At 41.9% G+C, this 115,343-nt stretch carries 97 protein-coding genes, 1 tRNA gene, 1 pseudogene and 1 other annotated feature; of the genes and pseudogenes, 13 read left to right on the top strand and 86 right to left on the bottom strand.

The window, feature by feature from the left end:
* Positions 1–246: 246 nt before the first annotated feature.
* From ACYQ5K_RS02355 to ACYQ5K_RS02295, 13 genes are all read right to left on the bottom strand, one after another.
* Entirely contained in the window at positions 247–831 is a 585-nt protein-coding gene (locus ACYQ5K_RS02355; protein WP_173689210.1) for a helix-turn-helix domain-containing protein, read from the bottom strand.
* A 187-nt stretch (positions 832–1,018) separates the two neighbouring features.
* Entirely contained in the window at positions 1,019–4,711 is a 3,693-nt protein-coding gene (rpoC, locus tag ACYQ5K_RS02350) for a DNA-directed RNA polymerase subunit beta' (RefSeq protein WP_173689211.1), read from the bottom strand.
* 13 nt (positions 4,712–4,724) lie between these two features.
* Complete coding sequence (rpoB, locus tag ACYQ5K_RS02345; RefSeq protein WP_173689212.1) at positions 4,725–8,594, bottom strand: DNA-directed RNA polymerase subunit beta; 3,870 nt, start codon at positions 8,592–8,594, stop codon at positions 4,725–4,727.
* A gap of 293 nt (positions 8,595–8,887) precedes the next feature.
* The gene (rplL, locus tag ACYQ5K_RS02340) at positions 8,888–9,265 is read right to left on the bottom strand and encodes a 50S ribosomal protein L7/L12 (protein ID WP_173689213.1); all 378 of its coding nucleotides are present in this window, start codon (positions 9,263–9,265) and stop codon (positions 8,888–8,890) included.
* An 81-nt stretch (positions 9,266–9,346) separates the two neighbouring features.
* Positions 9,347–9,871, bottom strand: coding sequence for a 50S ribosomal protein L10 (rplJ, locus tag ACYQ5K_RS02335; RefSeq protein ID WP_022220338.1), 525 nt, complete (start codon positions 9,869–9,871; stop codon positions 9,347–9,349).
* A 75-nt stretch (positions 9,872–9,946) separates the two neighbouring features.
* Positions 9,947–10,083 (bottom strand) — a sequence feature (ribosomal protein L10 leader region).
* Between the two features lie 102 nt (positions 10,084–10,185).
* Positions 10,186–11,130: an L-lactate dehydrogenase gene (locus ACYQ5K_RS02330; protein ID WP_008373488.1), complete on the bottom strand. Its 945-nt coding sequence runs from the start codon at positions 11,128–11,130 to the stop codon at positions 10,186–10,188.
* A gap of 213 nt (positions 11,131–11,343) precedes the next feature.
* Entirely contained in the window at positions 11,344–12,036 is a 693-nt protein-coding gene (rplA, locus tag ACYQ5K_RS02325; protein WP_008373486.1) for a 50S ribosomal protein L1, read from the bottom strand.
* Positions 12,037–12,120: 84 nt separating this feature from the next.
* Positions 12,121–12,549, bottom strand: coding sequence for a 50S ribosomal protein L11 (rplK, locus tag ACYQ5K_RS02320; RefSeq protein WP_055247516.1), 429 nt, complete (start codon positions 12,547–12,549; stop codon positions 12,121–12,123).
* Between the two features lie 70 nt (positions 12,550–12,619).
* A complete protein-coding gene (gene nusG, locus ACYQ5K_RS02315) occupies positions 12,620–13,135 on the bottom strand; it encodes a transcription termination/antitermination protein NusG (protein WP_008373482.1) in 516 nt (171 codons plus the stop codon).
* A gap of 36 nt (positions 13,136–13,171) precedes the next feature.
* Positions 13,172–13,384, bottom strand: coding sequence for a preprotein translocase subunit SecE (gene secE, locus ACYQ5K_RS02310; protein WP_173689214.1), 213 nt, complete (start codon positions 13,382–13,384; stop codon positions 13,172–13,174).
* 22 nt (positions 13,385–13,406) lie between these two features.
* The gene (gene rpmG, locus ACYQ5K_RS02305) at positions 13,407–13,556 is read right to left on the bottom strand and encodes a 50S ribosomal protein L33 (protein ID WP_081445272.1); all 150 of its coding nucleotides are present in this window, start codon (positions 13,554–13,556) and stop codon (positions 13,407–13,409) included.
* A 288-nt stretch (positions 13,557–13,844) separates the two neighbouring features.
* Entirely contained in the window at positions 13,845–15,095 is a 1,251-nt protein-coding gene (locus tag ACYQ5K_RS02300; protein ID WP_173689215.1) for a threonine/serine exporter family protein, read from the bottom strand.
* Positions 15,096–15,236: 141 nt separating this feature from the next.
* Positions 15,237–16,157, bottom strand: a complete 921-nt coding sequence (locus tag ACYQ5K_RS02295; protein WP_459777245.1) for an AraC family transcriptional regulator — start codon at positions 16,155–16,157, stop codon at positions 15,237–15,239.
* A gap of 107 nt (positions 16,158–16,264) precedes the next feature.
* Here ACYQ5K_RS02295 and ACYQ5K_RS02290 point away from each other — a divergent pair, with 107 nt between their 5' ends.
* On the top strand, positions 16,265–17,446 hold the full coding sequence (locus ACYQ5K_RS02290; protein WP_178025804.1) for an MFS transporter: 1,182 nt from the start codon (positions 16,265–16,267) through the stop codon (positions 17,444–17,446).
* A gap of 15 nt (positions 17,447–17,461) precedes the next feature.
* On the opposite strand, the gene ACYQ5K_RS02285 is transcribed toward ACYQ5K_RS02290, so the two are convergent.
* From ACYQ5K_RS02285 to ACYQ5K_RS02180, 22 genes are all read right to left on the bottom strand, one after another.
* Positions 17,462–18,034 (bottom strand): DUF3841 domain-containing protein, encoded by a 573-nt coding sequence (locus ACYQ5K_RS02285; protein ID WP_173688261.1) that lies wholly within the window; start codon positions 18,032–18,034, stop codon positions 17,462–17,464.
* On the bottom strand, positions 18,010–18,567 hold the full coding sequence (locus tag ACYQ5K_RS02280; RefSeq protein ID WP_173688262.1) for a DUF3841 domain-containing protein: 558 nt from the start codon (positions 18,565–18,567) through the stop codon (positions 18,010–18,012). Before ACYQ5K_RS02280 ends, ACYQ5K_RS02285 begins: the two co-directional genes overlap by 25 nt.
* 79 nt (positions 18,568–18,646) lie before the next feature.
* Entirely contained in the window at positions 18,647–19,789 is a 1,143-nt protein-coding gene (locus ACYQ5K_RS02275) for a YkvI family membrane protein (RefSeq protein WP_173688263.1), read from the bottom strand.
* Entirely contained in the window at positions 19,779–20,891 is a 1,113-nt protein-coding gene (locus ACYQ5K_RS02270) for an iron-containing alcohol dehydrogenase family protein (protein ID WP_173688264.1), read from the bottom strand. The genes ACYQ5K_RS02275 and ACYQ5K_RS02270 overlap by 11 nt, the downstream gene beginning before the upstream one ends.
* A 92-nt stretch (positions 20,892–20,983) precedes the next feature.
* Positions 20,984–22,564, bottom strand: a complete 1,581-nt coding sequence (locus ACYQ5K_RS02265; protein WP_173688265.1) for a glucose-6-phosphate isomerase — start codon at positions 22,562–22,564, stop codon at positions 20,984–20,986.
* Positions 22,565–22,686: 122 nt separating this feature from the next.
* Positions 22,687–24,765, bottom strand: a complete 2,079-nt coding sequence (locus ACYQ5K_RS02260; RefSeq protein WP_173688266.1) for an efflux RND transporter permease subunit — start codon at positions 24,763–24,765, stop codon at positions 22,687–22,689.
* A 265-nt stretch (positions 24,766–25,030) separates the two neighbouring features.
* On the bottom strand, positions 25,031–26,302 hold the full coding sequence (codB, locus tag ACYQ5K_RS02255; RefSeq protein WP_173688267.1) for a cytosine permease: 1,272 nt from the start codon (positions 26,300–26,302) through the stop codon (positions 25,031–25,033).
* A 42-nt stretch (positions 26,303–26,344) separates the two neighbouring features.
* Positions 26,345–27,433, bottom strand: coding sequence for a hypothetical protein (locus ACYQ5K_RS02250; protein ID WP_173688268.1), 1,089 nt, complete (start codon positions 27,431–27,433; stop codon positions 26,345–26,347).
* A 354-nt stretch (positions 27,434–27,787) separates the two neighbouring features.
* The gene (locus tag ACYQ5K_RS02245; protein WP_173688269.1) at positions 27,788–28,516 is read right to left on the bottom strand and encodes a GntR family transcriptional regulator; all 729 of its coding nucleotides are present in this window, start codon (positions 28,514–28,516) and stop codon (positions 27,788–27,790) included.
* A 47-nt stretch (positions 28,517–28,563) separates the two neighbouring features.
* Positions 28,564–29,283: a tryptophan synthase subunit alpha gene (locus tag ACYQ5K_RS02240; RefSeq protein WP_173688270.1), complete on the bottom strand. Its 720-nt coding sequence runs from the start codon at positions 29,281–29,283 to the stop codon at positions 28,564–28,566.
* Positions 29,284–29,285: 2 nt separating this feature from the next.
* The gene (locus ACYQ5K_RS02235; RefSeq protein WP_173688271.1) at positions 29,286–30,434 is read right to left on the bottom strand and encodes an iron-containing alcohol dehydrogenase; all 1,149 of its coding nucleotides are present in this window, start codon (positions 30,432–30,434) and stop codon (positions 29,286–29,288) included.
* Positions 30,435–30,454: 20 nt separating this feature from the next.
* Positions 30,455–31,243, bottom strand: a complete 789-nt coding sequence (locus ACYQ5K_RS02230) for a BtpA/SgcQ family protein (protein WP_022219925.1) — start codon at positions 31,241–31,243, stop codon at positions 30,455–30,457.
* Positions 31,236–32,003, bottom strand: coding sequence for a nucleoside phosphorylase (locus ACYQ5K_RS02225; RefSeq protein ID WP_173688272.1), 768 nt, complete (start codon positions 32,001–32,003; stop codon positions 31,236–31,238). Before ACYQ5K_RS02225 ends, ACYQ5K_RS02230 begins: the two co-directional genes overlap by 8 nt.
* 14 nt (positions 32,004–32,017) lie before the next feature.
* Positions 32,018–32,956: a carbohydrate kinase family protein gene (locus ACYQ5K_RS02220; RefSeq protein ID WP_173688273.1), complete on the bottom strand. Its 939-nt coding sequence runs from the start codon at positions 32,954–32,956 to the stop codon at positions 32,018–32,020.
* A 12-nt stretch (positions 32,957–32,968) separates the two neighbouring features.
* A complete protein-coding gene (locus ACYQ5K_RS02215) occupies positions 32,969–33,535 on the bottom strand; it encodes a cysteine hydrolase family protein (RefSeq protein ID WP_022219927.1) in 567 nt (188 codons plus the stop codon).
* An 11-nt stretch (positions 33,536–33,546) separates the two neighbouring features.
* The gene (locus tag ACYQ5K_RS02210; RefSeq protein WP_008373427.1) at positions 33,547–34,461 is read right to left on the bottom strand and encodes an ABC transporter permease; all 915 of its coding nucleotides are present in this window, start codon (positions 34,459–34,461) and stop codon (positions 33,547–33,549) included.
* Positions 34,461–35,525: an ABC transporter permease gene (locus ACYQ5K_RS02205; RefSeq protein WP_173688274.1), complete on the bottom strand. Its 1,065-nt coding sequence runs from the start codon at positions 35,523–35,525 to the stop codon at positions 34,461–34,463. The genes ACYQ5K_RS02210 and ACYQ5K_RS02205 overlap by 1 nt, the downstream gene beginning before the upstream one ends.
* On the bottom strand, positions 35,509–37,068 hold the full coding sequence (locus tag ACYQ5K_RS02200) for an ABC transporter ATP-binding protein (RefSeq protein WP_173688275.1): 1,560 nt from the start codon (positions 37,066–37,068) through the stop codon (positions 35,509–35,511). Before ACYQ5K_RS02200 ends, ACYQ5K_RS02205 begins: the two co-directional genes overlap by 17 nt.
* Before the next feature lie 27 nt (positions 37,069–37,095).
* Positions 37,096–38,289: a BMP family lipoprotein gene (locus ACYQ5K_RS02195; protein ID WP_173688276.1), complete on the bottom strand. Its 1,194-nt coding sequence runs from the start codon at positions 38,287–38,289 to the stop codon at positions 37,096–37,098.
* A 294-nt stretch (positions 38,290–38,583) separates the two neighbouring features.
* Positions 38,584–39,516, bottom strand: a complete 933-nt coding sequence (locus ACYQ5K_RS02190; protein ID WP_173688277.1) for an AEC family transporter — start codon at positions 39,514–39,516, stop codon at positions 38,584–38,586.
* A 178-nt stretch (positions 39,517–39,694) separates the two neighbouring features.
* The gene (locus ACYQ5K_RS02185; RefSeq protein WP_173688278.1) at positions 39,695–40,228 is read right to left on the bottom strand and encodes an anaerobic carbon-monoxide dehydrogenase catalytic subunit; all 534 of its coding nucleotides are present in this window, start codon (positions 40,226–40,228) and stop codon (positions 39,695–39,697) included.
* A gap of 165 nt (positions 40,229–40,393) precedes the next feature.
* Entirely contained in the window at positions 40,394–40,804 is a 411-nt protein-coding gene (locus ACYQ5K_RS02180; protein WP_055247494.1) for a peptide deformylase, read from the bottom strand.
* Positions 40,805–40,968: 164 nt separating this feature from the next.
* Here ACYQ5K_RS02180 and ACYQ5K_RS02175 point away from each other — a divergent pair, with 164 nt between their 5' ends.
* Complete coding sequence (locus ACYQ5K_RS02175) at positions 40,969–41,529, top strand: DUF1653 domain-containing protein (RefSeq protein ID WP_173688279.1); 561 nt, start codon at positions 40,969–40,971, stop codon at positions 41,527–41,529.
* Positions 41,530–41,625: 96 nt separating this feature from the next.
* Here ACYQ5K_RS02175 and ACYQ5K_RS02170 read toward each other — a convergent pair whose 3' ends face one another.
* The 5 genes from ACYQ5K_RS02170 to ACYQ5K_RS02150 all read right to left on the bottom strand — a co-directional run bounded on the left by ACYQ5K_RS02170 (position 41,626) and on the right by ACYQ5K_RS02150 (position 46,049).
* Positions 41,626–42,525: a dihydrodipicolinate synthase family protein gene (locus ACYQ5K_RS02170; protein ID WP_459777244.1), complete on the bottom strand. Its 900-nt coding sequence runs from the start codon at positions 42,523–42,525 to the stop codon at positions 41,626–41,628.
* 51 nt (positions 42,526–42,576) lie between these two features.
* Positions 42,577–43,464 carry a fumarylacetoacetate hydrolase family protein gene (locus ACYQ5K_RS02165; RefSeq protein WP_243259163.1) on the bottom strand — a complete coding sequence of 296 codons (888 nt, stop codon included), beginning with the start codon at positions 43,462–43,464 and terminating at the stop codon, positions 42,577–42,579.
* A 17-nt stretch (positions 43,465–43,481) separates the two neighbouring features.
* A complete protein-coding gene (locus ACYQ5K_RS02160) occupies positions 43,482–44,654 on the bottom strand; it encodes a UxaA family hydrolase (protein WP_330586005.1) in 1,173 nt (390 codons plus the stop codon).
* A 34-nt stretch (positions 44,655–44,688) separates the two neighbouring features.
* On the bottom strand, positions 44,689–44,979 hold the full coding sequence (locus ACYQ5K_RS02155; RefSeq protein WP_243259162.1) for a UxaA family hydrolase: 291 nt from the start codon (positions 44,977–44,979) through the stop codon (positions 44,689–44,691).
* Positions 44,980–45,074: 95 nt separating this feature from the next.
* A complete protein-coding gene (locus tag ACYQ5K_RS02150; RefSeq protein WP_173688282.1) occupies positions 45,075–46,049 on the bottom strand; it encodes a 2-keto-3-deoxygluconate permease in 975 nt (324 codons plus the stop codon).
* Positions 46,050–46,331: 282 nt separating this feature from the next.
* Here ACYQ5K_RS02150 and ACYQ5K_RS02145 point away from each other — a divergent pair, with 282 nt between their 5' ends.
* Complete coding sequence (locus ACYQ5K_RS02145) at positions 46,332–47,105, top strand: IclR family transcriptional regulator (protein ID WP_173688283.1); 774 nt, start codon at positions 46,332–46,334, stop codon at positions 47,103–47,105.
* 51 nt (positions 47,106–47,156) lie between these two features.
* Here ACYQ5K_RS02145 and ACYQ5K_RS02140 read toward each other — a convergent pair whose 3' ends face one another.
* The 3 genes from ACYQ5K_RS02140 to ACYQ5K_RS02130 all read right to left on the bottom strand — a co-directional run bounded on the left by ACYQ5K_RS02140 (position 47,157) and on the right by ACYQ5K_RS02130 (position 52,992).
* The gene (locus ACYQ5K_RS02140) at positions 47,157–48,554 is read right to left on the bottom strand and encodes an alanine/glycine:cation symporter family protein (protein ID WP_173688284.1); all 1,398 of its coding nucleotides are present in this window, start codon (positions 48,552–48,554) and stop codon (positions 47,157–47,159) included.
* Between the two features lie 157 nt (positions 48,555–48,711).
* Positions 48,712–50,643 (bottom strand): diguanylate cyclase domain-containing protein, encoded by a 1,932-nt coding sequence (locus tag ACYQ5K_RS02135; protein ID WP_173688285.1) that lies wholly within the window; start codon positions 50,641–50,643, stop codon positions 48,712–48,714.
* Between the two features lie 225 nt (positions 50,644–50,868).
* Positions 50,869–52,992 carry a CocE/NonD family hydrolase gene (locus ACYQ5K_RS02130; RefSeq protein WP_195230743.1) on the bottom strand — a complete coding sequence of 708 codons (2,124 nt, stop codon included), beginning with the start codon at positions 52,990–52,992 and terminating at the stop codon, positions 50,869–50,871.
* Positions 52,993–53,276: 284 nt separating this feature from the next.
* Between ACYQ5K_RS02130 and ACYQ5K_RS02125 the strand changes: the two genes are divergently transcribed.
* Entirely contained in the window at positions 53,277–54,377 is a 1,101-nt protein-coding gene (locus ACYQ5K_RS02125) for an endonuclease/exonuclease/phosphatase family protein (protein WP_195230741.1), read from the top strand.
* Positions 54,378–54,449: 72 nt separating this feature from the next.
* Here the strand turns inward: ACYQ5K_RS02125 and ACYQ5K_RS02120 are convergent, their stop codons facing one another.
* The 5 genes from ACYQ5K_RS02120 to ACYQ5K_RS02100 form a co-directional block, all read right to left on the bottom strand.
* Entirely contained in the window at positions 54,450–54,695 is a 246-nt protein-coding gene (locus tag ACYQ5K_RS02120) for a helix-turn-helix domain-containing protein (protein WP_243259160.1), read from the bottom strand.
* A 70-nt stretch (positions 54,696–54,765) separates the two neighbouring features.
* A tRNA-Ile gene (locus tag ACYQ5K_RS02115) sits at positions 54,766–54,838 on the bottom strand.
* 271 nt (positions 54,839–55,109) lie between these two features.
* Entirely contained in the window at positions 55,110–55,271 is a 162-nt protein-coding gene (locus tag ACYQ5K_RS02110; RefSeq protein ID WP_173688288.1) for a hypothetical protein, read from the bottom strand.
* Between the two features lie 154 nt (positions 55,272–55,425).
* Positions 55,426–56,181 carry a metallophosphoesterase family protein gene (locus ACYQ5K_RS02105; protein WP_173688289.1) on the bottom strand — a complete coding sequence of 252 codons (756 nt, stop codon included), beginning with the start codon at positions 56,179–56,181 and terminating at the stop codon, positions 55,426–55,428.
* Between the two features lie 124 nt (positions 56,182–56,305).
* A complete protein-coding gene (locus tag ACYQ5K_RS02100) occupies positions 56,306–57,160 on the bottom strand; it encodes a DegV family protein (RefSeq protein WP_173688290.1) in 855 nt (284 codons plus the stop codon).
* Between the two features lie 252 nt (positions 57,161–57,412).
* On the opposite strand from ACYQ5K_RS02100, the gene ACYQ5K_RS02095 reads away from it, so the two are divergent.
* Together ACYQ5K_RS02095 and ACYQ5K_RS02090 are read left to right on the top strand one after the other, a co-directional pair.
* Positions 57,413–57,868, top strand: a complete 456-nt coding sequence (locus tag ACYQ5K_RS02095; protein WP_173688291.1) for a MarR family winged helix-turn-helix transcriptional regulator — start codon at positions 57,413–57,415, stop codon at positions 57,866–57,868.
* A gap of 4 nt (positions 57,869–57,872) precedes the next feature.
* Positions 57,873–59,204, top strand: coding sequence for an MATE family efflux transporter (locus ACYQ5K_RS02090; protein WP_173688292.1), 1,332 nt, complete (start codon positions 57,873–57,875; stop codon positions 59,202–59,204).
* Here ACYQ5K_RS02090 and ACYQ5K_RS02085 read toward each other — a convergent pair.
* Positions 59,201–59,461 (bottom strand): annotated as a pseudogene (locus tag ACYQ5K_RS02085) (cation:proton antiporter); the annotation flags it as partial. The gene ACYQ5K_RS02090 and the pseudogene ACYQ5K_RS02085 sit on opposite strands and share 4 nt — an antisense overlap.
* A gap of 193 nt (positions 59,462–59,654) precedes the next feature.
* Here ACYQ5K_RS02085 and ACYQ5K_RS02080 point away from each other — a divergent pair.
* Positions 59,655–61,187 (top strand): aminotransferase class I/II-fold pyridoxal phosphate-dependent enzyme, encoded by a 1,533-nt coding sequence (locus tag ACYQ5K_RS02080; protein ID WP_274597650.1) that lies wholly within the window; start codon positions 59,655–59,657, stop codon positions 61,185–61,187.
* Between the two features lie 268 nt (positions 61,188–61,455).
* Here the strand turns inward: ACYQ5K_RS02080 and ACYQ5K_RS02075 are convergent, their stop codons facing one another.
* From ACYQ5K_RS02075 to ACYQ5K_RS02055, 5 genes are all read right to left on the bottom strand, one after another.
* Entirely contained in the window at positions 61,456–62,940 is a 1,485-nt protein-coding gene (locus tag ACYQ5K_RS02075) for an AAA family ATPase (RefSeq protein ID WP_173688293.1), read from the bottom strand.
* Positions 62,941–63,073: 133 nt separating this feature from the next.
* On the bottom strand, positions 63,074–63,385 hold the full coding sequence (locus ACYQ5K_RS02070) for a hypothetical protein (protein ID WP_173688294.1): 312 nt from the start codon (positions 63,383–63,385) through the stop codon (positions 63,074–63,076).
* A 33-nt stretch (positions 63,386–63,418) separates the two neighbouring features.
* Positions 63,419–66,211, bottom strand: a complete 2,793-nt coding sequence (locus ACYQ5K_RS02065; RefSeq protein ID WP_459777243.1) for an AAA family ATPase — start codon at positions 66,209–66,211, stop codon at positions 63,419–63,421.
* Positions 66,208–67,344 (bottom strand): exonuclease SbcCD subunit D, encoded by a 1,137-nt coding sequence (locus tag ACYQ5K_RS02060; RefSeq protein ID WP_459777242.1) that lies wholly within the window; start codon positions 67,342–67,344, stop codon positions 66,208–66,210. The genes ACYQ5K_RS02065 and ACYQ5K_RS02060 overlap by 4 nt, the downstream gene beginning before the upstream one ends.
* A 26-nt stretch (positions 67,345–67,370) precedes the next feature.
* A complete protein-coding gene (locus tag ACYQ5K_RS02055) occupies positions 67,371–69,119 on the bottom strand; it encodes an AAA family ATPase (RefSeq protein ID WP_459777241.1) in 1,749 nt (582 codons plus the stop codon).
* Between the two features lie 174 nt (positions 69,120–69,293).
* Between ACYQ5K_RS02055 and ACYQ5K_RS02050 the strand changes: the two genes are divergently transcribed.
* Positions 69,294–70,481: an MFS transporter gene (locus ACYQ5K_RS02050; RefSeq protein WP_173688297.1), complete on the top strand. Its 1,188-nt coding sequence runs from the start codon at positions 69,294–69,296 to the stop codon at positions 70,479–70,481.
* A gap of 68 nt (positions 70,482–70,549) precedes the next feature.
* Here the strand turns inward: ACYQ5K_RS02050 and ACYQ5K_RS02045 are convergent, their stop codons facing one another.
* From ACYQ5K_RS02045 to ACYQ5K_RS01955, 19 genes are all read right to left on the bottom strand, one after another.
* The gene (locus ACYQ5K_RS02045) at positions 70,550–71,422 is read right to left on the bottom strand and encodes a class II fructose-bisphosphate aldolase (protein WP_173688298.1); all 873 of its coding nucleotides are present in this window, start codon (positions 71,420–71,422) and stop codon (positions 70,550–70,552) included.
* Positions 71,416–72,426, bottom strand: coding sequence for a Gfo/Idh/MocA family protein (locus tag ACYQ5K_RS02040; protein WP_243259158.1), 1,011 nt, complete (start codon positions 72,424–72,426; stop codon positions 71,416–71,418). Before ACYQ5K_RS02040 ends, ACYQ5K_RS02045 begins: the two co-directional genes overlap by 7 nt.
* 12 nt (positions 72,427–72,438) lie before the next feature.
* Positions 72,439–74,187 carry a dihydroxyacetone kinase subunit DhaL gene (gene dhaL, locus ACYQ5K_RS02035; protein WP_173688299.1) on the bottom strand — a complete coding sequence of 583 codons (1,749 nt, stop codon included), beginning with the start codon at positions 74,185–74,187 and terminating at the stop codon, positions 72,439–72,441.
* Between the two features lie 26 nt (positions 74,188–74,213).
* Positions 74,214–74,777: an SIS domain-containing protein gene (locus ACYQ5K_RS02030; protein WP_459777240.1), complete on the bottom strand. Its 564-nt coding sequence runs from the start codon at positions 74,775–74,777 to the stop codon at positions 74,214–74,216.
* Positions 74,778–74,788: 11 nt separating this feature from the next.
* Positions 74,789–75,679: a sugar phosphate isomerase/epimerase family protein gene (locus ACYQ5K_RS02025; protein ID WP_173688301.1), complete on the bottom strand. Its 891-nt coding sequence runs from the start codon at positions 75,677–75,679 to the stop codon at positions 74,789–74,791.
* Positions 75,680–75,754: 75 nt separating this feature from the next.
* Positions 75,755–76,762 (bottom strand): ABC transporter permease, encoded by a 1,008-nt coding sequence (locus tag ACYQ5K_RS02020; RefSeq protein ID WP_173688302.1) that lies wholly within the window; start codon positions 76,760–76,762, stop codon positions 75,755–75,757.
* 20 nt (positions 76,763–76,782) lie between these two features.
* Positions 76,783–78,264 carry a sugar ABC transporter ATP-binding protein gene (locus tag ACYQ5K_RS02015; RefSeq protein WP_173688303.1) on the bottom strand — a complete coding sequence of 494 codons (1,482 nt, stop codon included), beginning with the start codon at positions 78,262–78,264 and terminating at the stop codon, positions 76,783–76,785.
* 97 nt (positions 78,265–78,361) lie between these two features.
* Complete coding sequence (locus ACYQ5K_RS02010) at positions 78,362–79,363, bottom strand: substrate-binding domain-containing protein (RefSeq protein WP_173688304.1); 1,002 nt, start codon at positions 79,361–79,363, stop codon at positions 78,362–78,364.
* 123 nt (positions 79,364–79,486) lie between these two features.
* Positions 79,487–80,905, bottom strand: a complete 1,419-nt coding sequence (locus ACYQ5K_RS02005) for an ATP-binding cassette domain-containing protein (protein WP_459777239.1) — start codon at positions 80,903–80,905, stop codon at positions 79,487–79,489.
* Positions 80,880–81,917 carry a sensor histidine kinase gene (locus tag ACYQ5K_RS02000; protein ID WP_173688306.1) on the bottom strand — a complete coding sequence of 346 codons (1,038 nt, stop codon included), beginning with the start codon at positions 81,915–81,917 and terminating at the stop codon, positions 80,880–80,882. Before ACYQ5K_RS02000 ends, ACYQ5K_RS02005 begins: the two co-directional genes overlap by 26 nt.
* 15 nt (positions 81,918–81,932) lie before the next feature.
* Positions 81,933–83,534: a response regulator gene (locus ACYQ5K_RS01995; protein ID WP_173688307.1), complete on the bottom strand. Its 1,602-nt coding sequence runs from the start codon at positions 83,532–83,534 to the stop codon at positions 81,933–81,935.
* 214 nt (positions 83,535–83,748) lie between these two features.
* Entirely contained in the window at positions 83,749–85,416 is a 1,668-nt protein-coding gene (locus tag ACYQ5K_RS01990) for a peptide ABC transporter substrate-binding protein (RefSeq protein WP_173688308.1), read from the bottom strand.
* A 244-nt stretch (positions 85,417–85,660) separates the two neighbouring features.
* Positions 85,661–86,596 (bottom strand): ABC transporter ATP-binding protein, encoded by a 936-nt coding sequence (locus ACYQ5K_RS01985; protein ID WP_173688309.1) that lies wholly within the window; start codon positions 86,594–86,596, stop codon positions 85,661–85,663.
* A complete protein-coding gene (locus ACYQ5K_RS01980; protein WP_459777238.1) occupies positions 86,593–87,669 on the bottom strand; it encodes an ABC transporter ATP-binding protein in 1,077 nt (358 codons plus the stop codon). The genes ACYQ5K_RS01985 and ACYQ5K_RS01980 overlap by 4 nt, the downstream gene beginning before the upstream one ends.
* Before the next feature lie 11 nt (positions 87,670–87,680).
* Positions 87,681–88,787 (bottom strand): oligopeptide ABC transporter permease, encoded by a 1,107-nt coding sequence (gene opp3C / locus ACYQ5K_RS01975; protein ID WP_459777237.1) that lies wholly within the window; start codon positions 88,785–88,787, stop codon positions 87,681–87,683.
* 9 nt (positions 88,788–88,796) lie between these two features.
* Positions 88,797–89,726, bottom strand: coding sequence for an ABC transporter permease (locus tag ACYQ5K_RS01970; RefSeq protein ID WP_459777236.1), 930 nt, complete (start codon positions 89,724–89,726; stop codon positions 88,797–88,799).
* Positions 89,727–90,008: 282 nt separating this feature from the next.
* On the bottom strand, positions 90,009–90,809 hold the full coding sequence (locus ACYQ5K_RS01965) for a GTP pyrophosphokinase (protein ID WP_173688312.1): 801 nt from the start codon (positions 90,807–90,809) through the stop codon (positions 90,009–90,011).
* The gene (locus tag ACYQ5K_RS01960; protein ID WP_173688313.1) at positions 90,799–93,582 is read right to left on the bottom strand and encodes a translation factor GTPase family protein; all 2,784 of its coding nucleotides are present in this window, start codon (positions 93,580–93,582) and stop codon (positions 90,799–90,801) included. Before ACYQ5K_RS01960 ends, ACYQ5K_RS01965 begins: the two co-directional genes overlap by 11 nt.
* A gap of 138 nt (positions 93,583–93,720) precedes the next feature.
* Positions 93,721–95,325, bottom strand: a complete 1,605-nt coding sequence (locus tag ACYQ5K_RS01955) for an AAA-like domain-containing protein (protein ID WP_173688314.1) — start codon at positions 95,323–95,325, stop codon at positions 93,721–93,723.
* A gap of 253 nt (positions 95,326–95,578) precedes the next feature.
* Between ACYQ5K_RS01955 and ACYQ5K_RS01950 the strand changes: the two genes are divergently transcribed.
* Positions 95,579–97,231: a DUF885 family protein gene (locus ACYQ5K_RS01950; RefSeq protein ID WP_173688315.1), complete on the top strand. Its 1,653-nt coding sequence runs from the start codon at positions 95,579–95,581 to the stop codon at positions 97,229–97,231.
* A gap of 360 nt (positions 97,232–97,591) precedes the next feature.
* On the opposite strand, the gene ACYQ5K_RS01945 is transcribed toward ACYQ5K_RS01950, so the two are convergent.
* The 12 genes from ACYQ5K_RS01945 to ACYQ5K_RS01890 form a co-directional block, all read right to left on the bottom strand.
* A complete protein-coding gene (locus ACYQ5K_RS01945) occupies positions 97,592–98,209 on the bottom strand; it encodes a DUF4317 family protein (protein WP_173688316.1) in 618 nt (205 codons plus the stop codon).
* Between the two features lie 457 nt (positions 98,210–98,666).
* Positions 98,667–99,692: a DUF3878 family protein gene (locus ACYQ5K_RS01940; protein WP_173688317.1), complete on the bottom strand. Its 1,026-nt coding sequence runs from the start codon at positions 99,690–99,692 to the stop codon at positions 98,667–98,669.
* Positions 99,693–100,721, bottom strand: coding sequence for a transglutaminase domain-containing protein (locus tag ACYQ5K_RS01935; protein ID WP_459777235.1), 1,029 nt, complete (start codon positions 100,719–100,721; stop codon positions 99,693–99,695).
* 19 nt (positions 100,722–100,740) lie between these two features.
* Entirely contained in the window at positions 100,741–102,093 is a 1,353-nt protein-coding gene (locus ACYQ5K_RS01930) for an ATP-binding protein (protein WP_173688319.1), read from the bottom strand.
* A gap of 296 nt (positions 102,094–102,389) precedes the next feature.
* Positions 102,390–102,749: a DUF1667 domain-containing protein gene (locus ACYQ5K_RS01925; RefSeq protein WP_055260332.1), complete on the bottom strand. Its 360-nt coding sequence runs from the start codon at positions 102,747–102,749 to the stop codon at positions 102,390–102,392.
* 3 nt (positions 102,750–102,752) lie between these two features.
* Positions 102,753–104,021 (bottom strand): NAD(P)/FAD-dependent oxidoreductase, encoded by a 1,269-nt coding sequence (locus ACYQ5K_RS01920; protein WP_173688320.1) that lies wholly within the window; start codon positions 104,019–104,021, stop codon positions 102,753–102,755.
* Positions 104,022–104,038: 17 nt separating this feature from the next.
* Positions 104,039–105,475: an NAD(P)/FAD-dependent oxidoreductase gene (locus ACYQ5K_RS01915; protein WP_055155469.1), complete on the bottom strand. Its 1,437-nt coding sequence runs from the start codon at positions 105,473–105,475 to the stop codon at positions 104,039–104,041.
* Between the two features lie 145 nt (positions 105,476–105,620).
* The gene (locus ACYQ5K_RS01910; RefSeq protein WP_022220047.1) at positions 105,621–106,334 is read right to left on the bottom strand and encodes an MIP/aquaporin family protein; all 714 of its coding nucleotides are present in this window, start codon (positions 106,332–106,334) and stop codon (positions 105,621–105,623) included.
* A 60-nt stretch (positions 106,335–106,394) separates the two neighbouring features.
* A complete protein-coding gene (glpK, locus tag ACYQ5K_RS01905) occupies positions 106,395–107,891 on the bottom strand; it encodes a glycerol kinase GlpK (RefSeq protein WP_008373317.1) in 1,497 nt (498 codons plus the stop codon).
* A gap of 132 nt (positions 107,892–108,023) precedes the next feature.
* A complete protein-coding gene (locus tag ACYQ5K_RS01900; RefSeq protein ID WP_055296595.1) occupies positions 108,024–108,593 on the bottom strand; it encodes a glycerol-3-phosphate responsive antiterminator in 570 nt (189 codons plus the stop codon).
* Between the two features lie 416 nt (positions 108,594–109,009).
* Entirely contained in the window at positions 109,010–110,287 is a 1,278-nt protein-coding gene (locus tag ACYQ5K_RS01895) for an L-cysteine desulfidase family protein (RefSeq protein WP_173688323.1), read from the bottom strand.
* Positions 110,288–110,469: 182 nt separating this feature from the next.
* Positions 110,470–110,556, bottom strand: a complete 87-nt coding sequence (locus tag ACYQ5K_RS01890; RefSeq protein WP_330586009.1) for an ABC transporter substrate-binding protein — start codon at positions 110,554–110,556, stop codon at positions 110,470–110,472.
* Between the two features lie 234 nt (positions 110,557–110,790).
* Here ACYQ5K_RS01890 and ACYQ5K_RS01885 point away from each other — a divergent pair, with 234 nt between their 5' ends.
* The 4 genes from ACYQ5K_RS01885 to ACYQ5K_RS01870 all read left to right on the top strand — a co-directional run bounded on the left by ACYQ5K_RS01885 (position 110,791) and on the right by ACYQ5K_RS01870 (position 114,224).
* Entirely contained in the window at positions 110,791–111,645 is an 855-nt protein-coding gene (locus tag ACYQ5K_RS01885) for a M55 family metallopeptidase (protein ID WP_243868787.1), read from the top strand.
* Between the two features lie 170 nt (positions 111,646–111,815).
* Positions 111,816–112,409: a helix-turn-helix domain-containing protein gene (locus tag ACYQ5K_RS01880; protein WP_173688325.1), complete on the top strand. Its 594-nt coding sequence runs from the start codon at positions 111,816–111,818 to the stop codon at positions 112,407–112,409.
* Positions 112,410–112,481: 72 nt separating this feature from the next.
* A complete protein-coding gene (locus ACYQ5K_RS01875) occupies positions 112,482–112,661 on the top strand; it encodes a hypothetical protein (protein WP_173688326.1) in 180 nt (59 codons plus the stop codon).
* 24 nt (positions 112,662–112,685) lie between these two features.
* Positions 112,686–114,224 (top strand): serine hydrolase domain-containing protein, encoded by a 1,539-nt coding sequence (locus ACYQ5K_RS01870; RefSeq protein WP_173688327.1) that lies wholly within the window; start codon positions 112,686–112,688, stop codon positions 114,222–114,224.
* 43 nt (positions 114,225–114,267) lie between these two features.
* Here the strand turns inward: ACYQ5K_RS01870 and ACYQ5K_RS01865 are convergent, their stop codons facing one another.
* A complete protein-coding gene (locus ACYQ5K_RS01865) occupies positions 114,268–115,203 on the bottom strand; it encodes a GTP-binding protein (RefSeq protein WP_173688328.1) in 936 nt (311 codons plus the stop codon).
* Between the last annotated feature and the right edge of the window lie 140 nt (positions 115,204–115,343).

The following is a 115,343-nucleotide window of genomic DNA, read 5'->3' as shown; positions in this document are numbered from 1 at the left end:
TTCAAAGGTCATAGTTTCACGCTATGACGTCTATGTTTAATTATTAGATTGTCCGTATTGTATGTATAAAAATGTAATCTTTATACACTTTCGTAAATAACACTGTCTTCAGAGTTGCGTGAATTTCGAAGAAACCCCGTTTCAACAGTTCAATTTTTACAAATTCACTCAGATGAATATTTATTCATATGTGTAACTTTTTCTTATTATAGAACCATACTCTAAGATTGTCAAGAGGAATGCTATTTATTTCACAATTTTATTTTCATTCCTTCCAAACAGTCTTGGTACATCCCGGTGATATACCCATATACTCACACAAGGTTCTTTTCCAGGATTGGAAATACTATGACGCTCTCTGCTCTTTATATATACACTGTCTCCCGGATGTAAACTGCAAATTTCTCCTTCCACCTCTACATTCAGAGTTCCTTTTATCACCATACACATTTCCGAAAAGGCATGACGATATTCTTCTTTTTTCGCAGATTCTCCCGGTCCAATCGTAATATATTCAAAAATTGATTCTCCCTGACCAAAGTCTGCAACCTCAACTGTTATATTTTCTTCCGGATAAAGATGCTTACTCATTTCTTCTCTGCGTATAACCGTCTTTCCCGGTATCTCGCCTTCCAGTGCATACTGGATATCAATATCCAGTGCTTCACAAATTCGCGCAAGACTGTCCACATTCGGAGATGTTTTATTCTGTTCCAGCATACTCAGATAGCCCGCTGAAAGTCCTGTATATTCTCCCAAAACCCGGATTGTCATCATTTTCTTTTTTCTGCATTCTCTGATCCGTTCACCAATATGAGCTAAATCCAGCATATCACACCCCCTGATTTTCGACTGATTATCTATATGCTACTGTATTTTTTCATATTTTGCAACCCTTTATTTTTGTAAAGTGTTAAAGAATTGGAAATATTTTTCAAATATTTTTGTTTTTCATGTCTTTAAAGCAAGAAAAGCAGACACGCCTTTCAACGTATCTGCCTCTCTTAGCATATAAAGCCTATTCTTCAACTGTAACTGTTTCGTCAGCATTTTCTTCGGTTTCAACAGTTTCTGCTGTCTCTGCCGGTGCTTCAGGCTCAGCATCATCATCCATATCAAAATCATCAAAACTGATTTCGTCGTCCATATCCATACCAAGACCTGTATCAAGCTTAACGTCACGGTATTTTCTCATACCTGTTCCTGCCGGAATCAGTTTACCGATAATGACGTTCTCTTTCAGACCGATCAGGTGGTCAACCTTACCTTTGATAGCAGCCTCAGTCAGAACCTTGGTTGTCTCCTGGAAGGATGCAGCTGACAGGAAGGAATCTGTTGCCAGGGATGCCTTGGTAATACCAAGCATGATCTGTTCTCCTGTTGCAGGCTCTTTACCTTCTGCTACCATCTGTTCATTTACATCGTTGAACTCAAGGACATCTACCATTGTTCCCGGAAGGAATTCCGTATCTCCTCTTTCTTCGATGCGGATTTTCTTCAGCATCTGACGAACGATAACTTCGATATGCTTATCGTTGATTTCTACACCCTGCAGACGGTATACTCTCTGTACTTCCTGAAGCATATAGTCCTGTGCAGCACGAAGACCTTTGATCTTAAGAAGGTCATGCGGGTTCACGCTACCTTCTGTAAGCTCGTCACCGGCTTCCAGAACAGCTCCATCCTGTACTTTAATACGTGATCCATAAGGAATCAGATAAGTCTTTGTCTCACCTGTCTGCTGATTGGTAACGATGATTTCACGCTTCTTCTTTGTATCGTTCAGGTTTGCAACACCTGCGATTTCTGTGATAATAGCAAGACCTTTCGGCTTTCTTGCTTCAAAAAGTTCTTCGACACGAGGAAGACCCTGTGTGATATCTCCACCGGCTACACCACCACTATGGAAAGTACGCATGGTCAGCTGTGTACCAGGTTCACCGATTGACTGAGCTGCGATAATACCGACAGCTTCACCAACCTGTACAGGTTCACCTGTTGCCATGTTGGCACCATAACATTTCGCACAAATACCGATGTGTGATTTACAGGTCAGGATTGTACGGACTTTCACTTTCTTAAGCGGTGAATTTCCATTTTCATCCACACCGTATTTCATGATCTTTTCTGCACGTTTTGGTGTGATCATGTGGTTTGCTTTTACAAGCACATTGCCATCTTTGTCACAGATTGTATAGCATGAATATCTTCCTGTAATACGTTCCTGAAGACTTTCGATTTCTTCATTTCCATCCATGAATGCATGCAGATACATTCCCGGAATTTCAGCATCCTTGCTTACACAGTCAACCTCACGGATGATCAGATCCTGTGATACGTCAACAAGACGTCTTGTCAGGTATCCTGAATCGGCTGTACGAAGGGCAGTATCTGACATACCTTTTCGAGCTCCATGCGCAGACATGAAGTATTCCAGTACGTCCAGACCTTCACGGAAGTTTGACTTGATAGGCAGCTCGATCGTGTGACCGGTTGTATCCGCCATAAGTCCACGCATACCTGCAAGCTGTTTGATCTGTTTATCAGATCCACGGGCTCCGGAATCCGCCATCATGAAGATATTGTTGTATTTATCAAGTCCGGTAAGAAGGGCTTCTGTAAGCTCATCATCTGTTTCTTTCCAGGTTTCTACAACCTCTTTGTAACGCTCTTCTTCTGTAATAAGACCACGCTTGAAGTTACGTGTGATCTTATCAACCGTTGACTGTGCTCTTGCGATCAGTTCCGGTTTCTGTGGCGGTACAGTCATATCTGAAATAGATACAGTCATAGCTGCTCTTGTAGAGAGCTTGTATCCCATTGATTTTACATGGTCAAGTACTTCAGCTGTAGCTGATGCACCATGTGTGTTAATAACTTTTTCAAGAATCTGTTTCAGCTGTTTCTTTCCTACATGGAAATCCACTTCAAGAACCAGTTCATTTCCTTCTTTTTCACGATCAACAAAGCCAAGATCCTGCGGAATGATTTCGTTGAAGATGAAACGTCCAAGTGTAGACTCTACTGTACCGGTCTTCTTTGTTCCATCCGGCATTGTCTTTGTCACACGTACTTTGATTCTTGAGTGAAGAGTAACAACTCCGTTCTCATAAGCAAGAATTGCTTCATTGACACTCTTGAATACTTTGCCTTCTCCCTTTGCACCAGGTCTTTCCTGTGTCAGATAGTAGATACCAAGGACCATATCCTGTGAAGGTACAGCTACCGGACCACCATCAGACGGTTTCAGAAGGTTGTTTGGTGAAAGCAGAAGGAAACGGCATTCTGCCTGTGCTTCTACAGAAAGCGGAAGATGAACCGCCATCTGGTCACCATCGAAATCGGCGTTGAACGCTGTACATACCAGTGGATGAAGCTTGATTGCTTTACCCTCTACCAGGATCGGTTCAAATGCCTGGATACCAAGACGGTGAAGTGTAGGGGCACGGTTCAGCATAACCGGATGCTCTTTGATTACATCTTCAAGCACATCCCATACTTCCGGCTGAAGACGTTCTACCATTTTCTTAGCATTCTTAATGTTGTGAGCAGCTCCGCTCTCAACAAGTTCTTTCATAACAAACGGCTTGAACAGCTCGATTGCCATTTCTTTCGGAAGACCGCACTGATAGATCTTCAGTTCCGGTCCTACAACGATAACGGAACGTCCTGAGTAGTCAACACGTTTTCCGAGCAGGTTCTGACGGAAACGTCCTGATTTACCTTTCAGCATATCAGAAAGGGATTTCAGTGCTCTGTTTCCAGGACCTGTTACCGGACGTCCACGACGTCCATTGTCGATCAGAGCATCTACAGCTTCCTGCAGCATTCTCTTTTCGTTTCTAACGATAATGTCCGGAGCTCCCAGTTCAAGGAGTCTTCTTAGACGGTTATTTCTGTTGATAATTCTTCTGTACAGATCATTCAGGTCAGATGTTGCAAAACGTCCACCATCCAACTGTACCATCGGACGCAGATCCGGCGGAATTACCGGGATTGCAGTCATGATCATCCATTCCGGTTTGTTTCCTGATTCACGGAAAGCTTCTACTACTTCAAGTCTCTTAACGATTCTTGCTCTCTTCTGTCCGGTAGCACCCTCAAGTCCTGCCTGCAGTTCAGCATAATCTTTTTCAAGATCGATTGCTTCGAGAAGTTCTTTGATCGCTTCTGCTCCCATTCCTACGCGGAAACCATTGCCCCAGTTTTCTCTTGCTTCCTGGTATTCTGCTTCTGAAAGAACCTGCTTGTAAGAGAGATCTGTCTCTCCCTTATCAAGTACGATATAAGAAGCGAAATACAGTACTTTTTCCAGAGTTCTCGGTGAAAGATCCAGGATCAGTCCCATACGGCTCGGAATACCTTTGAAATACCAGATATGAGAAACCGGTGCCGCAAGTGCGATGTGACCCATACGTTCACGTCGCACAGTTGCTTTTGTTACTTCTACACCACAGCGGTCGCATACAACACCTTTATAACGGATCTTTTTGTATTTACCACAGTGGCATTCCCAGTCTTTGCTAGGTCCGAAGATTTTCTCACAGAACAGACCGTCTCTTTCCGGCTTGAGTGTTCTGTAGTTGATTGTCTCCGGTTTTGTAACTTCACCTCTTGACCATTCCAGAATCTTTTCCGGAGATGCCAGACCTATTTTAATCGCATCAAATGAAATCGGTTGATACGTTGGTTCTTTTTTTGTTTCTGTCATTCTCGGCATCCTCCTATTCTAAATCCATGTCGTCATCAAAATCATCGTTCATATCGCCATCAAAATCGTCGAAGCTGTCATCTTCCTCCGGCTCATCTTCTACATCAACCAGCTCTCCTTCTGAGAATTCCTGCTTGCTGTATCCGTGTTTGCCGTAGTCTTCGTCGTTATTGTAGCGTCTGTCTCCTTCAATAATGTGATTCAGGTTTGTATCACCGTAATCTACACTTTCCATGATCTGAACCTCTTCATTGTTCTCATCCAGGACACGTACATCCAGACCGAGTGACTGAAGTTCTTTAAGAAGTACCTTGAAGGATTCCGGAATTCCCGGTTCAGGAATATTTTCACCTTTGATGATTGCTTCGTATGTCTTCACACGTCCAACCACATCATCGGATTTAACTGTCAGGATTTCCTGCAGAGTATAAGATGCACCGTAAGCTTCCAGTGCCCAAACCTCCATCTCTCCGAAACGCTGTCCACCGAACTGTGCTTTACCACCAAGTGGCTGCTGTGTTACCAGTGAGTAAGGACCGGTTGAACGTGCATGGATCTTATCATCAACCAGGTGATGCAGTTTCAGATAATGCATGTGTCCGATTGTTACCGGGCTGTCGAAATATTCTCCAGTACGACCGTCTCTCAGTCTTACTTTACCGTCTCTTGAAAGCGGAACGCCTTTCCACAGTGCTCTGTGGTCTCTGTTCTCATACAGATAATCCATAACTTCCGGAAGAAGTTCTTCTTTATGTCTTGCTTCAAATTCTTCCCAGGACAGGTTAACATAATCGTTCGCCAGATCCAGGGTATCCATAATATCAACCTCGTTTGCACCATCAAATACTGGTGTTGCGATGTTGAATCCAAGTGCTTTGGCAGCCAGAGAAAGGTGGATCTCCAGTACCTGTCCGATGTTCATACGTGATGGTACACCCAGTGGGTTCAGCACGATGTCAAGCGGACGTCCGTTCGGAAGGAACGGCATATCTTCTACAGGAAGTACACGGGAAACAACACCCTTGTTACCATGACGTCCGGCCATCTTATCACCTACAGAGATCTTTCTCTTCTGTGCGATGTAGATACGGACTGCCTGGTTAACTCCCGGTGAAAGTTCATCTCCATTTTCTCTTGTAAATACTTTCGCATCTACAACGATACCGTATTCACCATGAGGTACTTTCAGAGAAGTATCTCTTACTTCACGAGCTTTTTCTCCAAAGATTGCACGAAGAAGTCTTTCCTCTGCTGTCAGTTCTGTCTCTCCCTTCGGAGTAACCTTGCCGACAAGAATATCTCCTGCACGAACCTCAGCACCGATACGGATAATACCTCTCTCATCCAGATCTTTCAGTGCATCATCACCTACGCCTGGAATATCACGTGTAATTTCTTCTGGTCCGAGCTTTGTATCACGGGCTTCTGCTTCATATTCTTCGATATGAACAGATGTGTAAACATCATTCTGTACAAGACGTTCACTAAGAAGTACAGCATCCTCGTAGTTGTAACCTTCCCAGGTCATGAATCCGATCAACGGGTTCTTACCAAGAGCCATCTCACCATTAGATGTAGACGGTCCGTCTGCGATTACCTGTCCCTTTTCAACTCTCTCACCTTTGACAACGATCGGTCTCTGGTTGTAGCAGTTGCTCTGGTTGCTTCGCAGGAATTTGGTCAGCTTGTAAGTCTTTCTTGTCTTGTCATCCTGTTTGATTGTGATTTCGGTAGATGTTGATCTCTCAACAATGCCACCTTCTTCTGCAACGACACATACACCTGAGTCGACAGCAGATTTTACTTCCATACCTGTTCCGACTACCGGAGCTTCTGTAGTAAGAAGCGGTACTGCCTGACGCTGCATGTTGGATCCCATCAGCGCACGGTTCGCATCATCGTTCTGCAGGAACGGAATCAGTGCTGTAGCAACAGAGAATACCATCTTCGGAGATACGTCCATGTAATCAAACATTCTTCTCTCGTATTCCTGAGTCTCATCACGATAACGTCCGGATACATTCTTATGAACGAAATGTCCTTCTTCATCCAGAGGCTCATTCGCCTGTGCTACATGATAATTATCTTCTTCATCCGCAGTCATATATACAACTTCTTCGGTTACAACCGGATTCTGTGGATCTGTCTTGTCAATCTTACGGTACGGAGCTTCTACAAATCCGTACTCATTGATTCTTGCATAACATGCAAGAGAGTTGATCAGACCGATGTTCGGTCCTTCAGGTGTCTCGATTGGACACATTCTTCCGTAATGTGAGTAGTGAACGTCACGGACCTCGAATCCGGCACGGTCACGGGAAAGTCCACCAGGACCAAGTGCGGAAAGACGTCTCTTGTGAGTCAGCTCACCAAGCGGGTTATTCTGATCCATGAACTGCGACAGCTGTGATGACCCGAAGAATTCTTTAACAGCAGCAGTTACAGGCTTGATATTGATCAGTGACTGCGGCGAAATGCCTTCCAGATCCTGTGTTGTCATTCTTTCACGAACAACTCTTTCCAGTCTTGAAAGACCGATTCTGTACTGATTCTGGAGAAGTTCTCCAACTGCACGGATACGTCTGTTACCCAGGTGGTCAATATCATCATCTTTACCGATTCCATATTCAAGATGCATATTGTAATTGATAGACGCCATAATGTCTTCTTTTGTAATATGCTTCGGAATCAGTTCATGAATATTTTTATGAATTGCTTCTTTCAGCTCATCGATATCTCCGGCTGTCTCTTCCAGGAGTTCAGCAAGTACCGGATAGTATACCAGTTCAGTTACGCCAACCTCTTCCGGATCGATTCCACATACAGCTTTGAGATCTACCATCATATTAGAAAGTACTTTGATATTACGGTCACTTTCTTCTCTTGCGATCCACACATACGGAACAGCTGCATTCTGGATAGCATCTGCAAGTTCTCTGTCAACGACAGCTCCTGCTTCTGCAATCACTTCACCTGTCATCGGGCTTACTACGTCTTCAGCCAGCGTGTGACCTGTGATACGGTTCTTGAGCATAAGCTTCTTATTAAATTTATAACGTCCAACCTTTGCAAGGTCATAACGTCTCGGGTCAAAGAACATGCTGGTGATCAGACTTTCTGCACTGTCTACAGCAAGTGGTTCACCCGGACGGATCTTCTTATATAATTCAAGAAGACCTTCCTGATAGTTCTCTGAAGTATCTTTTGTGAAACTTGCAAGGATCTTTGGCTCTTCGCCAAAAAGATCGATAATCTCAGCATTCGTTCCAATACCAAGTGCACGGATCAGGACTGTGATCGGCACCTTACGGGTTCTGTCCACACGGACATAGAAAACGTCATTGGAGTCCGTCTCATATTCAAGCCATGCACCCCTGTTCGGGATAACGGTGCAAGAGTATAATTCTTTACCAAGTTTATCATGCGCAATTCCATAATAAATACCAGGTGAACGCACCAACTGGCTGACAATAACACGTTCCGCACCATTGATTACAAAGGTACCGGTTCTTGTCATGATCGGTAAATCACCCATAAAGATCTCATGTTCATTGATCTCATCTGTCTCTTTGTTGTGAAGTCTTACCTTCACTTTAAGCGGTGCGGCATAAGTAGCATCGCGTTCTTTACATTCCTCGATTGTGTACTTGGTTTCATCTGTGCACAATGTAAAGTCGACAAATTCCAGGCTCAGATGTCCGCTGTAATCGGTAATCGGAGAAATATCATCAAATACTTCTTTTAATCCTTCATCCAGGAACCATTTGTAAGAGTCGGTCTGAACTTCGATCAAATTAGGCATTTGGAGTACTTCTTTTTGCCGGGAATAGCTCATGCGCATACTTTTTCCGTTTGTGATGGGACGAATTCTGTTTTTCTCCATTTGACGTTTCACTCCTTATATGATAAATTTTCGGGTTATTTCCGCCTTATTCAGGGCGCACTTATGGCATACGTTTCCACAATAGCGCATTTTTTACTTTACCACAGGTTTTTCTCGATTGTCAAGTCTAACTTTTCAAAGAATTGTATTTTTATTGTATTTTATAATGTAAGTGGCAAAATTTACTTTCGGCCCCTTTGATACCGCAGAAAAGTACTAAAAATCAAAAGAGCGTACCACTGCAGGAAATCCTGCGCGATACGCTCTTGTCATTCACAGTGTGATAACCAAAATTACTTAAGGTTAACTTCTGCTCCTTCAGCTTCAAGTTTAGCTTTGATTTCTTCAGCTTCAGCTTTAGAAGCGCCTTCTTTAACTACCTTCGGTGCTCCGTCAACTAATTCTTTAGCTTCTTTAAGTCCAAGACCTGTTACTTCACGAACAACCTTGATAACTTTAACTTTAGACGCTCCAGCAGATACAAGTTCTACGTCGAACTCATCTTTTTCTTCTGCTGCTGCTCCGCCTTCTGCTCCAGCTGCTGCTACTACAACACCTGCTGCTGCGGATACACCAAATTCTTCTTCACATGCTTTAACTAAGTCATTTAATTCAAGTACAGATAATTCTTTGATAGCTTCAATAAATTCTGCTGTTGTTAATTTTGCCATTTTATTTTCCTCCATTTGATTTTAATGTTTGGCTCTTTCGCCTCTTACTGTTCCCACACTCGGATGGGATTCCGGTACAGATTACTCTGCTGCCGGTGCTTCTGCTTCAGCTTCTGCCGGAGCATCACCCTGTTCTGCGATCTGATTAAGAACACGGGCAAGGTTTGTAATAGGTGACTGTAAGCTTCCAAGTAATTTGGACAGCAGTACTTCTCTTGACGGAATCTTAGAAAGTTCCTGAATACCAGCTGCGTCATATACTGAGCCTTCAACTACACCTGCTTTTACCTCAAGAGCTTCTGCTTTCTTAGCGAAATTGCAGATGATTCTTGCCGGTGCTGTTGCATCTTCTTTAGAAATTGCAATAGCGTTCGGTCCTTCCAGATATTCGTCAAGCTGTGCGAAATCTGTTCCTTCAAAAGCTCTCTTCATCATTGTGTTCTTGCAAACTTTGTAGATAACACCTGCTTCTCTCAGCTGTTTACGAAGTTCAGTGTCCTGAGCTACTGTAAGTCCACAGTAGTTAACGATAACTGCTGACTGAGCATCTGTGAGATCTTCAACGATTGCCTGTACGATAGGTTGTTTTAATTCAACTTTTGCCACGAATGGTGCACCTCCTTGTAGTATTTTCAACTGCCAGAAAGTCTCGGTCCCAGCGGGGACTTTCATATCACGCAATCATGCGCTAAAAAACCTCCGCGCCAAAGCACAGAGGTTTACAAATTCAAATCTAATGAATCTTGTCTTCCTCGGTAGGCGTTTTGACCCTTATGCCTTACGGCACCTACTGTCTTCGGCAGTTACTTCGTAAATATAGCATACGTTTACCAGAAAGTCAAGTGTAATTTTTATTTTTTTAATTTTTATATTTTTATTTTTTTAATTTTTATTTTTTCAATTTTATCCAGTTTCTTCTATTATAAGTCCAGACCATCCAGCACTTCCTTCAATTCTTTTGCAGATGAAAGCAATTTTTCTTTTTCTTCATCGCTCAGTGGAATCTCAAGAACTTTTTCTGCACCTTTCTGCGAAACTATGGTCGGAACACTGATACAGAGTCCTTCCAGTCCGTATTCTCCCTCCATCAGACTCGTGACAGGAAGAACCGCATTTTCATTCATAACAATGCTTTCTGCAATTCTCGCAACTGCCATTGCCACACCATAATAGGTTGCACCTTTTTTCTGGATAATATCATAAGCGCTGTCCCGCACAGTCTTATAAATTCTTTCCATAGATTCCTGATGTTGATAATGTCCGCGAAGTTCACAGAAATCATTGATTGGAATTCCCGCTACATTTGCCCCGCTCCATACAGCAAGCTCACTGTCTCCATGCTCTCCGATGATATTGGCATGTACGCTCCGGCTCGCAACCTGAAGATGTTCACTTAACAGATAACGAAATCTCGCAGTATCCAGAACAGTTCCGCTTCCGAATACTCTTTCCTTCGGATATCCGGAAATCTTAAGTGCCGCATAAGTCAGAATATCCACCGGATTTGCTACAACAAGCAGGATTCCTTCAAATCCGCGTTTTGTGATTTCCGGAATAATCGATTTGAAAATTGCTACATTTTTGTGTACCAGATCCAGTCTTGTCTCTCCCGGTTTCTGATTTGCTCCAGCTGTAATGATGATCAATGAACAATCACTGATATCATCATAAGATCCCGCATATATTTTCATCGGGTGTGCATATGGTCTACCATGGCTGATGTCCATTGCCTCCCCTTCTGCTTTTTCTTTATTCGCATCGATCAGTACCAGTTCGGAAAAAATCCCTTTCTGAAGTAAACTGAACGCAGAGGACGCTCCTACAAACCCACATCCGATAATTGCTGCCTTTTGAATATTAACCATGACAAAGTGCCTCCTTTTAATTACTTGATATTTTTTTCACAGGCATAGGTTATCATTATTTTCCCCTGTTTTCAATGTTTTCATGCATTGTTCGTCAAAAAATGCACAATGTATACAGAATACTGTTTGTTAGGTTTCTTGCTGCGCAAAAAGACACCGTACCGGATCACTCCGCATACGGTGTCTCTATTATTTACATTTATTCAATACTGATTAAGCAAGCTTCATTGGGTTGATCTTTACACCAGGTCCCATTGTAGAAGTAAGTGTCACACTCTTAAGATACTGACCCTTTACTGCTGCCGGTTTAGCTTTGTTAATCGCATCGATAAGCGTCTGGAAGTTGTCAGCAAGCTGTTCTTCAGTGAAAGAAGCTTTTCCTACTGGTACATGGATGATATTTGTCTTGTCCAATCTGTACTCAATCTTACCAGCTTTGATTTCGTTGATAGCTTTTGTAACGTCCATTGTTACTGTACCAGCCTTCGGGTTTGGCATTAAACCTTTTGGTCCAAGTACACGTCCGAGACGTCCAACAACACCCATCATATCCGGTGTAGCTACAACTACATCGAATTCGAACCAGTTTTCATTCTGGATCTTCGGAATGAGTTCATCTCCACCTACGTAATCTGCTCCGGCTGCTTTAGCTTCTTCAGCTTTAGCGTCCTTAGCAAATACAAGGATACGAACCTTTTTACCAGTTCCGTGCGGAAGAACTACAGCGCCACGGATCTGCTGATCTGCATGACGTCCGTCACATCCTGTTCTGATATGAGCTTCGATTGTTTCATCAAATTTAGCTGTCGCGCTCTTCTTAACAAGTGCGATCGCTTCATCTCTATCATAGAGAGTTGCTCTGTCGATTAACTTTGCAGCTTCTACGTATTTCTTTCCTCTTTTCATTCTAAATACCTCCTAGTGGTGATTACGGGAATTCCCTCCCACGTATTTTTTCAGTTTCCTTACATTCTGCTTATGCAGTCTGAATTAGTCCTCTACTACAGTTACACCCATGCTGCGGCATGTTCCTTCGATCATGCTCATAGCTGATTCTACGGATGCAGCGTTCAGGTCTGGCATCTTAAGTTCTGCGATTTCCTTTACCTGAGCTTTTGTAATCTTAGCAACTTTTGTCTTGTTCGGAACACCTGAACCAGATTTAAGGTTGCAGGCTTTCTTAATAAGAACTGCTGCCGGAGGAGTCTTTGTAACGAAGCTGAAACTTCTGTCACTGTAAACTGTAATTACTACAGGAATGATCAGATCTCCCTGATCAGCTGTCTTTGCGTTGAACTGTTTTGTAAATTCAACGATATTTACACCGTGCTGTCCAAGAGCAGGACCAACCGGTGGAGCCGGAGTAGCCTTTCCAGCTGGAATCTGTAATTTGATATAACCTGAAACTTTTTTTGCCATTTTAAAGTACCTCCTTGTGGTATTTGCGGGGATTTCCCTCCCACGTGTTCATTATGCACTGCGCATAAAGTTACATTTTTTTGACTTCTGCGAAACTGATTTCTACCGGCGTTTCGCGGCCGAATAAATCAACATTGATCGTCAGGCTCTGCTTAGCCATATTGATAGTCTGAATCATGCCGACTGTTCCTTCCCAGGCTCCGCCTGTTACTGTCACAGTATCTCCTTCTTCAAAATCTACCACGATGTCTTCTTTCTGGATACCAAGTGGTGCCATCTCTTCATCTGTAAGCGGAACCGGTTTGGATCCAGGACCTACAAATCCTGTAACACCTCTTGTGTTTCGTACCACATACCAGGTATCATCGTTCATGATCATGTGGATCAGAACATATCCCGGAAACATCTTTTTCTGAGACGCTTTCTGTACGCCATTCTTCAATTCGACAACTTCCTGCATCGGAACACGGACCTCAAGGATCTCATCTTCCAGATGACGGTTCTCGATCGTCTTGTCAATGTTGGCCTTTACCTTGTTCTCATACCCTGAATAGGTATGCACAACATACCATTTTGCTTCTGCCATAAACTCACCTTTCCTGCATTACCATTTATCAGTATCTTATCTAACTAATAAATCTACCCCGAATTTTACCAGGATATCACAGATCGTGATAATCGCTCCTAAGATAACGGAAACAACTACGACCGCAGCTGTCTGTTTGGTAAGTGTGGTTTTGTCTGGCCAGATAATCTTATTAAACTCAGCTTTCAGACCTTTGAAGAAAGGAGTTTTCTTCTCTTTTGCCTTCGCTTTGTCTTTAGATTCGCCCATAACATTCACTTCCCTTCAACGACTATTTCGTCTCTTTGTGTAATGTGTGTGATTTGCAGAATCTACAGTATTTCTTTGTTTCCATGCGTTCCGGATGAGACTTCTTATCCTTTGTCATGTTGTAGTTACGATGCTTGCATTCTGTACATTCCAGTGTAATTCTTGTACGCACAACTTCCACCTCGCTTTTTATGTTCTAATTTTTAGTTGCATGACAGCTTGCGAGGCTGTCGTGAAAGCTTCACGCCTGAAACTTTCTTTGTTAAAAATAGGCATAAAAAAAAGACCTATACTTCCATTCGCTAGGTTAGTGTACCATACCGAAAGTATAAAGTCAAGAAATTAAATAATTTTTTGTGAAAGCCTTCGGACTCCGGAATCCGCTCTCATCCAGGCATATTCCCGGCACACAGGCTAAAATTTCAGCCGCAGAATGAAATCCGCGGCTGAAACTTCTTATTTACCTGTCACTTTTTCCAATGTGATATTCTACCTTCATACCACGCATGATAGTTCTTGATGCGATATCTACAAAGTTAAATCCAAATGCAATTGCAACGCAGGTTGCAAAAAGTGTGATCGTCTGTTCCAGGAGCATATGCATATTCCCGCTTACGCATGCATACATTACATAGTACAGATTCGGTCCAGGAATCAGCGGGAATACAGATGCTGTCAGGAAAATTGTTGATGGTGCTTTATTTATCCGCGACATAATAAATGCATAGAATGCAACGAATGTCGCCGCAATTGTAGTTGCAAGGAAGTTACTTGGACGCGCCTCATAAACAAGTGCATAAATCAGCCATGTAAAAAATGCTCCGATTCCACAGTAAACCACCTGCATTCCCCGGATCTTAAACCACAGTGCAAATCCCACGCAGGCTGCGGTACAGGAAATCAGCTGTACGATCAGATTCGGAGTAAGGATAAATCCTTCCGCCTCTACACCGCCAAAAAGAATCATCGGTATCGCCGTACCAAATGCGATTCCGGAAGCACCAAGCATGGAATTCATGATATTGATTGATCCGGAGATAAAGTCTTTCTGAAGCAGATCACGGATTCCGTTCGTCGTACTCAGTCCACTGATCAGGAGCATGACAATTCCGATCATGATCCGCTCCTCATGATCCGCAAATCCAAATTTAACAGACAACAGAATGATCATCTCTGCAATAAACGATAAGATCAGGTTATATGCCAGCAGGTTCTTCTCACGTTCAGCCAGCCAGTTCCCTGCTGCAACGATCACAATTGATACGATCACCGCAATGATCGCATCCCTTATATTACATCCAAAGAATACCGCGAATCCGGTACCACCTAAAATACCGGCCGCATAATGGGTGTACCACTTCTGTTCCGGTCTTCCCATCACCTCTTCAAACTGTCTTCTCATTTCTTTTGCATCCGGCTTTTCTTTACAGACTTTACGGCACAGATTATTCAGATAATCCAGCTTGTCAAAGTCACATTCCCCTATTTCTACCAGCCGGATCTGTGTAATAATCTGCCCTTCCGGTGTCTCTGCCGTAATCTGGATATTGCTTGGTATAACAAAAATATCATACTTTACAAATCCATAACTTCTGCAAATACGGTACAGACTGTCCTGCAGACGAAAGTTCTCCGCTCCACATCTAATCATAGCCTCCCCAATGTCCAGGATCCCCTGTACAATTCTCTCGTAATCGTATTTCACATTCATTTTCCTTTTCCCAAAACCTCTCTCTTTTGTTCTTCTTACAAAGCCAGTTGTTCCGCCCTCCCGAACACTTCAGCCATACGAAGTAATGATATCATGATGTATCAAAAAGTCAACTAAATTCGGAGAATTTCTTCTAATATGTTATTTTTCTCCAGCCTTTTTCAGTCCTTCTTCTTCCCGGAATGCTCCTGGTGTCATCCCATACATTTTCTTAAATATTCTTACAAAATAACTTGTATTATCTATTCCCACATCTGCGGCAACCCGAATAACCGTATCATTCGTCTTACACAATAATTCTTTTGCCCTCTCCAGCCTGTAATCGATCAAATATTTCACCGGAGTCGTCCCTATTCCACGCTTAAAGCATCGAAGGGCTTCACTTTTACTAATGTTCGCTTCCGCTGCCAGCCTTTCCAAAGAAATTCGTTCTTTATAATGGTTTTCTATAAACTGCATCATCTCTCTGAGCCGCGACTGTAAAAGGAGATTCTTATTCCGGGACTCTCTCTGTACAATATCCGGAACTTCTTCAAACAATTCATCCCATAATCTGCTGATCTTGTTCTGTATAATCAGTTCTTTTCTAAGCATTTCCTTTCCGGCATCTTTGTATATCTCATCCAGCAGACTTAATATACCACTATTTTTTTCTTTTTCCAAAATCACATATTCTTTACCATATGTAATTACAGGACTAACATATTTTTGATAAATTGCACTTTCCCGCGCAGCAAGCAGCTCTGGAGCGTGCAGGATATTTGGCATAAGCGCACCACCCGGTGTTTCAAAGCGGTGGATCACTCTGCTGTTTATAAAAATCCCCTCCCCCGCTTCAAGGATAATCTTTTCATTTCCAATCCTGCAGATTACTTTTCCAGATTCAACCCATGCCCATTCAATCTCATTATGCCAGTGCCATTCAACATAACCCTGACCAATTTCATCGATATCATCCAGATAATATTCAAAAGGAAACTCCGGCGTTCCGTGTTCACGTATTTCCCTCAGTGTTTCATCTGTTATTATCTCTGTTATTATCTCTGTTATTTGCATTTTCATTATACCTTTTGTGTTTTGAAGATATTGTACTATATTTTTGCGATATTCGTCAAGACATCCACCCCTCCAATATGATATAGTGCTATTTTGAAAGGAGCTTTTAAGAAATGAAAAAAAACACAAATTGTATGCAGACCATCTACGCTTGTTTTATTGGTTACATCGTTCAGGCTATCGTAAATAATTTTGTTCCTCTTCTTTTTGTCACTTTCCAAAATAATTACCATATTTCACTAGAACGAATTACCTTTTTGATCACACTCAACTTTATCATTCAGCTGTTTGTCGATCTTCTATCTGCATTCTTCATCGACAGGATCGGATACCGCATTTCGATTTTAATTGCGCATATCCTTTCTGCGGCAGGACTGATATTACTCACCGTTCTTCCGGAAGTTTTTCCCTCCCCTTATACCGGACTTGTAATCGCAGTTATCATTTATGCGATCGGCGGTGGACTTCTCGAAGTACTGGTAAGCCCGATCATTGAAGCCTGCCCTACTGATAACAAAGAAAAAGCAATGAGTCTCCTGCATTCCTTTTACTGTTGGGGGCATGTGGGCGTTGTTCTGTTATCAACCGCATTTTTCTGGTTTTTCGGAATATCGCACTGGAAAATCCTCGCACTTATGTGGGCTGTCATCCCAATATTTAACACTTTCCTCTTCAGAAGTGCACCAATCTACTCCCTTCACGAAGAAGGTGAACAGGGACTTTCTCTCAGAGAATTGTGCACCTCTAAAATCTTCTGGATGTTAATGCTTATGATGACCTGTGCCGGTGCCAGCGAACAGGCAGTCAGCCAATGGGCATCCACTTTTGCCGAGACAAGCCTGCACATTTCCAAAACACTCGGCGATCTTGCCGGTCCTCTTACCTTTGCAGCCTGCATGGGGGCTTCCCGGCTGCTTTATGGGAAATATGGAGACAGGATCCGGCTGGATCTGTTCATGAGAGGAAGCTGCATTCTTTGCATCCTTTCCTATTTATGTATTTCCATCCTTCCATTTCCTGCGCTGAACCTTTTTGGATGTGCGCTTTGCGGATTCTCCGTTGGAATTATGTGGCCGGGACTTTTCAGCACCGCATCCGTCTCTATTCCACGTGGCGGCACAACAATGTTTGCCCTCCTTGCACTTGCCGGAGATCTGGGATGTTCCGGTGGCCCGACGCTTGCAGGTCTGGTATCTTCCTACGCCGGCGGCAGTCTGAAAACCGGGATTTTCGCAGCCATTATTTTTCCGGCCGTCCTGCTCCTTGGTCTGATAAAATCAAAAAAATCTGAATAAAAAAGGAGTGGATCATTACCTGATCCACTCCTTTTTTATTCTCCAGAGTCCTGCTTGTATATCCCTCACAAGCTCTGTATTTCCATGTAACAATTCCTCATGATACCGCATCAGGCGCTGCCAGCTTTTCAGGATCTGCTGCTTCTGCATCGGATAAAAATTACTCAACACCGCATCCATCTCTTTGATTCCATACATCTCCAGCTGCTCCTGGAACTGCTTCTCATCTTTTTCATTTTCCCCAATATATTTGAGACAGAGAATCTTATTCCAGTCATACATATCAAAAAGCAGAACTTCATCCAATGGTACTTCCAGTGTCAGGAAATTGCCGCCCATCGACTGATCCACATTATAAGCTTCACGGAATGCCCAGTACGGATACTCCGCATCATCAGGTTTCTTCACATATTTCTCCATCTCACGCACAAACCAGGAATAGGCTGTTGTGAAAATCTTTGCACTCTCCTGATATTTTTTCCGCACATACGCCTCTTTGGAATAGCACACGCCATCCCGCTCAATTGCTTCGATTACCGGGTCTGCCTGTGATGCATATAAGGTTATTGTATTACATTTTTCACCCATTCTCTTCGCACCTCCCAGATGTTTCCATAACATCCATCACTTCCGATCTGGATCTTATCATCAAAAAGCCTCTTCCAGCTCTCCCGGATCTCCCGTTTGATCTCCGGATAGAACTGCGACATATACGCCTGCGTGTCGCTGACTCCATAGGCTTCCAGAAGCTCTTTGTGCCGCTTTTCATCCGCCTCGTCTGCCGGAATATAGGAATAGTTGAGGATCATTCCCCATTTTGTGAAATTCACTCCGGTAATCAGGGATTCTTCGATCTCCAGCTCCAGGATCACTCTTCCTTTTTCCGGAAGCATCGTTGCATCCTGCCTGAAGGATACCCATACCGGAAATTCCACATCCGCCGGTTTGTTCCCGTAGTCCGGTCCGTTCTTGACCAGCCATTCATAAACATCCAGAACCAGTTCCGAATGTTCTTTGAGATCCTTTATGATATACTCTCGCTTTACCGTATATCGTCCGGTCTCCTGAAGAACTTTCCAGACATTTTCATGCTGCTTTGACCACACTGTAATCTTTGCCATTCCATCACCCCACTAATGGTAAAATATATGTACTCCAACCGATTGGTATCTTTCGTCCTCTTTTCCCTTTATTCTCTCATTACTTCGTATCAAATCTGGTCACTGCCATATGGATCAGATACGGAATCAGAATGACCGGAATCGCAAGATATGCCAGCACACTGTAAGCCTTCTGGATCAGTGTCAGAAGCCCGAACTGTGCGATTCCAAAATCCACTACACAGCAGATAAATGCTGCCACAATTTCCTTTGTACCAATTTTACTTTTTTTACCCGTTTCCGTCTCTTTCTTCACTTTATCAAGACCACTGCAGATTCTCTTGACCATTGCAGCCACCATATTAACCGCCGTAGATACCGCTCCAAGAATGATCAAAACAGAAATCAGCGGCATCATAAATCCTTTTCCAACACCGCACTGTACCATAAAAAGTGTCGGGACACTCGCCTCGCTCATCTCCGGCTTGGTACAAACAGTCATAATCCCAAGCACAACCATGATCATCATAAGCGCATTGATGATCCATCCGATTCCCATACTTTTCACCGCGTCATCCGGCTTTTCAAAGCTCTTGGCATGCTGCACAAATACTGCCACATTTGCCAACTGGAAGGTTCCGTAAATGAATGCTGAATAGAGTGCTTTTCCAAAGGATCCGCCATTTGCCGTCATCTGCGAAGCAGTCTCCGTGATCTGCCCTGCCCCGGCAATGATATTCGGAATGTACACAATCAGAAGCCCTGCGATAATGCAGACTGACAGAACCGATGCAACCTTGCGCACCAGATCTGTTCCAAATACTGCCACAACGAAGATAAATATACCGATAATCAACGTACACAGCAGATACGGAAGTCCGGTCAGGGTACTTAAGGTCGCTCCGCCTGTCGCAAATGCAACTGCGGGAGCCACACACATCACACAGATATAAAGGACTTCAAACAAATTGGAAAATACCGGCGCAAACTTCCCGTAAAATGCATTGTTATAAGACCGGTAATCATATACCTCATGCTTTCTCGCAAACCGGAGGCAGTACGCGAAAAATACAGCATTATATCCCATGGCCAGAACCGGCATCAGAAGGCACCAGATTCCATAACGCACATAATAACTGTAGATCTGCGCACCTGAGGCAAATCCACCTCCGAAATGTGTTGTAAACCAGACAAACGCTACCCCAAGAATCATAGAGGAAGCTGCGGATTTCTTATTCTTCATGGCTCTGATCCTTTCTGACTCTTTCTTTCAGTTTCTGCATTGCATCCTCCAGCATTTCCCTGGTCACTTTATATGGATAATGTGCCACATCCGACATTTCCGGGATACGTTCCATGCTCTCTTTCCACTCATCCTCTGTAATCTCAATCTGTTCCAGAGATACCGGCAGCCCGATCTCGCGGTTCAGCTGATACACTTTTTCAAATTCTTCTTCCTGTCCATCTACAAGAAGTGCCAGAAGTACACCAAATCCCACCACTTCTCCATGCAGATGACGCTGTTCGATCACCGGATACTGCGTCAGAGCATAGAAAACCGCATGCGCAAGTCCGCTGTTGTAGGCCGGTGTGAAATCTTTTGTAAGGAAAATCGATGCAATTCCTGTTGTCACAACAATCGCCAGAACAACCTGCTCTACATCGTATGTACACAGTCCCTTTTTATGGTCTGAAAATGCTTTCGGTCCATATTCCAGAAGCGGATTCCTGCACATCAGGCTGACTGCCACACCAAGCGATGTGAAATGTTCCAGTCTCTCATCCCTTGATGAAATCGTTGCTTCATAATATTTTGCATAAGTATCGCCGATTCCTGCCCACATATACTGACTCGGTGCTTTTGCTATGATTTCTGTATCGATAAATGCATGCATGACCGGGCGCACGAAGAAATTCGGTTTCAGAAACGTACCATCCTCGTTATACATGATCGACACTGATGTACATGCCGAACAGTTGGATGCGATTGTCGGGAAGCTGAACACCGGCTTATCATCTGTGATGCACAGACATTTCACCGTATCCAGCGCTTTTCCGCCGCCTACTCCAAAAACCATGTCAGCCTCTTGATAAACTGGCATTTCCCGAAGCTTTTCTACTGTCTGATAAGTACAGTCTTTTCCATAAAGTTCTTTTCCTATAATCTCCAGATTCGTTTTATCCACTGCTGCTTTGATTTTATCAAATGCTGCATCAAGTGCTCTTTTTCCTCCGATCACAAGTACTGTCTTTCCATAAGATTCACAGACCGGACCGATTTTATCGTAAATCGCATCCCCGATTGAATAATTCGGAAGATGCACCTCATAATTTTCTAATTTCATATTCACACTCTTTCCCTTATAAAGACAACTCAAAAAGCCGGTACGGATACTTACGCTCCGCACCGACTCTGGTCTCTTTTCAGCTATTCTGATTAAATATCTAAAAGATCACTGTATACTTTCAGTGCTCCGTCTGTCTCATGGGCAAGTACACGTTTTGCAAGTACTTTTCCAAGCTGAACACCTTCCTGGTCGAAGCTGTTCACATTCCATACGAATCCCTGGAACATGACTTTATTCTCAAAGTGTGCAAGAAGTGCACCGAGTGTCTCTGGTGTCAGTTCTTTACCGATGATAATGCTTGACGGACGTCCGCCTTCAAAATTCTTGTTGCGGTTCTCGTCTGATTTACCGCATGCAAATGCTACGATCTGTGCTGCTACGTTTGCGCAGAGCTTCTGCTGGCTTGTGCTGTCCTGGATCACAACATCGGTTCCGATCTGGCTGTTCTTGAAGCCAATGAACTGAAGCGGTACTATGTTGGTTCCCTGATGGAGAAGCTGATAGAAGGAATGCTGTCCGTTTGTTCCCGGTTCTCCGAAGATCACCGGACCTGTCGGGTAGTCTACCGGCTCACCGAAACGGTTCACGGATTTACCGTTAGATTCCATATCCAGCTGCTGCAAATGTGCCGGGAAACGGCTCAATGCCTGTGAATACGGAAGAACTGCTGTTGCAGGATATCCGAGTACGTTGCGCTCATATACACCAATCAGGGCATCCAGCATTGCCGGGTTCTTCAGTAAATCTTCGTTCTTGGAAACTTCGTCCACTTTTGCTGCTCCTGCAAGGAACTGTGCAAATACTTCCGGTCCAAATGCCAGAGAAAGCACGGCTCCGCCAACTGCTGAAGTAGATGAGTAACGTCCTCCGATATAATCATCCATGAAGAATGCTGCAAGGTAATCATCGCTCTTTGCAAGCGGGGATGTCTCGCTTGTAACAGCGATCATATGCTTGGAAGGATCCAGACCTGCATTCTTCAGGGCATCTTTTACAAATGACTCATTGGTAAGAGTCTCAAGAGTTGTTCCTGACTTTGATACCAGAACAAAAATAGAATGTGCTACATCAATTGAATTCAGTACTGCTGCTGCATCATCCGGGTCAACATTGCTGATGAATCTGGCTTCCATCTTGAATGTGCCATTCTTCTTAGCCCAGTTTTCAAGTGCAAGATACATTGCGCGAGGACCAAGGTCGCTTCCACCGATACCGATCTGTACGACTGTTGTGAATTTTTCACCTGCTGCATTTGTGATCTCGCCGGCATGTACTTTATTGGCAAAATCTGCGATTCTCTGCTGCTGCTTAACATAGAATTCTCGCTTATCTACTCCGTCAGCTTCTACTTTATCTCCAAGCTGTCCTCGGGTGAGCTGATGAAGAACCAGTCTCTTTTCTCCTGTGTTGATCACTTCTCCATTGTAGAGTGCTGCATACTTTTCTGTCAGCTGCGCTTCTTTTGCAAGCTTTGCAAGTGCTGCAAGTACTTTATCATCTACTGCTTTTGCAGCGTAATTGTAAGTAAGATCCTCTGTCATCGGAACGCTGTAATTCTTAACACGCTCTGCTCCGTTCTCACCGGACATCACTTCTGCAAGATTTACACGTTCTACTTCCGAAAGCTCTTTAAATGATGTAAGTGTATCCAAATTGTTCCAATTAATCATAGTGGATTCCTCCTTATTCCTTTTATGATAGCAGGATTGTATCAGCCCTTTTGATACTCACGGATCTTTTTGTCCGTTCCTTGTATCATATAATAATCCAAGAAAATTATACTATGATGTGGTTATGATTTCAAGTCTGACGGTCGGAAACCTTTGCTCGTCTTTATGATAATCTTGTCAAATACCATGAATAAGGACGGAAGGATCAGCACAACAACCACCATACTGATCAGTGCACCTCTCGCCATCAGGATACACAGTGAACTGATCATATCGATATTGGAATAAAGTCCGACACCGATCGTTGCAGCAAAGAAACTGAGTGCACTGACGATGATCGACTGCGCGGAGAACTTATGCGCTGTTGTGATCGCGTCAAATTTGCCTGCTCCGCGGCTGCGTTCCCTCTGGTATCTGGTTGTCATCAGGATCGCATAATCCACGGTCGCGCCAAGCTGGATCGTACCGATTACGATCGATGCCACAAACGGCAGCTTTGTTCCTGTATAGAACGGGATTCCCATATTTACAAAAATCGCGAACTCAATCACACCAACCAGGATCACCGGAATAGTAACTGATTTAAACAGAAGCAGAATAATCACAAATACAATTCCGATGGAAACTGCGCTGACACGCTTAAAGTCTGTGTCTGTAATGTTGATCAGATCTTTTGTCAGCGGTGCTTCTCCTACCAGCATTGCACCTTCATCGTATTTATCCAGGATTTTGTCGATCTCTTCAATCTGCTTGTTGACTTTATCTGTTGCTACCTTGTAAGTTGAATTGACCATCAGCAGCTGGTACTTGTCATTTTTCAGCATACTGGTGACAGATTCCGGGAGCATATCTGCCGGAACACCGGAGCCGACCAGGTTATCCAGTCCAAGTACCCATTTAACACCATCTACTTTTTCAATCTCCTGTGACATCTTCTTGACATCAGAACCTGCAACCGAACTGTCCACCAGGATCATATGTGTGGTGTTCATATTGTAATCTTCTTTTAATTTCGTGTTCGCAATGACGCTCGGAAGATCCTTTGGAAGCGACTCGTCCAGATTATAGTAAACACCCGTGTGGTTGTTTCCGTAAATAGCCGGGAACAGAAGGATCACAAATGCTACTACATAAATCACGTAACGCTTTGTCACCTTCTCTGAAATCCTTCCAATATCCGGAAGCAGCGGTTTGTGTTTCGTCTTCTCGATCAGCTTATCACAGCACAGGATCATGGACGGAAGAACGGTTACACAGACCAGAACTCCGAAGATAACACCTTTTGCCATAACGATACCGATATCTTTTCCAAGCGTAAAGCTCATAAAGCAGAGTGCGATAAATCCGGCAACCGTCGTGACTGAACTTCCGATTACGGATGAAAATGTCTGGGAAATCGCGTGTGCCATCGCCCGCTCTTTATCTCCGTTATAGCGCACCTGCTGCTCCTGATAGCTGTGCATCAGGAAAATAGAATAGTCCATAGTGACACCGAGCTGCAGTACCGCTGCCAGTGCCTTCGTGATATAAGAAATCTCTCCAAAAAATACATTCGTTCCAAGATTATATACAATTGCGATTCCGATACTCAAAAGGAACAGTACCGGAACAAAAATCGATTCCATCGTAATTGCCAGAACCAGTGCAGAAAGTGCGACTGCGATCAGTACATAAAGCGGTGTTTCCTTTTCGGCAAGCTCTTTGGTGTCCTCTACAATCGCAGACATTCCACTTAAGAAGCACTCCTTTCCGGTGACCTTACGGATCTCGGTAACTGCCTTCATAGTTTCATCGGATGAAGTTCCGTCTTTGAAAAATACCGCCATCATTGTTCCGTCTTCTGTGTTGTACTCATCATAGAGCTTTGACGGAAGCATACTCTGGGGAACAGAAATATCAGCCAGCGAATCATACCAGAGCACATTAGCAACTCCGTCTACCTTCTCTACTTTTTCTTTCAGCTTCACGATATCCTTATCTTCCATGCCATCTACCATCAGCATCGAAAATGCTCCAATCCCGAAATCATTGGTCATGATCTCCTGACCCTGCATCGTTTCAATGTCTTCTGGCAAATATGTCAGTACATCATAGTTGATCCTGGTATTCACATACCCCCACACAGCCGGAATCAAAAGGATAATGCTGAGTATCAGTATCGGTACTCTGAATTTAACAATCTTTTTGCCAACCTTTACCATACTTTATTCCTCTTTTCTTTTTATTATTTCTCTCTTAATGACCGCTGGTCATTTATTTTACAAGACCAATATACAACAAAACTGACCATAAGTCAATTTATTTATTGACTTATGGTCAGTTTTTTTATAAATGATGAGTATTGCTGCTTTGTTCTTCATTGGATAAGCAAATATTTCACCATTAAACAGACTGTTCTTTTTGTTATTTGCGTCAAAAAACGGACAGTCCTACTCCCTGGGTCTGCCCGTTATTTACTCGATTTATCTAAGCATTTTCCGCTGCTTCTTCACGATTTTTACAAAGCACCTGTCCTGCTACATAGCATACTGCTGCAACTGCCATACCATTGATGGAAGCAATTCCCCATGACACAAGATTTGCCACAACCGCACCTGCAATTACACCGATCACCGCAAACCAGTTCACTGTTTTAATTTCTGCTTTTTCATTTTCATAGTCTTTCTTATTCATAAAATAGGAAAGCACCAGAATGATTCCAACCGGCGGAAGGGTACAGTTCAGTACATTCAGCCAGTTACAGAAATTGTAATACAGCCATACCGAAAGAATCGTTCCGATAATACCCGAAATCAAAACCATCGGTTTCTTTTTCTGCTGGAAAATATTTGCCAGTCCAAGACCTGCTGAATACAGTGCATTGTCATTGGTTGTCCAGATATTGAGCCCCAGAACCAAAATCGCCATATAGAACAGGTTCAAACGGATCATAACTTCAAAGATATCATTTCCGCCAACGAAAATATAGGCAATTGCCCCGAAGAAAAACATCAGTGAGTTTCCTATAAAGAATGCTATAACCGTTGCGATCGTGCCGGATTTGGCATCTTTTGCAAATCTTGCAAAATTCGGGGTTGCCGTTCCGCCAGATACGAAGGACCCGATTACCATGCCAGCTCCACCGATCACAGTCACAGATCCACTGGATACCGCAAACTGGTCAACAATCGTCCCATTTCCCTGCCGAACTGCCATCACCATTGCTACCGTTCCAAGAATCGCAACAAGCGGAACTGCAATATAGCTTACCACCGTAAGAGAATCAATTCCGAAATATGCAGAAGCGGTCATGCAGCCTCCTGCAACCAGTACCAGAGCCCACATCGCAGCCTTACTTCCACCGAGAAGCTCTCCTGATACCGGGATTGCAAACATCGCAACACCCACACCGAACCATCCGATCTGCGTGAAGCTGATCATTGCAGAAGAAAGATAAGATCCTTTTTCTCCAAACGCTCTTTTTGCCAGAAGGTCCATACTAAGTCCGGTCTTTGCACCTACATATCCCAGAAGTCCTGTATACACACCAAGGATCGCTCCTCCAAGGAGAAGGGACTTGATAAATCCCCAGAAATCAAGTCCTGCTGCCATCTGCTGTCCAACCCACATACTCGCCGAGAAAAATGTAAATCCCAGCATGATCATAAACATAGTCAGGAAACCTTTTCTGCCCTCTTTCGGAACCGCCTGGTTCGCGTAATCAATATCAACTGCCTTGTCTTTTGTATTTTTGCTCATTTTTTACCTCATTCCATTCTCTGATCAACTAGTTCATTCTTTTTACAGCATATATTTCTTCAAAGAATCAGTAAATTCGGTAATTCTCTGATCTGCCAGTTCTTTTAATGTAATATTTTTCATACTCTCAATATATCCCTGTTCCTGACGATACAGCCACTTGGTGTCTGCCGGACGGATTTTCTCATAATGGTTCTTCTCGATCCAGTCTTCGTAGCTGATCGGTGTCGGGTATCCAATCTTTTCGTCAAGCAACTCTTTGAAATCGATCTGATCCGCTCTTTCCCGGATTCCTTCCCAGAATTCCAGGACTTCCTCTACATGCTCATGAATCTCATAACGTCTTGCCCCGCCATCGTAGATGATACATTTCTCAAAAAGTGGGCTGCACATGGAAAGTGTCTCTCTTCTGAACTCCGGCGCGATGATTCCGTCCTTCCAGTAGAAGTCCACATCCGGAAGGTTGATTCCTGACACACCTTTATCCTGATAAGTACTGAAAACTCCTTCATAATACACGGTAATGAACCCTTCAAATTCCGGCCAGAACTCACGGATCTCTCTGGTAAGATTCTCAAGGATCTCAATTCCCTTTGTCCCACCAATTGTGAAAATGATAATATTACGAAGCTTTGCTCCGTTCTTCCTGTAAAAATCTGTCACATAGCGCAGGCAGTGGATCAGAGTCTCCCCACTTGCAATGATATCTCCGATCATAAGTGTGCTGTCCGGAACCATGGTCAGCTTACTATATTTGATTTCAAGCCCTGCAATCTCTTCATCCGCAAATACACGCTCACTGGATAAGAAACTGATATCGTGTACACGGATGTGCTCTCTGTAGCAGCTTTCCTCCAACGGATAGTTCAGCGCCCCTCTCAAGATAGAAAGAATATTTGCAGTCGTCACTTTCTTTTGTTCTTTAAAATAATAGAGCATCTGAGATGTGGAAGGAATCAGGCAGTCATATACCTCATATCCGACAATCTCAGGTGTGTTCAGAAGCTTTCTTGTCTCTGCTTCCGATACAACATAATATTCATTTACATAGTTCCCACCGGCCAGTTTATAACAGGCTACACCCTGTTCATTAAATTCCGGCACCAGCTCAACCTGATTCCAATTTTTCATCTGTGATTTTCCCCTTTTCTGTAAGTCCACTTTTCATGACAATAAACATTCTACAAAATGTTATGATGAAAGCGGGGGAATGTCAAGTGGAAAATTGGAATGTTGCCAACATTTTCATTTTATATAGAAATCTCCGTGATTTTATAGGTTTTCCATTCATTTGTAACATTTTTCCACCTTTATCCATACCTGTTTGCCACATTTTTCTTTGTTTTTCAAATAGTATTTGTAACATTTTTCTTATAAATATAAAATTTCAAACCAGACTACATATTTACAACAACGTATAAATCTTCTCTTTTGCATAAAAGGAGAACGATATCTCATAAAAAATACCGTTCCCCTTTGCTTTTCTTATCTCACCTGATCAATATAAAATTTAAATTTATCTGTTCGATAATAGCATTTGAAATTCTCGATTGGAATTTCTCTTCCATTCACAATGCCATATGTAATACAACGAAACAGAATAATCGGTGTTCCTTCCTCGATGTCCAAATACTCGGCAATTTCATCCTGTGCCCCGATCGCCTCAATCGTTCTTCTTGCCTTTGTTATCTTAACACCATAAACTTCTGTTATAATCTGATAAAGGGATTCCTCTTTCAAATCATACTTTGATAAACCCGGAAAAATCTTTTCCGGCAGAAAAGTCAGCGTATAGTTTAGCGGCTCTTTATCTGCATATAAGATTCTTCCTATCATATAAACATTATCACTGGTTGTAATCTCAAGTGCTTTTGCTCTCTTTACATTCGCATCAACCAGCTCTGAAACAACAACTTTTTTACTTGGTGTCAGTCCAAGCTTTAATACATCTTCCGTACAACTCGTAATTGAAAAAAGATTGTTGCTTCCTTCATCCGTCTTTACATAGGTTCCTTTTCCCTGGACTTTGTACAAATATCCTTCTGTGACCAATTCATCAATCGCTTTCCGGATCGTAATTCTGCTGACCTGATAAGTCTCCATCAATTCTCTTTCGCTCGGAATCGGCTCCTTTGAATCGTAAACTTCATTATCAATATTCTCTACGATTGCCTTCTTCACAAGATAATATTTAGGTAACTTTTCGTCGAACATCTCCTTCACCCCATCTCACCTTTTTTGATCACAGAATATTCCAAGTGTTAACACATAGCTTTAAATTCCCTGATCTTTTCTTTCATTGCAGGAATATTTTCATGAAGTTTTAGAATTGTACTGCCAACGAACGCTGCATCCCCGCCTGCCTCTCTTACTAGTCTTACATCTTCTGGTGCATGAACGCCTACCCCACAATAAATAGGTCTTTCAATTCCACAGCTTCTTAAATACTCTACACAATCTTTTAATGTAGGATATTCCTCATTTTTTTGCTGTGTATCATACGGCTTCGCCTGTAAATATACAAATCCATTTGATTGTTTTGCCATTTCCACTTCTTCTTTTGGTAAATGGAACTGTACATAACAAGATACCTGAAGCCCCGCTGCAATTATCTTATTTTTAATAATATCATCTTTTAAGCCAACAAGCAAAATATCTTTTAAATTATTTGACAGGCAAAACTCAATAAATTTGTCGACGCCAATCTCTTCAACTGTATTTTCATATGCCAGAACCAGAATCTTCACATCTGGAAGTCTCTTCTGGATAGCAACAATAGAATCCATATATTTTTCGTAATCATCACAGGCTTCCAACGCTTTTTTCATTCTTCCTGCAATATAATCACTCTCCAGGTATGGATTTCTGGATGGGAAATCCACTTCCATCATTTTGCATCCTGCATCTGCATATTCTACTGCCATATTATAGCTTGCTTCAATTGTAGGATATCCATTTGATAAATAACAAATAATCTCCATTTTTATTCTCCTCTGTACACCTTGATAAATAATTCTTTAAATTCGTCAATTTCCGGAATAACCGGATTTGTTTTTGTGCATCCATCAGCTTTTGCAAGCGGAGCCATCTCATCCAGTTTTGCCATATATTTTTCTTCATCCGGAATGATTTCTTTAAAGCATTTCGGAATATTTAACTTTTCATTTAAAGCTTCTACTGCTTCATGAAGATTTTCTGCTCCGATTCTCTTTGCAAATTTTGCATAAACTTCTTTTGCAGTTTCATTCTGCTCATTATATCTAATGATATATGGCAAAATAATGGCATCTGCCAGACCATGAGATACATGGAAAATTCCTCCGATCGTATGAGCCATAGAATGTACAATTCCAAGTGATACATTCGTAAATGCAATTCCAGCTACCATAGATGCCTGTACCATAATCTCTCTTGCTTTTATATCATTACCATTCTCATATGCTACAGGTAAAGTTTCCATAATATCCTGGGCTGCCTGACTTGCAAGAATATCTGACAGATAATTTGCACGGTTTGAAGCAAGTGCTTCCAGTGCATGGGTAAGCGCGTCCATTCCTGTCTCTGCTGTAATCTTAGCCGGCATAGACATTGTTACTTCCGGATCACAGATTGCGATATCCGGCATCATTTCCATATTTCCAACACCATGCTTTAATCCTTTTTCATTATCTGAAATTACGATAGAACGTGAAACTTCACTTGCCGTTCCACTTGTTGAAGGAATACAACACATTCTTGCTTTACCTCGTAATTTCGGAAATTCATTCGGCGGAAGAATATCTTCCATCTGAGTCAGTTCCGGATGTTCATAAAAGATCCACATTGCTTTTGCAGCATCCATTGCTGATCCACCGCCAAGTCCGACAATCAGATCTGGTTCAAATTCCAGCATTTCATTTCTTCCTCTGAGTACAGTTTCAAAAGACGGATCTGGTTCTACGCCTCTGATAACCATTGTTTCAGCACCGGTTTCTTTAAAATATCCTTCTACCTTTGCCAGCATTCCACTCTTTTCCATGCTATGTCCGCCAATAACAATACTGACTTTTTTTGCTTTAATTGTCTTAATATATGCAAGACTTCCTTCTCCAAACATCAATTCTGATCCTGCAAGTTTCATTGGTCGCATCATTTTTATCTTCCTGCCTTTCTCTATTTCAATCCGTCTAATACTTTCTTAACCAGTTCATAAGAGATTGGATTTGTTAAAATTCCTCCCTCTTTCAAGCTGGAACCGATAATCGCACCATCTGCTGTCTGAAGCTGATCATGAATATTTTCTGCATTTACACCACTTCCTGCAAACACCGGAAGGTTTACAACATTTTTCACTCTCTTAATCAGATCCAATGGTGTCTCTTCTCCAACCTGTGTACCTGTAACAATAATTCCGTCTGCTCCGTTTGATGCAGCATCTTTTGCTGACTGCTCAATTGTAATATGCTCCCTTAACATATGTGCATGTTTTACCTGCACATCGGCAAGGATCTTAACATTTTCCTGCCCCATCATCTTACGATATTCCATACATTTCTTTGCACAAGGCTGAATAATTCCATCTGTAAACAATACTGTGTCTACAAATACCGGAACTCTGATAAAGGAAGCTCCTACCATTGCTGCAATTGCAATATCAGCCTCACAGTCATTAAACGCCGCATCAAGTCCTACCGGAATCTGAACTGCCTGTTTTACAGCATATGCAGCAGCTGTAAGGGCAGCTACCTGTGCCTTGTTCAAAAAAGCCGAAAACGGTGTATCTCCCATGTTCTCTACAATAACAGCATCTACTCCTGCTTTTTCAAGTGTAACCGCATCTTGAACTGCACGGTCAATAATTCTCTGATAATCCCCATCAAATCCAGCTGTTGTCGGAAGCGGAAGACAATGCACCATTCCGATTACTGTCTGTGAATTTAAAGTAAGTATCTCTTTACTCATGTTTACCATCCTCTCTTTTTACATGATAATTATAAATTCCTTCCAGCGCTGTTCTACAGAGTAAATCCTCTGCATCTACACGATCCTGTCCCTTTAAAGTTTCCTTCAAATTTTCAAGTACCGTAACCACTGTTAAAATACAGGTCTTAACTCCCATCAGTCGTCCCAGTGTCAGAATACATGAAGATTCCATATCGATTCCTGTTACCCCAAGTTTCTTGACCTCTTCAAATGTTTTTGACATATCACGTCCACACTCCAGAGAAAATTTAGAATCATGCATACAACTGTAAAATCCATCCATCGTACAATTAAGTCCATTTAAATACCGTTTTCCCATCTGTTGAACTGTTTCGTTCATCACATTGACAAGTTCAATATCTGCAACCGCAGGGTAACTCAGATCCACATAAGTCTGGCTGGTTCCTTCACGCCTCATTGCGGCAATCGGGATCATAAAATGTCCCAACATATCATCCTGCATCGACATTACAGTTCCCATTCTCACAGCAACTTGCATTCCAGACTCATACATCTCTTCCATCGCAATCGCTGCGGACGGTGCCCCGATTCCCGTCGACGTTACTGTAATCTCTACTCCTTTATAGGTTCCTGTATATGTATTGAACTCTCTCATGAATGCAACTTTTTTGGGGTTATCCAAATACTTTTTTACAACTTCTACTCTCCATGGATCTCCCGAAAAAAGTACATATTTCGCAACCGTTTCTTCGCTTGCTCCCATATATAATGTACTCATCTGCATTTCCCCTTTCAGTGTAATGTTTCAAATTTCTGTAATAATTCCTGTTCTGTTGGCGCATTTGTACAGCACCCTTCTGCCTGTAAAACAAAGTAAGATAATACACTTCCAAGCCTACAGCAGTCTGCCGGAGAATATCCGTGCAAATATCCATAAACAAATCCTGCCATGTAAGCATCTCCCGATCCAGTTGCATCTACTACCTGTTCCACTTTACAAATTCCAATCTCTTCTTTCCGTATTTTTCCGTCTTCCCGCACATAGCAAATGCTTCCGTCTTTTCCCAGAGTTGTCACAATAATATCTGCTTTTCCAATTTTAAACAGCTCTGTAATCGTATTTAGTCCGAAAAGCTTTTCAATAATTTCACATTCTACTTCATTTGTGAAAATGATTTTGCTTTCTGTTAACAATTGTTTCAAAAATGGTTCTGGAAATGCATCAAAATCATCTTTCATTCCAAAAACTACCGGTACATGATGCTTTTTACATTTTGCAAAAAACTCTTCATTATCTGGTCTTGATGCAACGGTTATCACTCCCAGCTTTGCCGTTTCAAACAAGCTGTCTTTCATTTTCTGTGCATATCTTCCATCCATTGCTCCAGGATAAAATATGGTAATATGATCGTTATTATTATCCTGTAACAAATAACATACACTGGTTGCTTCCTCTGCTATTTGTGTAATCCCATCCTGTGGTACATTTCCTTCTTCCAGAAACTTTTTAAAACCATTACTTTCATAATCTCCGCCTACTCTTAAAACTGGCATTGCCTTCATTCCAAGCTGGCAAAGTGCATAGGCAATATTTACAGAACAGCCTCCGTAATAAATTTTTGAATTGGATTTATTTGTAACCAGTGATGTAAATCCCACTTTGGCAGGTGTTGCTATTTTTATAATGTGATCCATACTTACATAGCCGCTTGTCAGAACATCTACTTTCATTATCCGTGCCTCCTACAACTGTCCCTCTTCCAGCATCTTGCTGAATGTATTCATATCAATGACTTTTCCCAGATACTTATCAATATCTGTCAGATGAACTTCATTAACTGTTTCTGAATTCGTTGCCACACATTCCCGGATAACATATGGGTTGTAATTCAGATAAAATGCATCTGTCACCGTTGCCCGAATGCAGCAGTTTGTTTTCGTTCCAACAACGACTACATTTTCCACTTCATTTTCCCGCAATACCAGATCCAGGTCTGTGCCGAAGAATCCACTGTACCTTCTCTTTCGGATGACATAATCTTTCTTTTCATCAACTTCCAACATTGGATCAATTTCAATTCCAAAAGTCCCTTCTATACAATTTGGTCTCATGGACTGTGCTTTTTTATCTACTTTATCTTTTCTGTTACAGTGCTGTAAAAAAACAATCAGCAGTTCATGTTTCCGGCTTTCATCCAGAACCTTTTTGATCCGTGGAAGAATCTTTTGATTCTCAGGATAAAATACCAGACCTTCCGGATCCGTAAAATCGCGAACCATGTCCACAATAATCAATGCTGTCTTTGCCATTTTCTTCCCCCTTAGTCGAACTTGTATCCTCTTACCTTAACATCCTTAAATTTCATAAATGAAACAACTGCAAGCACCGCTACCATAATGATATACGGAATCGTATCGAACATTCCCGCTGCCGGTCCTGCATATACACTTAAATTGACTGCAAGTGATCTTGCAACACCGAATAAGATTGCATAGAGTGAAGACTGTACCGGTTTCCCCTGTCCACAATAAATTGCTGCAATTGCGATAAAGCCTCGTCCTGCTGTCATGTCACTTGTAAACATTGCCATTCTCTCCATTGATAAATTGATTCCGGCTAATGCACAGCAAAATGCTCCAATCAGAACAGCAATATATTTGTATTTCTGTGTTTTCAGTCCAAGACTGATCGCTGAATCTTCATTTTCACCAACAACTCTGACATAGATTCCAAATTTTGTTTTGTACATCAGAATAGCTGCTGCCGCAATTCCAATAAATGCCAGATATGTAATGACCGGATGACCACTTACGATTCCACCAATCAGCGGAATACTCTTGATGCCCGGTATATTGATCTTAAAATCTGCAACTCCTACATCTTGAAGACTGATATTAGCAAGCTCCATAACTTTCAGTACAAATTTTGCAATCGCTGGAACAATCAAGTTAATTCCAAGACCGATAACAATAACATTACCATTACAAGTAATTCCTAAGAATGAAAATACAAGTCCCCACAATAAAGTCGTTACGATTGCGGCAATCACTGCCAGAGCCACACTTCCTGTCAGATACTCGACTAACACTGAAATAAATGCTCCATTCAGCATCATTCCTTCCAGTGCGATATTCAATACATTTGCTTTATATGCAAATATTCCACCGATCACGCATAGAATAATAGGAGCACTATGGTATACTGTGTCATACAAAATACTATTTAATAATTCCATTATGCATCCTCCTTTTTCGCCTTTTTAAAACGGCCAAATACGCTTGTTTTATCACCAATAAACTTAACTGCCAGGAACAGAATGATCATTCCCTGAATAATTGCAACGATTTCTTTCGGAACTGCAGTATACATATTGATGCTGTCACTACCGGTTTTTAATGCAGCATAAAAGATTGCCGCGATCAAAATTCCAATTGGCGAATGTCCACCGAGCAGAGCAATCAACATACCATCCCATCCAAGGCCAGGATTTGCAGAAAATGTCAGCGTATATTTAAACTGATCACTTAACATCCATCCTGCTCCTGCTATACCGGAAAGTGCGCCACTGATCAGCATCATGATAATGATTTTCTTGCCGACATTCATACCTGTTGCTTCTGCGAATTCCGGATTTTTTCCGATTGCTGTAATTTCATATCCCAGTTTTGATTTTTTCATAACAAAATACATAATCACCAGAATAATCATTGCAATTACAAAAAACATAGTCATTCTTGATGCTCCGAATCTTTTGAACATTACATCCTCTTTAATCGTTGGTGTAGCCACATACCCTGCACTCTTATCTTTGAATACACCGGTGGTTAAAAATTCCAAAGTCTTTGAAACTGCATAGTTTAACATCAAAGTTACAACCATCTCATTTACATTACATTTTGCTTTCAAAATTGCCGGAATCAATGCAAATAACATTCCACAAATAATTGCAACTAAAAAGCAAATCAGTTTACTTATAAATGGATTGGAAATGTTAAGATATGCTCCAGTGATTCCTGCAAAGAATCCTCCCAAAAGCATTTGTCCTTCTACACCCATGTTGTACAGATTAGCTTTGAATGTAATTGCAATCGCAAGTCCTGTCAAAATAAGCGGCGATGCATAATGCAGCGTATTCATAAAGCCTTTTTCTGTCAAAAGTGATTTCCTGATCAGTACCCCGTATGTTTCCAGTGGACTTTCCCCAATCGCCGCAATAATAATTGCTCCAAATGCAAATGCAAGAATTACCGGAAGTACAGAATTGACAATTCCTTTTATAATACTATCTTTCTTTTTCATGATCCTGTTCCTCCTTTCCAATTCCAGCCATCAAAAGTCCCATAGCAGCCATAGACACTTCTTTCGGTGATACTTCTCCTGAAATCTTACCTTTATACATAACAATTACCCGATCAGATAAACTCATAATTTCTGACAGCTCACTTGAAATCAAGATAACAGTATTTCCTGCATCCCTGAATTTCAGAATCTGTTTATGTATGAATTCAATAGATCCGATATCAACGCCTCGCGTTGGCTGGCAAGCAATCAGAAGTTTTGGATTTGCTGAAAGCTCTCTTGCAATGATAACTTTCTGTGCATTTCCTCCTGACAGATTGCCTATATTACCATTCACATCTCCCAGACGGATATCAAATTCTTTGATATATTTATCTCTTTTGGCATTGATTGTTTTCTTATTAAAAAGTCCGTGTTTACAAACATCTTTTTCTCCATGATATCCTGCTATACAGTTATCGGAGACCGTCATTTCCCGGCACAATCCCTGTGCATATCTGTCCTCAGGAATAATTCCAATTCCCGCTTTTCTTAATTTTTCCGGCCACCAGTTTGTAATATCTTTACCGTCAAAAAATACTGTCCCTTTCGTTGATTCCATCAAGCCAGTCATAAGCTTTACAAGCTCTGACTGTCCGTTTCCTTCAACACCGGCTATTCCAAGGATCTCACCTTTATGCACTTCAAACGACATATCTGATACAACTTCTTTTCCGTAGTCATTTACAGTCGTAAGATTTTCTGCTTTGTACATAATCTCTGATTCAATCTGTTGTTTTCGTTCATTATTTACAGTAAGAACAACATCTCTTCCAACCATCATCTGTGCCAGTTCCCGTTCACTTGTGTCCTTCTTTAATACATTTCCAACAACTTTTCCCTGTTTTATTACGGTAATACTGTCTGCCAGTTCCATTACTTCTCTTAATTTGTGCGTAATAACAATGATTGTTTTTCCCTGCTCTTTCAAATTTTTGAGCGTTGCAATCAATTCATCAACTTCCTGTGGTGTGAGTACGGCTGTCGGCTCATCCAGAATCAATATGTCTACATTTCTATATAACATCTTTAGAATTTCTACTCTCTGACGTCCCCCGACAGATATATCTTCAATCTTATCTGTTGCATTCAATTCCAGATGATTTTCCTGAATCAGTTTCTCAACTCTTTTAATTTCCTCTTTCTGATCGATAAACGGAGTTTTCATTCCGCCTTTTTTCTGTGTAATTTCCGCACCCAACAGTATATTTTCATATACGGTGAGAGACGGCACCAGCTTAAAATGCTGGTGCACCATCCCTATCCCGTTTGCAATCGCATCAACCGGGCTGTTCAGTGTAACTTCTTTTCCCCGGATCAGGATTTTCCCGCTTGTTGGCTGCAGCAATCCGTAGAGCATATTCATCATTGTAGATTTTCCTGCACCGTTTTCACCTACAATACATTTAATCTCCTGTTCTTTTACATCCAGATTAATATGATCATTTGCGACAAAATCGTTAAATTTTTTGGTCAGATCAACCGTCTGTATCATGCTGTTCATATTGCTGCTTCCTTTCTGTCAAAACAACTATTTTACTGTAACATTCGGGCATTTAGAAGCATCGAATTCTTCTCCACTCTGTGCATCCGTTACTACAATTGTTCCATCTGAAATCTTGTCTTCTACATCTTTGATTTCAGCTTTGATTTCTTCCCATTTGTCTTTTCCGCTATCCTGTATATGTTTGCTGATTTCTGAAAGATCTGTAATAGAAGCCGCGCCTGATGCTAATGAATATGTCTGTGCGCGATCCATCTTATCAATCTTTCCATTTACTGCTTCTTTTACAATGTCATATACAGGTACTTCTGTATTTTTAATAACACTTGTCAGAACATATCCTGGCTGCTGATCATCTTTGTTAGCATCTACCTGAATTGCAAGCTTTCCTTCTTCTTTTGCCTTTGATGCAACACCATCACCTACAGAACCAGCTACTGAAAATACAATATTTGCTCCCTGATTATAATATGTTCCTGCTACTGTACTTCCTGTTGCAGAATCAGCAAATCCTGCATCATATTTTGCATAGTAATCATAATTTACACCCAGCTTTTCAGCTTCATAGTTGATACCTTCAATATATCCATAAGAGAATACTGTGATACCGTTTGAATTTGTTCCTCCGATAAATCCTACTGAACGTCCACCATCATCTGCCGGTGTAAAATTATAGTCATCTGTACCAAACAAAGTTTCTGCATTTTCATTTACCAATGTAGTAAGTGCACCTGCTACGAAAGATGCCTGATGTACATCAAACAGAACACTGATTACGTTATCATGGATTGTCTTTCCGTCTTTATCCTGGTTTGGATTATCATTTACACATACAAATGTTGTATCCGGATACATCTCTGCAATTGGCTGTGCTCCACCAGTCCCCTGAATCAGTGCTTCAAAATCATATTCCAGATTGAAAATTACATTGTATCCGTCATCAGCCAGTGATTCCAACGCCTGCGGTACACCTGTTGTAGGCTCGACAACCTTGTATTCAATTCCAAATTCATCGGCAGCTTTTTTTGCTCCTTCCACAGCAGACTGATTATATCCATTATCATTCTGTCCGGCAGCTGAACAAATAATTGCAACCTTTACATCGCTTCCCTCTTTTTTTTCCGCTTTTTTCTCAGATTTTCCTCCACATGCTGTCAAGCTTCCTGCTACCATTGTCATTGCAAGTAAGCATCCCAATGCTTGTACTACTCTTTTTTTCATTTTTCTTCCTCCTTCGTTATGATGTCATGTCGTCATGACCAGTTCCTTTTTCTTTAATATACAACTTGGTTTCAAAAATGTAAATACTATTATTTATTTTTGTCATATCCAGCAATTTCATACTATATCTTTTGTGCATTTATAACAAAAACTCTCTTTCTTACTATTTCACATCATCTGTATAATATTTTCTTTATATCCATATAATCCTTCCCTAAAATCAAATATTTTTCCAATAAAAAAGAACATCCCCGCCTCCAGGAACATTCTTTTCTCCATTTATCTATTTTTTATTTACATCACCATCTGGAACACCAGCACCATCAGCGGCATCGTCACGATCGTCCCAAGTGTCGTCAGCACATTGATCGTGCTCGCATACCTGGAATCATTTCCATACACCTGACTCATCTGCGTAACTGTCGAAGCTGCCGGTGCAATGATCGCCAGAAATACGATCAGAAGGATCTTCTTCCCATCTGCATTCCATCCAACCAGTCCACTGATTTTCAGGATCAGAAGCGAAATAAACGGAATTCCGATCAGGCGCATAAATGCAATAAAATACGCCTTCTTATTCGTCAGAACCTTTCTGATATTCATTCCGCCCATCAGCATTCCGATTACAAACATACTTGCCGGTCCCACCATTGCCCCGACAGAACTTAACGTACCGGTTATGATTTCCGGCAGCCGGATCTTTGCAAAGAACAACACGATCGCTGCTATGATCGTAATGATATTGATATTGGTAAATATTTTCTTCAGGTTAAATCCTTTTTCATGGCTCAGTACATTTTTACAGTGTGTCCAGAAAAAGATGGTCTGAATCCCCATAAACACACATGCATAAAACACCCACTCTTCGCCAAGCATAAATGCCACAAGCGGTACGATCATATTTCCTGAATTGGAATAGTAAATGGACATGGTTTCCACTTCATTCAGATGCAGGACTTTTCCGATCAGATTCACAATCGGGAGCAGGATAAATAAAAGAAGCAGTGACGCGATGCATGCCAGCATAAGGCCGCTCACCTTTTCCGGGGTATAATCCACCTGAAATGCATTCAGAATCACACATGGCACGATCAGATATAATACCAGTGTTGACAGTACCTTACTGTCTTCATCCTTCAGAAATCCCATTTTGACTATCGCATAACCCATGAATATCATAATGAACAGCTTTGCGATCTGCTCCATCAGAAGTATACTCAGTTCCATTTTTGCCCTCTTTTCTTTCTCATCAAAAGAAGCGGATTGCCAGACGCAACCCGCTTCCCATTATTTCATTTCTTTTCTATCGGTTCATTTCTCGTCTGTCAGATTTTTCCATCCTTTAAACAATATCAAATCCCCTGTTCTCTGTCAAGAAATCTCATTTTTTCAGACTTTTCTCTTGCTACACCTGTCCAAGAAGCCTTCTGCACTTCTGGTTCATCTCGCCCAGTTCCTGCACAACCGGTAACAGATCCTCTTTACTCATTCCATAACTGATCATGCAGAGTGCCTTATAGAAAAATTCGTTCACTTCCGCATCTGTTTTCCCCATGACGACCGCCGGGAAAATGATAGCTGCCATCTCCCGGATTCCGAAAAGAATTGCAGTCTCCACGCCGCGCACATCTGTTTCGTGTTTCCAGATATTGCTCACATCATATTCGGAGGTATTGCCACACGGTGCTGCACAGACTGTGCAATCCGGTGCGACGGTATTTTTTTCTTCTCTTACTTTTTCGATCATCGCTTTTAAAGCTGCTGCCCCGGTGTTACTGTTCGTAATCGTATGCACAAGACCTTCGATGATAATCTCATCTGTGTTTTCTGTCTTTGGATTGTTACCACAGGATCTGGCAAGACCGATCAGCGCACCGGTTAGTTCATCCTGGAGTGCTAAAATCTCCTGTCCCTGCGAAATCGTCGCTGTATTACTCATATTTTCATTCCTCATACCTTCTTTTTTTGTATGGATAAGTATACGGTTTCTGGATTTTCATTTCTGTTGTAATAACAACATTATTCCGATTTATCTGTTCCAATCAGGACTTTCTTTCCACAAAATGCAAAACCATAATACCGTCTCTTTGATTTAGGTATTCCATCAAATAATAATTCCATTCAGATGATCGCACTCATGTTGAATAATCTGTGCCGTCCATCCACTGTATTTTTGTCTCTGCCGTTTAAAATTGATATCCTCGTATTCTACTTCAATTTCCTGATAACGCACACATTTTCTTACGCCATCCAGAGACAGGCATCCTTCTTCTGTCTCATACTTTCCGTTTCTCTTTACAATCTTCGGATTGAACATCGCAACATTCATAAATCCCATATTGACTGCAATGATCGCTTTATTTACCCCGATCATATTTGCTGCCATTCCCACACAGCCATCTTCGTGCGCTTTTAATGTATCCAGTAAATCAATTGCAACTGGAAAATCTCCTTTCGTTGCTTTCTCTGCCTTCTGGCGCAGAAAAAAGAGATCTCTCATAATTGGTTTTACCATTTTATCTTTCCCCTTTCCGTAGTACTAGTTACTGTTCACAGTACCTGTGGCCAGCAACTAGTACTTTCCAGTATACACGATTTTTCCCATTTTTAGGTTGGAAAAATTGGAAAATGCACATATAATTAGATTAGTTTTCAAATACAAACAGGAGTGTACTATCTATGGATAAGATTAAAATTATAAAAAAGAACGATGAATATTCTTCCGAATATCAGATCGGAGATACTTTTAAAATCGAAGGCACCTGGTATGGTGGTGTTCATATCATCGGCAAGACCGGCGCACCGGTTTCTCTTGATAAAGATGAGTATATTTATCTGGATGCAGATCCGGAAAATAAAATAGATTCTTCGTCTGTAATTTCCCACCCGGAATCGTCTGCCTCAACACAAACCAGTACGGTTATCCCAGAAGCACAGCCTGCTTCTACGCTTTCTGCCAATACCGAAAAAAATGACGCAGAACCCCTCCATGAAATCCATGTTGGCGATATCGTGCGCCATTTCAAAAGAGAATGGGTATCCGAAGAGAGCACCAAATATCTCTACAATGTACTGGCTTTCGCCGAGCATACTGAAACAGGCGAAAAGCTGGTTGTCTACCAGGCAATGTATGCACCATTCAAAATCTGTGCAAGACCATACGATATGTTTATGAGCGAAGTCGATCACCAAAAATATCCGGGGATCAGGCAGCACTGGCGTTTTGAAATAAATGAATAAATCATGATTAAATAAAAATGGAGAATCTCCCAGGCCCCGGCTGATACCGGAGCGGATGATTCTCCATTTCAGAATGTCTGCTTTGTTTGTTTCTTCTTATTTCAGGTTCTGATACTCCTCAATCACCTTATCCATCAAGCTTTCTGCTTTTTTATACACTTCTTCATCCATCTGATTGTATGGGAAAATTGCGCATTCCGAAACTTCTACTCCTCTATGTTGCATTAGTTTTTTGAACAAGAGCGAGAAATTTGAATCCATGTCATAGAGTGGCATCAGTTCATGTGTCAGTGCTGATAACTTCATAACCCGGTCAAAGTCTTTTTCTTTCGTTGATTTTACAAGATCACTCCAAATTTCAGGAACGATATTAGAAAGTGCCCCGATACATCCTACGCCTCCGGATGTAAGATTATAAAGGAACTGATCATCAAATCCTGAGAACATCTCAAACTCATGTCCTTCTACTGCCAGCATCAGTTCATTTGTATGATTTGGCTCTGATACAGAATCCTTTAATCCTTTAATATTAGCATTATTTTCTACCAGTTTTTTCAAAGTTTCCGGTGCAATAGAATGTCCACTTCTTGCCGGGAAATTATAAATATAAAGATTTCCTTTTACCGCCTTTGCAAGCGTATCATAATATACAAAAATCTTTTCCTGATCCAGTGCATAATAACATGGTCCGATAACCATTGCTCCTTCATAGCCCATTTCATTCACTTCATTTGACAACGCCACAGTATCTTCAAAATTAAGGCTTCCGGTTCCAGCATAAAGCTTTGTGCGCCCTGCAGTATAATCTGCATAGAATTTGAAGAAATCATGTTTCTCCTGTTTCGTAAGTCCTGTAAATTCACCGGACGATCCCAACACAAGAATTCCATCAACGCCTCCTTCAATCAGGAAATCAATTACCTTTTTATTCCCTTCATAATCCGGTTTTTCATTTTCATCAAAAACTGTAACAACTGGTGTAACGATTTTACACATATTTTTCTACCTCTCTTCCTATCTTTATCTTAATTCACTTTCTTGTAAAAATCAGACAATATAATTCGTCAGCTGACCAATCCGGTCTATCTCACATGTAACTTTATCACCTTTCTTCAGGAACCTTGGTGGCGTAAATCCCATTCCAACACCTGCTGGTGTACCGGTTGCAATAATGTCACCGACCTCCAGAGTAATTCCCTGGGATAATTCAGCAATCAGCCCTGGAACTTTTTTAATCAGATATTTGGTATTTGAATTCTGCCTGAGTTCACCATTCACATAACTCTTAATATCCAGTTCTAACGGCATCGGAAGCTCTGTACGGTCTACGATCACAGGTCCCATGATCGTATAATTATCCAGACTTTTTCCCATTAGCCACTGTCCATGTCTGGTCTGAAGATCTCTTGAAGAAAGATCATTAAATACGGAATATCCAAATACATATTCTTCTGCTTTTTCTTCCGTGATTCCTTTTCCTTCTTTTCCTATGATAACCGCTAATTCTGTTTCATAATCCACTTTTTCATCGATATCAAACCGTCCCTGGATCTCTTCATTTGCCCCAAGAATGCGGTTTGTTCTTTTTGCAAAATACACGGTACCGGATACTTCATCCGACACAGCTCCTGCCAGATGTTCTTTTGTCTCTTCCAGATGATCTGTGTAATTGACTCCGACACAGAGAATATCATGAACCGTATGTTCAATCGGTGTCAACATCTCCTGCTCTTCCATTCTATGTACCGATCCATCTGCAGCACAGATCATCTGTGCTGCTTTTTGCGGATCACCATTTACCATATGAACAAAATCTATCAACGTTTTCCCTTTTAATTCCGGGAATAATTCATCCAGAAAAAACACGGTTTCTTCCTTTTCGAAAGCTGCCAGATGAATTTCTCCATTTTTATCTTTTACTCTGGTATAGCGCAATTCTTTCACCCCATTTTTTACATATAGTTACAAACTCTCGCAATTGCCATTTCTGTATATCCAAGAGCTTCTGCTTTTGTCAGCTTGCCATCCGCAACTTCCTTGATTTCTTTCATCAGCTCATCACCAAGTTCTGTCATCGTCTTGGTTCCGTAAATATACGGGCTTGCATCAATATCAATATTATCGGACATATTTGCAAAAGTAACTTTATTACCGGTGATCTTAATTACCGGTGCAAGCGGATTTCCTGTCGGTGTACCACGTCCGGTAGAAAATACGACAATCTGACATCCACCGGCTACCATTGCCGCTACTGATGATGGGTCATTTCCCGGAGTATCCATAATAACAAGTCCCTGTTTTGGTTCTACCTGTTTTGCATAATCATATACTGCTGTTACTTCTGAATGACCACCTTTATGGATACATCCCAATGATTTTTCTTCCAATGTTGTAAGTCCTCCTTCTTTGTTTCCAGGAGAAGGATTTCCTTCACGGATATCATGTCCTACCAACTTAATCGCATGCTCATAGTCATGAACGATCTGGTAAATTCTGTCACTGATTTCTTTTGTCTTTCCACGTCGTGCCAGAATATGTTCTGCGCCAATAAATTCTGTTGTCTCAGAAAGAATCGAAGTACCTCCAAGTTCTACCATACGGTCACTCATCTCTCCGATCAGGACATTTGCTGCAAGTCCTGAAGTCGGATCCGAACCTCCACATTCAGTTCCAATAATCAGTTCAGAAAAATCAAATTCTTCTTTCTGCAGAAGAGAAGCTTCCTGTGCCATCTCTTTTGCTGCACGGACAGCTTTTTCTACTGTAGAAATCGTTCCTCCGTTTTCCTGGATAATGAAATGGCGGATTGGTTTATTCGTTCTCTCTTTAATTGCATCTAACACAAGATCCATCTGACAGTTTTCACATCCAAGTGATACAACGACCGTTCCATATACGTTCGGGTTTGCTGCATATCCTGCCATTACATCCATCGTGAACTGCTGATCTGACGGAACCTGGGAACATCCATTCTGGTTATTGAATGTAACTGCAGATTCTACCTGGGATGCGATAATTCTTGTTGTATCTGATGCACAGACACTTGCCGGTAAAATTAAAATTTTATTTCTGATTCCAACTCTTCCATCTGGTCTTCTATATCCCCAAAAAGTCATTTTTTCCATTTTAAAATTCCTCCTGTCTTCTTATATTCCGTATTTAAAGATTTTCTCTGTGATTCTGGACATTATGTACATGTACATGTTCGCCAACATGGATGTCACATGCTGCAAGACCAATGTGTTCTCCATATTTTACTACTTCCGTTCCTTTTAGCATTTCCTTGATTGCTACTTTATGGTACATTGGTACATCTGTAGCTGCTGTAATCTTCTGTACATCTCCGTTTCTGTCTCTCCAGATTATTTCATCTCCTGCATTAATCTTTTCAATTGCTACAACGACGGTATCTTTTTCATCAATAATTGCTGCGTTAACTGTTACTGCCATTTTACTCATCTCCTATTTTCATGTTTAAATGATGTTGTGGGCAAAAGATATTTTGACCCTGGTATCTTTAAATTAATATGTTACAATATATCTTGTTACTTCGCCGCTTCTGTTTTCTTCTCTTCCAGAGGGAATTTCGGGCAGCCATATTTATGTGCCCACCAGTTTGTGACGATCGGAACAAGAATTGCTGTGATAACTACGGATGCTGCAACCTGTGCTGTTGCCTGTGGTACATATGCTTCCAGACTCTTATCTGCAAGTCCTACAACTGCCGGAACTGCAACCGCATTACCTGCTGTTGTCGCTACTGCCCATCCGGCATAACCCGGTCGTTTTGAAATCTTCCGATCACATAATACAATAAATGCTCCACCAATAAAAGTAGTCATAAATCCAAGCAGAACTCCTGACGGTCCTCCCTTTATAACTGCGGAAAGATCAATTCCTGCTCCAAGTGTAAGTCCTACAAAAGGAATTAAAATCGGTCCTGCCGGTGCAAGGAAATCAGAAAATGATTTATCAAGATTTCCAAGGATCATACCAACAATGATCGGTGTAATTGCCGCAAGGATTGAAAGAATCGGAATATTTGCAAGTCCTGAAGCTCCCATTGCGACCAGTGTAAAAAATGGACCATCATTCAATGAGAGTAATGCCATTGCACCACAATCTACTTCATCACCATAAGACTGCATCAGGGAAAGATATACGGAACCATTGCTGTTTGTTACCGCACAGATAACTGCTAATGCAGATAATCCAAGAAATCCATTTGTACCGAACACTTTACCAACTACAATACCAATTACTGCTCCAGCCACAAATTTGGAAATCAGAAGAACCCCACCACGTTTGAATACACTTCCGATTTCATTAAATCTCAGCGTTGTTCCGAGACATACCAGCTGAATTCCCATCGCTGTTGCCGCACCTGCATTCGAAAAAGTTGCTGTTGTAAGTGAACCTACCTGAAGTACCGACGAACAAAACGTATTTAAAATTGCCCCAATCAAAAGCGGAACGATCATCATTCCAGCCGGCACTTTCTTCAAAAAGTTCATAATCATAGTTTTTTTGCCTCCTCTTTACCTTTTACTTTTCACTCGTTCGTATATACGCACTCCGTATGTATTTACATACTTCATGTTTTTAAAATAGCACTTATGTATTTTATTGTCAATATATCATTAAATTAATTCATTATTTTTATCATTTTGCACAATTATTCTATATAATTTTCTACATATACGTCAAACAACTCTGGAATTCCATACAAATATCTGATATAATTTTTGTATACTTGATTGAAATTTAGATTATTTCAATGTTAATAAAGGAGATTTAAATCAATGGCAACAACTGAACACCGCCCTACTGAACGGGTGCTTGATATACTGGAGCTTCTTTCCAACTCTGAGGAAGGAATGACTCTTACCGAACTTGCCAAAGCACTGAATGCCCCAAAAAGTAGCATTATGCCGCTTGTTCATACGATGACTGCCCGGAATTTTATTTATATGCAAAAGGATACGCTTCGCTATCATATCGGAGTTGCTACATATTCTGTTGGTGTAGCCTATAATAACCGCAAGGCTTCTTTGCAATTCATTCAACAGGAGATGAATAATATTACTGCATTAAGTAACGAAACATGCCAACTTGGTATCCAATCTCGAAACATGGTACTTTATATTGCAAAAAAGGATTCACCTCAGCCAATCCGCCTGATGTCTTCCGTAGGAAAGCAGCTTCCTTTGTACTGTACTGGTTTGGGACGAGCACTTCTCGCTTATAAATCCGAAGAAGAAATTCGTAGCCTGTTTCCGGAAGTTCTCACTGCATATACACCACACACAATCGCTACCATAAATGATCTACTTAAAGAGCTAGAACTTACCCGTCAACGGGGATATGCCGTGGAACGTGAAGAAACAAATTTAATGGTAAATTGTATCGCCGTTTCGCTTGATTACAATAATGCACCAATCGCTGCTCTAAGTATATCCATCCCAACCTTCCGTATTTCCGAGTCTAAAGAAAAAGAAGCTGTCCAGATTCTTTGGGAAGCCAAACAGCGTATTGAGACACATTTTAAAATGTATGGCGTTGATTTTGGAAATTAAAAAATACCTGACAGAAAGCCGTCTCACTTTCTGTCAGGTATTTCTTTTCGTCTATGCGTTTTTTCCTTCCCCGGCAAAATATTCTTTCACAAGTTTTACCACAACTCCTGACAACAGGAATACTGCAATCAAGTTCGGGATTGCCATCAGTCCGTTAAATGTCTCTGCAATATTCCACATCAGCCCAAGATCCATCGTTGCTCCAACGATCGCAACCAGTGAATACAGCACCATAAACGGTTTGTTGACCTTTGTTCCAAATAAAAATTCAATACATCTGGTTCCGTAAAGCCCCCACCCGATAATAGTTGAAAATGCAAAACAGCACATCGCAACCGCGGTAAAGATCGATACCCAGTTCCCATATGTAGAAGTAAATCCAAGAATCGTAAGTTCCGCACCTGCTGCCTCACCGTATCCAACCGGGACTCCACTGCACAGGATCACTAGTGCCGTCAGAGTACAGATTACGATCGTATCTACAAATACTTCAAAGATTCCAAAGAATCCCTGTTTCACCGGTTTTTTTGTATCTGCACATGCATGTGCGATCGATCCGGTACCAAGCCCTGCCTCGTTGGAGAAAATTCCTCTGGATACTCCCTTTTTCATACTCATAAAGAAACTTCCTACAGCTCCACCAGTAACCGATGCCGGTGTAAATGCCCCTTCAAAAATGGAAACAAACACATGTGGAATATTCTTAAAGTTCAGCAGAACTACACCAACTGCAAGCAGAATATAGATTACCGCCATAAACGGTACCAACTTTTCCGTTACCTGTCCGATTCTCTTGATTCCACCGAGAAGGATCAGTGCGATCAACACCGCAAGCACAATTCCGATCACAAGATTGACCGTCTTTGCTGCATCGGTTCTGATCACCCCGTAATTGAATAATGCGGAATCAATTGCTGTCGTAATCGTATTGACCTGTGTCGCATTTCCAGTCCCGAATACCGTCAGCACACCGAATGCTGCAAACAAATATGCAAGCCAGTGCCAGTTTTTATTCAGACCATTCTTAATATAATACATTGGTCCGCCGACCAGATCCCCTTCTGCATTCTTTTCACGGAAATGTACGGCAAGTGTTACTTCTGAAAATTTAGTACACATTCCAAGAAGTGCAGATATCCACATCCAGAAGACTGCCCCCGGTCCTCCGATTGCGATTGCTCCTGCAACTCCTGCAATATTTCCGGTTCCGACCGTTGCCGCGAGTGCCGTACAGACTGCCTGAAATGGCGTCATCGCACCATCTGATGCATCCTTTTTCCGAAGCATGCGTCCGATCGTCACCTTCATAGCGTATGGAAATTTTCTGATCTGGATAAATCCGGTTCTGACACTGAGCAGAAGCCCTACCCCAATGATACAGAACATTGCCGGCACACCCCAGATAAAATTATTGACCACATTATTCACCGACTCAATTGTAGATAACATCCCTTATCGTCCTCCAGATTTGAAAGATTTTTTCATTGATCTTTCATTTTCTTATTTTTGGTATATAAAATGAATATTTCATTTATTATACACAATTCGTCAGGGAAATACAACTGATTTTTCATAGCGGACGTTTCTGCCGAACATTTCTTCTTTTTTATACTTCGTAATGCATTTCTTTTTTTATTTTATCCTGGATTTCCACAAGTACTTCCATCAAAAGCGGATTGAACGCTCCGCACTCTCCGTTCAGGATCATCTTCATTGCCTGCTCATGCGAATACGCATCTTTATATACACGCTTGCTCACCAGCGCATCATAAACATCTGCCACAGATACGACCTGTGCCGCAATTGGAATCTGTTCTCCGGTCAGACCATCCGGATAACCTTTACCATCATAACGCTCATGATGCCATCTGCAGATCTGGTACGCGATCTTGATCATCTTCTCATCCTTATAATGCTCCAGCTTATCCAGCATAGAAGCACCAATCAGCGTATGCTCTTTCATAGTCTCAAATTCTTCTTCAGTCAGCTTTCCAGGCTTATTCAGAATCGACTCGTCAATTCCAACCTTACCGATATCATGAAACGCGGATGCTGTCGAAATCAGATAGCAGTCATCCGGCGTCAGATTATATGCATCCGTATTCTCAACAAGTCTTTCCAGAAGAAGTCTCGTCAATGTATTGATGTGGACAACATGAAGGCCGCTCTCTCCATTACGAAATTCCATAATCTGACTCAGGACTTCCACCATCATCTGATTGTTCTTTTCCTTTTCATGCATCTGATCGGATACCATGGAAATCAGCCTTCTCTGTTTTGCATACAGCTTGATCGTATTAAATACACGCTGGTATACAACCTTGCTGTCAAAAGGTCTGCTGATATAATCGGATACTCCAAACTTGAACGCTTTCCGGATATAGTTCTCAGATTCCTCGCTGGATATCATAATTACCGGCACATCTTCAATCCAGTGATTCCGGTTCATATACATCAGAATTTCAAAGCCGTCCATAACCGGCATCACGATGTCGAGCAGTACCAGTGATATCTCTTTCCCGTATTGTTCTATCAGCGAAACGCATTCCTGTCCGTTCGTCGCTTCAATGATCTCAAAATCATCTTTCAGCATCTCACAGAGAATCGCACGGTTCATCTCCGAATCATCGACAACCAGGATCCGCTGTTTAATCTGGATCTGCTTCTCGTACTGCTCTCTTTTATCTTTCTGTGTAACCACTTTATTCTTCGTAGCCTTCGCCTGATACATCAGCTTGTCCGCTCTGTTCACGGCTTCCTCAATACAGTTTCCTTCCGTCAGCACACCACCTGCACTGATCGAAAGCCGCAAATTCGGGTATCCCGGAACATTTGCATTATAGATACGCTCCTGTATCAATTGCAGTTTCTGGCTAAAAATTTCTTCCGTAACTTCCGGCATCACAAGAAGGAATTCATCCCCGCCAAAACGGATCAGTTTATCCGTCTTACGGATATTTTTCAGAATAATATCTACAACAGTATAGAGCGCCATGTCCCCTGCCTGATGTCCATAGATATCATTATGCAGTTTAAAATCATCCAGATCGATCAGTGCAACCCCGGCATTTTTCTTCTTGTTCTTCATCTCATCCTCGTAATACCGCCGGTTGTATGCATCTGTCACTGCATCTCTGTATAACCTGTCATTGTAATGTACAAATATATCTATCAAACGCTCATGATTGATCTCTCCAATCGACCAGTCACTATCCAGGCAACGGATCAGCTCAAGCACATATGGCTTCTCATCCACTTCTATATAACGTGCGATCACCTGATAAATCCTGCCATTTACAATCTCCAGCTTTCCTTTTTCTTCTTTCGTGGTCGCTGCACGCATCACTACACAGTTATCACAGGGTGTTTCCCGTTTCCAGTAATGATAGCATCTCTGCCCCTCGTTGATTTTTCTCCATTCTTCATCGATATCGGATATATTTCCAATTGGAAAAAGACGGATCTCCTGAAAGATCTTCCGAAAATGTCGGATTTCTTCTTCTAATTGTCCTTTTGTCATTCGTTCTTCCGCGTTCATGTCTTTTTCTCCAGACTTCTACTACGCAGTTTCCTGCTATTTCCATTTCTAATTATTTTACAATATTTACCAAAAAATAAAAAGAATTATCCCGATATATCTTAAAAAATTTTTCCGAAGCATAGGATAACATCTGCATTACTGTAAAAAAAGGATCACCAAAACCTGTTTCCAGGAATTGGTAATCCTTCATGAAATACTTATATAACTATCTTTTTATGTAATTTATTTTCTCGTCATCACACGATCTTCTACCGCTGCAGTCATCGGAACTTCCGCTTTCACTGATGCGTTCTCGATTTCCACAGAATAGGTCTTGTGGATCAGACAGTTGATCGGATCTTCTGTCGTGATGACCAGTGCCAGACTATGTCCAGGCTCTACCGTATATCTTGTCGCATTCAGATAAATATGGTAATCATGGTATTCACCATTTTTCAGTTCGATACTGTTCTGCGCTGTCTCCGGTTCATATCCTGCTTCCGGATTGCACAGATCTGCAAATGCCCGTGTGATCACACGGTATTTCTTATGTACAGTAGCAAACTCCGCTTCATTCCATGCCGGGACCTCTCCTCCGCTGATAATTCCGCCTTCTTTTACCACATTGACCGGAATTGTATTTCTCTGCGGATCTACAGACTGAATGCTGTCAAATTCTTCATCGCATACGTCACAAAGAAGAAGAGTAAGCTTCACATCATCCATACGTCCTGACATTTCATGCATTCCAAGCTTCATCGTCAGAGTATCTGCATCATTACTGTTTACCGGATTGAAATCTGCTTCTGCATCTCCATCTTTTAACGCTGCTCTTAATCTTACACAGGTTGTTCCCTGTAACGTCACTGCCTCTTTAAACGGATCCGTCACATAACGCTGTGCCATATTACTTGATCTCACACCCATCACATCATCGAAGTTCTCTGCACTGACACCCGCTGCTTCCCAGTCTGTATCGATTACAGTTGTTCCCTGTTCTTCGCATGTAAGATTCATCTTATATGCTGTCTCCCAGGAATCTGCTGTCTCCCATTTTCTCTGGTCATAGTTCATCTGCACCAGGATTGCCGGTCTGTTCTCTGCACCATTTTCAACTCCGTATAAATAATGAGAAATCCATTCATTGATAATATCATCATAGAATTTACCATCCACAAGGATTCCATATCGTTTCGGCATAGTTGGTGTGATATGTGCACCCTGATGAAGGATTGCTTTTACATTCTTTCCTGCCTTCTGGAAAGATTTGTACATCATCTCATACTGCTTGGTAGACACGTTCTCGTCATTCAGTCCCTGTACGATAAGCGCACTGCATTTGATCCGGTCTGCATGAAGGCGATAATTTCCCATACCCCAGAATTCCGGATTATAGTCAAATCCACCCTTGATCTGCTGAAGGCTCATCTCATGATGGAATGCTCCCATATCATCCCGCTGCTTCTCGGTTAATGTCTCATCATTGTAACGGCTGGAACAAAAATAAGCAAGGAAGCTGTTCAGCATTTCTTTCGGCCAGTACCGCTGTGCGCCCTGCATGTTCTGCTGGCTGTACCAGTCCGCGATTCCTGCGATCGGTACGATTGTCTCCAGTCCTTCTACTCCTGTTGTTGCCACTGCAAACGGCATGGTTCCGGCGTAAGATCTTCCTGTCATGGCAACTTTTCCGTTGGACCAGTCTGCCTTTGTCTCAACCGTTCCTTCGCGGTCTGCATATCCGATGCGGTCTCCATGCAGCCATTCTACAATTGCTTTGAAAGCGTCTCTTTCATAGTCTGAACCAACATAGTTGAATCCGTCAGATCCTTTTGAACCAAATCCTGCACTTAAAACAACTGCAAATCCACGTACAAGATAATAATCAAAGGTGTCGATATTTTCAAAGACCATAACGTTATTATTTCCTTTATCCGGATAATACCAGTCTGCTGGATCTGCTTTTAAAGAAAGATCCATTGCACTGATGCATCCCTGCGGAACATGCGCATCCACTTTTTTGTCAAGATCTGCAAAATTAACCGGATGATATTCTTTTTCTGCCACTTCTTTCATATGCGGATATCCATCTTGCTGGACTCCCGCCGCATATGGACGTGCCTCATATAAAGTTGCAGCCTTATAATTCCCCTCGACTGCACTTCTTGGTACCTGGATAACAGCTTTCACAAGATCTCTTTTTCCATCTCCGTCCACATCGTAATCTGTTTCCACATAAACACAATATCTTACGATACTGGATGTTGCCGGATCATACTTTTCTCCTGTCTTTCCGTCTGTAAGTGGAAATACCGGCTGTGCAAGTCCATTCTCAAATACTGGTACTTTGCTGTAATTCTTTTCGTTCATGGTAAACCTCCCAATCATTAAATAAATACTTGGATCTAATCACATATTATTTCCCCAATATTATTGTGATTTCATTTCTCCATTTCCTATTATAACGAGATGTAAGAAGAACTTCAATTAGATTTTTCGCTTTATTCTATAGCTTTATTTTATAGCTTTATTTTATAGGTTACCATGCCTGTTTTCTTTTCTCAATCCTATAGAAATAATCTTTTAGACATGCTATAGTAAACTTAGATTTTACATAGATTTATCTGTAACTTAACAAATGAAAAGGGGATATTATGAAAAAGAACATAAAAAAGATATTAAAAGTTCTCGGAATCTTCCTGCTTATCATTCTGGTTGCGCTGATTGCATATCTGATCTATCTCTTTGCAAGCTATCACCGCATTCCGGATAATCAGGCTTTGAAGATCGAGAAAACTTCCGGCGGAACAGCTGCAGCTGACACGCTGACAACTGAAAAAGAGTATTCCGCTCTGACCTACAATGTTGGTTTCGGAGCCTACACGCCGGACTTCAGCTTCTTTATGGACGGTGGAAAATCTTCCTGGGCAAAAAGTAAGGAGAGTGTCGAATCTGATATTCAGAGCGCCGGAGAGCTGGTTGCTTCCAAAGATCCGGATTTCGCACTGATCCAGGAAGTTGATCTGAACTCTACAAGAAGCTACCATGTAGATGAATATTCGATTTTAAAGGATACGATTCCAAGTTACAATACGGTATTTGCGCAGAATTACGATTCCGCATTCCTTTTTTATCCATTCACACAGCCGCATGGCCGCAGCCGTTCCGGACTTGCTCTTTTCTCCAAATATCCGGTTACGGATTCTCTGAGAAGAAGCTTTCCGATATCGACAAGCTTCAGCAAGTTCTTTGACCTTGACCGCTGTTACAGTATTTCCAGAGTCCCTGTAGATAACGGAAAGGAACTGGTTATCTTCCTGCTGCACATGTCTGCTTACGGCAACAGTGATGCGATTCGCGAAGGACAGATCCGTATGCTGAGTGCAGATATGGAAAAGGAATACAAAGCCGGTAATTATGTACTTTGCGGTGGTGATTTCAACCATGACCTGAAAGCATCCGAAAAAGATGCAGAAAATTGTGAGTCCTGGGCTTATCCATTCCCACGCGAAGAGCTTCCGGAACACTTTGCATTCTGCCTGGACAATCTTTCTGACAGTGAAAAGGATGCACTCTGGGACAGTGCACGGAATGCAGATATGGAATATGTACCTGGTGTGACCTACACGGTAACGCTGGACGGATTTATTACTTCCGATAATATTGAATGCACAGAATATGAAAATATAAATACCGGATATAGCTACTCGGATCATGATCCGGTGTATACGAAATTCAAATTATTAGATGAATAATGTAAAAAAACTGATTTTGAAGATATCATAAATGTCATATCTTTAAAATCAGTTTTCTTTTATTCGTTCCACTTATGCACTTAGGGGGATATCATCCTGACTGGTCACAACAATCTCATCCATTGTAACTCCAAATACTGCCGCCAGTACAACCAGATTGTCAATTGTCGGAATGGCTGTTCCATGCTGCCACTTGTACACTGCCTGCGGTGTGGTAAAGCCAAAAATTTCAGCAAGATCTCTTACAGACAATCCTGACTCCTTTCTCAGTCTTGTAATGTTCTTTCCTGTAGCCACCATATCAATCGTTAGTCTCATAGTCTTTTTCCTCCTGTTCTACTTCATCATAATCTTTCTTACTCTCATTACTTTTCTACTTTGTGGGAAATACAAGGAGGAGGAATCGAACCTCCGGCTGCCGCTTTATAAGAACGGTCCCATCACCACTTGGGTATCCTTGTAAATAAAAAGAATGTACCTTGGCACATTCTCGCGCCGAGCGCGTTGCTGAGCGCCAGTGACGCTCGTTAAGCAACGACCGAAGCGGAGCGTAGACCGCTTGCGACATTCTTCATCTTCGTGCGAGTGCGCATCTCCGGCACGTAGTGCCTTTAATTTCATAGGAAGTTCCTTCGGAATTCCCTGTGAAATTAAAAATACCGCTTACCTGTCTGATTCAAGGTAAGCGGTATGCTAAAAAACATGTTGATCTATCATGCCTGCTTTTCTATACTAGGTATAAGTTTCGCCGGCAATTTCAATCACACAATTCTCTCGTATTGGCTTTCCCTTAAATAAACGTACACAATTAAAGCTCTCTTCAACTTTTGATATGAAAAGTGCTGATGCTGTCAATTTTATAGTTAAATCCAATATACGATTCATTGTTGTCATGTCTTTTCCTTCCCCGGTCGTCTGATTCTCTTCATCTGACTCCGATTTTTCTTTCTGGAATATAATATACCATATCTGGATAAAAATGTCATTATACCTGTAGTATAAAACATGCCTTGATAATTTTAAAACTTTACCACTGTGAATCCGCTTGTTATGCAATCTGAATGATCTGTTCATAGATCATGATTTCCTCTGCTGTAACATTACGGTTGTCATGATAATGTCCGAAAAACCATTTCTTAAAATGTACATTCTGTCGTATTTCTTCAAAGTAGGCAGATAACTGGTCCGGTTTAAACAGTCCGCCACTGAACAAGGCAAGCGTACTGGATGCACAACAGTGTGAAACAATAAAATCTACTGTATTATCATACTCCAGCAGATTTCTTCGGCCTTCTTTCATCTCCTCTTCTGACGGCATCTCTTCTTTCCACCAGTTCAGGTGATTGACACGGTATAATTTCCACTCTCTGTCAAACTGCCTTTTCTTTACTTTGTAAAACGGATCATCCAGTTCGAGAATTCCATCATCAATATCATGGCTTCTTGCTCCTCCAAACGAAAAAATCCTTTTTCCATCTATATTAAAAACCTGTCCCCTCATAAGGTGAAGCACAGACGGACGAATCCTGTGAACCTTACCGCCCTTCCATTCTTCCACCGGATATGCATACAATCGGTCAAAATTCTCATGATTTCCATCCACAAACAGTGTTGTAAAAGGTTTGCAGTCCAGCCAGTCCATAAGCATCATTTCTTCCCTGTCCGGTTCGTCTTTCATCCATACGCCTCCGAAGTCACCACAAACGATTACATAATCATCCTTCGTCATCTCTTTCTGTTCTGGAAAACATCTGGTATTAAACCGCTCATAATTCCTGTGGCAGTCACCAGTTATATAAATCATCGCTTTACCCCCTTTTCTTCTTATATCTGTTTTGTCAAATCAAGCCGCAGCTTACGCCACGGCTTTTGCTTTCATCTATTATAAAATTTTTCAATCCGTCTGTCATTGAACCTGTAGTATAATTTTACTTCTCTATATATAAAACGCCAAGCGTTCCCGGTCCACAGTGACTGGATACCACACATCCTGCCCGTGTCACAAGGATTTCCTCAAATACCTGCAGTCCTTCCAGATATTCTATGACACTCTGAACAATCTGCTGATCACAACCCGAATGTGTGATAAACACACGATCCGGTTTTGCTCCTTTCAATCCTTCTTCCATATCTTTTACATAAGACATGATCACTGATTTCATCTTGCCACGATATTTTTTCGATGCATCCATCACTCCATCTGTCACCACGATCTTCGGATGCAGTTTCAGAACACTCCCTGCCAGAACCGCAGCCGCACTGCATCTTCCGCCGCGTCCCAGATAAACCAGTGTGTCTGTCACAAAACCTGCCCTTACCTGCGGTCTTAATTTCTCAATCTCCACCGTAATCTCTGCTGCTGTCTTCCCCTCATCGGCAAGGATCGCTCCCTCTATTACAAGATGACCAATTCCGGTAGACAGATTTTTTGAATCAATTACTGTCACCTTACTCTCTGCTTCCAGTTCTTCTGCTGCAAGACGCATTACGTTTCCTGAACTGGACATACTTTCCGATATACAAAAGCATACAATCTCTCTTCCTTCCTCAAGATATGGCCGCATGAGTTCTACCGCTTCTATCATAGACGGAGCAGAAGTTTTGGGTGTTGTTTTATTTTTATCCGACCACTTATAAATTTCCTCCGGCGTGATATCTACTCCATCCGTATATTCTTTATCCCCGAGTACGATATGCAATGGCAAAATTGAAATATCATACTTCTCTAACAACTCTTTTGACAAATCACAAGTACTGTCTGAAATAATTTTTACTTTTTTCATATCCGTCCTCTGCCTTTCATTTACCTTATTACTGATTATTGCCATCATTATAACGCTTTTTTCGTTTTTATGGGATAAAATTTCATATCTGCATTTTTTACGCATTATTCACAGCTCATTTTTCCTTAATCTGCAAAATCTGCACTTGACATAAGTCCGATTTCGGACTATACTCTTTTAAGTATGATTTCGGACTTACTTTATATGGTAGAAAATTCATTCATCTATATAATTATATAAATGGAGGAAATTATGGATTCTACTACACTGATCAGCAAATATTTAAAAGAATACAATTGCTTATATAAAGAAGCAAATGAAATTTACCATGAAGCTGCCCGCAGACTGCATCTGTCTGACAGCGCTTTTGAGATTTTCTATGCACTTTTTGATATGGGTGATAACTGTCTGCAGCGTGATATCTGCAAGGCTTCCTGCCTGCCAAAGCAGACAATCAATTCATCCATCCGGAAGCTGCAGGCTGACGGATATCTCACTCTTTCTCCCGGAAAAGGACGAAGTATGCATATCCATCTTACAGCTTCCGGCAAGAAGCTGATTCAGGAAAAGCTGCTTCCTCTCATCCAGATCGAAAATGATACTTTAGCTTCTTTCAGTCCCGAAGAATGTGAACAGCTTCTGCGCCTGAATGCCAAATATAACCAGGCCTTACGTTCAAGACTTTCTAACCTTGAGGAGTATCTATAAAACTATGAAAATTCAATTATCCGAACACTTTACTTATAAAAAACTTCTACAATTTGTTTTTCCATCTATTATAATGATGATCTTCACATCCATTTACAGTGTGGTTGACGGACTTTTTGTCTCCAACTTCGTTGGAAAAAACGCCTTTGCTGCGGTGAATCTGATCATGCCCTTCCTGATGGGCATCAGCGCTCTCGGCTTCATGATCGGAACCGGTGGTAGTGCCATTGTTGCAAAGACGCTTGGTGAAGGAAAGACTGAAAAAGCCAATGAGTATTTTTCCATGCTCGTCTATATCACTGCTATCGGAGGAATCATTATCGCAATCCTGAGTATGTTCCTTGTAAAACCGGTTGCCATTTTATTCGGTGCAAGTGGTGCACTTCTTGACAACTGTATTTTATATGGACGTATTCTTTGTATTTCATTGCCTGCTTTTATGCTCCAGAACGTATTTCAGAGCTTTTTTGTAACTGCTGAAAAGCCACATCTGGGACTTCGCGTGATCGTGATCGCCGGCGTGACAAATATGGTACTCGACTTTTTATTTGTTGCCGTGCTGCACTTCGGGCTTCCAGGTGCAGGCTTTGCAACTGTATGCGGAGAATTTATCGGAGGACTTTTCCCGTTATTCTACTTCGGACGGAAAAACTCCAGCTTATTAAAGCTCGGGAACACACATTTCCATGGCAGAATCTTATTAAAAACCTGCGCCAATGGTTCTTCCGAGCTTATGACAAACCTTTCCAGTTCAATTGTAAATGCTCTTTATAATATGCAGCTTATGAAATTTGCAGGCGAAGACGGAGTTGCCGCTTACGGAACGATCATGTATGTCAACTTTATCTTTGTTTCAATTTTTCTTGGCTATGCCATCGGAAGTGCCCCGATCGTCAGCTATCACTACGGTGCCAACAATCAGGATGAATTAAAAAATCTTTTTCTGAAGAGCATCCGGCTGATCGGAACATGGGCTGTTTCCCTCTTTGTGATTGCACAGCTCATCGCAACACCACTTGCCACATTGTTTGTCGGCTATGACCATGGACTTTTTGAGCTCACACGCAATGGCTTCCGCCTGTACAGCTTTGCTTTCCTGATCAATGGGTTCAATATTTATGGCTCTGCATTTTTCACCGCATTGAACAACGGTCTGCTCTCTGCGCTGATCTCGTTCCTCAGAACGCTGGTCTTCCAGATGGCTATAGTCCTTCTGCTCCCGCTCATTCTTGGGATCAACGGAGTCTGGTGTTCAGTTGCAATTGCCGAACTTTTAACCTTATGTGTTACCGGAACTTTTATCATACGGAAGCGCAGTACTTATCATTACTTCTAATTTGTCTCTCTGGCAAGCAGTTTTTTGTAGCTTGCGTCCATACCAAGTGCTCCAAGCGGTGCGGTGATCAGAATCGCCAGTACCGCTACGGAGAGCACAATTTTTCCACAGGAAAGTCCCATCGCCATCGGGACTGAACCGATTGCTGCCTGCACCGTTGCTTTGGGCAGATAAGCAATCACGCAGAACAGTCTCTCCTTTTTATTCAGTTTCGTTCCAAGCATACAGATAAATACACCTGCAGCACGGAAAATAAGAGCAAGATAGGTTGAACTTTTTTGAACTCAAATTAAATATTATCATTGAACATTTCTTTTCAAAGTGATATAATCTCTTTAAGTTTTGAACCATATCGTTAATTATGTTAAAATTGAACTTTTTTTATTGAAAGGAGATTTTCCAGTGACAACTTTCTCGGATAGACTAAAACAAGCAATGACAGTACAGAACATGAAACAAATTGATCTGGTGCATAAAGCCGCACAGAGCAATGTGAAATTAGGAAAAAGCCATGTAAGCCAATACGTAAGCGGAAAAACTATTCCAAGAAATGACATTCTTCATTTTCTTGCAGATACACTTCAGGTAGATTCAGATTGGCTTCTTGGTGACAGTCAGGACACCAGCTCTGCCCGAAGAACCGCTTCAGCTGCGTCCGGGGTTTCTTCAGCAAAACCTGTTTCAGACACAGAAAGCGAAAAGCAATCGCTCTCTGTTACCAAAGAGTCAAAACAATCCAATAAAAACAGTACAGGAGATTCCAGTATGTATTCGTTCAAAAAATCATCCAAACTCGATAATGTATTATACGATGTCCGTGGACCGGTTGTAGATGAAGCGGCACGTATGGAAGAACGCGGTACCCACGTACTGAAGCTCAATATCGGTAATCCGGCTCCATTTGGTTTCCGCACACCGGACGAAGTCATCTATGATATGAGCCAGCAGCTTTCCGACTGCGAAGGATACTCTCCTTCTCAGGGACTTTTCTCTGCACGGAAGGCGATCATGCAGTACTCCCAGATCAAAAAGCTGCCGAATGTCACAATCAATGACATTTATACCGGAAATGGTGTCAGCGAACTGATTAACCTGTGTATGTCAGCTCTTCTTGACAACGGAGATGAAATCCTGATCCCTTCACCAGACTATCCTCTGTGGACCGCCTGTGCCACACTTGCCGGCGGCAAAGCCGTTCATTATATCTGCGATGAACAGTCTGACTGGTATCCGGACATCGAAGATATGCGCCGTAAAATCACAGACCGTACTAAAGCTCTTGTAATCATCAATCCGAACAACCCGACCGGAGCACTTTATCCGAAAGAGGTTCTGCAGAAGATTGTTGATCTCGCAAGGGAACATCACCTGATCATTTTCTCAGATGAAATTTATGACCGCCTTGTTATGGACGGAAAAGAACATATTTCCATTGCTTCACTGGCACCGGATCTGTTCTGCGTCACTTTCAGCGGACTTTCCAAATCCCATATGATTGCCGGATTCCGTATTGGCTGGATGGTTCTCAGCGGAAATAAAGCAATCGCAAAAGATTATATCGAAGGAATCAAGATGCTTTCCAATATGCGTCTCTGCTCCAATGTTCCGGCACAGTCTGTTGTTCAGACTGCTCTCTGGGGCAATCAGAGCGTCAACGACTATCTTGTTCCGGGCGGACGTATTTACGAACAGCGCGAATATATTTACAAGGCACTGACTGACATTCCGGGAATCACTGCCGTCAAACCGCAGGCTGCATTTTATATGTTCCCAAAGATCGATGTGAAGAAGTTCAATATTGTAAATGATGAAAAATTTGCACTGGATCTGCTGCAGGATAAGAAGATCCTGATCGTACAGGGAAGTGGATTTAACTGGAAGCAGCCGGACCATTTCCGAGTGGTATATCTGCCACGAATTGAAGTTCTGAAAGAAGCTGTGGGAAAAATTTCTGATTTCCTGAGTTATTATAGACAGGGGTAGAATGATAAGCACCGCCAGAAAAGAAACATAGGGTACGGGTTCCGTTGCACTGGACATTCCGATGAGCTCCCGAAACCGTCAATTGTGTCAGCAATGGCTTCCACAATTGACTGGATCTCATCTCCATAGTGCAAAGTCACCCGTACCCTATGTTTCTTTTCTGGCTCCTTCTGCAATTTTACTGCGTCTATGAATATTAACAGAAATAGAATCTTTTGCCATGTGAAAAATATATGGACTTAATTTACATTTTTATATTTTAATTTTCTTATGAAAGTAATGCTCTCACTGCTTCTCCGTCAAACACAACTTCTTTTACATGATTAACCTCGATCTGATACAGTGCATTTGCTGCAATGTGCTCGGCCGCCTGCTCCAGATCACGGATTCCTGATGTATGGGAGTAAAGTTCAATGATCACATCCAGGGCATCATCTGTCACTGTACACTCATCCTGACGAAGGCTCATTCTCTTCAGAATCTTCGGAAGTGCAAATCTGGAGAAGATAATCTTCTTCTCTTCCGGTGTGTAATCCGGAATATCAATAACCGCAAAACGGGACATGATCGGCGCACTGATCTGATCCTTTTCATTGGCAGTTGCGATTGGGTATACACCAACTGTCGGAACATTACACTCGATATAGTTATCTGTAAATCCAAGGTTATCCAAGAGAGTAAGCAGTACATCCGCCGGATTTCCATTTCCTTTTCCGGATGCCGCTTTATCCAGCTCGTTGATGATAAATACCAGATTGGATTCTCCTGCCGCTGCAAATGCTTCCATAATGATACCCGGTTTTGCGTTGGCATATACACGGGAACTTCCGGTAAGCTGCTCCGGATCATTGATAGAACTCATATCCAGGGTTGTCCACGGAAGCTTCAGGATACGTGCGATCGCATAGGCAATCTGGGATTTACCGGTTCCGGCAGGTCCGATCAGAAGGATTCCGTATGCCGGGAGCGTGTGCGTTCTGTTGATCTGGATGATCGTCTCAATGATTCTCTGTTTAACACGTTCCATTCCATAAAGTTCTTCATCCAGGATTCTTCTTGCCTCATCCGGATCAATAGATTCAAAATAATTGCTCTTCCACTGAATATTCATCATGATTGAAAGAGCTCTCTGCGCATGTCTTCTTTCTTCCGGTGACACTTCATGTGATCTTGCAACAGCAAGGTTTCTTCTTGCCCACAGACGGATATTGTCCGGAAGGGTTCTTCCTGCACAGTTCATAAAATCGGTGATACTCTGCAGACTTGTCAGCTTCATGCTGTCGCCGTCCTCTTCCATTTCCTCATCCACTGCTTCTTCTGTCGGTGCACTGCTTGCGAAAAGACGCTCGATCATGAACTGCAGGAAACCATCTTCAGCTGAAAGCTTGGTTGCCCCACCGAATGCGATCTCCCGGATCTTGTATACTGCATAGCCGTCTGCACGGTTTTCACCGGAAAGACGGACATTGATGTGATTCTCGCCCAGCCATTTGATCAGGCTTACAAATCTCGCATCGATCTGGAGAATGTCCGCACTTACAGTTCCATCCTCTTCATCAAACTCAAAGGATGTCTTCTTGATCGGGTTTGTGAAAACACCGCAGGAATGGTGTTTCCATTTCCGGTTGCTGTTATCAAGAACCAGCATCGGTTTCTCCGCTGTCGCTTCTGTCTCATTCGAGCGGAATGTTGTATAAGTACATTCCGGGGCCTTTTTTTCATCTGGTGTGTGTTTAAAATCAAAAACTGGCATGATTTTTACTCCTTTTTCCTTTTATATTCGCTCTTTCAAATTGTATATTCTTGCATATTTTATGAATAGTCTGTACCTATCTTAACATATTTACTGTATATCTGAAAGATGAAACCTTTTCTTCCTGGCATTTTTATTCACTTAGATTTTTATTTTCCTTCTGCTCCAGTCCTGCAAAAAACAGCTCATAAAAATCATCTTCTCCTTCCAGTTTCGGTGAATTTTCCCCACCTCCATTGGTGCTCCGCTTCATCTCAGCATGAAATTCTTCTCCGGCACAGATCAGCTCCATTTCATAAATCTCATAACCAAGCTCCCTGCATACTCTGCAAAATGCACTGAACGGTTCTTCTTCTTTTCTGGTTGCAAGAAGCTTTTCTTTTATGTCCTCTTCTTTTGCCGCCCGGTGCTGAAGTTCATCCAGCATTCCATAAATATCTGCCATTTTCCAATCTCTCCTTCTCTATCCTTATGCAGATCAGTCAATCTTAAGTTCCACTCTGCTGCCACCTGCTTTTTCTTTTGTTACCACGATCTGTTTATCAATTCTTACCTTCAGTTCCTGCACATGGGAAATGATTCCCACCAGACGGTTACCTTCCGTAAGACCGTTTAGTGCTTTCATCGCCTGTTCCAGCGACTCCTCATCCAACGAGCCGAATCCTTCATCGACAAACATGGTATCCAGTTGGATCCCTCCTGCCGATGCCTGGATCTCATCGGAAAGTCCAAGTGCCAGCGAAAGAGAAGCTTTAAAGGATTCCCCGCCGGAAAGCGTCTTCACGCTTCGCTCAGAACCATTGTAATGATCGATCACATTCAGTTCCAGACCACTCTGGCTCTTCCGGTCATCGGTATTTGTCTGTCTTTTCAGCTCATACTGTCCGCCGCTCATCACCATAAATCTTGTATTTGCACGGGCAATGATCCGGTCAAAATAGTTGGTCTGGATGTAGGTCTCAAACTTGATCTTTTCTTTGGATCCGCCTTTGATCTTTCCATTTACCGTATCGGAAATTTCGCGCACCTGTGTCCAGTTCCGTTCAAGTTCCAGAAGCCTTGCACTCTGCTTATCAATCTCATGCAGGATTTTCTGATTCGTTTCATAGCGAATCTTCAACGTATCCATCTGCTTTTGAAGTTCTTTCTTCGCCCCCGATACTTCCTGCCGCGCCTGTACAAGTTCTTCCATATCAGTCTCTTTATTGCCTGCGATCTGCTTCTCCAGCGTTTTCTTCTTCGTCTTCGCTGCTTCCACCGTCTGGCTGCATTCCCGAAACGCTTTCTGGGCAATATCCAGATTCTTATCCATCTCTTTTTTCCGCTTTTCCAGCTCTTTGATCTGCTGCTCCGCTTCCGCTTTCTCCGGAAATTCCAGTTTGCCACGCACCTTCACAGCCTGCTCCTCTATATTTGCTTTATCCCTCTCAGACACAAGGAGCTGATTCTTTCGCTCCTGCTCCTCCTCCTGAAGCTTTTTCTGCATCTGCTCCAGTTCCGGAATCTCTGTTTCCAGCTTCTGCTTATCTGCCACTGCTTCTTTAGCTACTTCCAGCTTTTTCCGTAAGTCCTTTTCTGCCTCACCGAGTGCATTCATCTGCTGTCCGATGAACGTCAGCGATTTTTCAATCTCTTCTTCCTGTATGCTGCTGTCAAAACTTTTCACACTCTTTTGGATTTCTTCTTCCAACGCTTTTAACTGAACCAGTTTTGCATTTGCGCTAAGGCTTGCATCATTCGTCTTTTTCTCCACATCGGCAGTCTCTTTCCGGTATTTTTCAAGCTCTTCTTTTTCCGGTGCACCTTCCGTCATCTGTGCCGGACATGGATGGTGGACCGATCCGCACACCGGACACGGCTCTCCCGTTTTCAGAACCTTTGCAAGAATCCCCGCCTGCTCATCCAGAAATGCCCTCTCCATCCAGGCAAGCTGTGTCTTTCGCTCTGTACATTCCTCCTGCATGACAAGGTATGCCTTCTGCGCCTTTTCCACACTTTTCTTCTGGCTTTGGTATCTTTTATATTGAATAAGAATATCTTCTGCCGCTTCTTTTCTTACCGAAACCTCTTTTTGTTCTGCTGTAATTTTCAGAACTTTAATTTCCGCATCCTTCAGCTGTTCCAGTAAATTCCTTTTCTGTTCCAGTTGCGTCTGCATCTGCGCTTTCTTTTCCTGATACCGGCTTTCCCGGTCCTTTAATATCTCAATCTGTTCCTCAAGCTCTTTGATCTGTTTCTGAAGTTTTTTCAGCTCGTCATACTCTGCAAGCTTTTCCTGCCTCTTTCCGATCTCTTCTGTTAGCTGCTCTCTTTCCGGCACTTTTCCCTGTTCTTTCTTCAGTGCCATTTCCAGTTCTTCCAGCGTTGGTGTCTTCTCTGCTATCGTCTGCTCCGCTTTTTCCAGTTCCTTTTTTGCACGGATTACTGCCTCTGCCTTTCCGATTCTCTGGTTCAGCTCTTCCAGATCTTTCTCGATCTTCGTTAAATTCTTCTTCTTTTCTTTCACCGAATCTGCATCCTGATTTGTCAGAGTTTCTAAAAGTTCCAGAACCTTGTCCGCATGAACCACCGCTTTGCTCTCACGGATCTTTTTCACATCCGCAGCAAGCACGTCATCCTCTTCACAGCTGATATCCTTCATGTACTGCAAAATGCTTTTGCTGACATCCTCGTACTGTTCCTGCAATCTGCCGCTTGCATTTTTCATTTTCTCCTGAAAAGCAAGATAAGGTCTGGTATGAAAAATTTCCCGAAAAATTTTGCTCCGCTCCTCAGTTTTTGAAAACAGAAGCTTCATAAAATCTCCCTGCGCCAGCATTGCGATCTGAGTAAATTGTCCGCGGTCGAGCCCGATCAGTTCTGTCACTGCTTTTGTGACCTCTTTTGCCTTTGTGACCGGAAGCCTGTCATCCGGAAATTCCAGTACCGCATCCGCTCTTTGCAGTGTCATGCCCTCGCCCCTGTCCTTCGGGCGCATATACTCCGGATTTCTCCGGATATGGTAGCTCTGCCCCTGATAGAAGAAATCCAATTCCACAAAGGTCGGCGTCTTCGGATCCGCATATTTACTACGAAGCATCCCCGGCTCTCTTTCATTTCCACTTGCCTCACCATAAAGTGCAAATGCGATTGCATCAAAAATTGTGGTCTTTCCGGCACCGGTATCGCCGGTTATCAGATAAAGCCCCCGCTCACCAAGTTCATCCAGAATGATCTCTGTTTCTTTTGCATACGGTCCGAATGCAGAAATCGTAAGTTTTATCGGTCTCATCTCTCATCCTCCCATATCTCTTCCATCATTCCTCTGGCAATCTCTTCCTGCTCATCCGTCATCGGCTGGTTGTTCTGAAGCTCATAGAACTCACGTAAAAGCTCCATTGGGGATTTTTCTTCTACTTCTGCCGTTCCTCTCACCGTCACCGCCGCTCTCGTCCGTAAGTTGTCATAAGAGAGCTTCATGATATTCGGATAAATTGTTCTGAGTTTTCCGATTGCATCCGGTATATCCTCTTCGTCTGTCAGAGTGATATGAAGATAATCCTCCGTGTTCATATCCTTATAAAAATCCAGTGCCGTTACTTCCATATAAGTACCTCTGATTTCCCGCATATCATGCTTCGGTACAAGCGGAATCTGCTGAATCTTTACTGTTCCTTTTTCTTCCACATCCACGATGACTGCTGCCTTTTTGTGGGAAGCTTCGGAAAAGGAATATTTGAGCGTCGTTCCTGAATACCGTACCGTCTCTTTCCCGATCTTCTGCGGACCATGAAGATGTCCCAGTGCCACATACTCAAAACCTTCAAACACGGATGCGTCCACATCATCCACGCCGCCTACCGACAGTTCTTCCGAATCACATCTTGCCGCACCGGTCACGAACTGATGCGCAAGCAGGATATTTCGTTTGTCTGTGTCGATCTGCATATGCTGTACTGCCGCATTTACTGCGTCCTGATAGGTGATGATCTCTTCTTCCGGATACACTCTTTTTACCAGAGACGGCTTCACAAATGGAAGCATGTAAATATTGATCTCACCGTACCGGTCACTTATCGTTATCGGTTCTACATCCGACTCAAATACCGGTGAAAGATAGATCTGCCTGCTGCTCATCAGTCTTGAACCGAAAGCAATTCTTTCTGCAGAATCATGGTTTCCACTGATCAGAAACACCGGCAGCTTCCTCGCGGCGATCCTTGTCAGGAAATCATCCAGAAGCCTCACCGCCTCTGCGGACGGAATCACCTTGTCGTAAACGTCGCCCGCGATCAGAACCGCTTCCACCTTCTGCTCATCGATCATATTTAGTATCTCTTTTAAAATATATGCCTGATCCTCCAGCATGGAAAATTCATTCACACGCTTGCCGAGGTGCAGGTCTGATAAATGAAGAAATCGCATGGTTTTCTTCCTCCATAAATGCCTGATTAAAGAGTAATCTCTTCTATTTTACAGGTATGTTCTTTCGTTGCTTTTTTGTAATTAATTCCTACTAACAGTACTTCTCCATGATATTCTTTCAGACTCTTCGGATAATTTCTTTTCTTTATCTGAGCAAGCGCAGCCTCTTCCGTCTGATTCCATTTCAGTTCTACAATAATTGTCGGTTTCTCACTTCCTACTTTTGGATAGAATACAATATCTGCAATTCCTTTTCCTGCCGGAAGTTCTTCCATCTTTGTATAATAATCCTTACTGCTCAGATATGCCATTTTTACAACCGATCTAAGTGCCTGCTCATTATTATAGAAAATTTCTGCTGTATCCTCGTCATGAATTTCATCGATAATGTCTGCTACTGTTTCGCCATCTTTTTTCCAGGTCGCCTCCAGGATATTGTCCGAACGGATTACCGCCTTCATAAGCTCCTGTCTGTTTCCATTTTTAATCGCACGGATAAACTCCTGCCGGATCTCCGCATTTGGAATAAATACCGTCCTGTCATCTTCATTGTATGCCAAATATCCGAGATGAATCAGCAACGTAAGCACATCATCTCTGCTTTTCATGGAAGTCATATCATTTTGGAAGGAACCCGTATCCACTTCGCAGGTCGCTCCACCAAGCATATCAATCACAGCATCTTTAAGACCATCAAAATTCAGGTCAATATAGTCTCTGAGTGCTTCATAGGTCTCCGTTTTTGTCCAGTAACTGCTGTATTTATTCCGAAGAATAGATTCCATAACGGATTTTGGATTATACACATGGATTCCTCCGACATAGTATCCGTCATACCACTGCCGCATCACCCGGTAATCTTTCTCATATTTCTGACAGAGATACTGTACCTCTTCTTCGGTAAATCCAATATATTTCTGCAGGGGACTTGGTTCTACCATTGTATACTCATAAAAATCACTGACTGCCGATTCGTGTCCGTACTTCTTGATTGGTAAAATACCGGTCATATAAACGCCTGCAAAAAGCTGGTCTGTCAGGCTGCTCTTGAACAGAGATCGAAGCAGTAAAATATAAGAATCCAGAATTGTCTCTTTTCCTTTGCACTCGCGGAACATAGCATCCCATTCATCAATAATAAGGATTATCTTCTCTCCGGTAATTTTGTAAATCATACAAAGTGCATCCAGAAGCTTTGACTGCCCTTTTACTACCGGATATGCTTTTGCCAGATCTTCTATGATTTCCCGCTCCATCTGTTCTACCAACGTATCATCCTGCTTCATTGTAGACAAAAACAAAGTAATATCCAGATAAATCACATCGTAATGGTTGAGATATTTTTCAAAAGTCGCATCCCTCGAAATCTCAAGATCCGAAAATAATTCACGGGAATCACACCCTTTACTATAGTATGCACACAGCATCTTTGTCGCAAAAGATTTTCCGAAACGTCTCGGTCTGCTGACACAGATCAGCTTCTGTGGCGTATTCAGACAACGGTTTACAAATGCGATCAGACCAGATTTGTCAATATATTCACTGTTTCGGATGGAGGAAAATCCTTCATTCCCAAGATTCAGGTATTTTTCACCAATTGGATCTGGCTGTTTTTCACCAGATCTTTTTGATTCATATACGGCATCTTCCGGTATCATCCAACGCTGTCCTTTTTTTACTGCACCATATATTTGTCCGCTTTTGCACAGCGCATTTACCTGACGTTTTGAAAGATTCCATTTATCTGCTGCCTGTAGAGATGTTATATATTCCATTGAATCCATCCTTTCTGACTTAATTTCTGTTATTCTAATTATAACCGGGAAGTGGGAAGTAAGCAATGCTTACTTCCCACTTCTCTATATATTTCTTTCTTTATAAATTCATGTATGATATACTAAAGGATAACTGTATTTCATTCACAAATATTATCAAAAAAAGATACACTCATGAAACCATTTTATAAAAGCAAAAACTTACTTTTTTACACACTATATACGGTACTAACTTCCATCGCCCTGACCCGCGGAATTTTTCTGCTGTTTTTAACCCACAAAGGTTTAAGCGTTTCCGAAGTGGCACTTTATTCCATTGTGTTAAATATTTCCATCACCATTTTTGAAATACCTACCGGCTATTTTGGTGATAAATTCGGAAAACGTAACTCCCTGATGCTCGGATGCTTTTTACTCGCACTTCATTCATTTACAATGATAATCTCCAAAAAACCGGTTGCTTTTATGATTCTAGCAGGATTGGAAGGATTTGCCTACACATTTGTCACCGGTAGTAACAGTGCATTATTATATGATATTTTAAAAAGAGAGCATACTGAAAATGACTATTTGAAAATAAATTCAAAAGTTCTTTCACTTGAATCACTGATAATTGGTATTTCAATCTTTATCGGTGGAGAACTGGCTGCATGTTCATGGAACCTTGTCTACGAAATTCAAATAGTTACCATGCTTTTTGCAATTGTATTTCTGCGAAATATTGATGAACCGAAACATAATTCAAAAGCAGTTCATCTTAAAACAGATTTCAAGAAATACAGACCGGGAACGATTTTATGCTTTTTCATCCTCATTTCCAGCATAACAGATGGTATATTTGGCGGATATTATAATATGAATCAGCTATTTTTGGACCGAATTCACATCAATATTTCAACAATTGGATTTTTCTTTTCCGCATCGTATTTTATCAATTCAGTAGCCTACCTGTTAGTTGGATTTATTTTGAAAATATTAAATCACAAACAGGTATTTATATATGGTTTATTCATACAGGGATTTCTGTTTCTGCTATTGATGCACATGAAAAATCCTTCTGTTTTCCTGATTTTTACAATTATTGCCTGTTTTATACCGGAAATACTTTTTACTGTTTCTGACAGTATTATCCAGGACTATATAGACTCCAAATATCGTGCCACTATCTTGTCCGTTGTTTCTATGCTGCGCACTTGCACCACTGCTCTGTGCTATGGAATTATGGGAAAGGTATTTGATCAGATTTCTCTTGGATTTTTCTTTTTGGGACTCGCTGCTGTTACACTGATTTTTGCAGGGTTGTCAGTTGTTGCCTGGTTAATACTAAATTATTCAAAATTTCATGCTAACAATAAATGTTAAAAAAGCCGCATGGAAAAACTTTCGTTTTTTCATGCGCCCCTTCACAAGATTGTATCCCTAATATTTACTTAAAAACATCCATCAGATCCAAAAATCTTCATTGCACTTTCCACGTTCGCCTGCATTGCAGTCACTCCAGCTCTAGCTATCTCTTCAAAAAACACTGCATCTGTTTCCTTCTTATCATTCAGATACTGCATCACACCTTTTCCACCCGCCAGCGATAAATATGTATAATAGTTAATCTTGCAGATTCCATTTTTAATCGCAGTTTTATACTCTTCTTCGCTTAAGCCGGAACCACCGTGCATCACATACGGGATATCTTTCGCATTTTTTATCAGAGTAATCCGATCCAGATCCAGCACCGGCTTTTCTGTATAAATACCATGTGCTGTTCCAAATCCAATTGCAAGTGCATCCACTTCTGTTTTTTCAATAAATTCTTTTGCCATTGCAGGATCCGTATATGCTTCTTCACGCGTATAGGATTTTCCGCTTCCTTCCGCCGCACCTGCTTTTGAAGTCAGGATATGACCAAGCTCTGCTTCTACAGAAGCCCCCTTTTTATGTGCATATTCTACAACAGTCCTTGTCTCCTGAACATTGTCTTCAAACGGCTTTGCAGATGCGTCATACATCACCGAAGTAAATCCCATATCGACAGCATGCCTGCAGCTTTCAATACTTGCACCATGATCCAGATGTACAACAACCGGAACCTTTGCCGCTTTTGCAAGCTGTAGCATAACAGGTCCGATCACATCAATGGAAATCAGATGTCTGTGTGAATCCGCATACTGCAGAATCACAGGGCTTTTCAGCTCCTCTGCCGCAGCTATAATCGCCATTCCGGATTCCAGAGATGTACAGTTAAATGCACCAACTCCATATTTTTCCTGTTTTGCTTTTTCAAGCACTTCCTTTAAGGTTACTAACATGATCTTCCTCCTGCATCTTCAAATGCGCGGTCCAGAATCGAAGCATTCAGCAACGTCTCTTCTTTTGAGACAAGAGGTTTCTCGCCCTCCCGGATACATCTGCCAAACTGTTCAATCTCAAGCATATAGTTATCTGGGCAGAATACCATATATTCCGTCTTTTTCTCGTCCAAAATTTCTACATTATTTACCACACCTTCTGATGTAACTGTAAATTTCTGCACATATCTGCAGTTGAAATTGCACGGAACTTCGATCCGTCCCTTTTCACCTACCACTGCATAATAACCTCTGGAATAAGAATTCAGTGAAGAATAGCTTGCTGCCTGTGTTCCATCTTCATACATCAGAAGTGTTGTATTACTTACATCCACACCTCTCTCCGGATCCATCTCTGCCAGTGCTTTTACCTTCACCGGTTTTTTTAAGTCCATCAGATAGCTGATCGTGCTGATATTGTAGCATGCCATGTCATAGAATGAACCGCCTCCGAGCTTCTGGTTCATACGGATATTTGACATATCAGTAAGTACATCTGTCAAATGTGACTCAATATATTTCACTTTTCCGATTTTGCCCTCATCGATCACTTCTTTTACTTTCTGAACCAGTGGCGCATGCCGGAAAGCAAATGCTTCCATGAGCAGAACTCCATGCTCTTCACAGATTTCATACATTTTCTCAGCTTCTTTTGCATTCAATGCCAGAGGCTTTTCACAAAGAATATGTTTTCCTGCTTTTGCTGCCTTTTCTACCCACTCAAAATGCATGGAATTCGGAAGTGGGATATAGACAGCTTCCACATTCTCGTCTGCCAGAAGTGCGTCATAGCTGTCGTATGCTTTTTCAGCTCCGTACAATTTCTGAAATGCCTCTGCCTTTTCTTTTCCTCTGCTGGCAACGGCGTAAAAACTGGCATTCTCTGTCTGTAAAAGTCCCGGAATGGTTCTTACCTTTGCAATTGCTGCGCAGCCAAGAACGCCCCAGTTAATTTTCTTTTCCATCTCCATCACCTATTATGCGAGTTTTCCTTCTACAAATTCTCTCATTCCCTGGAAAATCAGATATACAGAAGTTGCTCCTGCATCCTGATGTCCTATTGCTCTTTCAAGCAGAGATTTTGCACGTCCGAATTTTGCAACATATTTCTTTGTATTTTCAACACCCTGTTTTGCACCTTCTTCTGCTGCTTTTAACATTTCAAGAAGTCCTTTGTCTGCATTTGCCGCAAGAGCATCGACAGCCGGTGAAAGTGCATCTACCATGGTCTTATCGCCAACTTCTGCTCCTCCTCTTTCCTGAATTGCAGCAAGGCTCTTCTTTTCCATATCAGCCAGATCTTTTGCTGTGATCACTGCCTGCGGATCCATTCCCTTTGCACCTGCCAGATACAGGCTTCCGAAAATAACACCTGAAGCACCGCCCATAGACATCAGCATTGCCTGACCTGCGGTTTCAAACAGCTGGTAAGCATTCTCTTCACCCTGCATTTTGAGCAGTTTTTTCTTTGCTTTCTGCATACCGCCTGCCATGCCGATTCCGTGATCTCCATCACCAATCGCACTGTCAATTTCTGTCAGGTATGGTTTATTTGCAATAATCTTATCTGCAATATAAAGAAGCATGTTTCTTGTATCTTCTGCATTTAATTCTGTAAGTTCGCCTTCTTTGCTTCTCACAATCTCTGCCGGTTCTACATCATTTTCATCGAACTCGATTTCTTCATCTTCTCCGTCATCTTCAACGGTCTCACCAGATACAGATCCTTTTGCATAATATGGTGAATAGCACGGTGCATCATAATATGGTTTCAGTTCATCATCCAGTTTCAGGAATGTGATTGAAAATCCACCCATTTCCATACAGGTACAATAGGTCTTGATTTCTGTATCGTAGATCTTAAGTCCATCCTTGTGCATACGTTTATGTAATTCATAAAATACAAGGTTCAGTTCAAGAAGTGGTGTAGATCCAAGTCCATTGACCAGAACTGCGATTTCATCGCCTTCTTTTAATCCCATCTCTTCTTTCAGCTCTTTGTACATACGGTCAACCATATCACTGCAAGGCATCATCTTTGTACGTTCAATTCCCGGTTCACCGTGAAGTCCCATACCAAATTCCATCTCATCGTCTGCGATTTCAAATGTCGGTTTGTCATTTCCCGGAAGTGTTCCAGGTGATGTTGCAAGTCCGATGGTATTTGTATTATCTCTTGCTTTTTCTGTAATGCGGACAACCTCTTCCAGACTGAGTCCCGCATCACATGCAGCTCCGGCAATCTTAATGGTGTATACATCTCCGGCAATACCACGGCGGTCTGTAATTCTTTCCTTCGGTGCTGATGCAAAATCATCCCACTCACGAACATGTGCCGTCTTCATTCCTTCTGCCTGGCACATTTCTTCTGCCATATCAAAGTTCAGGTTATCTCCTGCGTAGTTTCCATAAACAAAGAGGACACCTTTTCCCTGGTCAACTGCTTTTGCAGCTTCCATGATCAGTTCCGGATTCGGGGAAGCACATACATTTCCACACGCAACAGCATCTGCAAGTCCTGCTCCGCAATATCCGGTAAACAGCGGTTCATGTCCGCTTCCACCACCGATTACAAGTGCAACTTTATCTTTTCTGTGTCCTTTATAAGTAAATGCATTGTATTCGCCAACTTTTTTATAATACTTTCTATATGCCATCAGATATCCTGCAAGGCTTTCTTCCACAACATTTGATACGTCTTTATTTAAAATTTTCTTTGTTCCCATTTATAATGCCTCCTTATCCCTTATCGCTATTCAACATTTCGATGATTCTTTGACATTTTTTCAAAAGTAAGATCCGGTGTCTCATCTACAATTGTCATGATGATGATATCAAATAATATCAGCAGACACTGTTCAAACAGATTTCCCATTGGCTGGAAAGACGGAACCACATCATCCGTTCCTCTGTAAACTGCAGCCGGAACAAAAAATACCTTATTCGCAACATTTTTTGCAGTGTCACCGCTTGGTGATCCGGTCACGACATAGATCATAGCTCCCGCTTCTTTTGCACGTTCACAGATATAATTGATATGTCCGATACGTCCATCCCCAAGGGTTGCGATCAGAAGATCTCCTTCTCCGATCGACGGGGTTGTGTCGTCCCAGATCCAGTGGATCTCTTTTCCCATATGCATCAGTCTCATGGCAAACGCTCTTGTCGCCATACCTTCCCGTCCGACACCGATCAGGAAAATCCGGTCATGCGCCTTTACTTCATCAATAAACTCACGCATATTCTGCTGATCCACTCTTTCGAATACCTGCCTGTATTCTTCGAGAATTTTTTCATACGTTTCTTTGTAATCCATCCTGTGCCTCCTTAACATCCAAGCTCTTTATGAAGATAATCCATTGTCTTTTTCATTCCTTCATAAACGGCATCGTCATCATCTTCAAAAATAGTTACAACTTCCAGATACTGTGTAATATTATCCAGTCCGGCTCCGGTTGTGGCTCTCTTAATAAGCTCCGGTGTAATAATTCCTTCTTCATGGGTGAAATCCCAGTGTCTGTCCCACAACCCGTCTGTCTGCTGTAAATGGATTGATCCAATATACGGAGCACATTTATTAAACCAGAGTTCAATATCTGCTTCTTCTTTCAGAAGTGGTTTATAAAGGGCATGTCCCCAGTCAACCAGCAGTTTGATCGGAATATCTGTACCTTCCAGATCCTGCATCATTTTCACAGATACTTCCGGACTGTGTGGAAATTCTGTAATCAGCGGGGTTGCTTCAATATGGATTTCTTTCAGACCTTTTACTTTGCCATATTCAGCAAGCTGTCTCAGATAATTCAGCATATCCTGGTAAAGTTCTTCCCGTCTTTCCGGGTTTCTTGCATCTTCATAATCCATTCCACCAACCGGTGTTCCCATTACACTTGCACCCATTTCAACTGTCATATCAATGGCTCTCTTGAAAAAGGTAAATGCAACATCTCTCTGAACTTTTGACGGTGCAAGAAGATGTGCATAAGAGTAAGATGCAAGTCCTCCAAATGTTGCATCAATACTGACACCTGCTGCTTCAAATGCATCTTTATACTGATATACCATGACATCTCTCTGTTTCTGCGGCCACCACGGATCAATCAGATCCCAGCTAAACTGCACGTGATCCACACCAAAATCTTCTTTTACCATCTTTGCCAGTTTTACCGGATCCATCCAGCGTTTTACTGCAAATGATAAGTTTAACCCCAATCTCATCTGAAAAATACCTCCTTCTTAGTCGTAAGACTGGCAGCACCATGTCAAACTGCCAGTCCTATATGCATTTAAAATTTAGTTCAATTTAATCTTTTTCTGTCTGTTTTCACGAACGATATCGGAAATAGAACTGAAGGAAATAGCAAGTACTACAACGATACCGCTGACTGCTGACTGCCAGTAAGAGTTAACACCGAACAGTACAATGATGTTCTGGATAATTGTAATGACTGCTGCTCCGATCAGGGCTCCTGCCGGATTACCAACACCACCTGTAAGTGATACACCACCGATTACAGATGCTGCGATCGAGTTCATTGGCCAGTCTTCACCGATTGCTGTCTGGGCTGAACCAAGACGGCATACATACAGAAGACCTGCAAGTGCTGAGATAAGACCCACCAGTGAGTAGATCATAACACGAATGCGATCTACTTTGATTCCAAGAATCTTAGCAGCTTCTTTACTATTACCAATTGCATAGATGTAGCGACCTGTTTTTGTCTTCTTAACCATGAATAAGATTAAGATCAATACAATAATACAGATAATGAACGGAATCGGAATTGGTCCGACAGACTGTTTTCCAAGTGCCTGTGTATCAGACGGAATACCGGTAACTGCTTTACCTTTTGTGATAACCAGGTTGATACCACCATATACACCCTGCATACCGATTGTAGCAACCATAGAGTTCAGACGGAGACGTGTGATGATAATACCGTTGATAAATCCAAAAATAAGTCCGAGAATTAATCCGATTACCAGGCAAAGCCATGGGTTTAATCCTACATTTACCATTAACATACCTGTTAAGATACCAGACAGGCAGGCAATCTTACCTACAGATAAGTCCAGTTCTCCAACTAACAAAAGCAGTGACTGCGCAATACCGATCATGCCGACAAATGCCAGATCTCGAAGTACAGACTGTAAGTTATACACATTTAAGAAGTATGGTGACACAATACTTGCAATAATAATCATAACCACCAGTATTGCCGCCATCGCTGTCATATTACTTTTCTTTAATGCACTGATAAATGCATTTCCAGATTTTTGTTTTGTATTTTCTTTACTCATAATTAAACTTCCTCTTTCATCTAAGAATCTACACCAATAATTGCTCCAAGAATAGCCTGCTGCTCTGTGTACTCATCGAATTCTCCGGCGATCCTGCCTTCATACATTGCAATAACTCTGTTCGAGCACTTCTTAATCTCTTCCATCTCAGATGAAATCATGATAATTCCGATCCCCTCTTCTTCTGCAAGCTTCTTCATGAGACGATAAATCTCCGTTTTCGTTCCTACATCAATTCCCTTTGTCGGCTCATCAAATACCAGAAGCTTTGGCTTGCATGCCATCGCACGTCCGATAATGACTTTCTGCTGATTACCACCTGACAGGAACTGGATTTCTTTATCTGCCCCTGGTGTCTTTACGTCATACGTCTCTATGACATTTTTTGCCAGCTCATTTTCTTTCTTTCTGGAAATACTGATTCCACTTTTCAGTTCATCAAGAACAGAAACTGAAATATTATCTCTGATAGAAAGCACCGGTAAAATTCCCTGTTTTTTGCGTTCCTCCGGCAGGTAGATAAATCCATGTTTAACGGAATAATTGGTATCTCCTAATTTCCAGTCCTCTCCGTCCAGCTTAACGGATCCTTTATACACTGGCAGATATCCGAAGATTGCCTGCATTACTTCACTTCGTCCCGCACCGACCAGTCCTGAAAATCCAAGGATTTCTCCTTTTTTCAGCTTGAAACTTACATTTGTAAATTTTTCTCCTGTAAGTCCGTCAACTTCCAGCAGCACCTCATCTGATACCTTTGTGGAGTAGAAACGTTCATTCTGATCCAGTTCACGGCCGGTCATCTGTTTGATAACCCATCCGGTATCTACATCCTTGATCTCTGAGTATGCAACTTTCTTACCATTACGGAATACCGTAATTACATCTGCAAGCTGGAAGATTTCTTCCAATTTATGTGAAATGAAAATAATTGCCTTATTTTCTTTTCTTATTTTCTCTACTATATCAAACAAAATTTCTGTGTCCCTGCTTGTCAGACTGGTTGTCGGCTCGTCAAGCATCAACACTTCATAATCTTCATGTACGGTTGCACGGGCAATCTGTAACAGCTGCTGTGAAGAAATAGATATATCCTTTACCAGCTCATTCGGTTTTACAGGAATTGAGAATTTTTCCAGAATCGGAATTGCCCGTTCCTCAATTTCCTTTTGATTTACAGTTCCTTTGATCCCTGATTTTTCATACGGAATAAATAAATTTTCAGCAACAGACATATATCCAAACAGGTCAATTTCCTGTGGGACGTATGCAATCTTGTCGAAAAGTGCTTTATTCTTCATCGCATTTTCGCCACCGATCAGAACTTCTCCTTCTTCCGGTTCATATACTCCGGTAAGACATTTGATCAGTGTACTTTTTCCCGCTCCGTTTTCTCCGATGATCGCATGAATTTCTCCTGGTTCAAAGGCTACATCTACTGAATCCAGGGCGATAACTCCCGGAAACATCTTTGTAATATTTTTCGCCTCTAATATTTTCATAGATATGCTCCTCACTCAAAAAGCGGGGACGAGCAACTTGATTATATCGAGTTACAAGCCCCCGCTTAGTAGTCATTCTAAATCTTTTTCACTTTTACTATTTAGCGCTAACAGTTTCGATCCATTCATCAATGTTTTCTGATGTGATACGTCCGATTCCTGTATCAACATTTGCCGGAAGAGGCATTCCCTGAGATGCCTGATATGCCATCAGCACTGCGTACATTCCCTGTTCCTGTGGAAGTGTTGAAGATGTAGCTGTGATTGTTCCTGTCTTAACATAATCAAGAATTTCAATCAGGTTGTCCATTGCTACGAATGTTACTTTGTCCTGCATACCTTTTTCTTCGATTGCTGCTGCAACACCAGATCCGCATGCATCACAGTTCAGATATCCTGTAAGGTCAGGATTTGCTGCAAGTACAGCTGCTGCCTGAGACTGAGCTGTTTCAACGTTGTCATTGTCAATACCACCGTCGATTACTTCGATATCCGGATATTTAGCAAGTGCGTCTAAGTGAGCCTGATATCTTTCAGCGTGGTTCGGAGCTGTAGGAGCGCCCTGCATAACTGCAACTTTTCCTTTTGTTCCCATCTTTTCAACAAGCATATCAACAGCGATTGTTGCCTGTTCTGCGAAATCGTTACCTACTGATGTAAGTCCGCTTCCTTCTGGTGTAGGAGCATCAAATAAGATAACCGGAATATTTCTGTCCTGGATTTCTTTGATGATATCAGCACTTCCGTCATAGTCAACCGGATCAAGCAGGATTGCTGTCGGGTTTGTTGCTGATGCCTGTTCCAGTGTTGAGTTCTGTGCAGATACTTCTGCTGATTCTGGAGCACGGTAATCGATCTTAACTTCTACTCCAAGCTGTTCTGAAAGAAGATCTGCCTCTTTCTGAGCACCTTTGTTTACTTCATCGAACCATGCATGCACACATTTTGGAACAACAACGAAAGTCATGTCTTCTGCTTTTCCAGCTTTACCACTTTCTGCTTTTGCTGATGAGTCTGAGCTTCCGCTTGAACCACATCCCATTGCCATCGTTGCAACCATAGCTGCTGATAACAGTACTCCAATAATTTTCTTTTTCATTTCCGTTTCCTCCTTTTACTCTTTGTCTTTCGAGTTCCCTCTTGGAATGATTACATTATAAAATCATAAAGTATCTTTTCCAATGTGAAAAAATTTAGAATAAGTGTGAGGATTTTTAGGATATTATCTGATTCGTATGATTCGATCGGAAATATCTTCCACATATTCCTCTCTTGTATTTACAATAACGACTGCTGTTCCCTTATTCGAGAATTTTTTGACATATTTTTTCACTACTGCCACATCATTTGCATCACATAAGGCAAAAGGTTCAAACAAGATCAACACATTCGGGTTAAAAATATACCACCTCTCAAGCGTCATGCGGATTCTTTCATTGCTTCCAAGTTCTTCCATTTTGATATTTTTTATGTTCTGCTCTTCTCCCAATTCTTCCAGCATCATCTTGCGGATTCCTCTGGAGGTTCTCAGATAGTCCCAAAAAGAAATCTTTTTGAGTGATGGCAGCATAAGATTTTCTTCTACAGTCATATGTTCAAATACTTCTTCCCGGCTTCCAAGTGCACGGATCGATACTATCTTTTCCCCTGCAAGTTCATAACAGTCCATATTTTCATGACGTTTTCCGTTAAGTATATAATATGTATCCCCGCTTTGTTCGCGTCCGGATAATGTCAGAAAAATCTGTTCCTTTTCTCTTCGTCCCTGCACAAGAATCGTAACAACTTCTCCCTTTATAAAATCGAATGTTTCTTTATAATCTTTACGGATTTTCAGATTTCTGACCCGGTATACCACATCATCGTCATATCCCGGAGATTCTGTGCCTGCAAAAACATTGCTTTTTGCTGACACTTCACTATTTCCCAACAAATACTGTTCCAGCTGTTCTTCTGTTTTTATGTACTCCCGTGCACATTTTTTTACGATATGTCCTTTATTGAATATCACATATTTATCAGACAATGCAGATGATATGAAATTAGAATTACTGTTAATGATCACGCCCATTTTTCCCGCTATCAGCCGGTGCATAATCTTTCCGAATTTTATAATGTCATCCTGACTCATTCCCTCAAATTCATCTTCAATAATCACAATCTTCGCACCTTGCCGATATGCTTTTACAATATCCACAATTCGCTTTTCACTTTCCGAAAGCTTCTTCATCCGTTCTGATACCTCAATCATCAGATCAAATTCAGAAAACAGTTCTTCTGCCTCTTCTTCTAACCTGCTTCTTCTCCAGAATGCTCCTGACCATCCCGAATCTACAAGACACAGATATTCTGCTACCGTCCAGTCTTCAATAATATAATTATCCGGACGAAGGCAGTATATCTTTTGGTTAAGAATCTCCCAGTCATCTATTTTCTGTCCATCTATATAAATCGTTCCGACTCTTTTTCCTTCCGTAAGTTTCCCCCTCAAAACACCGGAAAGTAAATCTTTCCCAGAATAAGTAAGCCCGAGAAATCCTATGCATTCTCCTTCCAGAATACAAAACGACACATTCTCGAGCTTTCTTGTTGGGGTATATGTACAATTTAAGTGATTAATTCTTAGTAATTCTTTTTTCATCAATAATCCCCTGGCTATTTTTATCATTTACCGGAATCGTAATCTCCACGTCCGTTCCCTGTCCAACTGTACTGTATACATTTACACCATATTCTTCTCCGAAGAGAAGACGAATCCTTTTATGAATATTTGGAAGCGCAATTCCGGTATTCCGGTGATTACGTTTCTCTTCCTCATCCAGATCCACATTATCCATCTGGATTCTGGCATTTAATTCTTTTAGTTTCTTACTGTCCATTCCCTTTCCATTATCAGAAATTGTGAGAATTAAATTCTGATCTGTAACGATCACTTCTATCGTAACCTTTCCGCCTTCCAGTTTTTCTTCAAGACCATGGAAAATTGCATTTTCCACGATCGGCTGAATGATCAGCCTCGGTATCATAAAATTATATGCCTCTTCATCTTCCTCATCTATGACTACTTCCATTGAGAATCGGTTATTAAAACGGTATCTCTGGATCAGCATATAATTCTCAATATTCGCCAGTTCATCACGGAGCGTTACCAGATTCCCTTTCCGGCTAATGCTATACCTGAAAAATGCCGACAAAGCTTCTACCATTTTGGCAATTTCCATATTGCCGTCAATCAGTGCCTGTCCTCTGATACACTCCAGCGTATTATATAGAAAATGCGGATTAATCTGGCTCTGCAATGCAGTCAGTTCTGTCTGTTTATTCAGAATCTGTGCATTATTTTTTCTTGTTTTGCAGGCAGCATACTGATTTACCAGCCTGTATACCTGTTTTTCAAATGGAATACCCGATGTCGGTATCCCCATCTCTTCTTTTTCAAAATCCATCTCATTAAAACTGTCTAAATTCTTTGAGAAAATCTGAAGCGGATAAACAATCACGATCACCAGATAATCGACCAGTATAATCTGTACGATTGCGATCAGCATAAAAATATTCTCGGAATGCCATCCCATAAATGCCATGATCAGTACGATCAGGCTGAAAATCATGTCTGCTAAAATTACTCTTTCAAACTTCTTAATAAATCCCATCACATCAGTCTCCCGCTAAGAATGAAGTTTTCGATACAAAACCGGTTTTACTCCTACCTGTTTTGTAAATGTCTGACTAAAATATCTGGAATCTTTATATCCTACCCGATCTCCAATCGCCGCGATCGTCTCATTGGTATTGCACAAAAGCTCTTTCGCTTTTTCCATCCTTACATTCAGCAGATAGGCACTGACATTGATCCCGGTCTCTTTTTTAAACAGCACACTGAAATAAACCGGATTCAGTCCCACGATTTCTGCAAGGTCTTCCAGAACAATTTTTTCACTGTAATGCTCTTCCATATACTTTCTTGCCTGACGGATTGGTTTTACAGATTCTGCTTCTGCCGCCTCCCTGCTTTCTTCCATAACGCCTCCAAGACAGCTTTTCAGACATTTTTTCAATCCACTGATCGTATAGCAGTGCTCACAATTGGAAAGGATCTTCTTCTTTAACCGGCCAATTTCTTCCTGCTGTATCTCCACATGATCAAAAAAGTAATTGACAATCTCTTCTGCTATGTCATAGCACTCCGAAAAATCAAATTTATCCTGTGTCATATACGCGCTGTATATCTGACTGATGCAATATTCCAGCTTTTCCATGGAATATCCTTCAATACCGGTACGGATCCATTCTTTCTGTTCTTCCGACAAAATTTCTTCTCTTCCCAGTTTCCGCGGAATCGTATCTGCATAAATTGTCCTGCCAACGCCTTGTTTGATTCGATTTCCAACTGCCCGGTGTGCTTCTTTTATCGAAAAACGGATCTCTGCAAATTCTTTCCTTTCCGTTCCGACTCCGATTGTCACTTCATACTGTTCAAATCCCATCAGATAATCCTTGATTTCTGCAAGAATATTGTTGATGCTGTTCTTTATCGCCTTTGAATTATTAAAATCATAATTGAACAGACAATAGATATGTAAATTTTCTTTCTCGCAGATTAAGACTTCTTCCGCTTCTGTTTTGAGAATTCCTTCTACGATTTCTTCCACTCTGGATATGGTAAGCTTGTCCTGCTTTTTATCTTTCCTGTTGTAATCCACATAGTCCAGCTTGATATCAATTCCCCGGTAAATCTCCCCCTGAAATTCTACACGGTCATCTACTTCTTCCGGTTCTTCTGTTTCTATGATATTTTTCAGAAAATCTCTTTTTATGATATGTCTGCTCTCAGATACCGTTTCCTTAAATGCTTTTTGTTCCGTCTCTGCTTCCCACTGCTCATTTAATTTTTCTGAAATTTTCCCCATAACATGATTCAGTTCTTCTTCATTGATCGGCTTAAGCAGATAATCCTCGACACCATATTGCAGTGCCTGCTGTGCATACTCGAATTCTTTATATCCACTGATCACAATAAACTTCACATCCCTGTGATGTTCTCTTGTCATCCTGATCAGATCCAGTCCACTGATCTTCGGCATACGAATGTCCGTCAGAACGATATCCGGACACCTGTCACTTTGTATAATCTCGAACGCTTTTTCTCCATTATCGACTACATCTACACACTCCAGATTAAATTCATCCCAATGAATCAATTTGTTTATAAGAGTTCCTATCCTAAGTTCATCATCCACAATTAATACATGCCATTTTTTCTTCTGCATTAACGTACTCTCTCCTCTCTCGATAATAGTCGGCATTTTTATTATAGATGTTAAAAAAATTTCTCGCAACTGAAAAATTTGTAACATACTGTTCTACGAATGGTACAATATCAAAAAATTGCCAGCAATTTTTACATTGCTGGCAAAATATACTATTTTTCTATTTTCTCTTCCCGAAGTTCCCTCAGAATTTCTTACTGCAAATAAGAACCTTCTATTTCTTCTCCGCATACTTAAATGAATAGTTCGATCCTGTACTGTAGAAATAAATTCCACTGACATTCGGACTGATCATCCGGGCAATTGACTGCTGATAGATTGGGAATACCACACAGTCATCTGCAAGCATCTTCTCGCAGTCAACCAGCGCATTCCATCTTGCTTCTGTATCCAGGGCAAGCTCACCATATTTTGCTGAGTCGATCGTATCATCATATTCTGTATTGCTGTAACGACCATAGTTGGTTGAGCTTCCTGTGATGAAGCAGTCAAGATCTGTCATCGGGTCTGCGTAGTCTGGTCCCCATCTTGTAAGACCAAGCTGGTAGTTTCCGTTCTGCATATCTTCCAGACGTGCTTTCTTCGGTTCAACCTTGATTGATACGGTAAGTCCTTCCAGGTTTGTCTGCCATTCATTCTGCAGGAACTGTGCCACCTGCTGTGCAGAGTCACTGTCTTCTGTTACAAGCTCCAGTTCAAGAGAATCGATTCCCAGTTCAGAAAGTCCCTTGCTCCAGTATTCTTTTGCAGCATCTACATCATAGGTCCAGTTATCATAGGTTCCTGCCTGTTTACGGAATTCTGTACCATCCGGACTTACTGCAAGATTTTCTGCCACAATGTAATCAGCCGGTGTAGAGCCGTCTTTCAGAAGAGTATCTGTAACTGCCTCTTTATCAAAAGATTTTGCAAGAGCCAGACGGATATTTTCATTTGCAAGCTCTTTTACTTCTGTGTTCGGAGAAATATACCACATATATCCATCCTGGGAAGTGCTGAAGTTTTCATCATCCTGATACTGTTCGATCAGATCTCCGGTCAGGGTTACTACATCCAGATCTCCTGATTCATAAGACATTGCTGCTGTCTGGTTATCCAGGATAACCTGCCATTCTACACCGTCTAATTTTACATCACCTGCATCATAATAATCATCATTTTTCTCTGCCTTGATCGTCATTGCAGATGGTTCGTAATCTGTGATCTTAAATGCACCATTGCAGAGGATCGTATCTGCTGATGTTGCAAAATTATCTCCTGCTTCCTGTGCAAAATCACGTTTTACAGGTAAGAAGCTCGGGAAAGTCATCAGACTTTCAAACACGGCACAAGGGGAAGAAAGTGTAACCTTCAGAGTTTTGTCATCCACTGCCTCTACACCAAGATCTGTCACTGGTTTATTTCCTGCCACAATATCATCCGCATTCAGAAGACACGCCGTCTGTACAAAGAACTGATACTCACTTCCTGTATTCGGATCTGCCAGTGTCTGCCATGCATATACGAAATCATCTGCTGTCACATCGGATCCATCGGACCATTTTGCATCATCACGAAGCTTAAATGTATAAGTAAGTCCATCATCTGACTTATCTACACTTTCCGCTGCCGCAAGAATTGCATTTCCGTCTTCATCTTTGGTATAAAGACCTTCCATACACTGCGCCAGTACTGAAAATGAGGTTCCGTCATTTGCAAGCTGTGGGTTCAGCGAATCAATTGCTACACCGATCTGATAATGCAACGTATTATCTGACGCGCTTTTCTTTTCGGTACTATCTGTTTTTTCTTCGGTTTTCGAGCTGCCACCGCATCCGGCAAGTGCAGTTATACACAGGGATGCGGTCACAGCCATTGCTGCTGCTTTTTTCCAGTTTTTCATAATCCTACCTCCAAAAATATATTTATCGAAACTCTCTTATCTGTAAAAAGAATGTGCCAAGGCACATTCTCGCGCCGAGCACGTTGCTGAGCGCCAGTGACGCTCGTTAAGCAACGACCGAAGCGGAGCGTAGACCGCTTGCGACATTCTTCATCTTCGTGCGAGTGCGCATCTCCGGCACGCAGTGCCTTTTGTTTCATAGGAAGTTCCTTTGGAATTTCCTATGGAATAAGAAAGTCTGATATCAGTGTAATACCCAGGAATCGAATTCCTCTTCTGTAGAACGTACAAAATGTGTACCTTCTACTTTTCTTAAGATTCCTTTGTTATAATCAATTCCACTGGTTTCATAATCGTAATGCAGTGATGTCCGGTTCTTTTCCACACACGGGTTTGGCTGCGGAATAGCGGAAATCAGGCTCTTCGTGTACGGATGTACCGGATTTTCAAAGATCTCCTCTGTTGTTCCGGTTTCTACCAGATGTCCCAGATGAAGCACCCCGATCCTGTCCGAAATATATTTCACCATGGAAAGGTCATGTGCAATAAACAAATAAGCTGTCTGTGTCTCCTGCTGGATATCTTTCATCAGATTTACCACCTGTGCCTGGATCGACACATCAAGTGCCGAGATACATTCATCCGCAATGATCAGTTTCGGATTCATCACCAGCGCTCTTGCGATCCCGACTCTCTGTCTTTGTCCTCCGGAAAACTGATGCGGATATCTTGTTGCATGCTCCGGGGTAAGTCCAACCTTTTCCAGTATTTCTGCAATTTTATCATTTCTGTCGTCAAAGCTTTTATACATATGATGGATGTCCAGCCCCTGTCCGATGATATCCGATACTTTTTTTCTCGGATTCAGACATTCCATCGGATCCTGGAAGATCATCTGCATATCTACTCTTAATTTTTTCTCATCCGCTTTAGAAAGTTTTCCTGAGCAATCCATGCCCTCAAATGTAATTTTTCCATCTGTCGGCTTATAAAGCCGGATGCAGGATCTCCCGATCGTTGATTTTCCGGATCCGGATTCACCGACAAGACCATAAGTTTCTCCCGGATAAATCTCAAAGCTTACGTCATCGACTGCCTTTACGGTAAACTTTTTATTTACTTTAAAATACTGTTTCAGCCCTTCTACTTTCAGGAGTGGCTCTCTTTTTGTCTCTGTCATACTGCCGCTTCCTCCTTCATCCGGATGATCCTTTTCTTCAGTTCCTCCGGCATTTCTACCTTCGGTGCAAGCGGATGCAAAAGCCATGTCGCCGCGAAATGGGAATCACTGATTTTGAACATTGGCGGTTCTACCCTTGAATCAATCTTGAGCGCATATTTATTTCGCGGTGCAAATGCATCTCCGCACACCGGTTTCTGCAGATTCGGCGGACTTCCCGGTATGGTAAAAAGTCTGCTGTCTGCTGTATTAAGATCCGGCATTGCTGATAAAAGTCCCCAGGTATACGGGTGCTTCGGATCATAAAATATTTCATCGATGCTTCCCTTTTCCACGATTTTTCCCGCGTACATAACGTTGACATAATCTGCAACCTTTGCAACAACTCCCAGATCATGGGTAATATAAATAACAGAAATTCCGGTCTTTTTCTGGATATTTCGGATCAGCTCCAGGATCTTTGCCTGGATCGTCACATCCAGCGCTGTTGTCGGTTCATCACAGATCAGCAGCTCCGGGTTACAGGCAAGTGCGATCGCTATCACCACTCTCTGGCGCATTCCACCGGAAAGCTGGTGTGGATAATTCTTCATCCGCTTCTCGGCATCGGTAATTCCAACCAGCTCCAGAAGCTTCACTGCTTTTTTATAAGCTTCCTCTTTCGGTGTCTTATAATGCCAGATCATTCCCTCCATGATCTGCTTTCCGATCGTCATCAGCGGATTTAACGAGGTCATCGGATCCTGGAATACCATCGCAATTCTTTTTCCGTTGATATGTTCACGGATTTCTTTCTTCTGCATTTTCAAAATGTCACAGCTGACCTTTTCTCCGTCTTCTCTTGTATAAGTAAATTTGATCGATCCACTGTTTACCTGTCCGTTTTTTGTCAGAATCCCCATCGCCGCTTTTGCTGTTACCGACTTTCCTGAACCTGATTCTCCGACGATCGCAACTGTCTCCCCCCTGTAGAGATCTAAATTTACGCCACGGATGGCATTGACATTTCCTGCTGTTGTTTTAAATGATATGGAGAGATCACGAACCTCCAGTATTTTTTCACGTTCTGCCATTTTCATCCCTCCTACATTTCTTTCATTTTCGGATCCAGCGCTTCTCTGAGTCCGTCTGCCAAGAGTGTGAAGCTGAGCATCAGAAGCGACATAACAACCAGTGGGAACACAATCTGATATGGATGCGTTGTAAAATTCTTATATCCGTCTGAGATCATGGTTCCAAGAGATGCAAGCGGGCTCGGAACACCCAGTCCGATAAATGCCAGAAACGCTTCTGTAAAAATCGCATGTGGAATGGAAAACATGGTCTGTGTGATGACCGGTCCGAAAATATTCGGAAAGATTTCACTGAAAATAATTCGGAAACTGCCTGCTCCGAGTGTTCTTGATGCAAGTACAAATTCCCGTTCCTTCAGCTTCAGCATCTCTGCTCTTGCAATCCTGCTCATTCCGATCCATCCGGTAACGATGAGCGCCACCGTGATCGAAGTAAGTCCGGGACTGAGTACCAGCATCATCAGCGTAACAACCACCAGAGTCGGTATACTGTTCACTATTTCCACGATCCTCTGCATGACCATATCGACTTTTCCGCCGAAATATCCGGAGATCAGTCCATAGCTGAGTCCGAAGAGCATATCCACCAGTACCGCAACGACTGCGATATACAAGCTGATTCTGGTTCCGGTCCATGTTCTTGTCCAGATGTCACGTCCAAGTGAATCACTTCCGAACCAGTAATACACATCCGTCTTTTTATTGCTTATGTATTTGTTGATCTTCTTTGCCACACCGGAAGCCTTAACCGTCTCGCTTCCATCCAGGATTCCGAGTTTCTCAAGTCCCGGAACTCTTGGTGCAAGATTCTGATTCTTAATATCCTGCGTTGCGTATGTGTACGGTGTCATGTTCGGTCCGACGATTGCCAAAAGGATAATCAGCAGGATACAAAAGAAACTGATTACAGCACCTTTGTTCTTCTTGAATCTCATATAAGCATCCTTCCAGAAGCTCTGACTTGCAAAGTTTGTATCAATCAGATCTTCGTCCATATGCTGAAATTCAAAATCATCTTCCTGAAACCGGATTCCTTTTAAATATTCTTCCACATCGGTAACCGGTACTGCCACCGATGCGGCTTCTGTCATCTGTACTTTTTTCTTTTTCAACATCATAGCCGCCTCCTATTCCTTCGCAAGTCTGATTCTCGGATCGATCACACCGTAAAGGATATCGACTGCAAGCATCAGAACGATATACATCACACTGTAAATAAATGCAATGGTTATCGTCACGTTATAATCATTCGACTGAATCGCTGTTACCATCAGACTTCCGATTCCCGGTATGGAGAAAATCTTTTCGATTACCAGAGAGCCAATCATCAGATCGACAACCAGTGGCGCAAGAACGGTGATGATCGGAATCAGTGCATTTCGAAGCGCGTGTCTTACGATCAGCGGTCTTCCTGTAATTCCTTTGCTTTCTGCCAGAAGCATGTAGTCGCTGTCCAGAACTTCCAGAAGCTCTGTTCTGGTGAATCTGGCAACCGTTGCAATGGAAAACATTGCCAGTGCAATTGTTGGCATTACCGATGAGGCAAATGCTTCTGCCGAATCATATAAAAGTGGAAAAATATTTGCCCGGTATCCCAGAAAATACGCCATTGCAAGAGCAAATACATAAGAGGGAAGGCTGACTCCTAAAACGGAAATAACGGTACAAACAGAATCAATCCAGGTTCCGCTTTTCAGCGCTGCCACTATCCCAAGCAAAATTCCTAAAATTGCTCCAAATACAACCGCCTGTCCGCCAATCCGGAAACTGACCGGAAGTCTTGTGTTCAGGAGCTTGGAAATATCTGTATTTTTTGAAATACTGTAAGATACTCCGAAATCACCTTTCACAACATTTTTTACATAATTTACAAACTGTACAACGATCGGCTGATCCAGTCCGTATTTCTGATTCAGCACCTGTACCTGAGCCTCTGACAGCTTTTCATCATTGAACGGTGAACCTGGCATGAACTGCAGCATGCAAAAGAGCAGCAAAAGAATAATCAGGATGGTAACGATTGAAACAAACATTCTTTTCGCAATATACTTTTTCACGAAAATCCCTCCCTATTTGTATTTTTAGAAAAGGTAAAATGAAAAAAAGCATAACCGCAATTTTCTGCAGCTATGCCTCTTTGCATTTGACCTTTCTGTTTTTATATACTTTGAAATGCAATTTCCCAGTATATAAAACAAACGGAACATAACTTTTTGTTATGCCCCGTCGCATTTAATATGGGTGTAATTATAATTAGACAAGTTTTATTTGTCAAACTAATTTTGCAACACTTTATTTTCTTTTGTTTTGAACGTCTTTTGCTTTTTATTTTTAATTTTTTATAAGAGATCCTTTATTTTTTTATCCGGTTCTTCTTCTCTGAGTTTTTTCATCTTCCTGAAATACGAACTCATCTCATCTGCCATCCCCGAAAGCCGGTTCAGCAGTCCGGAAAACTCCGTCAGCATCTCATCATCCTTATAGTACGGATACACAATATCATGGTCGATCTCGCTCCATCCTTCTTCAAAAAGCGTTCTGCCCTGGATTTCCAGATAGTATCCGTGATACTTGATGATATAATGCAGTGAACGGTAATACCCGCCTGTCCGCACTTCAATCTGCGTACTGTCATAAATCCTCGTATCCCCGGAACGCTTGTATACTTTTGGACGTTCTGCGATATAGAAGTGCTCCGGATCCTCATCAAAGTCCCGCAGCCTGTCCTCTATATAATTTTTCGGATCATTTTCAAACATCGAAGTGATGAACTTATGAAAATGGATCCAGTCTTCCCGGTAAAGGAAGAAAACCCTGATACCAATCAAATCTGTGATGTATTTGTGGTAATTCGATTTGTTGATATGTTCAAATTTTGCATAATTTTCTTTCCGCTTCCGGATGATCTTTTCCAGAAGGTGCATTGGATTCTTGGTCCTGTAACGATAGGAATGGATCCCTGCCCGCTCAATATCATAGATATATTCATCTACAAATTCTTTTCCCAGATGACGGAACAATTTCGTTTTTGACATATAATCTTCATAGATCTCTGTCAGCTCCTCCCAGGAAATCCGGGCAGCCGTAAGGTCATCCTCTGTCAGATTACAGGTTTTCAGAAATTCCTCTTTATTGATCATTTGCTCTCTCACCCAATTCTTTCCGGCCCATGCGGACCTCTTCCATATGACCGGCAAGCTCCCTGTCCATATGATCGAACAGATAATTTTTCGCACTCTCTTTGTGAAGCTCCCATTCTTCCCGAATCTGCCGGTTCACGATCTTCACCTCTTCCAGGAACTCCCGGGAAGATATGATCGTACCTCCCTGTCCCTGTGTAATCACCTGCTCCACACCATCTGATGTAACTACCGTCACATGATACTTTCTTCCGACCTCATGTACTACCTTTTCAATGTACATATCCGCCGTCTCAGCTTCTTTTGTATACACAACATGAATGTTATGGTATTTGAAAATTTCCATTGCTTCGCCTTCAACCTTGTAGGCATCAAATACCAGGATCAGAGGATAGTTCTTAAACCCCTGATAATTGCAAAGCACATCCATCAGTTTATTTCTTGCTGCTTCAATATTCTCTTTTGCCAGTTCTTTCAGATCATCCCATGCGAAAATAACATTATAACCATCTACCAGCAAATATTCCTGTACGCCTTCTTCATCTTTCTTTGCTTTTGGCGTTTTCCCTGCAGTCACAGTCTTTGGAAGACGATCAGCTTTTCGCTCTACCCGTCCATAAGTCCGGATAAAAATCTCTTCCAGCTCCCTGTCTTCTCTGGCATTACGCGCATAATGCCTGCCGCCTCTGGCTGCTGCTTCTGCTGATCCGCTTTTCTCCTTGCGTAAATTTACCGGTACAGTCTCATCCAGACTTTTTTCTGTCTCTCCTGCCAGCCTTTTCCGCTCTTCCAGGATCTTCGGAAGCTGTGCCTCAATATGCATATGTTCCGGCACTTCCTGCCACGGTACATTATATCCTGCTCCATGAGCACAGAATACAGAGCCCGTCGGATTCTCCACATCCCGCTCCGGATCGTAACCAATCGCCTCTACAACTTCGTCCTGATTATGGCATGGAAAATATCCCTTCAGCGTACAGAACAGTTTCCCTCTTCCTCTGCTGTATGTGGTTACTTCTCTCTGATAATCCTGCATTTCAGACACCGGTGCACTTCCGGTGATCACTGCCATATCATCTTCCGTCTCCGGTCCGTCAAATTCTCCATTCATCCGCTGAATATCCGTAAGTGCACGGCCTGTCATCTCTGACGGAATTTCCAGACGAAACGCATAATACGGTTCAAGCAGTACATTCTCCGCCTGCATCAGTCCCTGGCGGATCGCACGGTACACCGCCTGGCGGAAGTCTCCGCCCTCTGTATGCTTCAGATGTGCACGTCCACTGGCAAGTGTGATCTTCACATCAGTAAGGACCGATCCTGTCAGAACTCCCCGGTGCTCTCTTTCCAGCACATGCGTCAGGATCAGTCGCTGCCAGTTCTTGTCCAGCACATCCTCACTGCAGATCGTATCGATCGAGATTCCACTTCCCGGCTCTCCCGGTTCCAGTATCAGATGCACTTCCGCATAATGACGCAACGGCTCAAAATGCCCTACTCCTTCAACTGTATTTTTAATCGTTTCTTTGTAAACAATATTTCCACTTCCAAAGGAAATATCCACGTCAAACCGTTCTTTTACAAGGCTTTGCAGAATCTCCGTCTGCACTTCGCCCATCAGCTGGACCTGGATTTCTCCTGCCTCTTCATTCCAGACCACGCGGAGCATCGGATCTTCTTCCTCCAGTTGTCTGAAATTCTGCAGCATCCGGTGCACATCACAGCCTTCCGGCAGCTCCACCCGGTAATTCAGAACCGGCTCCAGTATCGGTGCCGACGAACTTTGCTGCATCCCAAGCCCCTGTCCCGGATAAGTCCGGGTAAGTCCTGTCACAGCACAGATACAGCCTTTTTCTGCTTCCTGCACCATCTCGTACTTATCCCCGGAATAAATCCGGATCTGGTTGACTTTCTCCTCCAGAGGTTCTTCCTCCGCCATATATTCCAGGATCTCTTTGACCTTCAGTACTCCGTTTGTGATCTTCATATGTGTCAGACGGCTGCCCTGTGGATCTCTGGATATCTTATATACCTTCGCTCCAAAAGCTTCTTCAGCATGCGTCCCGCTTACCGGTCCGTCCATGTATTTTTCCAGTCCGTCCAATAATTCCTGCACACCTTCCAGCTTCAGTGCTGAACCGAAATAGCATGGAAATACCTTTCGTTCCCGGATCAGCGTCTGAATCTGGCTCGCCGTGATCTCTCCATTTTCCAGATAGCTTTCCATTACCGTCTCGTCGCACATAGACAGCTCTTCCAGAAATTCTTCACCAACTTCTGTAAAATCCACACACTCTCCGCTGAGCTTCCGCTTTAATTCAACAAGTCTGTCCTGTCTGTCCGTACCGTCCTGATCCATCTTATTTATGAAAATAAAGGTCGGGACCTGATATCTTGCAAGAAGATTCCACAGGGTTCGTGTATGCCCCTGCACACCGTCCGCTCCGCTGACAACCAGAATTGCATAATCAAGAACCTGCAGGGTACGCTCCATTTCTGCTGAAAAGTCCACATGCCCCGGTGTATCAAGAAGAGTCACCTGCTTGTCTCCAAGTGCAAAATTCGCCTGCTTGGAAAAAATGGTAATCCCCCTGCTTCTCTCCAGCGTATACGTGTCCAGAAACGCATCTCCGTGGTCAACTCTTCCAAGCTTCCTGATCTGACCGGTAAGATAAAGGATTCCTTCCGAAAGCGTCGTCTTTCCGGCATCCACATGCGCCAGGATCCCGACAGATATATATTGTTTTGGCTTATTTTCAGATGTTGCTGCCATCGAAAAAATGCCCCTTTCTGCTCATAATAATCTCTTGATTATCATATCACAGAAAGGGACATAAGTCGACACGCGAATCTTTTTATCTGTCCTGCTTTTCATATTATTGGTTCTCAGGTAATCTGTAATCAACAGCTTTTATACAACGGCTTCTATAATTTTTTTATCTCCGAGAACAATTTCATGAACTCCTGTCTCTTTATTCTTATTGAAATTGAAACTAAGCAGATATCCTGTCGAAGTATGATAAGCATCCAGATATTCAACCAATTGCTTTTCACCCCGTTCATTATATTCTTTCCCACGCCATATTTTCATTTCAATAACATACTGTTCGCCCAGATAATCCACGATCACATCTGTTCTTTTCTGTCCTCGTGTTCTGGCTTCAATATAATAATTGCCTGTGCCATTGATGATCGGCCGCAGATATAACAGAAAATATTTTCTTCCTTCTTCTTCAACAAAAGTCTGCTCCCGCTCTCCATACAGATCATTAAAATGAACTACAAATCTTTCTAATATAAGCCTCATATTCAGGCGTCCATCCATAATAAACTGGTTCTTATCCAGAAGTGCTGCCGAATAAATCTTTTTACTCTGCATTTCTGATGTTGACAGATACAGATTATACAGCCAGGTCTCAAACAGACGGTTTGCAATCGCCATTACACCATTCTGATTTTTCACAAACCCAAACATCGTTGCAATGCTGATCGACGGCTCATAATAATTATATGCAATTGCTTTCCCCGTAAAAAGCAGAGTATAAAGCATTTCATTTAATTCAGGATAACTGGATAGCTTTTCACTCAGCGATTCAAATAATGTGTTTTTTTCTGCCAGAAGCAGTTTCACTGCTTCGTGAAATCCGGCATCTGTCCAGGCAGCCGTCTTCGAGCCATATTTTTCTTCTGTACTGATGTCTTCATCCATCAACTGGCATATTCTTGAAACCAGAAACGGATAACCGGATGTATAAGCATAAATTGCCTTTGCCATCTTTTCAATATTCATACCTGTTTGATGATCTTTTTCATAAGCTTCCAGCATTCCTGCGATTTCGTTTTCAGAAAAACTCATATCTACCTTGAAATCCGCTGCAATATTCCACGGGCTGTTATATTTGTGCTCTTCGTCCGGACGTATCTTATGACGCAGATTTTTGATATCGTAAACTCCTGCCAGAATCACAGACTGGAATGTTTTCTGCTGAAAACGGTTGATATACTGTGCACGAAGCTGCCCCAGGAAATCAAGAAATACCTGATTATTGGATGCGCTGTCTACCTCGTCAATCATCAGAACAATCGGTTTTTCAGAGGCCTCACAGATATCTCCAAGTTCTTCAAACAGAGGTTTTAATGTGAAATATCCCGCTCTTCCATTTACACTTTTTTCAAGCATTTCTACTGCCTGTTTTAACGGAATCTCCATACCTGATACATACTTCTTAAACTGTCTGAGAAAAGTATTTGCAAAAGACAGCGCAAAAATATTTTCCGTTGCAAAATCAGCACTTCCAAATGTCTGAAAATCCATCATTATGACATCATATTCTTTTTCAAGCATTTTTTTCAGTGCCAACAGCGTTGTCGTCTTTCCATACTGTCTGGCTCTGTTGATCGTAAAATATTTCCCTTCATCTACCAGTGCTTTAATCTGATTCAGGCGTTCAGTGATATCTACCATATAATGTTTTTCCGGAATACATACAGCTGTTGTATTAAATACTTTCCCCATATTTTTGCCTGCCTCCTGTTCGGAACATTATTATCCTTATTTTAGCACGAGTTTTCCGGAAAGTATACGCTCTTTCCCGGAAACTCTTCATTTTCCAAGTGAAATATTTTTTACTTTCTCTCACGCAAAAGCTGTTCAATTTTTGAAATAAAAAGATCAAATACAACGTCATTTTTTTCACTTTTCATTTGACATTTTCTGCGGTAAGATACAATCAGAACAAATTTCTAAAAAAGGAGAGCGCTATTTACTTATGAAAAATACTGACTTAACCAATACTTACCGCGAACTTGACAGAGAACTTGCCATTTTGCATGACCAACTCGAAAGCCACCGTTCTTTTGAAAAGATCCTTTTTCTCCCGACTCCCGAAAAGATCAGGTCGGTCCGTGAAAAATGGAACGATTTAAAAACACAGGTTGAAAACCTGGATGCACCGGACAATGTCTATCGTCTGGTGAAGCATCATCTGAAAGACTTCCTGGATTCTCTTAAATTTACCATCGAAGAAAAAGAACACAGTCCGGAAGCACCTCTCCTGGATTTTGTCTATTATCTTCAGGAAGTCGCTCGCTGTGACAGACGTTCTAATGAAGTACGTCTCGATGTCCTAACCAGAAAATTACAGGCATTCCATGAAAATCAGGATTTGATCCTTAATCTGATCCACACACAATACGGCGAAAATGAAGCTTCCCTTTCTTCTGCCTTCGCCCGCGCAAGGCTGGATATGCAGCGCGACCAGAAACTGTTAAATGAATATTTCCCGGATTTCGCAGAAGAACAGATTGCGTCTTTATCTCAGTCCTTCCAGATTTTTATCGATCAGCTTCAGGAAATGGCAGATTTACTCGGTTCTGACTGCCAGTCTGACTCTGAAGAATTGTTAAAGGATGATCTCTCAAAGACCATCAAGATGGATCCGGAAGCTTACCGCAGCCTTCTGAAAAACCGTCTTGGTGTATCTCTCGACGAACTGCTTGCATGGCATAAAGAAGAAATTGAAAAGACCCGTGCTGAAGTCTTCGAAATCGCCTCCAAATTAGATCTTCCGGAAGGAACTCCTAAGACAATGAAAGAAGTCAGCGATGTGCTTTTCCGTTATGCCGGTCCTTGTGACAGTGCCGAGGAAATGTATACACGTGCCAGAAATTATCTGAAACGTACCCGCGCTGTCGCTCATGAATATGTACGTCTTCCGGAAGATGAAACCTGTCTGTGCGTTCCGCTTCCGCCTTGCTATAAGGATTCTTACCCTTGGGGCGGTTATGAGGGTGGTGATTTCCGTGTCAAACCGCTCCGCGGCCAGATGTTCCTGAATCAGTATAATTATCAGAACATTACTGATGGCTGGATCAAGATGAATACCATGCACGAAACTTATCCGGGACACCATGTCCAGTTTATCCGTGCAGCGATCGATCCAATACCGGAAACTGTAAAAATAGGAGCCAAAAGTGTACCTCTGGAAGAGGGAACCTGTATCCGGACTGAACGTGCATTTACCTTTATCTTTGCGGAAGACCCGTTCTTCCCTCTGTTCGTTGCATTCCGCCGTCATCATGCCTCTGTCCGTATCCTGGTTGACCTGCAGCTGTATTATTTTGGAGCGACACTGGAGGATGCTGTTAAAATCTACGAAGAAGAGCTGGGCTTTGACCGCGTAACTGCCCGCGCCCAGGTACAGGCACACCAGAATGCGCCTGGATATTTCACCTGCTATTATTATGGAATGAAGAAAATCTGCGACTGGGAAAAACAGTATGGCTATACAAAATGGGATTACACGGAACTGCTGTTCTCAGCTGGGCGGATCAGTATGGAAAGCCTGGAGATGCTGGTTAAGATGACCAAAGAAGAGCAGGGACGCTTCTTTACGGAGTTTCGGAGCTTGCTGATGGAATAATAATATAGGGGAGTTGTTTGTAAAGGGGACGAAAACCCGGAGCCACCCACCTATCCTGTCAGATTCCCACGCACTGGACATTTCGATGAGCCTCTGAAAACGTATATTGTGTCAGCAACGGCTTCCACAATATACTGAGTCTCATCTCCATAGTGCTCAAGGGAATCTGACAGGATAGGTGGGTGGCTCCGGGTTTTCTGGTACTGGTGCAACTCAAGATAATTGCATATTAGAGACATCAGCTCGCTGCGCATGACTGATGGTGATTTGTTTGTCCAAAGTTTAAGTGTTGCCGTAAGTAAAATTTAAAATAATGGAATAATTTCTAAAATATATCTTTAAAATATTCATAATAAAATCTTACATTTTTATAAGTCTGCTTAAATCCTCGCGTTTCTTTTCTGTGGTTCCATAGATGTTGATGTGATTCAGGTCGCCACTACGGTCTGTAAAAGCGGGGAAGAGGAAGCCGGATGTTGGAGAACCGGGTTCGTATTCGCCGACAAGGGGACAGATGGCGCAGATGAGATAGGGGAACATCTCTTCGGATTCACCGAGGCGTTCTTTATCGGCTGCTTTGGCTGGGATATCGTAGTTATCATGGAAAACATAGATCGCGTAAGGGGTGGTGATCCGGATGTTTTCCATGATGATATCATAAAGGGTATCCATCAGGGCATCGTTTTTGAGTTCGCAGTCTCTGAGCGCCATCAGAAGCTGCCACATACTTCCGGCTTTCTGATTTTCTGTCTGGATCTCGTATTTTTTCAGTTGTGTGTTTGTCTCTGCAAATGGAATGGTTTTGGCGATTGCGAGATTTTTTGTTTTTTCTGATGGAGAAAGTTTGAGAAAATTGATGTTAAAGCTTCCGTCAAAATCTCCGTCTGCATCTACATAGCAGCCTGCAATTCTTGTAAATGATGTTCTCGTCGGTGTCATCCGCCTTGTCAGTTCCAGCATATCTGTTCGGTTGATCATTTGTATCTGTTCCTTTCTATGGATATCAATTGAGCACTAAATCTGTTGATTTATTTTTACCTTTTATAGTTTGCAGTCAGTCCAAATATCTTGTTTTGTTGACTTAATTTTAGCTTCTTTAATTTTAAGTCAACTTTTTTAGTGCTCTTCGTTGACTTATTTTCTACTTTTTCAATTTAGAATCAACTTCCTGGGTTTTTTTATTGACTTATTTGTCAATTTCTCAATTTACAGTCAATTTCCTATACTCTTTTAGTTGACTCTTTTTCCGTTTTCTCAATTCGCAATCAATTTCCAGGACTCTTTTTGTTGATTTAGTTCCGAATTTTCCATTTTAAAGTCAACTTTTAAAACTCTTTTCATTGACCTATTTATGATTTTTCGCACTTTCCAATCAACTTTATCGTCTCACTCCGTTGACCTGTTTCCGTCTTTTAAGTTTTCAAATCATACATTGCTAAAATTCTTCTATTTCAACAACACGATCTCCCCTTTTTTCTTTCCATATCATCAGATACACTTTGAAATCTACCGAATCTCTCGCCGCTGCAAATGGCTCCTCACGTACAAGTGTAACTTCCTGTCCTTTCGACTCTAGTTCCTCTTTTCTTTGTTGTGCCTTCAGTAAAACTTCACCATATTTCTGATTGAATTCCTCTCCGAAATCCCTTCGTGGATAATTTTCCGCTTCTTCGATCAACTTTTTATCCAACAACTCTACAACTGCCGCATGTTTCGCACGATGCAGCAATCCGGCAATCCATCTGCTCATCCTTTTTCCATAATACTTCCGGTAAATATGCAGCCACCTTAACAGACTCCAATCCTCTGCTTCTCTGGCAAGCTCTTCCATCACATCGATTGCCTCTTCTGCTGGACTCCATGGATCCTCCATTGGAACAATATATTTTTCCGGGACTGCCGGATAGCAGGCATAGTTCAGTGGCGGAAAATGCACCAGACTGGCAAGTCTTTGCTCTGCTTCACTTGCCGCCTCTTCTCCAAGGTATTCGCATTTATCACGCAGAATCGCCAGCCGGTATTCCAGAATCCGCAGATACTCGTACCCTTTCACCCAGAAATGTCCCACATCTCCGTAATTATAAAGGTTCACCTCCAACTGAAGATCCTGGAAAAAGATCGTCACAACCGTCTCGCCCTGATATACAATAAGCACGTATTCTCCGTCCTCCTGGCTTAAAGTTGCGTCCAGCTCTCCTTCATAATCTTTCTGATAATGCCCGGTCATTCTTGCACCAGAGAATACCAGAAAGCTTTCCACTGCATCATTCATCAGATACACGAGACGGATTTCATCCTGGTTTTCCACATCTTTGTCTGGAAACAGAAGTTCAAACTGATCCTGACCTAACAGTTCGGCAAGCTTCTGAAATGCCTCCGGAATTTCTTCTGTATATCCATCTTCCATTTCCACAGATTCTTCCTCTGCCAATATATTCTCCTGCATTTCCAGTTCGCTCATCTATTCCTTTTCTCCTTCATTTGCCTCTTCCATATCCACACAGGCAAGTCCTCTGTCCTCCACATAACTGACGCGGATCACTGCCTGCGACCAGTTGAGGCTGATCCTGGCAGCCTTCTGCTTTTCTTCTCCGGCTTTCCGGAGCAGATCCAGAAGCTTTTCCAGAACCTCTCTTGTCAGATAGCCGCCTCTCCACTGGAAGGTCAACGTCCTGCCCTTCTTGGCTGCCTGCAGCGACCGTTTATAGACATCCTCTTCTTTTGTAAAAGAAAGTTTCTTCTCCCGGTAATAAAAATGATCCCCATTCGTACAGACCGGTGCCGGTGCGATCAGCGGTTCATGATCTCGGAAAATCTTTTTATCGTCCAGATTGAAATAATCATAGCGAATCTCCTGCCCTGCCACGCTGTGCTTTCCAAGCGTATTGTCAAAGGTTGCATCCAGATGATAATATGTACCGCCTATTTTTACAATATTCCAGGTATGACGGTACTTGATCCCTTTTTCCGGATTGTTGCCACAGACTGCGATCATGCACCAGATTCCAAGAGCATCACAGAGTACTTTTACCGACTTTGCAATTCCTTCGCACACACCGACTCCATGTCCGAGTGGACCGATGATCTCATGGGAATACGCCTTTTTCAACTTATCATAAGTCACATTTTCACAGATAAAATCATGAATATATTTCTCCTTTTCCCATTCAGACAAATCCTTTGCCGCTCTTGCCAGCTTCTCTACCCGGGCAGTCATTGCCTTCTGGTGCTCCCGGATTTTATTTTTGTCAAACAGATACTCCGGTACAAAGATCAGATTCGGAGAGTCCTGGTAGTATTTATACTTATATCCTGTCATCCAGAAAATCTCCGGGTGATCCAGCCGAAGCCTGAAAAAGACATCATAAAGCTCCGCACTTTCTATGCGCGGTATCTGAAATTCATCCGCAAGCGCATTCGCTCCCTGCATGATTACATGGTATACGGCCTGCTGTGCTTTGGTCATTCTGGTATAGTAAAATGGTTCCATGAAAATCCTCCTGCAAATTCTACAGTAACATCGTCATATAAATTGGTATATACATAATTCCGTCCTGATATTTTAAATCTTTTGTATAGATAATAAATCTGTCTTCCGACTTTAACTGATACTTCTGAATCAGATAATCAAATGATTTGTGTGACATATAATTTGAAGATTTTACTTCGATCGGACAGATCTTCTTTTTTTTCACGATCATAAAATCGATCTCATATTTCTTTTCCCTGGTCGTCCCTTCCGGTGTATACAAATATTCATGAAAATACAACTCATGACCTGCCGTTCTGAGCATCTGTGCTACAATATTTTCAATGATCATTCCCTGATTTATCCCAAGATTATCTATAATCAGAGCCTTATATAAATCCTCATCTGTATTATCCCGGTTCTTCATAATCTGTGTAACCAGTAATCCGGTATCACCCATATATAATTTAAAATTACTTCTGTCTGCAAATAATTCTAATGCAACTTCCGGCTTTGTAACATTGATACACTCATTTCCGATCATTGCTTCTGAAATAAAGCTTACTGCATCTATATAATTTTGGTAACGTGCATTTTTATCCACCATGGAAAGTTTGAAATGCGAATTTTTATTCTCCAGCTGCTCTGGTATTGTACGATAAATAACTGACGCTTTTTCCCGATTTTCTGTATCATATTTTGCCAGATCTTCTTCATAAAGGTTCAGAATATTCCTCTTTACAAAATCGATCTGCGCATAGCTTTTTCCTGAAACATAAGCATCTACCGCTTGTGGCATCCCACCTACAACCATATACGTGCGGAAACTTTTCATGATTCTCCGATGAATCGCATCTCCAAGTGGCTTTCTTTTTTCAAAAGCTTCTCTGATTGTAGGAATCGTAACCTCATCATTGATTGCCCATAAATATTCTTCAAAATCCATCGGGTACATCTTAATCCGGTATTCTTCTGAAGGAATCAGTATATCCTTTACATTTTTCCGAATTGAGATCAGTGATCCTGTCTCAATATACTCATACCGTCCATCCGCAACAAGATATTTTATCGCCTGCCGTGCCTGTGGAAACAGCTGTACCTCATCGAAAATGATCACGCAATTCTTCCCTTTTAAACTTTTTCCTTTTAGGAGAAACAGATTTCTGAAAAACGTATCCAAATCATTCATATTCTCGACAAAATTATTTTTAACATCTATGCTTTCTCTTGCAAAATCAAGAATCATATAATCATCATATTCATTTTTTGCGAAATCCTCTACAATGGTACTTTTTCCAATACGTCTGGCTCCTTCAAGCAATACTGCTGATGTGCCTGCTGCCAATGTTTTCCACTCAATCAGTTTGTCATAAACTTTTCTTTTAAAAATCATTTAGCATTCCTCATTTCATTTTACTTGGTAGTATTATAGCATATTTCCGCCTTAATTATACCATTTTTCACGAAATCACAAAATGTTTATGCCTGCTTTTTAACGAAAAACAGAAATGTTTTCATCGAGTTCTTAACGAAAACACAAAATGTTTATACCACTTTCTTAACGAAAAACAGAAATGTTTATACTGAGATTTTCACGAAATCACAAAATGTTTCTCCAGAATACAATATTAAAAAGTCCCATATGGCAACCCTTTCCGTCACCATACAGGACTTCTCCTTCTTTTCCTTTTATTCTACATTCTTCGTCGCAACAATATCCACGCCCGTATCAGCCACATTTTCAAGGATCACATCCCCAATATGAACCGGAGCCGGAACTTCAATTCCTTTGAGCGCCTTCACACATTCAAAGATTTTGCCCTTCGGGATATCTTCTTTCGTCTTCACCGATACCATATCGATGCTTCCGCCGGACACCCGCACGGTCGAAGTTACGATTCTCGTCGGATTTGTCACTTCTTTTCTTGCGTATACATCACCGCGCTTGCATGTATTTCCGGTGACGCTCACCACTTCTTCCCCATTCATTACAACTGTAAGAGGGCAGCCCATCGGACAGCCGATACATGTCAATTTTCTCTCTTCCATCGTCTACGCCTCCTCAATCTTTACTGTGATGGTCTGCAGATCCGGATATTTCAGAAGCTGCTCTTTTGTCAGCTTAATCTCTTCCATCTCACCTGGTGCAACAACCGGACGTTTTCTGTGGATCACTCTCTCATCATCAAAATATGCGCTGATATAACAGTTCTTGTAGACACCGCCCACACGGAAACGCACGGTCAGGTTCTCATCCATCCGGTCTACGTTAATCGTTCCCGGAACTGTATAGCGGACACCTTCGACTGGATTCATTTTAATCTCTTTTCCGCCCTGTCTGTGCGCTTCTCCCTGTTTTACATATTCCGCAGCATTTCTTCCTGCAGTTCCGGCTTCTTCCGATACAAAGTCAACCAGGTCATGCACATGCAGGACATTTCCGCAGGCAAATACGCCTTCAATGTTTGTTTCCAGGCTCTCATTTACCTTCGGTCCTGATGTGACAGGGTTCATATCCACGCCCATACCTCTTGAAATCTCATTTTCCGGAATCAAGCCTACGGAAAGAAGGAGGGTATCACAGCTGTATTCTTCTTCGGTTCCAGGAATCGGTTTTCCGTGACTGTCCACCTGTGCCAGTGTAATGCCTTCCAGACGCTCTTTTCCTTTGATATCAACAACCGTATGGCTCAGCTTCAGCGGAATGTCATAATCATCCAGACACTGTACGATATTTCTCTTCAGTCCTCCAGAATACGGCATCAGCTCTGCAACAACCTTAACCTTTGCGCCTTCAAATGTCATTCGTCTTGCCATGATCAGTCCGATGTCGCCGGAACCAAGGATCACAACCTCCCGCCCCGGCATATAGCCTTCGATATTGACCAGTCTCTGTGCCGTACCTGCTGAGAAAATACCCGCCGGACGATAACCCGGAATATTAAGTGCACCTCTGGAACGCTCACGGCATCCCATTGCCAGAACAACCGCCTTCGCCTGAATCTCGAAAAGACCTTCCTCCCGGTTCATTGCGGTGACAACCTTCTGCGGGCTGATATCCATAACCATTGTATTCAGCTTGTATTCAATATTCAGTTCTTTCGCCTGATCTATAAAACGTCCTGCATATTCCGGTCCGGTCAGTTCTTCCTTAAAAGTATGGAGTCCGAATCCGTTGTGGATGCACTGATTCAGGATACCGCCAAGTTCTTTATCTCTTTCCAGGATCAGGACACTGTCCACTCCGCTTTTCTTCGCCGAAATTGCAGCCGCAAGTCCCGCCGGTCCTCCTCCAATGATAACAATATCATAAGCTCTCATGATGCAATGCCTCCCTTTTATAACGAATCCTTATTAGTACCTGTAACAATTTTAGAATCTCCACCGGATTTTGTGATCTCGAACATACTCACATGGCGTTCTCTCGCCAGGATCTCCATCGTTCTCGGTGAGCAGAAACCAGCCTGACAGCGTCCCATTCCGGCTCTTGTTCTGCGTTTCACCCCGTCCAGAGATTTGGCGCCGAGCGGTCTGTTGATTGCATCCATGATCTCACCCTCTGTAACCATTTCACAGCGGCAGATAATATTTCCGTATTCCGGTTTCTCTTTGATCAGTTCCATTCTTTCTTCCTTGCTGAGTGTATTCGGATCCAGAACGCCCTTTCTTGTTGCGATAAAATCTTCTTTTTCTTCCAGATTCATTTTCTCTTTCAGGATCTGTGCCACCATTTCTCCGATTGCCGGTGCACTGGTAAGTCCCGGTGATTCAATGCCTGCACAGTCGATAAATCCTTTTGCATCCTCCACTTCCCCGATCAAGAACTCATGTCCGTCCTCATGTGCACGAAGTCCGGCAAATGAAGTAATCACCTGACGGAGCGGAATATTTTTCACATTCATCTCTGCCCTTTCGATCACCTGATCCAGACCTTCTCTTGTTGTATTGGTTCCTTCTTTATCTTCGATATCGATCGCCGTTGGTCCAAGGATCAGATTACCGTGAACCGTCGGTGCAACCAGAATACCTTTTCCATATTTTCCCGGAAGTGCAAAAATCGTCTTGCTCACATGACTTCCCGCACTCTTATCAAGCAGGCAGTAATCTCCTCTTCTAGGGGTAATATGGATCTTCTTCTCACTTACCATATTATGAAACTTGTCTGCATAGACTCCGGCCGCATTTACCACGTACCTTGTCTGGAAAACCCCGTTATTTGTATGGATTTCCCATCCCTCATCTATTGGTTTAAGATCCGTAACTTCCGTATCAAATTTGAACTCCACACCATTTACATTTGCATTCTCAGCCATTGCAATGTTCAGATTAAACGGACATACAATTCCGGCTGTCGGTGCATAAAGTGCGGCATACGCCTGATCGGAAATATTCGGTTCCATTTCTTTCAATTCCTTACAGTTAAGAATTCTTAACTCCTTAACACCATTTGCAACACCTCGGTCATACAGTGCCTGAAGATTCGGCATATCCTCCTCATGCAGACATACAACCAGAGAGCCATTTTTCTTAAATGGGAAATCCAGATCCTTTGAAAGCTGTTCCATCATCTGATTTCCCCTGACATTCAGTTTTGCCATCAGCGATCCTTCTGCCGCATCATAACCGGCATGGACAATTGCACTGTTTGCCTTGGAAGTACCACAGCATACATCCTCTTCTTTCTCGATTACACATGCCTTCACTTTATAACGTGACAGCTCTCTTGCTGTTGCCGCACCGGATACTCCAGCCCCGATAATTATTACATCATACATTCCCAGATCACTCCTTAATAACTGTTTTTTCTTCCTGAACTTCCTGCTTATGAAAAAGAGCCTGCCAAGTAAACGCATTTCCTTTATGCGGTTATCCTGTCAGGCTCTCTCATCTCATGCCATTACCATTTTCAATTCTGAACTTTTACCACGGAATTGCCCCATACAGTAATACTGCTGCGATTGCTCCGATGATTGGTCCGATGATCGGTACAACCAGACCGTATCCGAAGTTTGAATCACCTTTTCCTTTAATCGGAAGTACTGCGTGTGCAAGTCTTGGTCCAAGATCTCTTGCCGGGTTGATCGCATAACCGGTCAGTCCGCCAAGTGACATACCTACTGATACGATAATTCCGAATACAAATAATTTGTCAACGCCTGTGGAAAGTCCTGTCACGTTTCCAATTCCCTTGATCGCAAATACAAGGATAAATGTTCCAACTGCCTCACTGAAAATATTCAGTCCTGTGTTTGCAATCGAAGGTCCTGTACAGAATACACCAAGCTTTGTTCCCGGATCTTCTGTGGCGTCAAACTGTCCTTTGAAAAGTAAATAAACAATACAGCCGCCTACGAATGCTCCTGCGATCTGGGCGATGATATATCCAGGAACCATCGACCATGCAAAACTTCCGTCCACTGCAAGCGCGATCGTAAGTGCCGGATTAAAGGAAGCTCCTGAAGCCTCTCCGAAAATAAATGCCGGAAGCAGAACTGCAAGACCCCAGGCAAATGTAATCTGAACCGCGCCGGCACCTTTCATACCGGATTTGTTAAGGTTCACATTTGCTACTACTCCATCTCCAAGAATAATAAGTATCATTGTTCCAAGAAACTCTGCTATATAAGGTAACATGATAAGTCCCCCTTTTCCTTATTCAATGTTCTGTTTTCATTTCCTTTTTACTGTCAGAATCTAATCTTCTTTTGCCCATCCGTAAGCATATTTGACAGCCTTATTCCAGCCTTTGATCCGTTTTTCTCTTTCTTCATCTGCAATCTTTGGCTCGAATGTCTTATCAATTGCCCAGTTCTTAATAACATCCTCTTTACTTGCCCAGTATCCAACTGCAAGACCTGCAAGATAAGCAGCTCCCATTGCGGTTGTCTCTACACACTGCGGACGGTTAACCGGTGCATTGATGATGTCAGACTGTGTCTGCATCAGAAAATCATTTGCACTTGCTCCACCGTCAACCTTAAGTGCTGCAAGTTCAATTCCGGAGTCAGCTTTCATTGCTTCCAGAACATCATTTACCTGATAAGCAAGGGATTCCAGAGTTGCGCGGATAATGTGATATTTATTAACGCCACGTGTAATTCCTACGATCGTTCCTCTTGCATACTGATCCCAGTGCGGTGCTCCAAGTCCGGTAAATGCAGGTACTACATAGCATCCGTTTGTATCTTTTACTTTCTTAGCCATGTATTCTGAATCCGGTGCGGAATCAATAATACGAAGTTCATCTCTCAGCCACTGGATTGCAGCTCCTGCCACGAAAATTGAACCTTCCAGTGCATAATTTACTTTTCCATCCAGTCCCCATGCGATGGTTGTTACCAGTCCGTTCTTTGAGAAGATCGGTTTCTCACCGGTATTCATCAGCATGAAACATCCGGTTCCATATGTATTCTTTGCTTCGCCTGCATTGAAGCATGTCTGTCCAAACAGTGCGGACTGCTGGTCTCCTGCTGCTCCTGCGATCGGAATCGGTCCACCGAGGTAAGAAGGATCTGCTTCTCCATATACACAGCTTGACGGTTTTGGTTCCGGAAGCATGCATTTCGGAATGTTCAGCTCTGCAAGGATCTCATCATCCCATTCAAGCGTATTGATATTGAACAGCATCGTACGGGAAGCATTTGAATAATCAGTTACATGAACTGCACCTTTTGTCAGTTTCCAGATCAGCCATGTCTCAACTGTACCGAATAATAATTCTCCCTTTTCTGCTCTCTCTCTTGCTCCCGGCACATTATCAAGAAGCCATTTTACCTTTGTTCCTGAAAAATACGCGTCGATAACAAGTCCTGTTTTTTCTCTGAATTTATCGGTAAGTCCTTTTTCCTTCAGACTGTCACAATACTCAGAAGTTCTGCGGCACTGCCATACGATTGCATGATGGATCGGCTCTCCTGTCTCTTTGTCCCAGACGATGGTTGTCTCTCTCTGGTTTGTAATACCGATTGCTGCAATGTCCTCTGCTTCTGCCCCAATCATGTTCATTGCTTCAACGGCTACACCAAGCATACTTGCCCAGATCTCATCTGCATCATGTTCAACCCAGCCCGGTTTCGGGAAATACTGTGTGAATTCCCTCTGTGCAACGCTGCACATTTCTCCTTTTTCATTGAACAGGATACATCTGTTACTTGTTGTTCCTGCGTCCAGTGCCATTACATACTTAGCCATACTCTTTTTCCTCCTTTAATAAAAATCGCTGCTTTGCATGTTTTATAGTAAAGCGGATGTTCTATGCCGCTTCGCTACTTACTCATCCTCAAATACCTGTACTTTGTTTAAATATCTTCTGTTACTTTTGTTTTACATTTTCCAGACTTCATGATTCGTAGATGAAACTGCGATCGCTCCAGCTGAAAGTGCCGCCATCACAGATTCTTTGTCCGAGATCAGACCACCTGCAATGATCGGTGTCTTTGACATTTTACAGACTTTTCCGATCACCTTCGGCATCACACCCGGAAGTACTTCGATATAATCGGGCTTCACGGCGTGTTGTTGCTGCCTGATATTCTCATATGCCATCGAATCCAGAAGAAAATACCTTAGGACTGTGAACAGCTTAAGTTCCTTCCCCCTTTTAATCAATGCGGCTTTTGTGGAAATTATTCCATCTGCTTCTGTATTTTTCCGGATAAAATCTACGACAATTTCCTTACTGCTAAGACCGCTTATCAGATCTACATGAACCATCGCAACCTTCCCGGAATCTTTTATCTGTTGGACGATCTCACGGATCGAACAGACATCTCCAAATAAAATAAATACAACCCGGATATCTTCCAAAGAACAGCAGATTTTCAAATCATCCATGTTCTTTACTGCTGCAATGATCGGATTCTCTTCTACTGCTTCATGAAAAAAACTGCTCATCTTTTCACCCCTCATAATATGATCGAGTAGGATGCTCCTGCCCGCTCTGTATACTTTGTACAGCATCTCACTTAGCAGCTCGATGATGTACATTCGCCAAATGCGGATCCTTCTACAAATACACAAAAAAAGAGCGCCTCTTGTAACAGCCTTTCGGCTGATATAACATTCGCTCTCCTGTCACGGCATCTTTCTTTAATTACCTTCCTAACATGGCTTCACTATATCACATTGCACAATTATTTGCAATTATTTTTTATAAAAATATACTTTTTGTATGGTTTCTACAAATTTTTCAGCTATATTCAGGTCTGTTATTTGGAAAAAGATGTTTTTCTTTATGCAACTTTTCCGTTACTTTACTGAAAAGTACCTCCAATCTCTCTTCCCGATTAGAGGTACTTTTGCTCTGTCTTCTATTTTCCTTTTTCCTGTAAAATATCTACAATTGTCTTCTCCGTTCCGATCATGCCCGGTGATGCGATCTCTCCCATATGACGCATGGTATCTTCCGGTGTAAATCCATTAATTCCATGAATATCATCAATAAAGATCTCATGCATAGCAAAATCAGCCGACTGAAATGCGGCATTTACTGCCACAACTCCTTTCATCGTACAACCCTTATTTCCGCCATGACAGATCATACCGGTAATACTGCTGGACATATTGTTGATGGTTCTTGCCATTGCATGCTCATCACCTCCATGAAGGAAAACAAGTGCACACGCCATTCCTGTACCTGCAGCAATACCGCAACCACAGAAAGCAGAAAGCTTACCGGAGTACTCTTTGATATACATGCAGATAAGATAGCTTAATGCAGTGGCACGATATAAGGTTTCATCGCTTAATCCGCGAATCTTGCACACGCCGTAAAGAGGCATGGTTGCAATGATTCCATGTGCCCCGGAACCTGTAATGCTCATGGCCGGTCTGTCAAGTCCGATCACACGGGCCTCGATTGCCGCATTGCAAAGTAAAGATGCTGTCTTTAACTCATCATCTGAAATAATCTTTCCGCCATTTTTCTCAAGCAGATACCGTGCATAGGTTGTCCTCGGATTCTGGATTCCTTCCTCAAAAAGAGCATAGTTCATCTCATAGGCAGCCTTGATAAATTCAATTTCCTCTGCCGGAACCTCTTTTGCGTATTCGTAAATCTGTTTTAATGTGTAATTGTGGATCAGTGGTTTTTCTTCTTGACCGCCTTCCACAGAAGCCTCTTCTTTCTCAAGAATCACTTCTCCATTTACCTCAATACGAACAATATTCGTATGTGCATCGCGTATCCGAACCACTGCCTCTCCAGCTGTTGTCTTTACACGGGCTTCGATAAAAATACGGCTTGTGATCTCACTCATTTTTACAACGATTTTTCCGTCTTTTACCAATTTTTCTGCTGCTACATTGTCAGCTTCTGTTACATCAGCAAGACTCTCCAACTCTTTCTCCGGTTTCCCTGCTACGACTCCAAGAGCTGCTGCGTATTCATTCCCGTAAAAACGACTGTTCGGAATACCACATGTATATGCATTTTTATACATACCGCTGTTCAGCAAAAGCGTAACCTGTTCCAGTTCTCCCGGAACATAGGATTTTGCTTTTGAAACCGCATATGCGATCGCTCCAGGCTCGGTTACCCCAAGAGCCGGACGCATATCATCTTTGATTAATTGTGTTAATTCATGCATTTTCTTTTTCTCCTAATCAGATATTCAGATTATTGACTCCTTCAATGCCACTTCCATTGTAACAGAGCTAAATGCATTATTCTACCTGATGACAGGCTACATAATGTTCATTTCCTACATTTCTGAAGATTGGTCTTTCTTCATGACAACGTTTTGTAGCATATGGACATCTGGATGCAAATTTACATCCAACCGGTCCTTCTCCAGGAATATTCGAAATCTTTTGCTGTCACCGGACTTCCGTCTGACCATTTTGCATTTTTTCTCAAATGGAATGTATATGTTTTTCCGTCCTCTGAAACATCCTTTTTTGAGTTTCGTTTTACGAAAAAGATTTTTCCGCGTTTTTACTCACAGTATAATTATTACTGTCAGTATAATTTATTTTGTATATTATGTCAAAATATTGACACGCCCCATTTGTTACTTTATAATATTTTAACAACTGTATGTTTTGTTTTTCTATAAGAAAACAAATAAATTACATAAAGGAGGATTTTCTTATGAAGAAAGCACTAAAAATCTACATTTCTGTAGACATGGAAGGAATGGCAGGTATCACTTCTCCATCTCAGGAACGCGATGAGGTTCCTTCCTTCCGCCGCGCTTTACACAATCAGGTACGCTGGATCATCGAAGGAATTCATGCTTCCTCCAGAAATGATGAAATCGGGGAAATCACCATTTCTGATTCTCACGGAAGCGGAACGAACCTTTCTTATGATGAACTTTGCCAGATGGATGAACGTATCAGCTTAGTAAGCGGTTCTCCAAGAAGACAGTACATGATGTCTTGCCTGGATGAAACCTACGATGTTGTATTCCTTGCCGGATATCATGCCGGTTCGGGAGAAGATTTCGCCAATATGGATCACAGCTTCTACGGAAGAGTTGTTTCCAGCCTTAAAATCAACGGAGCCTATATGAACGAAAGTACAACGAACGCAGCACTTGCTGCTTCTTATAAGGTTCCGGTCGGTCTTATCATCGGTGATTCCGGCCTTCACAAACAGCTTATAGACAAAGAAATGATGCCATGGGTAAAATTCGTAACAACTAAAGAAGCGTTGTCACGCTATGCAGCAAAATTCCCACCACAAAAAGTTCTCAGGGAAAATACGATTTCTGCAGTAAAAGAAGTTCTTGATTCCGATTTAAGCAAAATTCCTTTATACGAAGTTGCGACTCCGATCAAGCTGGGATTTGAATTTAAATCAACAGCAATGGCCGACACCGTTGCACAAATTCCTCGCATGAAACGCTTAAGCGGTACAGAAGTAGAAATCATATGCGATGATATGCATGAATTAGAATGTGGTATCTCTGCAATTACCGGTCTTGCAGGAACATCTAACTAAACACCTGTTTATCATCCATTCTACTCTTCGATCGAAGAAAATGGACGTGTTATCATTGATCATCAATTAGATTGTGATGAAAACGGACGCTATTCAATCAATTTTTCTTTGAAAAATCAATCAAAAACCGCTAGTTTTTATACTTGAATTGCGAAAGGAGGAGTGGGACCATGTATGGACGCCGAATTCGCGAAATGCGAAAAAGAAGAGGACTCACGCTCAAAGAGGTAGCTGAAGCTACCGGATACACAATAGGTCATATATCACAAATTGAAAGAGATTTAAAATCTCCTTCACTCGTAGCACTTAGAAAAATTGCAGCCTGCTTAAAATGTTCAGAAGTATGGTTGATCATGGATGACTCCGAACTCTCTGCCAAGTCATCTGAAGAAGGGAAGAAATCAAAGGAATCTTATTTGATGAGAAAAGAGAACCGAATTCCAATGAAAATCCCGGAAATCGATGTTTCCTACTCTATTTTTACACCTTCTAAACTTCCGAACGCACAAGAAGCACAAATGACCGGACTCATCGTGAGATTAAAGCCTAACACCTGGGTGACTGAGAAAATGATTTCACATGGTAATTACGACGAAAGTCTCCTGCTCCTCAAAGGGGAATTAGAACTCCGCATCGATAACAGCACTTATATGATCTACGAGGGCGACAGTTTCTATATCCCTAAAAATTGTTTACATAACTACCTGAATACCTCAAATGAAGAAGCGACTATAATAGTTTACTTTTCACAATTAGTTTATTAAGGAAAACACGATTATGAAATATATTATTGAATCTGAAAGAAATCACCAAATGTGGCGGTGTTGTGGTACTGAATGCCTGCAGTATCATTAACGCAGATGCCGGAATATCCTTTCGACATTCTGTCCGGCGGTCACGCAGATATTCCGGACTTCCTGCAGGATATGAAAGAACATAATTATTCAGATGAACGGATTTCTCTGCTTGCAGGCAAAAACTGGCTTTATGCATTCGAAAAAATTCTAAAAAAATAGTTTATTAGAAGGAGTATTTTTGTAATGAATTCAAATATGACAGAACAATTAGATCAGCTTTTCCGTATGTGGGATCGCGGTCTTTGCCCTGGCGCTCAGGTATTGATTCGCCAGCACGGTAAACCTCTTTACGAAAAATGTTTTGGATATGGAAATCTTGAAAATAAATTAAAAATCCATAAAGAAAGTATTTTCCATGTCGCATCGATTTCCAAAGAATTTACTGTTATGTCTATTCTTCTTCTTTGGAAAGAAGGAAAACTTGATTTAGAAGACGACATCAGGAAATATTTAAATGAATATATCAACATTGAAACACCGATTACGATCCGCCAGATGATGAATAATGTCAGCGGACTTCGCGACCAGTGGGAACTCTTATTTTTACGCGGCATCAAGATCAACGATCAGATTGACATGGATGATATCAATACAACGATAGCTCTTCAGAAATCGTTGAACTTTGAACCGCAGTCACAGTATTTATACAGTAACACCGGTTTCCACTTATTGGCACTTATCGTTGAAAAGCTGTCGCAAATGAGCTTCCCGCAATTTGTAAAAGAACGTATTTTCAATCCACTCGGAATGACACATTCTTTTGTTCGTGAAAGCTTTACACAGATTGTTCCGGATCTTACTTACTCTTACCAGGACGAAGGTGATGATACTTTCTACTATAATCCACTGAACTACGCACTTTACGGACCAACCTCTGTAAATACCTGTGCTTCCGACCTCTGCAAAGTATTAGATGAGTACATTCATCCAAATGTGATCGATCCTGAAATTATCGAGCTTATGAAGAAACCTGTCCTTCTCAGCAATGGCAAAACGGCTGAATACTGCGGCGGACTTATGACCCATAAGCTTCATGGTCTGGATGTATTCGGACATGGCGGTGCCGATGCTGCATACCGTGGTGAAATTATTTGCATTCCGGAAAAAGAACTGGAGCTTGTACTGATCAGTAACACCACAACTTACGCAATGTCTAAGCTTGCCGATAAAGCTGCCTGCATCGTACTCGGATTACCGGATTGTACCGAACCAGCCGTGCCGGAACATGAAAATGCACCTGCCCGCAGCGGTGTATTCCTGACAGCACTTCCGGATGATCCAATGTTTGTTGATATCACAGAGCAAAACGGTACCTTCTATATGCAAAGAGAATGGTGCCGCACAGCGCTGGTAAAAGAAGAGGATGGCGGTTATCGCATTGGTTCATTAGATGAAAAGATCTATTTCACAGATAATGGAATCCTTTATCGGCTTCCTGGCCGTGTACTTACATTGACCCCTGCCAAACCGGCAGATCCGGCACTTTTCCAGGAAGGAACCTATTACAACGATGAAACCGATTCCTTCATGAAATTAGTGAAAGTTGAAAATACATGCGAAATCCATATGCGTCGTCATGGGAAAACAACACTTTACCAATCAGGATCAGGAAGTATTATCTTCCGAATGGATGCAAATCTTGTAATGTATGTAAAAGCTGAAAATGATACCATCATTATGGATGGTGGCCGTATAAAGCATATCATTTACCAAAAACAATAAATTAACAGGAGCACATCACTTTTGATGTGCTCTTTTACATTTTCTAATTCTCCAGATACTTCCGTATCCGATCTTCCTTCAACTGTTCCCCAATCACGATCACAACCTCCTGCCCGTCTCCGATCGGCTTCATACTGATCTCATGACCGGTTGCATTCAGCTGCATCCAGCTTCCTGCATCATCTTTCACAAATCCTTTCACCCGGAAAATACCGCCACATTCCGGATCCTGCATCATCTTCGCAACCTGCGTCTTCAATTCATCCGCAGAAATTGTCAATTCCATAAAATACAGCGAATCAAAACCTTTTTTCTCATCCAGATCCATCTTCCGATAATTTTCTGCAACATAACCGCTCTTTAAGATCTTATCAAAATCCTCTTCCGAAAGCTCTGCTCCATCTTTTCTCATGATTTCCCGTTCCAGCCTTCGCTTGCACTGAACCTGTTCAAGCGCTCTGTTCAAATGTTCAATTGTATTTTCAATCTGGTCTTTTGTCGCTTCTTCTGCCCTGCTGAGGATGATGCTTCCTGCATTTGCAGCCTCGGACGCAAGCAGATAGTCTGCTTCTTCTGACAATTCCGGCTCCAGTTTTGCGTCAACGATCGTAATCACATTGCCAATCTCATACCACTTATCCAGTGGTTCATCATGAAGAACATCAAAAAATTCGTCTACATCATAAATCCCGGACGGTTCAACAATTACTCTGTCATATCCGCACATTCCCATTGCGATCAGTTTTGTCCGGAAACGTCTTCTGTGCGTTTCTTTGTCGCACCCACCGGAAATCATTTCAAGCTCACAGTTATCTCCCATCAGGTCCTGTAAAAGAAGCATATCTACATTTACCGCACCAAAATCATTCTCAAGGATGCCGATGTTCATTCCTTTATCCAGAAGATATTTTGCATATTTTTTAATAAACGTTGTCTTGCCGGAACCTAAGAAGCCGGTAATCAAATCTATTTTTACCATTGCTAATTTTCCCCTTTGACTTTTTAGTTCTTCTAAAATTTTCTGCTGTAATTTTACTTCCTTCTCTCTACTACTTTTAAGATAATAGCATATTTTTTTAGTTTCTTAAAGGAACTCAAATAAAGAACTCAAATAGGAAC

The organism is Allocoprococcus similis, assembly GCF_054660775.1.
Note: the sequence above shows the minus strand (reverse complement) of the source record. Positions and strands in the feature narration are given on the sequence as shown.

What these genes read in the sequence shown, in the direction of transcription:
- ACYQ5K_RS02355 (WP_173689210.1), bottom strand. Translation starts at nt 831, where the DNA reads ATGCTGGATTTAGCTCATATTGGTGAACGGATCAGAGAATGCAGAAAA.
- rpoC (WP_173689211.1), bottom strand. Translation starts at nt 4,711, where the DNA reads ATGACAGAAACAAAAAAAGAACCAACGTATCAACCGATTTCATTTGAT.
- rpoB (WP_173689212.1), bottom strand. Translation starts at nt 8,594, where the DNA reads ATGGAGAAAAACAGAATTCGTCCCATCACAAACGGAAAAAGTATGCGC.
- rplL (WP_173689213.1), bottom strand. Translation starts at nt 9,265, where the DNA reads ATGGCAAAATTAACAACAGCAGAATTTATTGAAGCTATCAAAGAATTA.
- ACYQ5K_RS02330 (WP_008373488.1), bottom strand. Translation starts at nt 11,130, where the DNA reads ATGGTTAATATTCAAAAGGCAGCAATTATCGGATGTGGGTTTGTAGGA.
- rplA (WP_008373486.1), bottom strand. Translation starts at nt 12,036, where the DNA reads ATGAAAAGAGGAAAGAAATACGTAGAAGCTGCAAAGTTAATCGACAGA.
- rplK (WP_055247516.1), bottom strand. Translation starts at nt 12,549, where the DNA reads ATGGCAAAAAAAGTTTCAGGTTATATCAAATTACAGATTCCAGCTGGA.
- nusG (WP_008373482.1), bottom strand. Translation starts at nt 13,135, where the DNA reads ATGGCAGAAGCAAAATGGTATGTTGTGCATACCTATTCAGGGTATGAG.
- secE (WP_173689214.1), bottom strand. Translation starts at nt 13,384, where the DNA reads ATGGGCGAATCTAAAGACAAAGCGAAGGCAAAAGAGAAGAAAACTCCT.
- ACYQ5K_RS02300 (WP_173689215.1), bottom strand. Translation starts at nt 15,095, where the DNA reads ATGAATGTGAAATACGATTACGAGAGAATTGTACAGGGGATCCTGGAC.
- ACYQ5K_RS02295 (WP_459777245.1), bottom strand. Translation starts at nt 16,157, where the DNA reads ATGAAAATGCAAATAACAGAGATAATAACAGAGATAATAACAGATGAA.
- ACYQ5K_RS02290 (WP_178025804.1), top strand. Translation starts at nt 16,265, where the DNA reads ATGAAAAAAAACACAAATTGTATGCAGACCATCTACGCTTGTTTTATT.
- ACYQ5K_RS02285 (WP_173688261.1), bottom strand. Translation starts at nt 18,034, where the DNA reads ATGGGTGAAAAATGTAATACAATAACCTTATATGCATCACAGGCAGAC.
- ACYQ5K_RS02280 (WP_173688262.1), bottom strand. Translation starts at nt 18,567, where the DNA reads ATGGCAAAGATTACAGTGTGGTCAAAGCAGCATGAAAATGTCTGGAAA.
- ACYQ5K_RS02275 (WP_173688263.1), bottom strand. Translation starts at nt 19,789, where the DNA reads ATGAAGAATAAGAAATCCGCAGCTTCCTCTATGATTCTTGGGGTAGCG.
- ACYQ5K_RS02270 (WP_173688264.1), bottom strand. Translation starts at nt 20,891, where the DNA reads ATGAAATTAGAAAATTATGAGGTGCATCTTCCGAATTATTCAATCGGG.
- ACYQ5K_RS02265 (WP_173688265.1), bottom strand. Translation starts at nt 22,564, where the DNA reads ATGATTAATTGGAACAATTTGGATACACTTACATCATTTAAAGAGCTT.
- ACYQ5K_RS02260 (WP_173688266.1), bottom strand. Translation starts at nt 24,765, where the DNA reads ATGGTAAAGGTTGGCAAAAAGATTGTTAAATTCAGAGTACCGATACTG.
- codB (WP_173688267.1), bottom strand. Translation starts at nt 26,302, where the DNA reads ATGAGCAAAAATACAAAAGACAAGGCAGTTGATATTGATTACGCGAAC.
- ACYQ5K_RS02250 (WP_173688268.1), bottom strand. Translation starts at nt 27,433, where the DNA reads ATGAAAAATTGGAATCAGGTTGAGCTGGTGCCGGAATTTAATGAACAG.
- ACYQ5K_RS02245 (WP_173688269.1), bottom strand. Translation starts at nt 28,516, where the DNA reads ATGTTCGACGAAAAGTTACCTAAATATTATCTTGTGAAGAAGGCAATC.
- ACYQ5K_RS02240 (WP_173688270.1), bottom strand. Translation starts at nt 29,283, where the DNA reads ATGGAGATTATTTGTTATTTATCAAATGGATATCCTACAATTGAAGCA.
- ACYQ5K_RS02235 (WP_173688271.1), bottom strand. Translation starts at nt 30,434, where the DNA reads ATGATGCGACCAATGAAACTTGCAGGATCAGAATTGATGTTTGGAGAA.
- ACYQ5K_RS02230 (WP_022219925.1), bottom strand. Translation starts at nt 31,243, where the DNA reads ATGAGTAAAGAGATACTTACTTTAAATTCACAGACAGTAATCGGAATG.
- ACYQ5K_RS02225 (WP_173688272.1), bottom strand. Translation starts at nt 32,003, where the DNA reads ATGAGTACATTATATATGGGAGCAAGCGAAGAAACGGTTGCGAAATAT.
- ACYQ5K_RS02220 (WP_173688273.1), bottom strand. Translation starts at nt 32,956, where the DNA reads ATGAAAGTAGATGTTCTGACAAGCGGCTATGTAAGTATGGATCACATT.
- ACYQ5K_RS02215 (WP_022219927.1), bottom strand. Translation starts at nt 33,535, where the DNA reads ATGGCAAAGACAGCATTGATTATTGTGGACATGGTTCGCGATTTTACG.
- ACYQ5K_RS02210 (WP_008373427.1), bottom strand. Translation starts at nt 34,461, where the DNA reads ATGGAATTATTAAATAGTATTTTGTATGACACAGTATACCATAGTGCT.
- ACYQ5K_RS02205 (WP_173688274.1), bottom strand. Translation starts at nt 35,525, where the DNA reads ATGAAAAAGAAAGATAGTATTATAAAAGGAATTGTCAATTCTGTACTT.
- ACYQ5K_RS02200 (WP_173688275.1), bottom strand. Translation starts at nt 37,068, where the DNA reads ATGAACAGCATGATACAGACGGTTGATCTGACCAAAAAATTTAACGAT.
- ACYQ5K_RS02195 (WP_173688276.1), bottom strand. Translation starts at nt 38,289, where the DNA reads ATGAAAAAAAGAGTAGTACAAGCATTGGGATGCTTACTTGCAATGACA.
- ACYQ5K_RS02190 (WP_173688277.1), bottom strand. Translation starts at nt 39,516, where the DNA reads ATGGAACTGAGTATACTTCTGATGGAGCAGATCGCAAAGCTGTTCATT.
- ACYQ5K_RS02185 (WP_173688278.1), bottom strand. Translation starts at nt 40,228, where the DNA reads ATGAGTAATACAGCGACGATTTCGCAGGGACAGGAGATTTTAGCACTC.
- ACYQ5K_RS02180 (WP_055247494.1), bottom strand. Translation starts at nt 40,804, where the DNA reads ATGGTAAAACCAATTATGAGAGATCTCTTTTTTCTGCGCCAGAAGGCA.
- ACYQ5K_RS02175 (WP_173688279.1), top strand. Translation starts at nt 40,969, where the DNA reads ATGGATAAGATTAAAATTATAAAAAAGAACGATGAATATTCTTCCGAA.
- ACYQ5K_RS02170 (WP_459777244.1), bottom strand. Translation starts at nt 42,525, where the DNA reads ATGTGTAAAATCGTTACACCAGTTGTTACAGTTTTTGATGAAAATGAA.
- ACYQ5K_RS02160 (WP_330586005.1), bottom strand. Translation starts at nt 44,654, where the DNA reads ATGGAAAAAATGACTTTTTGGGGATATAGAAGACCAGATGGAAGAGTT.
- ACYQ5K_RS02155 (WP_243259162.1), bottom strand. Translation starts at nt 44,979, where the DNA reads ATGGCAGTAACAGTTAACGCAGCAATTATTGATGAAAAAGATACCGTC.
- ACYQ5K_RS02150 (WP_173688282.1), bottom strand. Translation starts at nt 46,049, where the DNA reads ATGATTATGAACTTTTTGAAGAAAGTGCCGGCTGGAATGATGATCGTT.
- ACYQ5K_RS02145 (WP_173688283.1), top strand. Translation starts at nt 46,332, where the DNA reads ATGGCAACAACTGAACACCGCCCTACTGAACGGGTGCTTGATATACTG.
- ACYQ5K_RS02140 (WP_173688284.1), bottom strand. Translation starts at nt 48,554, where the DNA reads ATGTTATCTACAATTGAGTCGGTGAATAATGTGGTCAATAATTTTATC.
- ACYQ5K_RS02135 (WP_173688285.1), bottom strand. Translation starts at nt 50,643, where the DNA reads ATGAACGCGGAAGAACGAATGACAAAAGGACAATTAGAAGAAGAAATC.
- ACYQ5K_RS02130 (WP_195230743.1), bottom strand. Translation starts at nt 52,992, where the DNA reads ATGAACGAAAAGAATTACAGCAAAGTACCAGTATTTGAGAATGGACTT.
- ACYQ5K_RS02125 (WP_195230741.1), top strand. Translation starts at nt 53,277, where the DNA reads ATGAAAAAGAACATAAAAAAGATATTAAAAGTTCTCGGAATCTTCCTG.
- ACYQ5K_RS02120 (WP_243259160.1), bottom strand. Translation starts at nt 54,695, where the DNA reads ATGAGACTAACGATTGATATGGTGGCTACAGGAAAGAACATTACAAGA.
- ACYQ5K_RS02110 (WP_173688288.1), bottom strand. Translation starts at nt 55,271, where the DNA reads ATGACAACAATGAATCGTATATTGGATTTAACTATAAAATTGACAGCA.
- ACYQ5K_RS02105 (WP_173688289.1), bottom strand. Translation starts at nt 56,181, where the DNA reads ATGATTTATATAACTGGTGACTGCCACAGGAATTATGAGCGGTTTAAT.
- ACYQ5K_RS02100 (WP_173688290.1), bottom strand. Translation starts at nt 57,160, where the DNA reads ATGAAAAAAGTAAAAATTATTTCAGACAGTACTTGTGATTTGTCAAAA.
- ACYQ5K_RS02095 (WP_173688291.1), top strand. Translation starts at nt 57,413, where the DNA reads ATGGATTCTACTACACTGATCAGCAAATATTTAAAAGAATACAATTGC.
- ACYQ5K_RS02090 (WP_173688292.1), top strand. Translation starts at nt 57,873, where the DNA reads ATGAAAATTCAATTATCCGAACACTTTACTTATAAAAAACTTCTACAA.
- ACYQ5K_RS02080 (WP_274597650.1), top strand. Translation starts at nt 59,655, where the DNA reads ATGAAACAAATTGATCTGGTGCATAAAGCCGCACAGAGCAATGTGAAA.
- ACYQ5K_RS02075 (WP_173688293.1), bottom strand. Translation starts at nt 62,940, where the DNA reads ATGCCAGTTTTTGATTTTAAACACACACCAGATGAAAAAAAGGCCCCG.
- ACYQ5K_RS02070 (WP_173688294.1), bottom strand. Translation starts at nt 63,385, where the DNA reads ATGGCAGATATTTATGGAATGCTGGATGAACTTCAGCACCGGGCGGCA.
- ACYQ5K_RS02065 (WP_459777243.1), bottom strand. Translation starts at nt 66,211, where the DNA reads ATGAGACCGATAAAACTTACGATTTCTGCATTCGGACCGTATGCAAAA.
- ACYQ5K_RS02060 (WP_459777242.1), bottom strand. Translation starts at nt 67,344, where the DNA reads ATGCGATTTCTTCATTTATCAGACCTGCACCTCGGCAAGCGTGTGAAT.
- ACYQ5K_RS02055 (WP_459777241.1), bottom strand. Translation starts at nt 69,119, where the DNA reads ATGGAATATATAACATCTCTACAGGCAGCAGATAAATGGAATCTTTCA.
- ACYQ5K_RS02050 (WP_173688297.1), top strand. Translation starts at nt 69,294, where the DNA reads ATGAAACCATTTTATAAAAGCAAAAACTTACTTTTTTACACACTATAT.
- ACYQ5K_RS02045 (WP_173688298.1), bottom strand. Translation starts at nt 71,422, where the DNA reads ATGTTAGTAACCTTAAAGGAAGTGCTTGAAAAAGCAAAACAGGAAAAA.
- ACYQ5K_RS02040 (WP_243259158.1), bottom strand. Translation starts at nt 72,426, where the DNA reads ATGGAAAAGAAAATTAACTGGGGCGTTCTTGGCTGCGCAGCAATTGCA.
- dhaL (WP_173688299.1), bottom strand. Translation starts at nt 74,187, where the DNA reads ATGGGAACAAAGAAAATTTTAAATAAAGACGTATCAAATGTTGTGGAA.
- ACYQ5K_RS02030 (WP_459777240.1), bottom strand. Translation starts at nt 74,777, where the DNA reads ATGGATTACAAAGAAACGTATGAAAAAATTCTCGAAGAATACAGGCAG.
- ACYQ5K_RS02025 (WP_173688301.1), bottom strand. Translation starts at nt 75,679, where the DNA reads ATGAGATTGGGGTTAAACTTATCATTTGCAGTAAAACGCTGGATGGAT.
- ACYQ5K_RS02020 (WP_173688302.1), bottom strand. Translation starts at nt 76,762, where the DNA reads ATGAGTAAAGAAAATACAAAACAAAAATCTGGAAATGCATTTATCAGT.
- ACYQ5K_RS02015 (WP_173688303.1), bottom strand. Translation starts at nt 78,264, where the DNA reads ATGAAAATATTAGAGGCGAAAAATATTACAAAGATGTTTCCGGGAGTT.
- ACYQ5K_RS02010 (WP_173688304.1), bottom strand. Translation starts at nt 79,363, where the DNA reads ATGAAAAAGAAAATTATTGGAGTACTGTTATCAGCAGCTATGGTTGCA.
- ACYQ5K_RS02005 (WP_459777239.1), bottom strand. Translation starts at nt 80,905, where the DNA reads ATGAAAAAAGAATTACTAAGAATTAATCACTTAAATTGTACATATACC.
- ACYQ5K_RS02000 (WP_173688306.1), bottom strand. Translation starts at nt 81,917, where the DNA reads ATGGGATTTATTAAGAAGTTTGAAAGAGTAATTTTAGCAGACATGATT.
- ACYQ5K_RS01995 (WP_173688307.1), bottom strand. Translation starts at nt 83,534, where the DNA reads ATGCAGAAGAAAAAATGGCATGTATTAATTGTGGATGATGAACTTAGG.
- ACYQ5K_RS01990 (WP_173688308.1), bottom strand. Translation starts at nt 85,416, where the DNA reads ATGAAAAACTGGAAAAAAGCAGCAGCAATGGCTGTGACCGCATCCCTG.
- ACYQ5K_RS01985 (WP_173688309.1), bottom strand. Translation starts at nt 86,596, where the DNA reads ATGACAGAGACAAAAAGAGAGCCACTCCTGAAAGTAGAAGGGCTGAAA.
- ACYQ5K_RS01980 (WP_459777238.1), bottom strand. Translation starts at nt 87,669, where the DNA reads ATGGCAGAACGTGAAAAAATACTGGAGGTTCGTGATCTCTCCATATCA.
- opp3C (WP_459777237.1), bottom strand. Translation starts at nt 88,787, where the DNA reads ATGATGTTGAAAAAGAAAAAAGTACAGATGACAGAAGCCGCATCGGTG.
- ACYQ5K_RS01965 (WP_173688312.1), bottom strand. Translation starts at nt 90,809, where the DNA reads ATGATCAATAAAGAGGAATTTCTGAAAACCTGTAATCTGACAGAGGAT.
- ACYQ5K_RS01960 (WP_173688313.1), bottom strand. Translation starts at nt 93,582, where the DNA reads ATGGCAGCAACATCTGAAAATAAGCCAAAACAATATATATCTGTCGGG.
- ACYQ5K_RS01955 (WP_173688314.1), bottom strand. Translation starts at nt 95,325, where the DNA reads ATGGGGAAAGTATTTAATACAACAGCTGTATGTATTCCGGAAAAACAT.
- ACYQ5K_RS01950 (WP_173688315.1), top strand. Translation starts at nt 95,579, where the DNA reads ATGAAAAATACTGACTTAACCAATACTTACCGCGAACTTGACAGAGAA.
- ACYQ5K_RS01945 (WP_173688316.1), bottom strand. Translation starts at nt 98,209, where the DNA reads ATGATCAACCGAACAGATATGCTGGAACTGACAAGGCGGATGACACCG.
- ACYQ5K_RS01940 (WP_173688317.1), bottom strand. Translation starts at nt 99,692, where the DNA reads ATGAGCGAACTGGAAATGCAGGAGAATATATTGGCAGAGGAAGAATCT.
- ACYQ5K_RS01935 (WP_459777235.1), bottom strand. Translation starts at nt 100,721, where the DNA reads ATGGAACCATTTTACTATACCAGAATGACCAAAGCACAGCAGGCCGTA.
- ACYQ5K_RS01930 (WP_173688319.1), bottom strand. Translation starts at nt 102,093, where the DNA reads ATGATTTTTAAAAGAAAAGTTTATGACAAACTGATTGAGTGGAAAACA.
- ACYQ5K_RS01925 (WP_055260332.1), bottom strand. Translation starts at nt 102,749, where the DNA reads ATGGAAGAGAGAAAATTGACATGTATCGGCTGTCCGATGGGCTGCCCT.
- ACYQ5K_RS01920 (WP_173688320.1), bottom strand. Translation starts at nt 104,021, where the DNA reads ATGAGAGCTTATGATATTGTTATCATTGGAGGAGGACCGGCGGGACTT.
- ACYQ5K_RS01915 (WP_055155469.1), bottom strand. Translation starts at nt 105,475, where the DNA reads ATGTATGATGTAATAATTATCGGGGCTGGAGTATCCGGTGCGGCAACA.
- ACYQ5K_RS01910 (WP_022220047.1), bottom strand. Translation starts at nt 106,334, where the DNA reads ATGTTACCTTATATAGCAGAGTTTCTTGGAACAATGATACTTATTATT.
- glpK (WP_008373317.1), bottom strand. Translation starts at nt 107,891, where the DNA reads ATGGCTAAGTATGTAATGGCACTGGACGCAGGAACAACAAGTAACAGA.
- ACYQ5K_RS01900 (WP_055296595.1), bottom strand. Translation starts at nt 108,593, where the DNA reads ATGAGCAGTTTTTTTCATGAAGCAGTAGAAGAGAATCCGATCATTGCA.
- ACYQ5K_RS01895 (WP_173688323.1), bottom strand. Translation starts at nt 110,287, where the DNA reads ATGCATGAATTAACACAATTAATCAAAGATGATATGCGTCCGGCTCTT.
- ACYQ5K_RS01885 (WP_243868787.1), top strand. Translation starts at nt 110,791, where the DNA reads ATGAAGAAAGCACTAAAAATCTACATTTCTGTAGACATGGAAGGAATG.
- ACYQ5K_RS01880 (WP_173688325.1), top strand. Translation starts at nt 111,816, where the DNA reads ATGTATGGACGCCGAATTCGCGAAATGCGAAAAAGAAGAGGACTCACG.
- ACYQ5K_RS01875 (WP_173688326.1), top strand. Translation starts at nt 112,482, where the DNA reads ATGCCTGCAGTATCATTAACGCAGATGCCGGAATATCCTTTCGACATT.
- ACYQ5K_RS01870 (WP_173688327.1), top strand. Translation starts at nt 112,686, where the DNA reads ATGAATTCAAATATGACAGAACAATTAGATCAGCTTTTCCGTATGTGG.
- ACYQ5K_RS01865 (WP_173688328.1), bottom strand. Translation starts at nt 115,203, where the DNA reads ATGGTAAAAATAGATTTGATTACCGGCTTCTTAGGTTCCGGCAAGACA.